The 114,727-nt window shown below is 65.8% G+C and carries 108 protein-coding genes and 1 pseudogene (2 of these 109 only partly in view); 44 read left to right on the plus strand and 65 right to left on the minus strand.

Annotated elements, in window-relative coordinates; genetic code table 11:
* The 3 genes from S58_RS28185 to upp all read left to right on the plus strand — a co-directional run.
* Positions 1-1,000, plus strand: the 3' portion of a protein-coding gene (locus S58_RS28185) for a GTP cyclohydrolase II (protein ID WP_015668818.1). Its footprint begins 257 nt before the window's first position; only the last 1,000 of its 1,257 coding nucleotides appear in the window; its start codon lies beyond the left edge, outside the window; its stop codon occupies positions 998-1,000.
* Positions 1,001-1,011: 11 nt separating this feature from the next.
* Positions 1,012-2,235 (plus strand): URC4/urg3 family protein, encoded by a 1,224-nt coding sequence (locus S58_RS28190; RefSeq protein WP_015668819.1) that lies wholly within the window; start codon positions 1,012-1,014, stop codon positions 2,233-2,235.
* 230 nt (positions 2,236-2,465) lie between these two features.
* Positions 2,466-3,095: a uracil phosphoribosyltransferase gene (gene upp, locus S58_RS28195; protein ID WP_015668820.1), complete on the plus strand. Its 630-nt coding sequence runs from the start codon at positions 2,466-2,468 to the stop codon at positions 3,093-3,095.
* Positions 3,096-3,101: 6 nt separating this feature from the next.
* On the opposite strand, the gene S58_RS28200 is transcribed toward upp, so the two are convergent.
* From S58_RS28200 to S58_RS28235, 8 genes are read right to left on the minus strand one after another with little or no spacing between them, the layout of a single operon-like run.
* Positions 3,102-4,475 carry an amidohydrolase family protein gene (locus S58_RS28200; RefSeq protein WP_015668821.1) on the minus strand — a complete coding sequence of 458 codons (1,374 nt, stop codon included), beginning with the start codon at positions 4,473-4,475 and terminating at the stop codon, positions 3,102-3,104.
* Positions 4,472-6,055 (minus strand): ABC transporter substrate-binding protein, encoded by a 1,584-nt coding sequence (locus S58_RS28205; RefSeq protein WP_015668822.1) that lies wholly within the window; start codon positions 6,053-6,055, stop codon positions 4,472-4,474. The genes S58_RS28200 and S58_RS28205 overlap by 4 nt, the downstream gene beginning before the upstream one ends.
* Positions 6,056-6,078: 23 nt before the next feature.
* On the minus strand, positions 6,079-6,963 hold the full coding sequence (locus S58_RS28210; RefSeq protein WP_015668823.1) for a polysaccharide deacetylase family protein: 885 nt from the start codon (positions 6,961-6,963) through the stop codon (positions 6,079-6,081).
* Positions 6,950-7,723: an ABC transporter substrate-binding protein gene (locus S58_RS28215; RefSeq protein ID WP_377812138.1), complete on the minus strand. Its 774-nt coding sequence runs from the start codon at positions 7,721-7,723 to the stop codon at positions 6,950-6,952. Before S58_RS28215 ends, S58_RS28210 begins: the two co-directional genes overlap by 14 nt.
* A gap of 49 nt (positions 7,724-7,772) precedes the next feature.
* A complete protein-coding gene (locus tag S58_RS28220) occupies positions 7,773-8,540 on the minus strand; it encodes an amino acid ABC transporter ATP-binding protein (protein WP_144058561.1) in 768 nt (255 codons plus the stop codon).
* Positions 8,537-9,394, minus strand: a complete 858-nt coding sequence (locus tag S58_RS28225; protein ID WP_015668826.1) for an amino acid ABC transporter permease — start codon at positions 9,392-9,394, stop codon at positions 8,537-8,539. Before S58_RS28225 ends, S58_RS28220 begins: the two co-directional genes overlap by 4 nt.
* Positions 9,391-10,212 (minus strand): ABC transporter substrate-binding protein, encoded by an 822-nt coding sequence (locus S58_RS28230; protein WP_015668827.1) that lies wholly within the window; start codon positions 10,210-10,212, stop codon positions 9,391-9,393. Before S58_RS28230 ends, S58_RS28225 begins: the two co-directional genes overlap by 4 nt.
* A gap of 26 nt (positions 10,213-10,238) precedes the next feature.
* Positions 10,239-11,189 (minus strand): N-carbamoyl-D-amino-acid hydrolase, encoded by a 951-nt coding sequence (locus S58_RS28235; protein WP_015668828.1) that lies wholly within the window; start codon positions 11,187-11,189, stop codon positions 10,239-10,241.
* A 178-nt stretch (positions 11,190-11,367) separates the two neighbouring features.
* On the opposite strand from S58_RS28235, the gene S58_RS28240 reads away from it, so the two are divergent.
* Complete coding sequence (locus S58_RS28240; protein WP_015668829.1) at positions 11,368-12,351, plus strand: LysR family transcriptional regulator; 984 nt, start codon at positions 11,368-11,370, stop codon at positions 12,349-12,351.
* A 253-nt stretch (positions 12,352-12,604) separates the two neighbouring features.
* Here the strand turns inward: S58_RS28240 and S58_RS28245 are convergent, their stop codons facing one another.
* The gene (locus S58_RS28245) at positions 12,605-12,847 is read right to left on the minus strand and encodes a hypothetical protein (RefSeq protein WP_015668830.1); all 243 of its coding nucleotides are present in this window, start codon (positions 12,845-12,847) and stop codon (positions 12,605-12,607) included.
* 1,228 nt (positions 12,848-14,075) lie between these two features.
* Between S58_RS28245 and S58_RS28250 the strand changes: the two genes are divergently transcribed.
* Complete coding sequence (locus S58_RS28250; RefSeq protein ID WP_015668831.1) at positions 14,076-14,510, plus strand: DUF2267 domain-containing protein; 435 nt, start codon at positions 14,076-14,078, stop codon at positions 14,508-14,510.
* 51 nt (positions 14,511-14,561) lie between these two features.
* Here the strand turns inward: S58_RS28250 and S58_RS28255 are convergent, their stop codons facing one another.
* From S58_RS28255 to S58_RS28280, 6 genes are all read right to left on the minus strand, one after another.
* A complete protein-coding gene (locus S58_RS28255) occupies positions 14,562-16,475 on the minus strand; it encodes a nitric oxide reductase activation protein NorD (protein WP_015668832.1) in 1,914 nt (637 codons plus the stop codon).
* Between the two features lie 4 nt (positions 16,476-16,479).
* Positions 16,480-17,289: a CbbQ/NirQ/NorQ/GpvN family protein gene (locus S58_RS28260; protein ID WP_015668833.1), complete on the minus strand. Its 810-nt coding sequence runs from the start codon at positions 17,287-17,289 to the stop codon at positions 16,480-16,482.
* 60 nt (positions 17,290-17,349) lie between these two features.
* The gene (locus S58_RS28265) at positions 17,350-18,696 is read right to left on the minus strand and encodes a cbb3-type cytochrome c oxidase subunit I (RefSeq protein ID WP_015668834.1); all 1,347 of its coding nucleotides are present in this window, start codon (positions 18,694-18,696) and stop codon (positions 17,350-17,352) included.
* Positions 18,697-18,733: 37 nt separating this feature from the next.
* Positions 18,734-19,186 carry a c-type cytochrome gene (locus S58_RS28270; protein WP_015668835.1) on the minus strand — a complete coding sequence of 151 codons (453 nt, stop codon included), beginning with the start codon at positions 19,184-19,186 and terminating at the stop codon, positions 18,734-18,736.
* A gap of 103 nt (positions 19,187-19,289) precedes the next feature.
* Positions 19,290-19,553 carry a cytochrome C oxidase subunit IV family protein gene (locus S58_RS28275; protein WP_015668836.1) on the minus strand — a complete coding sequence of 88 codons (264 nt, stop codon included), beginning with the start codon at positions 19,551-19,553 and terminating at the stop codon, positions 19,290-19,292.
* A 3-nt stretch (positions 19,554-19,556) separates the two neighbouring features.
* Positions 19,557-20,132, minus strand: coding sequence for a cytochrome c oxidase subunit 3 family protein (locus S58_RS28280; protein WP_015668837.1), 576 nt, complete (start codon positions 20,130-20,132; stop codon positions 19,557-19,559).
* A 118-nt stretch (positions 20,133-20,250) separates the two neighbouring features.
* On the opposite strand from S58_RS28280, the gene S58_RS38710 reads away from it, so the two are divergent.
* Positions 20,251-20,406: a hypothetical protein gene (locus S58_RS38710; protein WP_015668838.1), complete on the plus strand. Its 156-nt coding sequence runs from the start codon at positions 20,251-20,253 to the stop codon at positions 20,404-20,406.
* A 52-nt stretch (positions 20,407-20,458) separates the two neighbouring features.
* Positions 20,459-20,647 (plus strand): hypothetical protein, encoded by a 189-nt coding sequence (locus tag S58_RS28285; RefSeq protein ID WP_015668839.1) that lies wholly within the window; start codon positions 20,459-20,461, stop codon positions 20,645-20,647.
* Between the two features lie 6 nt (positions 20,648-20,653).
* Here S58_RS28285 and S58_RS28290 read toward each other — a convergent pair whose 3' ends face one another.
* Positions 20,654-20,899, minus strand: a complete 246-nt coding sequence (locus tag S58_RS28290; RefSeq protein WP_015668840.1) for a hypothetical protein — start codon at positions 20,897-20,899, stop codon at positions 20,654-20,656.
* Between the two features lie 302 nt (positions 20,900-21,201).
* On the opposite strand from S58_RS28290, the gene S58_RS28295 reads away from it, so the two are divergent.
* The 8 genes from S58_RS28295 (at position 21,202) to S58_RS28330 (ending at position 29,395) form a co-directional block, all read left to right on the plus strand.
* Positions 21,202-22,620, plus strand: coding sequence for a M20 family metallopeptidase (locus tag S58_RS28295; RefSeq protein ID WP_015668841.1), 1,419 nt, complete (start codon positions 21,202-21,204; stop codon positions 22,618-22,620).
* A 24-nt stretch (positions 22,621-22,644) separates the two neighbouring features.
* The gene (locus S58_RS28300) at positions 22,645-24,219 is read left to right on the plus strand and encodes an amidase family protein (RefSeq protein WP_015668842.1); all 1,575 of its coding nucleotides are present in this window, start codon (positions 22,645-22,647) and stop codon (positions 24,217-24,219) included.
* A 254-nt stretch (positions 24,220-24,473) separates the two neighbouring features.
* Positions 24,474-25,241, plus strand: coding sequence for a molybdate ABC transporter substrate-binding protein (gene modA / locus S58_RS28305; RefSeq protein ID WP_042340276.1), 768 nt, complete (start codon positions 24,474-24,476; stop codon positions 25,239-25,241).
* A 283-nt stretch (positions 25,242-25,524) separates the two neighbouring features.
* Positions 25,525-26,214 carry a molybdate ABC transporter permease subunit gene (gene modB, locus S58_RS28310; RefSeq protein ID WP_015668844.1) on the plus strand — a complete coding sequence of 230 codons (690 nt, stop codon included), beginning with the start codon at positions 25,525-25,527 and terminating at the stop codon, positions 26,212-26,214.
* Positions 26,211-27,308 (plus strand): molybdenum ABC transporter ATP-binding protein, encoded by a 1,098-nt coding sequence (modC, locus tag S58_RS28315; protein ID WP_015668845.1) that lies wholly within the window; start codon positions 26,211-26,213, stop codon positions 27,306-27,308. Before modB ends, modC begins: the two co-directional genes overlap by 4 nt.
* Positions 27,309-27,516: 208 nt before the next feature.
* Positions 27,517-28,377, plus strand: a complete 861-nt coding sequence (locus tag S58_RS28320) for a hypothetical protein (RefSeq protein ID WP_015668846.1) — start codon at positions 27,517-27,519, stop codon at positions 28,375-28,377.
* An 11-nt stretch (positions 28,378-28,388) separates the two neighbouring features.
* Complete coding sequence (locus tag S58_RS28325) at positions 28,389-28,976, plus strand: DUF2478 domain-containing protein (RefSeq protein ID WP_015668847.1); 588 nt, start codon at positions 28,389-28,391, stop codon at positions 28,974-28,976.
* Positions 28,973-29,395 (plus strand): winged helix-turn-helix domain-containing protein, encoded by a 423-nt coding sequence (locus S58_RS28330; RefSeq protein WP_015668848.1) that lies wholly within the window; start codon positions 28,973-28,975, stop codon positions 29,393-29,395. Before S58_RS28325 ends, S58_RS28330 begins: the two co-directional genes overlap by 4 nt.
* On the opposite strand, the gene S58_RS28335 is transcribed toward S58_RS28330, so the two are convergent.
* Positions 29,304-29,783, minus strand: a complete 480-nt coding sequence (locus tag S58_RS28335) for a TOBE domain-containing protein (RefSeq protein WP_042340277.1) — start codon at positions 29,781-29,783, stop codon at positions 29,304-29,306. The genes S58_RS28330 and S58_RS28335 overlap by 92 nt on opposite strands.
* Positions 29,784-29,804: 21 nt before the next feature.
* Positions 29,805-31,052 carry a phosphoglycerate dehydrogenase gene (gene serA / locus S58_RS28340; RefSeq protein WP_015668850.1) on the minus strand — a complete coding sequence of 416 codons (1,248 nt, stop codon included), beginning with the start codon at positions 31,050-31,052 and terminating at the stop codon, positions 29,805-29,807.
* Positions 31,053-31,342: 290 nt separating this feature from the next.
* Between serA and S58_RS28345 the strand changes: the two genes are divergently transcribed.
* Positions 31,343-33,997, plus strand: coding sequence for a flavin-containing monooxygenase (locus tag S58_RS28345; RefSeq protein ID WP_015668851.1), 2,655 nt, complete (start codon positions 31,343-31,345; stop codon positions 33,995-33,997).
* A gap of 90 nt (positions 33,998-34,087) precedes the next feature.
* On the opposite strand, the gene S58_RS28350 is transcribed toward S58_RS28345, so the two are convergent.
* Both S58_RS28350 and S58_RS28355 read right to left on the minus strand, forming a co-directional pair.
* Positions 34,088-34,726: a 2-dehydro-3-deoxy-6-phosphogalactonate aldolase gene (locus S58_RS28350; protein WP_015668852.1), complete on the minus strand. Its 639-nt coding sequence runs from the start codon at positions 34,724-34,726 to the stop codon at positions 34,088-34,090.
* Between the two features lies 1 nt (position 34,727).
* The gene (locus tag S58_RS28355) at positions 34,728-35,660 is read right to left on the minus strand and encodes a 2-dehydro-3-deoxygalactonokinase (protein ID WP_015668853.1); all 933 of its coding nucleotides are present in this window, start codon (positions 35,658-35,660) and stop codon (positions 34,728-34,730) included.
* A 124-nt stretch (positions 35,661-35,784) separates the two neighbouring features.
* Between S58_RS28355 and S58_RS28360 the strand changes: the two genes are divergently transcribed.
* The 3 genes from S58_RS28360 to S58_RS28370 all read left to right on the plus strand — a co-directional run bounded on the left by S58_RS28360 (position 35,785) and on the right by S58_RS28370 (position 38,028).
* Positions 35,785-36,558, plus strand: coding sequence for a DeoR/GlpR family DNA-binding transcription regulator (locus S58_RS28360; RefSeq protein ID WP_015668854.1), 774 nt, complete (start codon positions 35,785-35,787; stop codon positions 36,556-36,558).
* Between the two features lie 32 nt (positions 36,559-36,590).
* The gene (locus S58_RS28365; protein WP_015668855.1) at positions 36,591-37,727 is read left to right on the plus strand and encodes an MFS transporter; all 1,137 of its coding nucleotides are present in this window, start codon (positions 36,591-36,593) and stop codon (positions 37,725-37,727) included.
* Between the two features lie 61 nt (positions 37,728-37,788).
* Entirely contained in the window at positions 37,789-38,028 is a 240-nt protein-coding gene (locus S58_RS28370; RefSeq protein WP_015668856.1) for a DUF378 domain-containing protein, read from the plus strand.
* A gap of 5 nt (positions 38,029-38,033) precedes the next feature.
* On the opposite strand, the gene S58_RS28375 is transcribed toward S58_RS28370, so the two are convergent.
* Positions 38,034-38,996 (minus strand): cation diffusion facilitator family transporter, encoded by a 963-nt coding sequence (locus S58_RS28375; protein WP_015668857.1) that lies wholly within the window; start codon positions 38,994-38,996, stop codon positions 38,034-38,036.
* A 189-nt stretch (positions 38,997-39,185) separates the two neighbouring features.
* Between S58_RS28375 and S58_RS28380 the strand changes: the two genes are divergently transcribed.
* Entirely contained in the window at positions 39,186-39,647 is a 462-nt protein-coding gene (locus tag S58_RS28380; protein WP_015668858.1) for a nucleoside deaminase, read from the plus strand.
* Between the two features lie 53 nt (positions 39,648-39,700).
* Here S58_RS28380 and S58_RS28385 read toward each other — a convergent pair whose 3' ends face one another.
* Positions 39,701-40,795: a hypothetical protein gene (locus S58_RS28385; protein WP_042340985.1), complete on the minus strand. Its 1,095-nt coding sequence runs from the start codon at positions 40,793-40,795 to the stop codon at positions 39,701-39,703.
* 570 nt (positions 40,796-41,365) lie between these two features.
* On the opposite strand from S58_RS28385, the gene S58_RS28390 reads away from it, so the two are divergent.
* The 9 genes from S58_RS28390 to S58_RS28430 all read left to right on the plus strand — a co-directional run bounded on the left by S58_RS28390 (position 41,366) and on the right by S58_RS28430 (position 52,109).
* Complete coding sequence (locus tag S58_RS28390; RefSeq protein WP_015668860.1) at positions 41,366-42,934, plus strand: ABC transporter ATP-binding protein; 1,569 nt, start codon at positions 41,366-41,368, stop codon at positions 42,932-42,934.
* Positions 42,918-44,009 carry an ABC transporter permease gene (locus S58_RS28395; protein ID WP_015668861.1) on the plus strand — a complete coding sequence of 364 codons (1,092 nt, stop codon included), beginning with the start codon at positions 42,918-42,920 and terminating at the stop codon, positions 44,007-44,009. The genes S58_RS28390 and S58_RS28395 overlap by 17 nt, the downstream gene beginning before the upstream one ends.
* A complete protein-coding gene (locus S58_RS28400; RefSeq protein ID WP_015668862.1) occupies positions 43,996-44,913 on the plus strand; it encodes an ABC transporter permease in 918 nt (305 codons plus the stop codon). The genes S58_RS28395 and S58_RS28400 overlap by 14 nt, the downstream gene beginning before the upstream one ends.
* Positions 44,914-44,996: 83 nt before the next feature.
* Positions 44,997-46,076, plus strand: coding sequence for a BMP family ABC transporter substrate-binding protein (locus S58_RS28405; RefSeq protein WP_042340986.1), 1,080 nt, complete (start codon positions 44,997-44,999; stop codon positions 46,074-46,076).
* 170 nt (positions 46,077-46,246) lie between these two features.
* Positions 46,247-47,845, plus strand: coding sequence for an ABC transporter substrate-binding protein (locus S58_RS28410; RefSeq protein WP_015668864.1), 1,599 nt, complete (start codon positions 46,247-46,249; stop codon positions 47,843-47,845).
* Between the two features lie 309 nt (positions 47,846-48,154).
* Complete coding sequence (locus tag S58_RS28415; RefSeq protein ID WP_015668865.1) at positions 48,155-49,165, plus strand: ABC transporter permease subunit; 1,011 nt, start codon at positions 48,155-48,157, stop codon at positions 49,163-49,165.
* A complete protein-coding gene (locus tag S58_RS28420) occupies positions 49,162-50,073 on the plus strand; it encodes an ABC transporter permease subunit (protein ID WP_015668866.1) in 912 nt (303 codons plus the stop codon). Before S58_RS28415 ends, S58_RS28420 begins: the two co-directional genes overlap by 4 nt.
* 27 nt (positions 50,074-50,100) lie before the next feature.
* Positions 50,101-51,135, plus strand: a complete 1,035-nt coding sequence (locus tag S58_RS28425; RefSeq protein WP_015668867.1) for an ABC transporter ATP-binding protein — start codon at positions 50,101-50,103, stop codon at positions 51,133-51,135.
* A complete protein-coding gene (locus tag S58_RS28430; protein ID WP_015668868.1) occupies positions 51,132-52,109 on the plus strand; it encodes a peptide ABC transporter ATP-binding protein in 978 nt (325 codons plus the stop codon). The genes S58_RS28425 and S58_RS28430 overlap by 4 nt, the downstream gene beginning before the upstream one ends.
* A 9-nt stretch (positions 52,110-52,118) precedes the next feature.
* Here S58_RS28430 and S58_RS28435 read toward each other — a convergent pair whose 3' ends face one another.
* Complete coding sequence (locus S58_RS28435) at positions 52,119-53,465, minus strand: 8-oxoguanine deaminase (protein ID WP_015668869.1); 1,347 nt, start codon at positions 53,463-53,465, stop codon at positions 52,119-52,121.
* A 150-nt stretch (positions 53,466-53,615) separates the two neighbouring features.
* Here S58_RS28435 and S58_RS28440 point away from each other — a divergent pair, with 150 nt between their 5' ends.
* The 3 genes from S58_RS28440 to S58_RS28450 are packed head-to-tail and all read left to right on the plus strand — an operon-like array spanning position 53,616 to position 58,582.
* A complete protein-coding gene (locus tag S58_RS28440; protein WP_015668870.1) occupies positions 53,616-54,443 on the plus strand; it encodes an FAD binding domain-containing protein in 828 nt (275 codons plus the stop codon).
* Entirely contained in the window at positions 54,440-57,154 is a 2,715-nt protein-coding gene (locus tag S58_RS28445) for a molybdopterin-dependent oxidoreductase (RefSeq protein ID WP_015668871.1), read from the plus strand. Before S58_RS28440 ends, S58_RS28445 begins: the two co-directional genes overlap by 4 nt.
* A gap of 30 nt (positions 57,155-57,184) precedes the next feature.
* A complete protein-coding gene (locus tag S58_RS28450; protein WP_015668872.1) occupies positions 57,185-58,582 on the plus strand; it encodes a nucleobase:cation symporter-2 family protein in 1,398 nt (465 codons plus the stop codon).
* Positions 58,583-58,599: 17 nt separating this feature from the next.
* Here the strand turns inward: S58_RS28450 and S58_RS28455 are convergent, their stop codons facing one another.
* The gene (locus S58_RS28455; RefSeq protein ID WP_015668873.1) at positions 58,600-58,902 is read right to left on the minus strand and encodes a hypothetical protein; all 303 of its coding nucleotides are present in this window, start codon (positions 58,900-58,902) and stop codon (positions 58,600-58,602) included.
* A gap of 331 nt (positions 58,903-59,233) precedes the next feature.
* On the opposite strand from S58_RS28455, the gene S58_RS28460 reads away from it, so the two are divergent.
* The 3 genes from S58_RS28460 (at position 59,234) to S58_RS28470 (ending at position 62,682) form a co-directional block, all read left to right on the plus strand.
* Positions 59,234-60,418 carry a urate hydroxylase PuuD gene (locus S58_RS28460; protein ID WP_015668874.1) on the plus strand — a complete coding sequence of 395 codons (1,185 nt, stop codon included), beginning with the start codon at positions 59,234-59,236 and terminating at the stop codon, positions 60,416-60,418.
* 1,263 nt (positions 60,419-61,681) lie between these two features.
* On the plus strand, positions 61,682-61,981 hold the full coding sequence (locus S58_RS28465; RefSeq protein WP_015668875.1) for a hypothetical protein: 300 nt from the start codon (positions 61,682-61,684) through the stop codon (positions 61,979-61,981).
* 5 nt (positions 61,982-61,986) lie between these two features.
* The gene (locus S58_RS28470; protein ID WP_015668876.1) at positions 61,987-62,682 is read left to right on the plus strand and encodes a hypothetical protein; all 696 of its coding nucleotides are present in this window, start codon (positions 61,987-61,989) and stop codon (positions 62,680-62,682) included.
* Positions 62,683-62,702: 20 nt separating this feature from the next.
* Here S58_RS28470 and S58_RS28475 read toward each other — a convergent pair whose 3' ends face one another.
* A complete protein-coding gene (locus S58_RS28475) occupies positions 62,703-63,341 on the minus strand; it encodes a TetR/AcrR family transcriptional regulator (RefSeq protein WP_042340278.1) in 639 nt (212 codons plus the stop codon).
* A 349-nt stretch (positions 63,342-63,690) separates the two neighbouring features.
* On the opposite strand from S58_RS28475, the gene S58_RS28480 reads away from it, so the two are divergent.
* The 5 genes from S58_RS28480 to S58_RS28500 all read left to right on the plus strand — a co-directional run bounded on the left by S58_RS28480 (position 63,691) and on the right by S58_RS28500 (position 70,697).
* On the plus strand, positions 63,691-64,812 hold the full coding sequence (locus S58_RS28480; protein WP_042340279.1) for an efflux RND transporter periplasmic adaptor subunit: 1,122 nt from the start codon (positions 63,691-63,693) through the stop codon (positions 64,810-64,812).
* Positions 64,812-65,885: an efflux RND transporter periplasmic adaptor subunit gene (locus S58_RS28485; protein ID WP_015668879.1), complete on the plus strand. Its 1,074-nt coding sequence runs from the start codon at positions 64,812-64,814 to the stop codon at positions 65,883-65,885. The genes S58_RS28480 and S58_RS28485 overlap by 1 nt, the downstream gene beginning before the upstream one ends.
* The gene (locus S58_RS28490; RefSeq protein ID WP_015668880.1) at positions 65,882-68,959 is read left to right on the plus strand and encodes an efflux RND transporter permease subunit; all 3,078 of its coding nucleotides are present in this window, start codon (positions 65,882-65,884) and stop codon (positions 68,957-68,959) included. The genes S58_RS28485 and S58_RS28490 overlap by 4 nt, the downstream gene beginning before the upstream one ends.
* 102 nt (positions 68,960-69,061) lie before the next feature.
* Entirely contained in the window at positions 69,062-70,336 is a 1,275-nt protein-coding gene (locus S58_RS28495; protein WP_015668881.1) for a DUF2130 domain-containing protein, read from the plus strand.
* Positions 70,337-70,499: 163 nt separating this feature from the next.
* Positions 70,500-70,697: a hypothetical protein gene (locus S58_RS28500; RefSeq protein ID WP_144058407.1), complete on the plus strand. Its 198-nt coding sequence runs from the start codon at positions 70,500-70,502 to the stop codon at positions 70,695-70,697.
* A 240-nt stretch (positions 70,698-70,937) separates the two neighbouring features.
* On the opposite strand, the gene S58_RS28505 is transcribed toward S58_RS28500, so the two are convergent.
* From S58_RS28505 to cyoA, 7 genes are read right to left on the minus strand one after another with little or no spacing between them, the layout of a single operon-like run.
* Positions 70,938-71,471, minus strand: coding sequence for a response regulator transcription factor (locus tag S58_RS28505; RefSeq protein WP_015668882.1), 534 nt, complete (start codon positions 71,469-71,471; stop codon positions 70,938-70,940).
* A complete protein-coding gene (locus tag S58_RS28510; protein WP_015668883.1) occupies positions 71,461-72,810 on the minus strand; it encodes an ATP-binding protein in 1,350 nt (449 codons plus the stop codon). The genes S58_RS28505 and S58_RS28510 overlap by 11 nt, the downstream gene beginning before the upstream one ends.
* Positions 72,811-72,853: 43 nt before the next feature.
* Entirely contained in the window at positions 72,854-73,696 is an 843-nt protein-coding gene (locus S58_RS28515; RefSeq protein WP_042340987.1) for an SURF1 family protein, read from the minus strand.
* The gene (gene cyoD, locus S58_RS28520; protein ID WP_015668885.1) at positions 73,696-74,055 is read right to left on the minus strand and encodes a cytochrome o ubiquinol oxidase subunit IV; all 360 of its coding nucleotides are present in this window, start codon (positions 74,053-74,055) and stop codon (positions 73,696-73,698) included. The genes S58_RS28515 and cyoD overlap by 1 nt, the downstream gene beginning before the upstream one ends.
* Complete coding sequence (gene cyoC, locus S58_RS28525; protein WP_015668886.1) at positions 74,052-74,681, minus strand: cytochrome o ubiquinol oxidase subunit III; 630 nt, start codon at positions 74,679-74,681, stop codon at positions 74,052-74,054. The genes cyoD and cyoC overlap by 4 nt, the downstream gene beginning before the upstream one ends.
* Complete coding sequence (gene cyoB, locus S58_RS28530; protein ID WP_015668887.1) at positions 74,678-76,687, minus strand: cytochrome o ubiquinol oxidase subunit I; 2,010 nt, start codon at positions 76,685-76,687, stop codon at positions 74,678-74,680. The genes cyoC and cyoB overlap by 4 nt, the downstream gene beginning before the upstream one ends.
* 10 nt (positions 76,688-76,697) lie before the next feature.
* Entirely contained in the window at positions 76,698-77,873 is a 1,176-nt protein-coding gene (cyoA, locus tag S58_RS28535) for a ubiquinol oxidase subunit II (RefSeq protein WP_015668888.1), read from the minus strand.
* A 155-nt stretch (positions 77,874-78,028) separates the two neighbouring features.
* Between cyoA and S58_RS28540 the strand changes: the two genes are divergently transcribed.
* Positions 78,029-79,339, plus strand: coding sequence for an MFS transporter (locus S58_RS28540; protein WP_015668889.1), 1,311 nt, complete (start codon positions 78,029-78,031; stop codon positions 79,337-79,339).
* A 175-nt stretch (positions 79,340-79,514) separates the two neighbouring features.
* Here S58_RS28540 and S58_RS28545 read toward each other — a convergent pair whose 3' ends face one another.
* The 7 genes and pseudogenes from S58_RS28545 to S58_RS28575 form a co-directional block, all read right to left on the minus strand.
* On the minus strand, positions 79,515-81,227 hold the full coding sequence (locus tag S58_RS28545; RefSeq protein WP_015668890.1) for a thiamine pyrophosphate-binding protein: 1,713 nt from the start codon (positions 81,225-81,227) through the stop codon (positions 79,515-79,517).
* Between the two features lie 28 nt (positions 81,228-81,255).
* A pseudogene (locus tag S58_RS39485) lies at positions 81,256-82,177 on the minus strand (AEC family transporter).
* Positions 82,178-82,219: 42 nt separating this feature from the next.
* The gene (locus S58_RS28555; protein ID WP_015668893.1) at positions 82,220-83,770 is read right to left on the minus strand and encodes an AMP-binding protein; all 1,551 of its coding nucleotides are present in this window, start codon (positions 83,768-83,770) and stop codon (positions 82,220-82,222) included.
* A gap of 81 nt (positions 83,771-83,851) precedes the next feature.
* Positions 83,852-84,484 carry a hypothetical protein gene (locus S58_RS28560; RefSeq protein ID WP_015668894.1) on the minus strand — a complete coding sequence of 211 codons (633 nt, stop codon included), beginning with the start codon at positions 84,482-84,484 and terminating at the stop codon, positions 83,852-83,854.
* Positions 84,481-84,987 (minus strand): c-type cytochrome, encoded by a 507-nt coding sequence (locus S58_RS28565; RefSeq protein ID WP_042340988.1) that lies wholly within the window; start codon positions 84,985-84,987, stop codon positions 84,481-84,483. Before S58_RS28565 ends, S58_RS28560 begins: the two co-directional genes overlap by 4 nt.
* 100 nt (positions 84,988-85,087) lie before the next feature.
* The gene (locus S58_RS28570) at positions 85,088-86,866 is read right to left on the minus strand and encodes a PQQ-dependent dehydrogenase, methanol/ethanol family (RefSeq protein ID WP_015668896.1); all 1,779 of its coding nucleotides are present in this window, start codon (positions 86,864-86,866) and stop codon (positions 85,088-85,090) included.
* A 105-nt stretch (positions 86,867-86,971) separates the two neighbouring features.
* Entirely contained in the window at positions 86,972-87,433 is a 462-nt protein-coding gene (locus tag S58_RS28575) for a copper chaperone PCu(A)C (protein ID WP_015668897.1), read from the minus strand.
* A 194-nt stretch (positions 87,434-87,627) separates the two neighbouring features.
* On the opposite strand from S58_RS28575, the gene S58_RS28580 reads away from it, so the two are divergent.
* The 3 genes from S58_RS28580 (at position 87,628) to S58_RS28590 (ending at position 90,135) form a co-directional block, all read left to right on the plus strand.
* Complete coding sequence (locus tag S58_RS28580) at positions 87,628-88,341, plus strand: GntR family transcriptional regulator (RefSeq protein WP_083938691.1); 714 nt, start codon at positions 87,628-87,630, stop codon at positions 88,339-88,341.
* Between the two features lie 100 nt (positions 88,342-88,441).
* Complete coding sequence (locus tag S58_RS28585) at positions 88,442-89,128, plus strand: GntR family transcriptional regulator (RefSeq protein WP_015668899.1); 687 nt, start codon at positions 88,442-88,444, stop codon at positions 89,126-89,128.
* A gap of 146 nt (positions 89,129-89,274) precedes the next feature.
* On the plus strand, positions 89,275-90,135 hold the full coding sequence (locus S58_RS28590; RefSeq protein ID WP_015668900.1) for a formate/nitrite transporter family protein: 861 nt from the start codon (positions 89,275-89,277) through the stop codon (positions 90,133-90,135).
* A gap of 15 nt (positions 90,136-90,150) precedes the next feature.
* Here S58_RS28590 and S58_RS28595 read toward each other — a convergent pair whose 3' ends face one another.
* From S58_RS28595 to pstA, 26 genes are all read right to left on the minus strand, one after another.
* Positions 90,151-91,518, minus strand: a complete 1,368-nt coding sequence (locus S58_RS28595; RefSeq protein WP_015668901.1) for a sensor histidine kinase — start codon at positions 91,516-91,518, stop codon at positions 90,151-90,153.
* Positions 91,493-92,950 (minus strand): sigma-54-dependent transcriptional regulator, encoded by a 1,458-nt coding sequence (locus S58_RS28600; protein WP_015668902.1) that lies wholly within the window; start codon positions 92,948-92,950, stop codon positions 91,493-91,495. The genes S58_RS28595 and S58_RS28600 overlap by 26 nt, the downstream gene beginning before the upstream one ends.
* Positions 92,951-92,958: 8 nt before the next feature.
* Positions 92,959-93,999: a hydrogenase expression/formation protein HypE gene (gene hypE / locus S58_RS28605; protein ID WP_015668903.1), complete on the minus strand. Its 1,041-nt coding sequence runs from the start codon at positions 93,997-93,999 to the stop codon at positions 92,959-92,961.
* Positions 93,996-95,123, minus strand: a complete 1,128-nt coding sequence (gene hypD, locus S58_RS28610; RefSeq protein ID WP_015668904.1) for a hydrogenase formation protein HypD — start codon at positions 95,121-95,123, stop codon at positions 93,996-93,998. Before hypD ends, hypE begins: the two co-directional genes overlap by 4 nt.
* Positions 95,124-95,126: 3 nt before the next feature.
* Positions 95,127-95,357 (minus strand): HypC/HybG/HupF family hydrogenase formation chaperone, encoded by a 231-nt coding sequence (locus S58_RS28615; RefSeq protein WP_015668905.1) that lies wholly within the window; start codon positions 95,355-95,357, stop codon positions 95,127-95,129.
* Positions 95,357-97,621 (minus strand): carbamoyltransferase HypF, encoded by a 2,265-nt coding sequence (gene hypF, locus S58_RS28620; protein WP_015668906.1) that lies wholly within the window; start codon positions 97,619-97,621, stop codon positions 95,357-95,359. The genes S58_RS28615 and hypF overlap by 1 nt, the downstream gene beginning before the upstream one ends.
* Positions 97,618-98,559: a hydrogenase nickel incorporation protein HypB gene (hypB, locus tag S58_RS28625; RefSeq protein ID WP_015668907.1), complete on the minus strand. Its 942-nt coding sequence runs from the start codon at positions 98,557-98,559 to the stop codon at positions 97,618-97,620. The genes hypF and hypB overlap by 4 nt, the downstream gene beginning before the upstream one ends.
* A complete protein-coding gene (hypA, locus tag S58_RS28630) occupies positions 98,559-98,900 on the minus strand; it encodes a hydrogenase maturation nickel metallochaperone HypA (RefSeq protein ID WP_015668908.1) in 342 nt (113 codons plus the stop codon). Before hypA ends, hypB begins: the two co-directional genes overlap by 1 nt.
* The gene (locus S58_RS28635) at positions 98,893-99,999 is read right to left on the minus strand and encodes a nickel-dependent hydrogenase large subunit (RefSeq protein WP_015668909.1); all 1,107 of its coding nucleotides are present in this window, start codon (positions 99,997-99,999) and stop codon (positions 98,893-98,895) included. Before S58_RS28635 ends, hypA begins: the two co-directional genes overlap by 8 nt.
* Positions 99,996-100,505, minus strand: a complete 510-nt coding sequence (gene hybE / locus S58_RS28640) for a [NiFe]-hydrogenase assembly chaperone HybE (RefSeq protein ID WP_015668910.1) — start codon at positions 100,503-100,505, stop codon at positions 99,996-99,998. The genes S58_RS28635 and hybE overlap by 4 nt, the downstream gene beginning before the upstream one ends.
* Positions 100,502-100,714, minus strand: coding sequence for a rubredoxin (locus tag S58_RS28645; protein ID WP_015668911.1), 213 nt, complete (start codon positions 100,712-100,714; stop codon positions 100,502-100,504). Before S58_RS28645 ends, hybE begins: the two co-directional genes overlap by 4 nt.
* Positions 100,711-101,574, minus strand: a complete 864-nt coding sequence (locus tag S58_RS28650) for a hydrogenase expression/formation protein (RefSeq protein WP_015668912.1) — start codon at positions 101,572-101,574, stop codon at positions 100,711-100,713. Before S58_RS28650 ends, S58_RS28645 begins: the two co-directional genes overlap by 4 nt.
* On the minus strand, positions 101,571-102,017 hold the full coding sequence (locus S58_RS28655; RefSeq protein WP_015668913.1) for a thioredoxin domain-containing protein: 447 nt from the start codon (positions 102,015-102,017) through the stop codon (positions 101,571-101,573). The genes S58_RS28650 and S58_RS28655 overlap by 4 nt, the downstream gene beginning before the upstream one ends.
* A gap of 237 nt (positions 102,018-102,254) precedes the next feature.
* Positions 102,255-102,545: a HypC/HybG/HupF family hydrogenase formation chaperone gene (locus S58_RS28660; protein WP_015668914.1), complete on the minus strand. Its 291-nt coding sequence runs from the start codon at positions 102,543-102,545 to the stop codon at positions 102,255-102,257.
* Positions 102,546-102,567: 22 nt separating this feature from the next.
* Positions 102,568-103,155 (minus strand): HyaD/HybD family hydrogenase maturation endopeptidase, encoded by a 588-nt coding sequence (locus S58_RS28665; protein WP_015668915.1) that lies wholly within the window; start codon positions 103,153-103,155, stop codon positions 102,568-102,570.
* 14 nt (positions 103,156-103,169) lie between these two features.
* Positions 103,170-103,913: a Ni/Fe-hydrogenase, b-type cytochrome subunit gene (gene cybH / locus S58_RS28670; protein ID WP_015668916.1), complete on the minus strand. Its 744-nt coding sequence runs from the start codon at positions 103,911-103,913 to the stop codon at positions 103,170-103,172.
* 14 nt (positions 103,914-103,927) lie between these two features.
* Positions 103,928-105,718, minus strand: coding sequence for a nickel-dependent hydrogenase large subunit (locus tag S58_RS28675; protein ID WP_015668917.1), 1,791 nt, complete (start codon positions 105,716-105,718; stop codon positions 103,928-103,930).
* Positions 105,719-105,739: 21 nt separating this feature from the next.
* Positions 105,740-106,831 (minus strand): hydrogenase small subunit, encoded by a 1,092-nt coding sequence (locus S58_RS28680; RefSeq protein WP_015668918.1) that lies wholly within the window; start codon positions 106,829-106,831, stop codon positions 105,740-105,742.
* A gap of 236 nt (positions 106,832-107,067) precedes the next feature.
* Positions 107,068-108,510 (minus strand): nickel-dependent hydrogenase large subunit, encoded by a 1,443-nt coding sequence (locus tag S58_RS28685; RefSeq protein WP_015668919.1) that lies wholly within the window; start codon positions 108,508-108,510, stop codon positions 107,068-107,070.
* Positions 108,507-109,526, minus strand: a complete 1,020-nt coding sequence (locus tag S58_RS28690) for an NADH-quinone oxidoreductase subunit B family protein (RefSeq protein ID WP_015668920.1) — start codon at positions 109,524-109,526, stop codon at positions 108,507-108,509. The genes S58_RS28685 and S58_RS28690 overlap by 4 nt, the downstream gene beginning before the upstream one ends.
* 24 nt (positions 109,527-109,550) lie before the next feature.
* Complete coding sequence (locus S58_RS28695) at positions 109,551-110,657, minus strand: HoxN/HupN/NixA family nickel/cobalt transporter (RefSeq protein ID WP_052351225.1); 1,107 nt, start codon at positions 110,655-110,657, stop codon at positions 109,551-109,553.
* Between the two features lie 184 nt (positions 110,658-110,841).
* Positions 110,842-112,158 carry a trypsin-like serine protease gene (locus S58_RS28700; protein ID WP_015668922.1) on the minus strand — a complete coding sequence of 439 codons (1,317 nt, stop codon included), beginning with the start codon at positions 112,156-112,158 and terminating at the stop codon, positions 110,842-110,844.
* Between the two features lie 114 nt (positions 112,159-112,272).
* A complete protein-coding gene (gene phoB / locus S58_RS28705) occupies positions 112,273-112,980 on the minus strand; it encodes a phosphate regulon transcriptional regulator PhoB (protein ID WP_015668923.1) in 708 nt (235 codons plus the stop codon).
* Between the two features lie 16 nt (positions 112,981-112,996).
* Positions 112,997-113,713, minus strand: a complete 717-nt coding sequence (gene phoU, locus S58_RS28710; RefSeq protein WP_015668924.1) for a phosphate signaling complex protein PhoU — start codon at positions 113,711-113,713, stop codon at positions 112,997-112,999.
* Positions 113,714-113,743: 30 nt separating this feature from the next.
* Positions 113,744-114,565 carry a phosphate ABC transporter ATP-binding protein PstB gene (gene pstB, locus S58_RS28715; RefSeq protein ID WP_015668925.1) on the minus strand — a complete coding sequence of 274 codons (822 nt, stop codon included), beginning with the start codon at positions 114,563-114,565 and terminating at the stop codon, positions 113,744-113,746.
* Positions 114,562-114,727, minus strand: partial view of a phosphate ABC transporter permease PstA gene (gene pstA, locus S58_RS28720; RefSeq protein ID WP_015668926.1) — the final stretch only. The gene runs 716 nt beyond the window's last position; only the last 166 of its 882 coding nucleotides appear in the window; its start codon lies beyond the right edge, outside the window; the stop codon is at positions 114,562-114,564. The genes pstB and pstA overlap by 4 nt, the downstream gene beginning before the upstream one ends.

The raw sequence follows: 114,727 nt of genomic DNA on the forward strand, positions 1-114,727 counted from the left end.
CGCCACCATAGGCCCGTTCGGGCAATGGCGCGACCCGGCCAAGATCGTCGCGCTCGATCCCTGGGGCCATCTGGTGGCGGAGAATTTCGGCGGCGAGATCGCGGAAGGCATCGACATCCGGCCGACCATCGCGGTGACCAAGGCGCGGATCGAGCTGCCGGAGCTGCATGCGGCGCTCGCCGCCAGGCGCCTGGTTCATGACGGCGACGTCGTGCATGCCAATGGCAGCGTATCGGTGGTCAAGATCGCGATCGACCCGGTTTGGTACCTGCCCGGCGTCGCCGCGCGCTTCGGCACCAGCGAGACCAATCTGCGCCGCGGCCTGTTCGAGCAGACCGGCGGCATGTATCCGGAGCTGGTGACGCGGCCGGACCTGCAGGTCTTCCTGCCGCCGATCGGCGGCACCACGGTCTATCTGTTCGGCGACGTCACCAAGCTGAATGACGCGAGAACGAAGATCACGTGTCGCGTGCATGACGAGTGCAACGGCTCCGACGTGTTCGGCTCCGACATCTGCACCTGCCGTCCCTATCTGATCCACGGCATCGAGGAATGCGTTGCCGCGGGGCAGAACGGCGGCCTCGGCATCATCGTCTACAACCGCAAGGAAGGCCGCGCACTCGGCGAAGTCACGAAGTTCCTGGTCTACAACGCACGCAAGCGCCAGGAGGATGGCGATGCCGCGGCCGCCTATTTCGAGCGCACCGAATGCGTCGCCGGCGTGCAGGATGCACGCTTCCAGCAACTGATGCCCGACGTCATTCATTGGCTCGGCATCACGCGCATCGATCGCTTCATCTCGATGAGCGACATGAAGCATGATGCGCTGGTCGGGCAAGGCGTCGACATCGTCGAGCGCGTGCCGATCCCGGACGAGTTGATCCCGGCCGACGCCCATGTCGAGATGGCCGCGAAGAAGGCCGCCGGCTATTTCTCGCTGGAGCCGCAGAAGCCGCAAGAGCTCGGCGACACCGTCGGCCGCCCGCTCGAGAAGTACTGAGCGCCGGGATCATGGACGACGTCGCCTATCTCCTCTCGGCCCGCGCGGTGCGCGAGCGCGCGCATCAGATGCTTGCGCTCGGCCTCGAAGACAGGCTGCCGCATTTTCGCATCGAGCTCGCGAAGCTCGATGCGGTCGCCGAGCTCGTGCTCGATGTGACAAACAAGGCCTATCCTGATGGCCGGGTGCCGTTCCATTCGCGTTGGCGGCACTTCGTGGTTGGTGGCGCCGATCGCTGGGATGCCATCGCCGCCAAGGTGGAGTGGCCGAATGCGGCGACGCGTGCGCGCGCCGATTTCGATCTCGCCATCACCAGCGTGCTGCTCGATGCCGGCGCCGGTGCGGCCTGGCGCTATCATGACGCAGTGACCGGGGCGCGCATCGGCCGCTCCGAGGGGCTGGCGCTGGCGAGCCTCGATATGTTCGCGAGGGGCGCGCTCTCGGTCGATCCGAACGACCCGCTGCGGGCCGATGCGGCCAGACTGCAGCGGCTCACCGTCGCCGATCTCGAACGCGGTTTCCAGGTCGGCGCCGACAATCCGCTGGTCGGACTGGAAGGCCGTGTCGCGCTGCTGCGCCGGCTTGGCGAGGTCGCGGCCGCAAAGCCGGACATCTTCGGCGTGCAGAATGGCCCGCGCCCCGGCGGTCTGTTCGATCAGCTCGCGGCCGGGGCGACGGACGGTCACATCGAAGCCGCCGAGATCTTGCAGCAGGTGCTGCTGCAGCTCGGCCCGATCTGGCCGTCACGCCTGACCTTGGACGGCACCGCTCTCGGCGATTGCTGGCGCCATCCGTCACTCGTGACCGGGGACGCGACCACTGGTCTCGTCCCGCTGCACAAGCTGTCGCAATGGCTGAGCTATTCGCTGATCGAACCACTGCAGCGCGCTGGTCTCGTTGTCGACGAGATCGACGGCCTTACGGGCCTCGCCGAATACCGCAATGGCGGTCTGTTCGTCGACGGCGGCGTGCTGAGCTTGCGCGACCCCGCCGATGCTGAACGTGCGCATGCGGTGGACTCGCCGCTGGTGGTGGAATGGCGCGCGCTGACGGTTGCCCTGCTCGACCGCCTCGCCGCGCTGATCCGCCAGCGCACCGGCCAGACCGCCGAGCAACTGCCGCTGGCACGGATCCTCGAAGGCGGCAGCTGGGCGGCCGGCCGCAAGCTCGCCTTCGCCCGCCGTCCGGACGGCTCGCCGCCGCTGAAGGTGATCAGCGACGGCACGGTGTTTTAAGGGGTTTGGAGCAAGCTCGCGGACCTTGCTCCGTCGTTGCGAGCGCAGCGAAGCAATCCAGGGCCAAACAGGAAGCCTGGATTGCTTCGTCGCTTCTCTCCTCGCAATGACGAAGCTGATCAGTTGCACGTAGGATGGGCAAAGCGCAGCGTGCCCACCCTTCCGAGCTGAGCTAAAATCGCGGTGGGCACGGCGCTTCGCGCCTTTGCCACCTCACGGAGATGAAAGCCATGGAAGGCGTCACGGTCGTTGATCATCCGCTGGTGCAGCACAAGCTGACCCTGATCCGCGACAAGTCGATCTCGACCAAATCGTTCCGCGAGCTGCTGAAGGAGATCGGCATGCTCCTGTGCTACGAGGTCACCCGCGACCTGCCGCTGACGGAGGTCGAGGTCGAGACGCCGCTGGCGCGAATGCAGTCGGCCAAGATCGCCGGCAAGAAGCTGGTGTTCGTGCCGGTGCTGCGCGCCGGCGTCACCTTCGTCGACGGCATGCTCGACCTCGTGCCGACCGCCCGCGTCGCCCATATCGGGCTCTACCGCGAGCCGCAGACGTTCACGGCGGTCGAGTACTTCTTCAAGGCGCCTTCCGATCTGCACGAGCGCCTCGCTGTGGTCGTCACGCCGGTGCTGGCGACCGGCAACAGCGCGGTGGCCGCGGTCGACCGGCTCAAGGAGCGCGGCGCCAAGGACATTCGCATGGTGTGCATGATTGCGGCCCCCGAAGGCGTCGAGCGCGTGCGCGGCCTGCATCCTGATGTCACCATGTGGACGGCTGCGATCGACGAGGGTCTCGACGACGACGCCTTCATCGTCCCCGGCCTCGGCGACGCCGGCGACCGCGCCTACGGCACGCGGTAGCTGCAGTCAGCCGGCAAAAGCCGCCTGCGCCTCCGGCAGCGCCCAGATCTTTTCGATCGCGGCGGCACCTGCCGCGGTGATCGCAGCCTCGTCACCGTGAAGATAGCGGCCGTCGTGAATCAGCAGCCGGCCGTCGACCATCACTTGGTCGATATTGGCGCGGTTGGCGAGCGCGATCAGGCCGCGGCGCGGATCGTGCAGCGGCTGGAGATGCGGATGGGTCATGTCGACGACCGTCAGGTCGGCAGTCGCGCCCTGCTCTATCACGCCGAGATCGGGCCGCTTGATCATCGCGGCGGCGGTCGCAGTGACCGCGTCGATCAGCTCCGGCGCGCTCGCCGTCTCGGCATTTCCCGAAGCAATCTTGGAGATCATCGACGCCGCGTTGAGCTCGCCGAGCAGGTCCATGTTGTAGCCGTCGGTGCCCACGGCGGTGCGCACGCCGTGCGCGGCGAAGCGGCCGAAGGCGGCGGTGACGCCGGCGCGGGCGAAGACGCGCGGGCAGTTCAGCACGCCGGCGCCGCGCGCCGCCATCAGCTTCAGGTCCGCATCGGTCGAGGCATGGCAGTGCGCCGCCAGCAGATCGGGGCCGAGCAGGCCGAGCCAGTCGAGATATTCGGCCGGCGTGCGGCCGCCATAGCGCTGCGCGATGGTCGCCACCTCGCCCGCGCTCTGCGCCATGTGGGTGGTGATGGGAACGTCCAGCTCGCGGGCACGCGCGGCGGTGGCGCGTAACAGATCAGGCCCGCAGGTGTCGGTCGCATGCGGGCTCATCGCGAGGCGAATGCGGCCATCGCCCTGCCCGTGCCAGCGCTGGTAGAGCGCGTTCCAGATCGCCAAGTCGGCCTCGCCGTCATCGCCGGCATAGTGCACGACGCCATCGGCGTCGGCCTTGGCGTCCGATGTCGAGAACAGATAGGGCGCGCCGTAGAAGCGCAGGCCCATCTCGCAGGCGGCATCGAACAGCTCCGGAATGGCGCTGCGGAACGGCTCCATCACCGTGGTCGCACCACCCTTCAGCAGTTGCAGCACGCCCATGCGGCCGATCGCCAGCCGCTCCTCCGACGTCAGGATCGCAGCGCCGCGCTTGGAGAGCGGCAGCAGCACAGTGTAGACGATGCTCTTGTTGTTGCGCCGGCCGTTGCCGTCCTCCGTCAAGGTGCGCGCGATCGCCTCGCTGAAAATGTGGTTGTGCAGATTCAGCAGGCCCGGCAGCACGAAGCGGCCGGGGTGGTCGAACACCTCGTCCGCCGCCGGCCTGTCGGGCGTGATCGCCGCGATGCGCGTGCCCTCCACCAGCACCCAATGGTCGCGCAGCACATGCTGCGCGCCGTCCTTGCGCGTCAGCACGTAGCTGCCGAAGATCGCCGTCGTGCTCATGCGGGCCTCACGTTCCAGAACACGGCGGTGCCGTCGAGGATGCCGGTGATGCTCTTGCGATACGCCGTCGGCTGCTTGTAGAGGCCTATCGGGTAGTATGGTATCTCCTCGAACGCCAGCGCCTGGACGTCGCGGCAGATGCGCTGCTGCGCGGCGAGATCCGGCGCCGCCAGCCACTGCGCGCGCAATGCGCCCATCTTCTCGCTCTTGTACCAGCCGGCGACCGCGCCCTCGCCGCGCAGATTGGTGTTGCCGGCCGGAGTGAGCCAGTCGATGCCCTGCCAATTGCCGACCGCCGCGCTCCAACCGCCCTTGTCGACCGGGTCCTTCTTGAGCTGCCGCTGCAGCACGGCGGCAAAATCTAGCGCGACATATTCGACATTCATGCCGGCCCGCCGCATCATGTCGGCGGCAACCTCGCCGAGCGGCCGCTGCGCCTGGGAATTGGCCGGCACCAACAGCACCACCTTCTCGCCATTGTACCCGGCGGCCCTCAGCTCGGCCTTGACCTTGTCGTAGTTGCGCGGCCCCCGAAACACGTCGAGCCCGACGTCGCTCGCCATCGGCGTATCGGGCGCAAAGAAGCCGAGCGGCGAATACTGATAGGCCGGATCGCTGCCCGCAACCGCCGTCATGAACGCAACCTGATCGATCGCGCCCAGCAGCGCGCGCCGGATCGCGGGATTGTCGAACGGCGGCTGCAGATGGTTGACGCGCATCATGCACGCATAGCCGCGCGGGTCGAGAATGCGCGTCGTGATATCGCCCTCGCCCTTGAGCACGGGCAGGAGATCGTGAGGCGTGGTCTCCTGCCAGTCCTGCTCGTCGGTGCGCAGCGCGGCCGCAGCGGTGCCGGCGTCGGGCATCGTCGACCACAAGACACGATCGTAGTGCACGATCTTTGGCCCCGCGGTCCAATCCGGCTTGCCGTCCGTGCGCGGCTGATAGCGCTCGAACTTCGCGTAGACGTTGCGGATGCCCTGCACGCGCTCGTCCTTGACGAAGCGGAACGGACCGCTGCCAACGACCTCGGTCAGCGCCTTCATCGGGTCCTGGCTCGCCAGCCGCTCCGGCATCATGAAGGCCGGCTGCACCGCAGCCTTGCCGAGCCCCTGTGGCAGCAGCGGGAACGGCCGCTTCAGCCGGAAGCGAATGGTCCTGTCGTCGGGCGCCGACAGCTCATCCGTCGCTGCGATCAGCTCGGCGCCAAAACCGTCGCGGCCGGCCCAGCGCCGAATGCTCGCTGTGCAGTCGCGCGCCAGCACCTTCTCGCCGTCGTGCCAGAACAGGCCGTCACGCAGCGTCAGGTCCCATTGCCTGCTGTCGTTGGACACGACGTGGCCCGACACCATCTGCGGCGAGACCTCGAGCGCGGCGTTCATGCCGTACAGCGTGTCGTAGACCATGAAGCCATGGTTGCGCGACACCTGCGCGGTCGAGAAGATCGGATCGAGGAAGGCAAGATCGATCACCGGAACGAAGCGCAGCGTCGTCTGCGCTTCCGCGCGAACGATACCGGGCATCGACAGTAGCGGCAGGCTTGCAGAGGCGCCAAGAAAGGACCGGCGGGAGATCGGCATCAGATGTCCTCACTACGTGTCTATCAGGCGGTCGCCGCCTCGTGGCGCTGATAGTTCGCGGCGATCTCCGCGCCGGTCGTGATCCAGACATCCTGGCACGACTTGGCGTAGGTCAGGAACTCGCGCAGTAGCCGAAAGCGCATCGGCCGCCCCGAGACCTGCGGATGCAGCACGGTGGTCACCATCGCGCCCCAATCTCTGACCTCGTCGAGCTCGTCCTTCCACATCGACAGCACGTGCTCCCTCGGAAAGATCGAGCGCGGCGAGAAGCGCGCCGACAGGCCGTGCATCCAGTCGTCATAGCTCGCGGTGACCGGAATCTCGATCGTGCCCTGCTTGCCGTCGGCGAGACGGTGGCGATAGGGCCTGACATCGTCGCGGAACGAGGAGGTGTAGACGATGCCCTGGCGCACCAGCGCCACGCGCAGTTCCTCGCAGAACTCGCCGAACGGCGCGCGATAGCCGATCGGGCGGACGCCTAGCCGGCGCTGAAGCGCCTCGAAGCCGCGCTCGATCTCCTCGATGATGAAGGGATCGCCGGGATCGGGCAGCAGATGGTGATAGCCGTGATGGCCAATCTCATGACCCGCCTTGAGCACGGCTTCCGCCATCGCCGGGTGCGCGTCGACCGCCCATCCTGTGATGAAGAACGTCGCCTTCAGATCGAGGTCGGCAAGCAGTTCGAGCAGCTTTGGCGTGCCGACGCGCGCCTCGTAGCCGCCAAAACTCATCGTGACCAGGCGCGCCGCATGCGCCGGGTCCTTCGAGGTCCAGGCGCTCTCGGCGTCGATGTCGAACGACAGGAACATCGCCGCCTTGTAGGGCGCGGGCCATGGATACTCGGGCGCCGGCGGCGCCGTGTTGGAGGGAATGAGCGGGATGGCTGCGAGCGCCTTACTGTCCGGCATTGATCATCACCTTCTCGATCGCGTTATCGCTGAGCTTCCACTTCGAAAGCAGCGCCTTGTAGCTGCCGTCGGCGATCAGCGCCTCCAGCGCAGCACGCAGCGCCTCGCGCAGCTCCTCCGCCTTCACCGGCGTCGCGAGCCCGGTATACTGAAAGGCGATGGGCGTCCCGACCGGCACATAGGTGTTCGGCTCGAGATCTATGATGTAGGGCAAGGTCTCGTTACCCTGCACGGCGGCGTCGATGCGACCCTGCTTCAGCTGCGTCCGCGCATCGGCCGAGCCTTCGGTGCCGACGAACTCGATTGGAGTCGCGCCGCAGTTCTTCTCGCTCCAGGCCGCGATGTCCTTCGGGAACATCGTGCGCCTGGAGGCGCCGACCTTCTTGCCGCACAGCGCCGCCGGCTCCTTGAACTCGGCGGCGCGCGAGGCCTGCACGAAGAAGCGCGGGCCGCTGCGCAAGTAGTCGATGAAGCTCGCGGTCTCCTGCCGGCTCTTGAGGTCGGTCATACCGGTCAGGATGATGTCGAAGCGCTGGGTGGCGAGGCCGGGCATCAGCTGGTCGAAGCTGGTCTCCTGCCACACCGCCTTGACGCCGAGCTTCTTCGCCAGCGCCTCGCCGAGCTCGACGTCGAATCCGGTCAAGGTCGCGGTCGCCGGATCCTTGAACTCCATCGGCGGATAGTTCGGCACCACGGCGATGCGCAGGCCGTTCTGCTTGATCTCGGCCGGCAGCTCGGCCGCAGCACTTGCCGCCCCCATCGCCGCGCTCGCGACGGCCGCCAACATGATCGACTTGAACTTCATGATCTCACCCCACTTCAGCCGCCAGAAATGCCTTGGTCCGAGGCTCGCGCGGCGCGCGCAGCACCTCGCGGGCCGGGCCGCTCTCCACGATCACGCCCTGGTCCATGTAGACCACGCGGTCGGCGACCTCGCGCGCAAAGCCGAGCTCATGGGTCACCACCAGCATCGTCATGCCCGATGTCGCGAGCTCTTTCATCACGGCGAGCACCTCGCCGACCAATTCAGGATCGAGCGCCGAGGTCGGCTCGTCGAACAGCACGAGCCGGGGCTTCATCGCGAGCGCCCGCGCAATCGCGACGCGCTGCTGCTGGCCGCCTGAGAGTTGCGACGGATAGGACTGCGCCTTGTCCGCGAGGCCGACCCTGCGCAGCAGCGCCATCGCCTCATCCTTGGCTTCGGCGACGCCACGCCTCTGTACCTGCACCGGTCCTTCGATGACGTTCTCCAGCGCCGTCATGTGCGGAAACAGATTGAAGCGCTGGAACACCATGCCGCAGGCGAGGCGCTGCCGCGCGATTTCGCGTTCCGACAGCCGATGCAGCCGGCCATCCCTCTCGTTGTACCCGAGCAGGTCGCCATCGAGCCAGATGCCGCCGCTATCAGCCGTGGTCAGCTGGTTGACGCAGCGGAGCAAGGTGGTCTTGCCGGAGCCGGACTGTCCGATCAGGCAAACGACCTCGCCTTCGAAGACATCGAGCGAGACCTGCTTCAGCGCCTGGAACTCACCGAAGCGCTTGCTCAATTGTCGGATGGCGACCAGCGGTCTCATCAGCGGCCGCCTCGCGCTATGCCGCGAGCAAAACGGCGTTCGAGCAGCATCTGCAAAGGCGTCAGGATGGAGACCACGAGCAGATACCACAGGCCCGCGACGATCAGGAGCTCGATGACGCGCGAATTGGCGTAATAAATGTTCTCGGCCGAATGCAGCACTTCCGGATACTGGATCACGCTGGCGAGCGAGGTGGCCTTGACCAGGCCGATGAACTCGTTGCCGAGCGGCGGGATCACCACCCGCATGGCCTGCGGCAGGATGATCCGGCGCAGCGCCTGCAGCCTGCCCATGCCGATGGCCTGGGCCGCCTCGTATTGGCCGATGTCGACCGAGAGCAGGCCTGCGCGCATCACCTCGGAGGTGTAGGCGCCCTGGTTGATGCCGAGCCCGAGTAGCGCGGCCAGAAACGGCGTCATCACGTCGACGGCGCGTGCGCTCCACAGGCCGGGAATGCCGATGGTCGGAAACACCAGTGCGAGATTGAACCACAGCAACAACTGGAGAATCAGCGGCGTGCCGCGGAACAACCAGGTGTAGCCGGCGGCGACCGATCGCAGCACTGGATTGGGCGACAGCCGCATGATCGCGACGACCACGCCGAGCACGATGCCGAGCGCCATCGCCGCGATCGCCATGACCATGGTGTTGACGATGCCGCGCAGGATGACCGGCGCTGTGATGAAACGCTCGACATACGACCATTCGATCTGGCCCTTCGCAAAGGCGCGGCCGATCGCGACGAAAATGACGACGATGACGGCCGCCGCGAGCCAGCGGCCCCAATGCGGCTGCCGCGCGACCTCGTGCCCGGACAGATCCGGAAAGCCGTCGGCCAGCGCCTCAGTGCGGCTCATTGCGGCGCCGCGTTGAGCATGGGCTCGCGCACCGCATTGGCGCCGAGGCCCCATGTGTCGAGGACGGCCTTGTAGCTGCCATCGGCGATCATCGCCTTGAGCTGATCAGTGACCAGCTCGCGCAAGCCTGCGTCGTCCTTGCGGAACATGATGCCTTGATACCCGAAAGCGATCGGCTCACCGACGATGCGGTACTTGTCCGCCTCCTGCGACTGCGCATAGGGCAAGGTCTCGCTGCCCTGCACGGCCGCGTCGATGCGGCCCTGCTTGAGCTGATTGCGGACGTCGATCGAGTTCTCGCCGGGCACATATTGCGCCGCCGGCTTGCCGGCAGCCTCGCAAACCGCCCTGCTCCACTTCTCGATCTCCTGCGGGAAGCTGGTCGAGCGCGTGGTGCCGATCTTCCGGCCGCAGAGATCGGTCGCGGCCTTGGCATCGCTCTCCGCCAGCACGAAGAATTGCGGGCCGGTGACGAGATAGTCGACGAAATCGGCGGCCTCCCGCCGCGAGGCGCGGTCGGAAATGCCGGAGATGATGAAGTCGGCGCGCCTGGTCTGCAGCGATGGGATCAGCTCGGCGAACGGCGTCTCGCTCCAGACGATCTTGAGGCCCAGCCGCTTCGCCAGCGCATTGGCGAGATCGATGTCGAGCCCTTTCAGCTCGTTGGTGGCAGGGTCGTGATATTCCATCGGCGCGTAGGTCGAGTTGACCGTGAGCTTCAGGACGCCTGCCTGTTTGATCTCAGCGGGCAGCTCGGCGGCACCGGCCGCTGCGAGCGACGCGAGGGTGACGAGACCGGCAAACAACGAACGGCGCATGCTGCGACACTTCCCCATGCGAGCAACTAATCGACCGCAACCGGCTCGACCACGCCGGCGCGCTCGGTGATGACCTTGTACTGGTCCGGCCGGCGATGCGCCGCGAAGTTGAACATCTTGTCCTTGCCCTGCCGGCACAGGTCGAGATCGATGTCGGCAACGATGATCTCGTCGGCCAGCGTCGTCGCCTGCGCGACGATGCGGCCATTGGGATCGACGATGCAGGAGCCGCCGATCAGACCGCTGCCGTCCTCGTCGCCGGCCTTGGCGACCGCGATCGCCCAGGTCGCGTTCATATAGGCATTGGCCTGCGCCACCAGCGTCGAGTGAAAGGTGCGCAGCGAGGCATTTTCGGTGCTGCCGCCGTTCGGGTCATAGGCCGCGGAATTGTAGCCGACGCAGACCAGCTCGACGCCCTGCAGTCCGAGCACGCGCCACGATTCCGGCCAGCGCCGGTCGTTGCAGATCATCATGCCCATGATGGCGCCGCCCCATGCGTCATCGGTCCGCACCGCGGGAAAGCCGAGATCGCCATAGCCGAAATAGCGCTTCTCGAGTTGCTGATACTTGGCGCCCGGGCGCGGCTCGACCGAGCCCGGCAGATGCACCTTGCGATATTTGCTGATGATCTGCCCGTCGCAGTCGACGAGGATGGAGCTGTTGAAGCGCCGGCCATCCGCCGTCAGCTCGGCATAGCCGACATAGAAGCCGACGCGAAGCGCGCGCGCCCTGTCGAACAGCGCCGCGACCGAGGCGTTCGGCATGCTGCGCTCGAAATGGCCGTCCAGTTCGTCACCGTCGAGAATCCAGCGCGGGAAGAAGGTCGTGAACGCGAGTTCCGGAAACACCACCAGCTTCGCGCCCTGGGCGGCTGCCTGCTCCAAGAGCCCGATCATGCGCGACAGCGTGTGCTCGCGGCTGTCGGCCCGCTGGGTCGGCCCCATCTGGGCGGCGGCGGCGCGGAAGATACGACTCAAACTCTGCCTCCAATCTATGCGTCATGCCTTTTCGGCGGGCGGCAGGACCGCCCGCTGCGACGCGCAAAAGAAGGATCAATGAAGCTAAACCGGCGCAGGAATTGCAACCAGTCGGGACGGGCTCGGTCTATGATATTTTGGCCGAGACCATCACCCGGGCTTATAGGGCGACCATGCCATGAACCTGCGCCAGCTGGAGATCCTGCGGGCGGTCATCCGCCACCACACCACGGTCGCCGCCGCCGAGGAGCTCGCGCTGTCGCAGCCCGCGATCAGCAACGCGCTGAAGACCATGGAGGCGCAGGCCGGCTTCACGCTGTTCGAGCGCGTCAACAACCGGCTGTTCCCGACGCCCGAGGCGATGGCGCTGTATGAGGAAAGCGAGGCGATCTTCACCTTGCATGCACGGCTCGAAAGCCGCGTGCGTGACCTGCGCGAGCAGCGCACCGGTCATCTCTCGATCGTGGCGACGCCGCCGCTCGCCTACAGCATCATTCCGCCGACCCTGTCGGGTTTTCTGCGGCGGCGACCGCAGACGCGGATGTTCTTCGACGTCAGGCGCTATGAGGGGGTCATCGAGGGCGTGCTCGGCAACGTCGCCGAACTCGGCTTCGCGCTCGGCCTGTCCGATCATCCCGGCATTGCGCATGAGGTCGTGCACACCGGCGAGATGGTGTGCGTGATGCCGCCGCGGCATCCGCTGGCGGAACGCGATGTGATCTCCGCGCGGGATCTGGCGGGCTTTCCGCTGATCGGGCTGGAGCGCGGCACGCGCCTCGGCGAAGCCGTGCGCGACAGCTTCCGGCAGGCCGACGCCGACTTCCAGCCGACCGTCGAGGTGCGCTACTGCAACACGGCTTGCGTGCTCGCCGCTGCCGGCGTCGGCATTGCCGTGGTCGATCCGTTCTCGCCGCGCCAGGGCGGCCATGACCTTGCGGTGCGGCCATTCACGCCGAGCACGAAAGTCTCGGCCTACATGCTCTGGTCTGAGGCGAAGCCGCTGTCGAATCTTGCCAAGACGTTTCGCAACGAGGTGAGGAATGCGAGCCGGACTCTCGCGGAGAGCACCGAGCCGATCGCTTCCGCATCGCTGCCCAATACAGCGCCCTCTCCCCTTGCGGGAGAGGGCATCACCGGACCATCCACATGTTCGATTGGGTGAGGGGTATCTCTCCAAAAGCAAAACTCGTCGAGACATACCCCTCACCCGAGTGAGTTTGCTGCTCCGTCCTGCATGCCCTCTCCCGCAAGGGGAGAGGGCGAATTAACGGCAACCGCGGCCGCGATTAGATCTGAAATACTCCCCCCATGCGTCTGAGCATCAGCAAAGGCGCATTGGTGAATTTTGGCGACCACTTATAATAAGTAGAGTCTGGCATCCTCACAGCACCAAGGCCCGCGCACAGCACGCAACCTTACGCGCGCGCCAGCTCGATGTCGTGGGTCTGCTTCGTCTCGGCGTCATACACCTTGATCTGCAGCATCGGGAACCTGCGCTTCAGATCGTGCGCGCCGTTATGCGCGCCATCCTTGGTCTTGAACTCGGTCTTGATCTGACCATCGACCACGACCGCATAGCCGCTCAGCGGCAGGTCGTTGCCGGACTTCTCTTGAGCAGTTTTGTTGTGAACAGACTTCTCTTGGGCAGACTTGAGCATTGCGAGCCGACGTCGATTCGTGAGTTGAGGGGCATCGAGTGCGCCAGTGTCTGCGCCTCGAACGACTCCGATCTAAGGTGAGTCTGTCGCGCGGAGCAAGCGAAGACGCGTTCTGCACAAGCAGGGCGATTACGGTTCAACCTGATGGCGCAGTGGCGCCTTGCGATGATCTCGGGATGTTCCCAGACGATCCTCTCCCTTTCGAACACGTTGCGAACCTCCCTTGCAGCCGTCCTTCGCGACACACGCCTGCGGCTGCTCCTTAGAATGACGACCCAAGGCGCAGCGAGATGTTCGCCCTCATGGTGAGGAGCACCGCTTGCGCGCGCAACTCGAATCATGCAGCCGAACAACCGAACCACACCGACGAAACAGCATGCCGGCCATGCGCGAATTGCCCGTCGTGCCATTCTGCCGCAAACAAATCGCTTGCGCCGTCGGGCAAATCACCTCCACATTTCCGCGCATCCCGCCTCATGAAGAGGGGCGTGTCGCGAACGTCACGAGACGTGGAGTGCGGGATGCGATGGACGCGACGAGCCGCAGCGGGTGTCATGCCTGCGGACGAACGGCACGGAGCGGACGGCGAAGTCGCATGGTCCTGACGCCGCGACGCTGGCGTCAAGCTCGCGATGAGGTTTCGGCCTCGCGCGGGCGACGGTGGCAAGAAAGCCCGTTCACCGGGGAGACTGCGTATAAGCCGTAACACCATCGCGCAGGGAGGGCCGGGATGTCTCGGCCGAACCTGTGGTTCCTGCCCCGTGCATTCTTTCCGCACGGGGGCCATGGGGGCGGCGAGCTCCCGGCCTTCCCTGCGCCCTCTCACTCAAGAGGGTCCCCGTCTTGCAAGACTCGGGCGCGATGGGCGCCGCGAGATCGCGACGCCCTGTTTGTAGATGTCCTGATTGTCGATGCGCTGTTTGTCAGAGTGAACTGCTGATCATCGGCGCGTGCCGTATACGGCGCCACAGCGATCCCCGTAAAATGACGGGCAGCTGCCGGCCGCTGGTAGCCGCTTCGGCGGCACTGGGATCGTAAATGCCCGCGCCGGGCATTGACCCGCCATTTACCTCACGGTCCGACCACGACATCGTGATTTGATGCAAGTCAACACGCCCGACCCGGACGCACCACCTATTGACAAGGCGTCCAAGCGAATCAGGCGTTGCCATTACTCGTTCGGCGTCCCCTCGAACGGTCCTATGCACTTGTCATCATGGAGAACCACATGAGCGAGCTCGGCGTGACCGCCCTGGATCACACCGTCCAGGAAACCAACATCTGGCTGAAGGCGGTCGAGCAGAGGCTCGGGCTCGCGAGCCGGCAGCAGGCCTACAACGCACTGCGTGCAGTCCTGCATGTCCTGCGCGACCGTATGCCGATGGCCGTCGCCGTGAATTTCGGCGTCCAGTTGCCGATGCTCATTCGCGGCATCTACTACGAAGGCTGGCACCACGCGGCGACGCCGACCAAGGACCGCCATCTCGAATATTTCGTCGACGACATCTTCCGTCAGCTGCCGCCGCATTTCCCGGTCGATCCGCTCAGGGCGGCGCGCGGCATCTTCGAAATTCTCTGGGAGAAGCTCGATCCCGGCGAGTTCGACAAGCTGATGGCCCACCTGCCGGTGCCGCTGCGCAATTTGCGCGAGCCGGCGACCTGAAGACGGTTCGAAGGGTATTCGACGCAACCGATTAGTTGCTAGTTGCGCCCATCAATGCGCCAGCTGCCGGTACAGCGCCGGCAGCGCGGCGGGCAGACGGCGGATGTTGCCGACAATGGCGTAGCCGCCGCGGCCGAACAGCGTTGGGAAATACGACTGCGCCGACGCGTCGATGGTCACGCCGAACACGGCCACGCCGCTGCGCCGCGCCTCCTGCACAGCCTTGTGCGTGTCCTCGATCGCGAAGCGGCCCTCATAGTGGTCGATGTCGTTGGGCTTGCCGTCGGTCAACACCAGCAGCAGGCGCTTGCGCTCCGGACGCTCGGCGAGTTCGCCGGCCGCGTGACGCACAGCGGTGCCGATGCGCGTGTAGTAGCCCGGCCTGAGCGCGCCGATGCGGCGCTCGACCTGCCCGCTCATCGGTTCGCCGAACGCCTTGACGGTCTCGAGGCGAACCCAGGAATTGCGCCGAGAGGTGAAGGTCAGAATGCTGTGGCTGTCGCCACAGGCCGAAAGGCCATGGGCCAGCACCAGCAGCGCCTCCTTCTCGACGTCGAGCACGCGAACGCCGTCGATCCACGCATCGGTGGACAGAGAGACGTCGACCAGCAAGGTCACCGCGAGATCGTGCGCGAGCGGCCGCATCGCCAGATAGACTCGATCGAGGCCGACGTGGCCGGCATTGAGATCGCTGCGCGCGCGCACCAGCGCATCGATGTCGAGATCGTGGCCGTCAGCCTGTGCGCGCATCACCTCGTGGCGCGGCCGCAAGGTCTCGAACCTGCGCCGTACGCTGCGGATGCGCCGGCGCATCGCATCGTCAGGCGTCCAGCTCTCGCCCGTCTCGGCGGCGTCGCCGGTGACGACGCGGCAATGGTCCGGCAGGTAGGCGCCGCTGCGGTAATTCCATTCGGGATACAGTCGGCCACTGTCGAGCCTCGCAGTGTCGACTGCCTCCGGCGGCAGGTCGAGATCGAATTTCAGCTTGCTCGCCGGCCGCCCCTTGCGCCTGGAGATCGCGAGCTCATCCAGATCGTCGGCCGCCTTGCGGGCGTCGTCCTCGTCGGTGTCGTCGGAGGGACGATCGACATTCACCATCTCCGCCATCGCGAGGATCTTCTCGAAGCGGTTGAGGATGAACGGATCGCGCTTGGCAGAGTCGTCGCGCTCGCGGCGCGCAAGGCGCTTGCGGGTGTCAGCCGCGCTGGCCTCCTCCGCCGGCGTCTGCGTCTCCTCATCACCGCGCGCAGCCGCGACGGCTTCGCGGCTCCAGCAATCGCCCCACAATGGGCACGGCAGCATCGGCCGATAGCCGGGCGGTGCGACATCCGGCAAGGCGCCGTCGGCAATCACGGCATTCCACAGCGCTCCGCTGGGCGGCGCGCCGGCGCCGAGCAGCGCCATGACGATGCGTTCGACCTGCTGCTCGAGCCGCGGCAGCGGCCGCTGCGGCCGGGTGGCTGCGAGCGCTTCGGCGAGTTGCGCATGGGTGCTGGTCAGCCCCGGGAAGCGCGCCAGGACGAGCGCGGTGGTCTCGCCGGCACGACGCAGGGCGAGGAGATCACGCTGCAGCGGATCGGTCTGCGTGATCGGCTCGACCGGCATGGTCGCAAACCAGGCCGCGAGCCATTGGTACAGCTTCACATTGAGCGCGCGGTCCGGCAGCAGCGCGATGGTCTCGGGCAGAAACACGGTGGCGCCGTCGCGCCCGGCATGGTCGAGGCATTCGTCACCGAGCCCGATGCGCTGGCGCCAGCCGAGCCGGTGGCCCGACTTGCGCGCCTTGGCCCCTGCGATCTGCACGCCGGTCTCGCCGCCGAGCGCGCGGAACATCACGGCGACGCGGCCGCTGATGTCGGCGAGCGCCACAGCATGCTCGGGATGGACCGGATAGCTCGACGTGCTGCCGACAAGGCGATGCCAGGCGCGGCCGACGGTCTCCTCCAGTTCGAGGAAGTCGAGCATTGGCTCACCCGATCACGGCGTGCGCGACCTCGCGCAAGCCAGCCTTGACGTCAGCGTCATCGGTCAACGGCTCGATCATCGCCGCAAGCACGGCGTCGGCGACCGGCGTGCCGGCCGCGATCAGGGTCGCGCAATAGACCAGGAGCCGGGTCGAGACGCCCTCCTCCAGATCATGGCCCTGCAGCGCACGGAAGCGATGCGCGAGCGCCACCAGCGGCCGCACGCGCTCCGGCGACAGCCCGCTCTCGGCCGCGACCACCGCGATCTCCTGCTCGGCCGGCAGGAAGCCGAACTCGATCGCGATGAAGCGCTGCCGCGTCGACGGCTTCAGCGCCTTGTGCAGCGACTGATAGCCCGGATTATACGACACCACGAGCATGAAGCCGTCGGGCGCAATCAGCTCCTCGCCGGTGCGCTCCAGGGGGAGGATGCGGCGATCATCGGTGAGAGGATGCAGCACGACGGTGACGTCCTTGCGCGCCTCGACCACCTCGTCGAGATAGCAGATGCCGCCCTCGCGCACCGCGCGGGTCAGCGGGCCGTCGGTCCACACGGTGTCGCCGCCCTTGAGCAGATAACGCCCGGTCAGATCGGCGGCGGTGAGATCATCGTGACAGGCTACGGTGTGCAGCGGGAGGCCGAGCCGCGCCGCCATGTGGGCAACGAAGCGGGTCTTGCCGCAACCGGTCGGGCCCTTCAGCAGCACCGGCAGGCGATGCCGGAACGCATGTTCGAACAGCGCGCATTCATTTGAGGTCGGCGTGTACGAGGGAAGCGAAAGGGCGGTATCGATCGCGTGCAGCGCGGGCTTCATGATCACTCTCCGTATCAGGGGGATGCAGGCGGCGGCATCGAGGCCGCCGCCTGCGGGATTTCACTCCGCCGGCTGCAGCGCGCCGGGGAGCGCAGCCTCCTTGGTGCGGCCGGGCACCAGCACGGCCCAGACGAACATCAGCGCCGCGATCGCCACGAACACGCCCGAGCCGAGCCGCACCCAGTAGAACATCGCGAGCTGGTCCTGCACGTCCATGTAGCTCTGGCCGAGCACGCGCTGCAGATGCACCTGGATGATGCCGGCGAAGGTGAGCGCGAAGGTCATCACCATCATCGCCGTGCACATGATCCAGAAGCTCGCCATCGAGAGCCACTGGTTGTAGGGCGCACGCTGGCGCAGCTGCGGCACCGCATAGGCCATCACGGCGAGGTTGAGCATCACATAGGCGCCGAAGAAGGCGAGATGGCCGTGCGCCGCGGTGACCTGGGTGCCGTGGGTGTAGTAGTTCACTGATGACAGCGTATGCAGGAAGCCCCACACGCCGGCGCCGAGGAACGCCATCACCGAGCAGCCGACCGACCACAACAGCGCGGCACGGTTGGGATGCCTGCGGCCGGCCTTGAGCGTCATCTGCACCGTGAAGACGACCATGGTGAAGAACGGCGCGACTTCGAGCGTGGAGAACAGCGAGCCGATCCACTGCCAATAGCCGGGGGCGCCGATCCAGTAGAAGTGATGGCCGGTGCCGAGGATACCCGAAAACAGGGCCAGCCCGACGATGACATAGAGCCACTTCTCGACCACCTCGCGATCGATGCCGTTGAGCTTGATCATCAGGAAGGCCAGCACCGAGGCCATGATCAGCTCCCAGACGCCCTCGACCCATAGATGCACGACGTACCACCAGTACATCTTGTCGACCGAGAGATTGGCCGGGTTGTAGAACGCGAACAGAAAGAACAGCGCAACGCCCCACAGGCCGAACAGCAGGATGTTGGTCACCGTGGTCTTGCGGCCCTTGAGGGCCGTCATCGTCACGTTGAACAGGAACATCAGGCAGACGACGACGATGCCGACCTTGATGATGAAGGGCTGCTCGAGGAATTCGCGGCCTTCATGGTAGTGGAAGAGGTAGCCGACCACGGCGACGCCGGCCGCGCCGAAGAACAACCAGAACTGGATCTTGGCGAGCAGCGGGCTGTAGAGCTCGGTCTCGGTCTCCTCGGGCAGCAGAAAATAGGTCGCGCCCATGAAGCCGATCAGCGACCACACGATCAGTGCGTTGGTGTGGATCATGCGGACGATGTTGAACGGCAGCAGGACCGACAGCGTGTTCGGCAGCACGTAGATCGTGCCGGCAAGCAGGCCGAAGATGACCTGGGCGAGGAAGAGCGTCAGCGCGCCGTAGAAATACAGCATCGCGACCTTCTGGGTCTCATATCTCATCGCGAATCTCTCTCATGATGGAGGGCGGGATGCCGGCTCAGCCGGCCTTGTTCGGCGGCCAGTCCTGGCGCTTGATCGAATTGGCCCATTGCAGGAAGTCGGCGAGATCGTTGAGCTCCTGGTCGGACAGGTTGAACTGCGGCATCTGCCGCCGGCCGGGCGCGCCCGAGGGCTGCGACTGCATCCAGGATTTCAGCATCTCGCGTGCCGCGGCCGGATCCTCCTTGCCGCCCCAGCGGTCCCAGACATTGCCGACCTCGGGTGCGAAATACGCGCCTTCGCCGAGCAGGGTATGGCAGTTGATGCAGGAGTTGCGCTCCCAGACATGCTTGCCGCGGGCGACGCCGTCCGAGAGCGTGGTGGCGTTGGTCGAGGTCGTGACCATGTAGTAGTGGCTGTGCGCGGTCAGCCCGAGGAAGATCGCAAAGAAGAAGGCCGAACCGCCGTAGAAGACGTTCCGCGCGGCCGACTTGGTCAGGCGTTCCGCCATGACACATCCTTTCCGGTTGGTGAAAGCCGATGAAGTGGAACCAATCTACCGGCAACGCCGAAAGCCTCTTTGTCGCGGCGCAACGAGCGCGGCGATCGGCCGATCAGACCAGCGCGCGGATCGCGACTGCGAGCCCGGCAAGGGCGATGAGGCCGGTCAGCCATGCCGTCAGCAGGCCGCGCCACAACGCCGGGGCGTGGCGCAGGCCGAGATAGTCCAGCATGATCGCCCTGCCCTTCGCGGCGGCGAGCGCGAGGACGAGCGCGTCGACCAGCCACCTGCCGGGCAGCAGCAGCGAGGCTGCGAGGGTGGCGATGGCGAGACCGAGCAGCTGGAGCCAGGCCAGGGTGAGACGATCGCGGACCATGGCTCAGCGCACCAGATAGAGGATCGGAAACATCACGATCCAGACCAGATCGACCATGTGCCAGAACGCGGCCCCGGTCTCGACGCCGTTGGCGGTGGCGCCACGGGCAACGATCGCCAGGATCACGATGCCGAGCAGAACGTGCAGCAGGTGAAATCCCGTCAACAGAAAGTAGAGCGTGAAGAAGGAAGAGGTCTCCAGACCCGCGCCGGCGGCAATCTCGCCGCCATATTCGGTCAGCTTGATCGCGATGAACGCGGCGCCGAGCAGCATCGCCAACGCGATCCAGCGGCGCGCAATGATCGGCGATGCGTTCCGCGCTGCCGCGGCGCTGCGCGCGGCCGCCCAGCCACTGGTGACGAGCACGATGGTGTTCGCGGCGGCGAGCCGACTGTCGAGCATCGCCTGGCCGGCCGTGAAAACAGCGGGGTGGACGGCCCGTGCCACCACGAACGCTCCCAGCAACAGGCCGAAAGCGACGAGCTCGCTGAAGATCAGCACCCACATCATGGGATCTCCGGGCAGGCCGTCGAGCACGCCCCAGCGTTCCTGCTCCTCCTCCCCCACGATTGCCGACATTTCCACCTCCGGTTGGACGCCGGCAAGCTAGTCAGGGAAGCAGACGTCCTCTTTGTCGCTGCACAAACTGCGCGGCGCCCGGACACGCTAAAGACGAGCCACCTTCAGGAGCAGCCCCATGACCGAAGCGCAGCTCGGGCTCGTCACCGCCACGCCCATCATCATCGTGTTCGCGGCCGCGCTGTGGCGCATGGGCGTGCTGTCGACAACCGGTACGGTGTCGGCCATCGTAGCCTCAGTTGCGATTGCGGTGGTCCTGTTCACCACGCAATAGCGGGCTTGGAACCTTCGCGGCGCCTGGACGTAACCTCGTCCGGAGGTGCCGCATGGATGACAACCGCTTCGCAGAGCTGCTCGGAAACGCTGCCATCAGTGTCTGGGGCGACATGCCGCGCGATATCCAGGAGGCTCTGTTCGAGACCGCGATGCGCGGCCACGACGATCTGCGCCATCAGTTCGCAAGGCTGCTGCACGACCGTCATCCGCGCACGGAGCATCCGCCGCGGCCGGCCTGAACGGTCTCAATCCGGATGATCGTCAGCCCGGAATTGCGACGGCTCGTCGTAACCCTTGCGGCTGCTGTAGAACAACAGCACCATCAGCCCGATCCCCACGATCAGCGAGAACACGACGCCGAGCGTGAGCGCGATCCATCCTTCTCGCGGCATCGGATCGCCGGGCAGGGTCATGCCTTGATAGGCAAAGACGACGGCACCTGCGAGAATCAGCAGCAAGGCCACGATGATCGCGATCGGTCCTGCACGCATGGCGTTGGGCGCTCCTGGTCAGCGAGAACCGGGCCGGCCTCCGATCGTTCCTGGATTGACGCGGTAACGACGCACAGTGGCAGTTCCGAAATGTGAGAACGCGGGGCAGCTCGCCCTACGCTGCGCCGCCAAAAACATCGCGCTGCACCCAATCGTAGCATCATTTGCTCAAAGGATAATACGCCGTCCTGCGGCTGGGCAGATGCCGCATGGCTGCTCCCGGCGGCGGTCGCTAGGCGTTCGGGAACTTAGCTGATAACCCTGACCGCTTCCCAATCGGCAGCACAGGACAAGGACCGGAGATGGACAACCGTAGCGAGATCTGGCGCGGCGTCGACGCGATCAAGACCCGTTTCATCGAGCTCAGTGACCGGGTCTGGGGCATGCCCGAGGTCTGCTACACTGAGGCCCGCTCCGCGGCCGAACATCTTGCCGAACTGAAGCACCAGGGTTTTCGCACGACGGAAAAGGTGGCGGGCATCCCAACCGCAGTGATGGGAGAGTGGGGCACGGGCGGCCCGGTGATCGCCTTCATGGGCGAATACGACGCCCTGCCCGGCCTCAGCCAGGAGGCTGGTGTCGCCGAGCATCGCCCGATCGAGAGCGGCGGCCACGGTCACGGCTGCGGCCACAATCTGCTCGGCTCGGCGGCGCTGCTCGCCGCCACCGCCGTGAAGGACTGGCTCGCGGCCAACAAGGTTCCAGGGCGCGTGCGCTATTATGGCTGCCCCGCGGAAGAAGGCGGCGCGGCAAAGGCCTTCATGGTGCGGTCGGGCGCGTTCGAGGATGCCGACATCGCGATCACCTGGCATCCGTCGAGTTTCTGGGAAGTGGTGATGACGCCATCGCTCGCCAACACGCGCGCCGACTTCATCTTTACCGGCCGCACCTCGCATGCCGCTGCATCACCGCACCTCGGCCGTAGCGCGCTCGACGCCGTCGAGCTGATGAATGTCGGCGTCAACTACATGCGCGAGCACATGCCGAGCGACGCCCGTGTGCACTACGCACTGCTCGACACCGGCGGCATCGCCCCCAACGTCGTGCAGGCCCACGCCCGCGTGCGCTACTCCATCCGCGCCCGCGATCTGCCCGGGATGAACGAACTGGTCGGGCGCGTCCACAAGATCGCGCAGGGCGCGGCGCTGATGACCGAGACCAAGGTCGAGATGAAGATCATCTCCGCGGTCTCGAACATCCTGCCCAACACGCCGCTCGAAGAGGCGCTGTATGGAATCATGGAAGAGCTCGGGCCGCCGCATTTCGACGCGACCGACAAGGATTTCGCCGGGCAGATCCAGGCCACCTTGACCGACAAGGATATCGCCTCGGTCTATTACAGCATCGGCATGGATCCGACCGAGAAGCCGCTCGCCGACTTCCTCGTGCCGCTGGATGCCAAGCGCAATCCGCAGATAGGATCGACTGACGTCGGCGACGTCAGCTGGGTGGTGCCGACGGTGCAGGTACACGCGCCGACGGTCGCGATCGGCACGCCGTTCCACACCTGGCAGGTCGTCGCCCAGGGCAAGTCGCCGGGCGCGCACAAGGCCATGGTGCAGGCCGCCAAGGCGATGGCGGGCCTCGGCATCAAGGCGCTCAACGAGCCCGGCCTGATCGCAGCTGCCAAGGCCGACTTGAAGAAGCGGACCACGCGCACGCCCTATGTCAGCCCACTGCCTGACGACGTCGAGCCGCCGCTGACGATGTCCGTGGCTTGAGGCGGAAACCGGGGGGAAAAGACAGTGGTGAAGACAGCGAAAGTCAAAAAGCCGGCCGCGAAAACCGTGAAGCCGGGCCCGAAACGCGCGGCCGCACGTGCCGCGAAGAAGAAGCCTGCGCCCAAGACCAGGACGCAAGCGACGTCTCAGCCGAAGGCGGCCACTCCGAAACAGCGGCTGCCGAAGGGGCCGATCTGGCAGTGGTCGGCGATGGATACTGCTGCGGCGATCCGCGCCGGTGGCGTGTCCGCGGTCGAGGTGACCGAGGCGCACATCGCGCGCATGCACGAGGTCAATCCGAAGCTCAACGCGGTCGTCGTCGATCTCTCCGAGGAGGCATTGAAGGCGGCACGTGCGGCCGACAAGGCGCGCGGCAGAAAGGGCGAGCTTGGTCCGCTGCACGGTGTTCCCGTGACGATCAAGGAAAACGTCGACTACGAAGGCCGGCCCAATCCGAACGGCGTGCCGGCCCAGATGAGCGTGATCGCGCCGTCGGACGCGCCGGTGGTGCGCAATCTGAAGAAGGCGGGCGCCATTGTGCTCGGCCTCACCAATACGCCGGAATTCTCGTTCCGCGGCTTCACCGACAATCCGCTGCACGGACTGACGCTGAACCCGTGGGATCCCGAGATCACCTGCGGCGGCTCGTCTGGAGGAGCCGGCAGCGCGGTTGCCGCAGGCATCGGCACCATCGCCCATGGCAACGACATCGGCGGCTCGCTGCGCTGGCCGGCGCATTGCAACGGCGTCGTGACCATCAAGCCGACGCAAGGCCGCATCCCGGCCTACAACGAAAGCGCGGCGGCCGAGCGGCCGATGCTGTCGCATCTGATGTCGTCGCAGGGCCCGCTCGCGCGCAGTGTCGCAGACGTGAGACTGGCGCTCGAAGTGATGAGCCGGCGCGATCCGCGTGATCCCTGGTGGGTACCAGCGCCATTAGAAAGCGAGAAGCCAAAGCGGCCGATCAAGGTCGCGCTCGCCAAAATCCCTGATGACATGGACGTCGATCCCTCGGTGCATGCCGCGCTCCGGCAGGCCGCGGATCATCTGGAGCGTTCGGGCTACCGGGTCAGCGAGGTCGAGGTGCCCGACATTTCCGGTGTCTGGCAGACCTGGTGCGACATCATCACCAACGAGGTCGTGGTGATGCAGGAAGCCAAGATGCTGGCGGTCACCTCCGAGGACTTCCACAAGGCCTGGGGCGGGATGCGGGCCAAGGCCGAGATGCTCGACCTCGCCGGCTGGATGCAGGCGACGGCACAACGCTCGACGCATATCCGGGCCTGGCAGCTGTTCTTCGAGGAGTACCCGGTGGTGCTGGCGCCGACGACGGTCAAGCCGACGCCGGGTCCGCGCGAGGACACTGTCAGCGCCGAGCGCGTGCGCGAGATCTTCTTCAACGAAATCCGCTTCATCTCGGCCATCAATGTCCTCGGCCTGCCCGGCGCGGTGGTCCCGGTCGCGGTGCACCAGGGCCAGCCGATCGGCGTGCAGCTGATCGCCGGCCGTTATCGCGAGGACCTCGCGCTCGATGCCGCCGCGGCGATCGAGAAGCGCGCCGGCATGCTGGTGCGACAGCTCTGGGACAAGATGGCCTGACGCTCGGACGGCCCTGAGGATCGGCCGATCTTCAGGGCTGTCGTTTTCTCGACACTGCCTTGCAGCGATTGTCGCGTGTCGAACACTGACGCGCGTGACGGCCGCACGAAATCGCCTCGGGTTGACGGCAACTGGCGGACCCGTCTATTTTGATGTATACGAATGGATATAGCACGGCGTATGGCACCGGCCCGTGCGCCGGAATGAGACTTGCAATTCACCGAAACGGCCCCCTCGGTGGAAAGGACAATTTGATGAGATTGATGCGCTTCGTCGCCGCCGCCCTGTGCGCGGCAGCCACTTTGCTGACTAGTGCGAGTGCCTTCGCCGCCAGCGCCAACATTGCCGTGGCGGCCAACTTCACCGAGCCGGCCAAGGAGATTGCGGCACTGTTCAAGGCCAAGACCGGACACGAGCTGGTGCTGAGCTTCGGCGCATCCGGACAATTCTACACCCAGATCAAGGAAAACGCGCCGTTCGCGATCCTGCTGTCGGCCGATGACGAGAGGCCGAAGAAGCTGGTCGATGAGGGCCTCGGCGTCGCCGACAGCCGCTTCACCTACGCGATCGGCAAGCTCGTGCTGTGGAGCAAGGATCCGAACACGATCAAAGGCGAGGAGACCCTGAAGGCGAACGCGTTCAACAAGCTGTCGATCGCCAATCCCGCCGCCGCGCCCTATGGCGCCGCGGCGGTCGAGACGCTGAAGGCGCTCAAGCTCTATGACACGATCCAGCCCAAGATCGTGCAGGGCAACACCATCTCGCAGGCCTTCCAGTTCGTCGATACCGGCAATGCCGAGCTTGGCTTCGTCGCGCTGTCGCAGCTGATGCCGAACGCTGGCGGCTCGCGCTGGCTGGTGCCGCAGAGCCTGTATAGCGAGATCCGGCAGGATGCCGTGCTGCTGAAGGCCTCCGCCGGCAACGAGGCCGCGACCGCATTCCTGACCTTCCTCAGGAGCCCGGAAGCCCGTGCGGTGATTGAGAAGTTCGGCTATGCTCTGGACCCGAAGTCGGGCACCTGAGGTTGAATGAGCGAGACGCGATGCAGCATGATCGGATCGATGCGGCATCCACGATTTCCCCACCCTCCCCTGGAGGGGGAGGGTCGGTTGCGAATGCAATGAGCAATCGGGGTGGGGTGACGGCGCTGATGATTCGCCCGCGATATCGGTCCGAGGAGATTCACCCCACCCCGCCTCGCATTCCGCTCCGCTTCATGCGAGGCGACCCTCCCCCTCCAGGGGAGGGTGAAGGTCATTCCGAGATGAGGACCGCAGACCTCATCTCGATCAAGACGTCGCACGCATGAACCTCCACGTCTCGGCCGACATCTGGCAACCGGTCCGGCTGACCCTCGAGCTCGCGGCGCTCACGACCGTCATCTTGATGATCGTGGGCACGCCGATCGCGTGGTGGCTGGCGCGGTCGCGGGCGTGGTGGAAGGAGGCGGTCGCAGCGCTGGTGGCCATTCCGCTGGTGCTACCGCCGACCGTGCTCGGCTTCTATCTGCTGGTCGCACTCGGCCCGAGCGGCCCCGGCGGTGCGCTGGCCTCGCTATGGGGCGCGCGCACCCTCGCCTTCACATTTCCGGGCCTCGTCATCGGCTCCGTGCTGTTCTCGATGCCGTTCGTGGTGCAGCCGATCCGCAATGCCTTCGAGGCGATGGGCGAGAAGCCGCTTGAAGCGGCCGCCACCTTGCGCGCCTCGCCCTGGCGCGCGTTCTGGACCATCGCGGTGCCGCTCGCGAGCCCCGGCTTTCTCACCGGAGCGATCCTCGGCTTTGCCCACACCGTCGGTGAGTTCGGCGTCGTGCTGATGATCGGCGGCAACATTCCCGGCAGGACCAAGGTGCTGTCGGTCGCAATCTTCGACTATGTCGAGACCTCGCAATGGGCCGAGGCCTCGGTGCTGGCGCTCGGCATGGTCGTGTTCTCGTTCTGCGTCATTCTCACGATGATGCTGATCGAGAAGAAGATGACGCGAAGCGCGTCATGAGCACCGTCAAGGTCGATTTTAGCGGCACGCTCGGACGGTTCGAACTGAACGCGCGCTTCGAGGTCCCGGCGCGCGGCGTCACCGCGATTTTCGGCCCCTCCGGCTGCGGCAAGACCGCCGTGATGCGCTGCATTGCCGGCCTCAATCGCCTCGCCGGCGGGCTGTGCTCGGTCGCCGGCGACGTCTGGCAGGACGAGAAGACCTTCCGCCCGGTGCACCAGCGGCCGATCGGCTACGTGTTCCAGGAAGCCAATTTGTTTCCGCACCTCTCGGTCCGTCGCAACCTGATGTACGGCCATCCCGGTACGACAGGCCCCGCCGCGATCGGCTTCGACGAGGTCGTCGCGCTGCTCGGGATCGAGACCCTGCTGGAGCGCTCGCCGCGGCATCTCTCGGGAGGGGAGCGGCAGCGCGTCGCGATCGGCCGCGCGCTGCTCAGCCAGCCGAAGCTGCTGCTGATGGACGAGCCGCTCTCGGCGCTCGACCAGATCACCAAGGACGAGATCCTGCCCTATCTGGAGCGGCTGCACGCCGCGCTGGACCTGCCGATCCTCTACATCAGCCACGACATCACCGAAGTCGAGCGGCTCGCCGATCAGCTGGTGCTGATGCGCCAAGGCGCCGTGCTCGCGTCCGGCCCCCTGTCAGAGCTTCAGGCCGACCTGTCGCTGCCACTCGCGTCGTCGCGCCATGCCGCCGTGAGCCTCGATGCCACCGTGCGCGATCAGGACCCGACCGACGGCATGGCGACGCTTGACGTGCCCGGCGGCCAGTTCCTGCTGCCGGCCGAGCCGCTCGCGCCGGGCTCGCGCCGCCGCCTGCGCGTGCTCGCCGACGACGTCAGCCTCGCACGGGACGTGCCGAGCCGCAGCACCATCGTCAACGTGCTGCGCGCGAAAATCCTCGAGATCCGCAGCCAGTCGGACCACCGCGTTACCGCCCTGCTCGGCCTCGGCGAGAATGGTGAGGGCGCGCGGCTGCTGTCGCGCGTCACCCAGCGCTCGTGGAACGAGCTCGGCCTGCACGCCGGGCTTCCCGTCTACGCCCAGGTGAAGGGCGTCGCCCTGGTTCGCCGCGAAGATCCTGCCAGCTGATCGAACGCGCCTGGCCCAATCCACGACATCGCTGCCATGTTATATACACGACAATATAGCATCCGATGTTATATCTTAAACAATACAGCTAAAGGCAGATCAAGGTCGTGCCTACCTGATTTTCATCAACGTAATGAGAGAGTTGACCGGCGAACGGCCGTCTGGCCCGGCGCTTGCTAATTTGATCTCGCAACACGAGGTCATCAGCATGAAAGCCGCCGTCACCTGGCATCCGAACGCGCCCAAGCCGCTCGCGCTGGTGCTCGGCACCAACGAGATCGCCTCCGCCGTCGCGGCCAGGCTGAGCCACGCCCGCTTCGCGCTCGTGCTCTGCCACGACGCGTTCCCTCCGGTGATCCGGCGTGGCATGGCTTTCCACGACGTCCTCTATGGCGAGACGCGCGACATCGACGGCGTGATCGGCTGCCGCGCCGAGGGGATCGCGGATGTCGTGCGGATCCATCGCGAGCCCGGCCAGGTCGCGGTGACCGGCCTGCATCTCACCGACATCATCGCCTATCGCTACCCGGCGGTCATCGTCGACGCCCGCATGCAGAAGCATCTGGTGACGCCGGATCTGCGCGGCGTCGCGGGTGTTGCGGTGGGCCTCGGGCCACGCTTCGCGGTCGGACGCAATTGCGACGTCGCGATCGAGACCCATCCCTGCGAGACCGGTGCGATCGTGGCGCAGGGGACGACGCGGAACGCGGACGGCAAGGCGCGCGATCTCGGCGGCGCGGGGCGCGAGCGCTTCGTGTACTCGGACCAGGACGCCGTCTGGCACACGCCGCTCGACATCGGCACCCGCGTCTACAAGGGGCTGCAGCTCGGCTCGCTCGGCGGCTCCCCGGTGCTCGCGCCGCTGGATGGCGCGTTGCGCGGCATCGCGCGTGACGGCGTCCGCGTGCCGGCCAACGTCAAGCTGCTCGAGATCGATCCGCGTGGCCGTCACGCCGCCTGGACCGGGATCGATGAGCGCGGTCAGGCGATCGCCGCGAGCGTGGTGTCGGCCGTCCACGAGATCATGCAAACCGGTCGGAAGGCGGGCCGCGTCTCCGCCAACGTATGAGGAGGACTGCGATGGGTATATCCGACGTCGGGACTTGTCAGATCGTGGCGCTGCAGGGGGCCGCGTCCAGCGTGATCCAGGAGATGCTCGCCGAGTTTGCTACGCGGCTCGTCGATACGGGCCTGCGCGTCTCCGGCGTAATCGAGAGCAGCGCGGACAAAGCGAAGCCGTGCAAATCCATGATGCTGCGCAGTCTCGATGATAACAGCCTGTTCTCGATCTCGCAGGATCTCGGCTCGGGATCGCAGGCCTGCAATCTCGATCCGGAAGGCCTGGCGCTCGCCTGCGCCGCCGTGCAGCGGTCGATCATCAGCGGCACCGACGTCGTCATCCTCAGCAAGTTCGGCAAGCAGGAAGCGACCGGCGGCGGCCTTGCCGACGCCTTCGGCTCGGCCATCGCTGCGGGGCTTCCGATCATCACGGCGGTCTCGCCGGCTATGATGGAGGCGTGGGTGGGCTTTGCCGGGGCGTTCGCCGAATGCGTCCACGTCGATGTCGCGCGCGGCCCTGGCTGGGTCGAGGCGTGGTCCGGCCGCGTGACAGCGCCAACCGCTCGTGACATGATCGGCTTTCAACGCGAGCGGATCGGAATGGGATGAAGCGCGAAGCTCAGATCGCATTGACTATCAACTTCGGCAATGGCGGCAGCCTGTCGCCCGAGGATCTGCTGCTGATCGACTTCATCCGCAAGGAGCGCTCGATCCTGGGTGCCGCGCGCGCGAGCGGCATTTCCTACCGCAAGTGCTGGCTGATGGTCGATGCGCTCAACCGCACCTTCGAGACGCCGGTGTTCGAGACCCATCCCGGCCGCCGCGGCGGCGGCGCCGAGATCACGCCGTTCGGCGAGCGGCTGATCGCGCTGTATCGATCGATGGAGCGGCGCACGCGCACCGCCACGGCCGCAGCACTCGGCGAGCTGCAGAAGGCTACGGACCGTCACTATCAGAAGCGGGCCAGCGGCGCGGCCGAGGCAGCTCCGAAGGCCGAACCGCGCCGGGCCCGATCGCGACGCTCTTGATCATCGCCCAGGCGGACAAGTCCGGCTCCAGCGCCAACCGCTCGACCGACTCCAGCGTCACCAGCGCGTGCAGCTTCGTCGCGCCGAGATCGAAGGTGACGCGCACATAGGGGGACTCGAGCGGCAGGATCTGCTCGATCCGGCCCGGCAGCCGGTTCGTAATCGAGACGTCCATCGGACGCGACAGCGCGATCGACACGTCCCGCGCCTCGATGGTCACGGAGACGCCGGCATCGATCGGGGCATCGACCATCGGAACCCGCAACTCGCCGTCGGCAAAGAACAGCGTCGACATGCCATATTGCGGATCATGGCGCAGCACGCGCGCCGGCACGGTCGTGCTGAGAACGACAGATGGGGCTGAAGCCGATGGAGACTTGGCAGTCATCGCGCAACAGCCCCCGTCATCTCAGGGCCGGTCGTGGTCGTACAGCACGCGCACGCGGATGGTACCTTCGACCGCGCGCAGCTCCGCGAGCAGCTCCTCGCCCTCACCGCCGACCACATCGGTTTCCAGCACGACATAACCGACCTCGGGATCGGTCTGCAGATATTGCGCGAGGATGTTGATGTTGTGCCGCGCCACCGCCTCGTTGACCTGCCGCAGCACGCCCGGGACGTTACGGTGGACGTGGATGAAGCGCGTGCCGGTGGGGCGAGCCGGCAGCTGCACCTGGGGGAAATTGACGGCGCCGAAGGTCGAGCCGACGTCGGAGTAGTCGATCAGCTTGCGCGCGACCTCGCCGCCGATGCGGTCCTGCGCCTCCTCGGTGGAGCCGCCGACATGCGGCGTCAGGATCACGTTGGGCAGTCCCTGCAGCGGCGACACGAAGGGATCGGCATTCGAGGCCGGCTCGACCGGAAACACGTCGACCGCGGCGCCTGCGAGCTTGCCGTCGCGCAGCGCGCTGGCCAGCGCCTCGATGTCGACGACCGTGCCGCGCGAATTGTTGATCAGATAGGCGCCGTCCTTCATCTGCCGGAGCTGGCGCTCGCCGATCATGTTCGCGGTCGCCGGCGTCTCCGGCACGTGCAGCGAGACGACGTCGCTGCTGGCGAGCAGCTCGTCGAGGCTTTCGACCGGCTCGGTGTTGCCGTGGCGCAGCTTGTCGGTGAGGTCGAAGAAGATCACCCGCATGCCCATGGTTTCGGCGAGGTTCGACAGCTGCGAGCCGATGTTGCCGTAGCCCACGATGCCCAGCGTCTTGCCGCGCACCTCGCGGCTGCCATTCGCCGACTTGTCCCAGCCACCGGCATGCGCCGAGACCGAGCGCGGGAAGATGCGCCGCATCAGCATCACGACCTCGGCAATGGTCAGCTCGGCGACGCTGCGCGTGTTCGAATAGGGCGCGTTGAAGACGGGAATGCCGAGCCGCCGCGCCGCGTCGAGCTCGACCTGGTTGGTGCCGACCGAGAAGCAGCCGACCGCCATCAGCCGGTCCGCCGCCTGCAGCACCTCCGCGGTCAGATGCGTGCGCGAGCGAATGCCAAGCATGTGCACGCCCGACAGCATCCGCTTCAGCTCCGCCGAGCCGAGCGCCTTCGGCAGCCGCTCGATCTCCGTATAGCCATTGGCCTCGAACATGCGGACGGCCGAGTCGTTCACGCCCTCCAGGAGCAGAACGCGGATCTTTTGCTTGGGCAGCGATAGCGGCATGGGCCTGGCCTAAATCGATCGTGGATGTGGCGTAGTGTAGCGGTTGTTACAGTCGCGATGCGTTGAAACTTGGTGAATGCGACGCGGTAAGATCGCTTTCTGTCGCTTTCTCAGAGGTTTGTCCACTCCGCACCGGGGTTTTGACCGGCGATGCAAAATCGGCGCCTGGCATACCGACCGCGCTGCACGATCCGCACTGCAACAACCGCAGATCGTTGTTTTGGCTGCTGACAAACCATGCGAGCATGAGCTAGCCTTTCGACCAATCACAAAATCATCGGGAGGTCAGCATGTCAGACGGAATGGTCGAGGCAGGCGCGTCGGAATCGACTCAAGGCGAAGTTCAGACGGTCGATGTCGGCGTCGTCGGCGCCGGATTTGCGGGATTGTACCTGCTGCATCGCCTGCGCAAGGCCGGTCTCTCGGCGGTGGCGCTGGACACCGCCAACGATGTCGGCGGCACCTGGTACTGGAACCGCTATCCCGGCGCGCGCTGCGACATCCAGACCGTCGACTACAGCTACACCTTCGATCCCGAGCTCGAAACCGCCTGGCAGTGGTCGGAGAAATACGCCACCCAGCCGGAGATCCTGCGCTATCTCGGTTTCGTTGCCGATCGGTATGATCTGCGGCGGGACATCCGTTTCGGCACCCGCGTCCTCGGCGCCGCCTGGGACCAGTCCAAGGAGCGCTGGCTGCTCACGACCGACAAGGGCCCTGCCGTCTCCTGCCGCCACTACGTCATGGCGACCGGTTGCCTGTCGCAGCCGAAGCCGCCGGAAATCGACGGCGTCCAAGACTTCAAGGGCGAGATCTACTTCACCAGCCGCTGGCCGCATGACGGAGTCGATCTCAGTGGCAAGCGGGTCGCCGTGATCGGCACCGGCTCGTCCGCGATCCAGTCGATTCCGATCATCGCCGAGCAGGCGTCGCAGCTGACGGTGTTCCAGCGCACGCCGAACTTCGCGCTCCCTGCGCACAATGGCCCGCTGCCGGCGGATCGCGCCGCACAGCTCGCGCAGGATCGCAATGCGCTTCGCGAGCAGGCGCGCTGGTCGCTGACCGGGGTGCCGATTCCGCCGGCCACGGAGTTCAGCTGGCAGATGACCGAGGCCGAGCGCCGCGAGCGCTTCGAGAAGCTGTGGGCCTCCGGTGATCTCGTCGGCATGCTGACGCAGCTCTGGGCCGACCAGGGCGTCGACGCGGACGGCAATGCTCTGCTCGCAGACCTGATCCGTGAGAAGATTCATGAGATCGTCAAGGATCCCGAGACCGCCGAAGCGCTGACGCCCCACGACCATCCGTTCGGCGCCAAGCGTCCGTGCCTAGACACCAACTACTATCAGACGTTCAACCGTCCCAACGTCACGCTGGTCAATCTGCGCCAGGAGCCGATTGCGTCCATCACCGCGAACGGCATCAAGACGGAGAAACGCAGCTTCGACATCGATGTCATCGTGTTCGCGACCGGCTTCGATGCCATGACCGGTGCAATCCGCGCCGTGCATCCGATCAAGGGACGCGGCGGCAAGTCGCTCGACGACAGCTGGGCGAACGGTCCGGAGACCTATCTCGGGCTGACCGTCGCCGGCTTCCCCAATCTGTTCCTCATCACCGGTCCCGGCAGCCCATCGGTGCTGTCGAACATGGCCGTGTCGATCGAGCAGCATGTCGACTTCGTCGTGGATCGCCTGTCAGCGATGCGCGAGGGCGGCTTCACGACCATCGAGCCGACGGACACCGCACAGGCCGGCTGGATGCGCCACATGGCGGACTGTTCGACGGTGACGCTGCATCGGCTCGCCAACACCTGGTACACGGGCGCCAACGTGCCGGGCAAACCGCAGACATTGATGCCCTATACCGGCGGCGTGGGCCCGTATCGCGGCATCTGCAACGAGATCGTCAGCCGCGGCATGCTCGGCTTCAAGCTGACCGGTCCGAACGGCGCAACCCAATGCAACGACGGCGAGATCGTGAAGCTGCAGCCGGATGTCCGGCTGGTGCTGAACATGCTGACCGAGATGAACCTGCCGCCGATCGAATCGATGGGCGCGCAAGGCGCACGCGACTTCATCGCCGAGTTCAATAAGACCCGGCCGCCGGGACGCCCCGTGGGTGAAGTGAAGGACGGCACGCTGCAAGGCGCCGACGGTCCGCTGCCCTACCGGCTTTATCGTCCGGCCACGCCGGGACCGCATCCGATCGTCGTCTACTTCCATGGCGGCGGCTGGGTGCTCGGCGACGAGCAATCGGACGATCCGTTCTGCCGCGACATGTGCCGCCGCTCCGACATGATCTTCGTCAGCGTCGGCTATCGCCATGCGCCGGAGCATCGCTTCCCGGCAGCCGCCGAGGACGGCTACGCGGCGACGCGCTGGGTGTCCGAGCACGCCGCCGAACTCGGCGGCCGGGAGGGCCCGGTGCTGGTCGCGGGCTGGAGCGCGGGCGGCAACATCGCTGCAGTCACCTGTCAGCTCGCGCGCGACCGCGGCGGTCCCGTGATCGGCGGCCAGCTGCTGGTGTGCCCGGCCACCGACTGCAGCTTCGATCGCCCGTCCTACACGGACAACGCCACGGGCTACTTCCTGACGCGCTCGTTGATGTTCTGGTTCTGGGACATCTACTGCTCGCCGGCCGATCGCACCGACCCGCGCGTGTCGCCCTTGCGCGGCAAGCTTCAGGGCCTGCCGCCGGCCTATGTCGTCACCTGCGAGTTCGATCCGCTGCGCGACGAAGGCATCGCCTATGCGGACGCCCTCGCCGCGGCCGGTGTGCCCGCCGGGCAGCTCAAGGCGCGCGGCCATTTCCATTCGTCGTTCATGATGGTCGACATCATCATCACCGGCGTCGGCGGCCGCATGCAGATGGCGGAGGCGCTGCAGGCGTTCACACAACCGGCGGAAGAAGGCGGATCGCCGGAGATCAACGCCGCCGCCAGTTGAGCAGCGGAGGCCGCGGCTGATCGGACGGCCCGCTGGTCTGCGGGTCGTCGTGGCGATCCGCAGCTCGCGCTGGAATGACGACTTCGGCCCTCACGCCGACGCCGTGGCTTCGTCATAGGCGCGCACGGATGCGCGCGCGGTCGCACGCACATCGCTCGCAGTCATGCCCGGCTTGTACAGGCTCGAGCCGAGACCGAAGGCGCGCACGCCGGCCGCGACGTAGGAGGCGAGATTGGTGTCCGACACGCCGCCGACAGCGCCGACCACGACGCCCTTCGGCAACACGGCGAGTTGCGCCGCAATTCCCGACGGGCCGAGCACCGAGGCCGGGAAAAACTTCAGAGCCGAGGCGCCGCAGCGCAACGCGAGAAATGCTTCGCTCGGCGTGAGCACGCCGGGCATCGTCACCATGTCGTAGGCCTGCGCCGTCGCCAGCACTTCCGCATCGACGTTCGGACTGACCATCAGGCGGCCGCCGGCCTCCGCGACCCTTACGCAGTCCGGCGCATTGACGACCGTCCCTGCGCCGATCAGGCACTGCTTGCCGAACCGTGTCGCCAGGCGCTCGATCGAGACGAACGGATCCGGCGAGTTGAGCGGAACCTCGATCATCTCGAAGCCTGCCTCGATCAGGACATCGACGATCCCTTCCGCCTCGTCGGGCTTGATGCCGCGCAAGATCGCAACCAGGGACCGCTTCACAACCGGCCAGGCAACGGACTGTGTCATATCAAAAACGCGCTCCCCAGATCTGCCGCGCGGCCTTGATCAGGCCGCGGCGCGACGCCTGCTCGGCATCGCATTCGTTCACGTCGAAACCAGTCACAGCCAGCGCCTCACGATAGAGCTGGCCGAGCCGGCCTGCTCCGATCAATCGCAGCGGAAGCTCGGCACCGAAGCGCGCGCGAGCATCGGCGATCTCGGCACCGATCAGAAGTCCCGAGAGCCGTGCAGCTCCATCCGACCGCTGCTCGAAGCCGAGCAGTTGCGCCGCGCGCAGCCGAAACAGCGCGCTGGTCAAGCTGGTCGGCGCAGCCAATATCGACGCAAGGCCCGCGCGGAACGGCCCGCCGTCCTCCGCGCCTGATCCACCGGGCTCGACGGCGTGCACCAGGATGCTGTGCTGGGAGATGACCGCGAACAACTCTCCCGTCATATAGGTGGCGAAATCGATCACCGCGCCGGCGTCGATGCGGATCCACTTGCTATGGGTCCCGGGGATGCAGACGATCCCGCTGAAATCCGGCTCGGTGACGCCAAGGAGTTGGGTTTCTTCGCCGCGCATCACGTCCGGCTGATCCGGCCGCGCCTGCGCGAGCCCCGGCAGGATCCTGACATCGCCGTCCGTGGCGACGCGGATCGCGCCGGCGTGCAGCGCATCGAGACGGGTGGGCGTGTGCAGGTACGGTGCCTCGGCCCAGCCTTGCCGTGCGCCGGCCATGCCGCAGATCAGCACCGGCACATCGGCCGATGCGCCGAGCTTCGCCAGATGATCGGCCAGCACTGGCGCGAAGCCGGATGTCGCGCAATGCAACATGCCCTCGCCACCACGGCTCTCGGCCAACTCCGTCCCGTCGCCAGCCATCAGCCAGGCGCGAAAGCTGGAGGTTCCCCAGTCGACGGCGACAAAGGCCGGCGCTGCTGACGAATAGACCGCGGTCACACCCTGCTCCCGAACAGTTCGACGTGCTGGCAATGGCACGCCCGGCGGGCCGCGCAAACAACAAATTGCGCGATGCACGATTATGCACGTTGTCATTCTCGTTTGTGCATGATATCGAGGCGACATGTCGGACCTTCCATTGGCTCGCCGCGACCAGATCGCCGGTCGCCTCTCTGCGGGGCAAGCGGTCATCGCCGCCGCCCTCGCCAACGAATTCGGCGTCTCCGAGGATGCGATCCGGCGCGATCTGCGCGCGCTGGCTGCCGAGGGACGCTGCCGCCGGGTGTATGGCGGCGCATTGCCCATCGCCGGCGGCATGACACCGATGGCGGCGCGGATCGGGCAGGACCGCGAACGCAAGCTGGCGCTCGCCCGGACGGCCGTCCGCAGCATCGCGCGCGGCGAATTTCTCTTCCTCGACAGCGGCAGCACCAATCTCGCACTCGCTGAGGTCCTACCCGACGATTTCGACCTCACCATCGCGACCAACGCCGTCGACATTGCCGCGGCCGTGCTGCACCGGCAGGACCTGCATCTGATCGTGATCGGCGGCTCCGTTCACGCCGCAGTCGGCGGCTGCGTCGACGCTGACGCCCTGATGCAGGTGCAGCGCTTGAACATCGACCGCTGCTTTGTCGGCGCCTGCGCGGTGTCGGCGCAAGGCGGCATCAGCGCGCTTGATCCGACGGACGCAGCCTTCAAGCGGACGCTGCTGTCGCTGAGCCGCGTGAGCGTCGCCATGGTCACAAATGAGAAGCTCGAAACCCGGGCGCCTCACCGGATCGCCGCCGCCAAGACGATCAGCCAGACAATCGTCGAGCATGACGCGCCGGCGGCCCGGCTTGCCCTGCTCAGACGGGCGGGAGCCACGATCGTGACGGCCAGCCCGCCCGCATGACGGCGCCTTCCAGAGTTTCAGGAACCCTCCAAATGACTTCTGATCACCGCGCGGCGCGGCTCGCGACCCGCCTGGCCTTTTTCGTCGCCGGCTTCGGCATCGCCTGCTGGGCACCGCTGGTGCCGTTCGCCAAGCAGCGGCTCGGCGTCGATGATGCGACGCTCGGGCTGCTGCTGCTCTCACTCGGCGTCGGCTCGGTCGCATCGATGCTGGCCGCCGGACTCCTGAGCGCCCGTTACGGCAGTAGGCCCGTCATCATCGTCAGCGGCATCGGGCTGCCACTGTTCCTGCCGCTGCTGGCGATTGCAGCAACGCCGGCGACACTCGCGCTCGCATTGTTCGCATTCGGCGCGGCGCTGGGCTCGCTCGACGTCGCCGTGAACATCCAGGCAATCGAGGTCGAGCGGCTCAGCGAGCGGCCGCTGATGTCCGGCTTCCACGCGCAGTTCAGCATCGGCGGCTTTGCAGGCTCCGGCGTGATGACCGCGCTGCTCGCGGTCGATGTCGCGCCCCTGCCCGGCACGCTGGCCTGCTGCGCGCTCGCCCTGGTCGCGATGATTGTCGCGGCCCCACGCCTGGTGGCCAACAAACCCGCTCAGTCGGGTCCTCTGCTCGTGCTTCCACACGGCGCGGTGCTGCTGCTGGCCGCGCTGGCTGCGATCATGTTCCTGGTCGAAGGTGCGATGCTCGATTGGAGCGCATTGCTGCTGACCGGCTCGGGCCGCCTGCCCGCTGCTCAGGCCGGGCTCGGCTACATCATGTTCTCGATCGCGATGACCGCCGGGCGTCTCGTCGGCGATGGCGTCGTCGCAAGGGTCGGCGATCGCGCGACGTTGCTGTGGGGTAGCGCCATCGCGATCGTGGGCTTCGTCCTGCTGCTGACGGTTCCCTCAGTTCTGACTGCCATGGCAGGCTTTGCACTGATCGGCCTCGGCGCGTCGAACTTGGTCCCGGTGCTGTTTCGCCGGGCCGGCGCACAGACCGCGATGCCGGTCGGCCTTGCAGTCGCTGCCGTCACCACCGCCGGCTACTCCGGCGTGCTACTCGGGCCGGCCGGCATCGGCTTCGTCGCGGCGGCGACCAGCCTGCCGGCTGCATTCTGGATCCTGGCCGCACTGCTCGTCATCGTGCTGCTGAGCGCGCCTTTGGTCGCACGAACGCAGCCTTAGGAACGAGCCGCCCCTGCTCGGTTTGACCCGGCACCTCATGCCTCGGCCAAGGAGCAGAACCGTGCGCGCACTCAACATCGTGACTCTCATTCTCGTCATCGTCGGAGGATTGAACTGGGGCCTCGTCGGCCTGTTCGACTTCGATCTCGTCACCGCGATCGTCGGCAACGGCGCCGCAGAAACCGCGACGTCTTCCCCTATCGCCAGGGTCGTCTACGTCCTCGTCGCTCTCTCCGCGATCTACCAGATCGGCATGTTGGTGCGGCTTACGTCGGCACGCAGCGACGTGGTCTACCGCTAACGACCTCAGGCGGGAGCCGAACCATCATGCAGCCGGCGTTCGCGTAGTTCCTGGAAGCGAACGCTGGTCTGCGGCTTGACGAACAGCGCCGCAATGACCGGATGGCGGGCCCTGAGCTCGGTCTCGATCGCGACGACGGCACGTTCGATGTCGTCCGCGCGCATATCATCGGCGAACTCGATGCTGAGCGCGACCACGACCTGCTGCGGCGACAGTTGCACAGTAAGTAGACCATTCGCGGCACGCACCCCCTTCACGTGCCGCGCAATCTCGATGACCGAGCGCGCCAGCTCCGGGTCCGCCGGCTCGCCGATGAGAAGGCTCTTGCTTTCTCGCGCCAGTACGATCGAGGTGACCGCAAGCACCAGTCCGATGAGGATCGAGCCGATACCGTCCCATGCCGGCTCCTCGAAGGCCACGGCCGCCGCAGTCGCCGCAGCGGCAATGAGGATGCCGATCAATGCGGCACTGTCCTCGAATACGACCATGAAGGCTGGCGGATCCTTGCTGCGCCGGAAGGCCTCGACATAAGACAGGCCCGGGGCAGCCGCGCGAAAGCGCCGCACCGCCACCCACCACGAGCCTGCCTCGAACACAAATGAGAGGCCAAGCACGACGTAGCTCACCGTCGGGCTCTCGATCGGAACGGGCTGCATCAAATGCGCGACGCCCTCGTACAGCGAGACGCCCGCCCCCAGCGCGAACAGCAGCAGCGCGACGATGAAGCTCCAGAAGTAGAGTTCACGCCCGTAACCGAGTGGATGCAGCCGATCCGGCGGGCGGCTTGCGCGATGAAATCCATACAGCAGCAGCAGCTCGTTCGAGGTATCGACGACCGAGTGGATCGCCTCGCTCATCATCGCCGAACTGCCGGTCCAGACGGCCGCTGCAATCTTCGTGCAGGCCACCAGGACGTTGCCGACAAGCGCGGCATAGACGGCGATCTTGGAATCTGCGTTTGCCGCCATTTCGCCTGCCTGCCATCCGCGCTCTTGGTGCGCCGGGAAACGCGAGTTGCGGGCATCGGTTCCGCCACGCTTGCGCAGCTCGTCTCGTGAGCGCAGGATCGCTCAATCCGCGAATGGGTCCAGGCGATGACGGCACAGACAGACGAGGCAGGAGATGAACGGGGGCTGTCCGGCACAAGCGAGCGCGATATGCGTTTCCTGCGCCACAGCTTCGCGGTCGCCCGCCGCGCGATGTCGCACGGCAATCATCCGTTCGCTGCCGTCCTCGTCGATGCCGACGGTCACGTGCTGATCGAAGCTGAAAACGGCTACATGCCAGGACGCGATGCCACGGCGCATGCCGAGCGGCTGCTCGCGACCCAGGCCTGCACGACGATCGCGCCCGAGATCAGGGCCGCGTCGACGCTGTATTCTTCAGCCGAGCCCTGCGCGATGTGCGCCGGCGCGATCTATTGGGCAGGCGTCGGGCGTGTGGTCTATGGGCTGAGCGAACGGCGGCTGCGCGACTTCACCGGCGACCATCCGGAAAACCCGACGCTCGACCTGCCCTGCCGCGACGTCTTTGCGAGCGGACAGCGCAGGACGGAGGTCGAGGGTCCGCTGCTGGAGGACGAAGCCGCCGCGCTGCATGAAGGCGTCTGGGACAGATAGAGAAGGCGCCGCGACCCGGGTCACGGCGCCTTCTTCAGTTCCTTCGATCGGTATCAGAACTTGACGGTCACGCCGCCATACACCGTTTCTTCGGTACAGCTCGCATTTCCGACGCAGACCGCGCTGGCCTTGTGGTCGAGACCAAACTTGTTCTGCCAGTAACGATAGGCCACCCAGACGTCCACGAAGTGGGAGTACTTGTCCCCCATGAAGGCCTTGGAAGCATCAAAGGTCAGACGAATCGGCTCCGAGTTGAACTCGATCGCAGTCTTCGTGCCAGGCAGCGGGCTGTTCTCGTTGCCCTTCTCGCCATACCAGGCGGCGCGGCCGCTGATCGACCAGAACTGCATGTTCGGGGGCAGGAAGCCGAGATCCATGTAGTAGTTCAGCTCGAGGGCCCAGGTTGGATTGAAGCTGCGGTTGCCGTCGTTCAGGCAGTTCACACCCGGAACGGCCGCAGCCGGAAGCTGCCAACCGGCGCCACACTGCGTGAAGGCATTGCGATTGTAGAACTCATAGTAAAGCAGCGGAGCGGCGTTGAAGTAGCCCTTGTAAGGCAGGTCGAATGCGAACTGCAGACCGGCAACCATCGAGCGCTTGGCCGGCGAGAGATAGTTGTTCTCGGTGTTGGCGTCCATGCCCACCTCGAACGAGATGTTGTGCAGCGGCCCCATCGTGAAGGCGTTGGTGTTGAAGATCTGATTCCAGCCGAATGTCGAGCGGAACAGGCCGTAGATCTCGGTAGCACCTTCGCACGAGGCGGGCGTAGCTACGCCTGTGCCGGGATTGAAGATCACGCCGGCATTGGTGCAGGGGTTGGCGGGATCGTTGTGATCCGACTTGAACATCGAGATGGTGAAGAAGTTGGTCCCGTACTGCCAGACGTCGAAGTGGCTGAACGAATAGACCTGTTTGGCCGTGGTGCTGTTGATGCCGCCGCCCGGCCGCGTCGAAAATACGCCAGGATCCGTCCCCTTTGGCATCCAGGAGAAGCTGACGCGGTTGTCGACGACGAGAAAGAACGGCAGGTCCGCCGCCTTCTTCGCGACCGCCTTGGCCGGCAGATCGGCCGCTCCGGCGGGAGCCGCGGACGCCAGGACTGCCGCGCCGAGCGCAATGGCAGCGGCAATGGATTTATAGAACGACATGTAGAACACCCCCAATTAGCAAGCACCGATTCCGGACTTGCATGCACACTTGCCCGGTTGCTTCAGCGCGAGAAGCCTCAACTTTTTCCAGGCATTGCCCGCACTTTGATCAAGCTTCCGCCGCATTGCGGCGGCGCGGGCATCCATCGGGTTCCAGGAGATGGGACGATTGGCCGCGGCTCCGGCTCACGCCCAATCAATCTTGCCGCTTCACAATGTTGAGGTTTTTCTGGCCGACAGGGCGCGGCCTTCGAACCGCATCCGCGAACGATCGGGTCACTGGGCGCGGCGCGCGCCACGCATTGAATGACGCTGCTCATCCAACGGGCAGACTGCTGCGGTGGACGGATTTCCGCAAACTGTCGTAAAAGTGCCACACGTCAGCTCGCCGACCTCCCTAAGCGATCGATTGCAGCGCGAGAGCTCTGCAACCACCAGCGCACCGCAGTGTTGCAGGGAGGGCGAGCCGTCTTGTGCAAGAGTTGGGCAGAGGATGGCGCTTTTCGCCTCTTACGCACAGCCGCAAATTAGCTCACAATTGAGGCAGTTCCATTCCCTGCCACGAAGCAAATGACTGACCCCGCGCCGTCCGATCCTCATACGACGCATCCGCTCCTGCAAACGATCGGATTGACCAAGCGCTATGGCGATTTCCTCGCCAACGACAGGATCGACATCGAGATCTTCCCGCGTGAGATTCACGCGCTGCTGGGCGAGAACGGCGCCGGCAAGTCGACCTTGGTCAAGACCATCTACGGGCTGGTGCAGCCAAGCGCCGGCGAGCTGCGCTGGCAGGGGGCGCCCATCAAGCTGTCGGGACCCGCCGAAGCGCGGGCGCTCGGCATCGGCATGGTGTTCCAGCATTTCTCGCTGTTCGACAATCTGACGGTCGCCGAAAACGTGGCGCTCGGGCTCGACGGCAAGGAGCCGTTCAAGGCGATCTCGGCGCGGCTTGCCGACGTCGCGCGCGACTACGGCCTGCCGCTCGATCCGAAGCGCGAGGTCTGGCAATTGTCGGTCGGCGAGCGGCAGCGCATCGAGATCGTGCGCGCGCTGATGCAGAACCCGAAATTCCTGATCCTGGACGAGCCCACCGCCGTGCTGACGCCGCAGGAGGCCGACCAGCTGTTCGTGGTGCTGGAGCGCCTGAAGGCGGAAGGCCGCGCCATCCTCTACATCAGCCACAAGCTCGATGAGGTGAAACGGCTGTGCGACACCGCCACCATTTTACGCGGCGGCAAGAAGGTCGCGACCTGCAATCCGAGGCTCGAGACCGCGGCTTCGCTCGCCCGCATGATGGTTGGCGCCGACATCAAGGAAGTGAAGCCTCCCGCCGAACGGCGCACGACGGTCCCGCGCCTGGTGGTGAACGATCTCACCCTCGAGCCCGGCGAACTGCACGGCATCCGCCTGCAGAGCATTTCATTCGAGTTGAAGGGCGGCGAAATTCTCGGCATCGCAGGCGTCGCGGGCAACGGGCAGGACGAGTTGTTTGCCGCGCTCTCCGGCGAGCGTCTGGTCAAGGAGCCCGGCACCATCATCATCGACGGCCTCGCCTGCGGCAACCTCTCGATCACGCAGCGGCGCAAAATGGGCGCAGCGTTCGTGCCGGAGGAGCGGCTCGGGCATGGCACCGCGCCTCGCATGAAGCTGTCGGAGAATGCGCTGCTGACGGGGCACGCCGCCAGCGACATGGTGAGTCACGGCTTCATCAATTCCGCGGCGACGCTGCGCACCGTCGACCGCACCACCGAGGCGTTCGATGTCCGCAAGGCCAAGCGCGACCCTGAGGCCGCCAGCCTGTCGGGCGGCAATCTGCAGAAATTCGTCGTCGGCCGCGAGATCCTGCGGACGCCGGCGGTGCTGATCGTCAACCAGCCGACCTGGGGCGTCGACGCCGGCGCGGCCGCCATCATCCGCCAGGCGCTGATTGATCTCGCGAGTGCCGGCGCCGCCGTGCTGGTCACCAGCCAGGACCTCGACGAGTTGATCGAGATCGCCGACCGGATCGCCGTGATGTTTCACGGGCATTTGTCAGAAGCGCTGCCGCGCGCCGAGGCGACGCGCGAAAGATTGGGGCTGCTGATGGGCGGCGCCAGTCTCGACCAGAAGGAGTCGGCGCATGCAGCTCGTGCTTGAGAAACGCGCCGAGCGCTCGCGCGCCATTGCGCTCGTCTCACCTCTGATCGCGATCGGCCTCACGCTGGTGACCATGAGCGTGCTGTTCGCCCTGCTCGGCAAGAATCCGATCACCGCGCTCGGCGTCTACTTCATCGCGCCGCTCACCGACAGCTATTCGCTGCAGGAGATCGCGTTGAAGGCGACGCCGCTGGTGATGATCGCGATCGGGTTGTCGCTGTGCTATCTCGCCAACGCCTGGAACATCGGCGCCGAAGGCCAATTCCTGATCGGCGCCGTCGCCGGCAGCTGGATCGCCGTGGCGACGCAGGGCACCGAGGCCGGACATTGGGTGCTCCCGGCGATGCTGATCGCAGGCGCCGTCGCCGGTGCGCTCTACGCGCTGATCCCGGCGCTGTGCCGTGTGAAGTTCGGCGCCAGCGAAATTCTCACTAGCCTGATGCTGGTCTATGTTGCCGACCTCCTGCTCGACTATCTCGTGCGCGGACCCTGGCGTGACCCGGCCGGCTTCAACTTCCCGACGACGGCGGAGTTCGATCCGGTCGCGACGGTGCCGGTCCTGATCGAGGGCGGGCGACTGCATCTCGGCAGCATCATCGCGCTGATCGTCGTCGCCGGGGCCTTCGTGCTGCTCGAACGGACGATCAAGGGTTTCGAGATCCGCGTCGTCGGCGTGGCGCCTCGCGCCGCGCGCTTCGGCGGCTTCAACGCCAACCAGCTGATCCTCCTGACCTTCGCCGCATCCGGCGCGCTCGCCGGCCTCGCCGGCATCATCGAGGTGGCGGGACCGATCGGGCATCTGCAACCGGGCATCTCGCCAGGCTACGGCTTCACCGCAATCATCGTCGCCTTCCTCGGGCGGCTCAATCCGGTTGGAATATTAATTGCAGGACTTTTCCTCGCGCTGACGTTCATTGGGGGGGAGCAGGCCCAGATCACGATGAAGATTCCGCTCGATGTGACCAAGGTGTTCCAGGGCATCCTGCTGTTCTACGTGCTCGCCTGCGATTCCCTCATCCTCTACCGGTTCAAGCTCGTGTTCGCATCGCGGCAGGTTCAAAGTGGTGCTGGTTGAAGCAATCATCCTGTCGGTGCTGGCTGCATCGACGCCGCTGCTGCTGGCAGCGACCGGTGAACTCGTCACCGAGCGCGCGGGCGTTCTCAACCTCGGCGTCGAGGGCATGATGATCGTGGGTGCGGCCTGCGGCTTCGGCGGCGCATGGCTCTCAGGATCAATCATCGTCGGCGCGCTCTGCGGCATCGTGGCCGGCATGGCCATGTCGCTGATCTTCGCATTCATGACCCTCGGCCTTGCCGTGAACCAGGTGGCGACGGGCCTGGCGCTGACCATTCTCGGAATCGGCCTGTCCGGCCTGATCGGCGCGCGTTTCGTCGGCGAACGCATCACCAGCGCGCCGCACCTCTCCATTCCCGGCCTCAGCGACATCCCGCTGATCGGCCGCATCCTGTTCGGGGAAGACGCCTTCGTCTATTTGTCTCTGGCCTTGATCGTCGCGGTCTGGTGGTTCCTCTATCGCAGCCGCGCGGGTCTCGTGCTGCGAGCCTGCGGCGACAATCACGTCTCGGCCCACGCGCTGGGCTATCCCGTGCTGCGCATCCGCATGCTGGCCGTGCTGTTCGGCGGCGGCTGCGCGGGCCTCGCCGGCGCCTATCTGCCGCTCGCCTACACGCCGTTCTTCATTCCGGGCATGACCGCAGGCCGCGGCTGGATCGCGCTGGCGCTGGTCGTGTTCGCGTCGTGGCGGCCGGGCCGCCTCGTCATCGGCGCCTATCTGTTCGGCGCGGTGACCATCCTGCAGCTGCATGCGCAAGGGGCCGGCGTCGGCATTCCGTCGCAGTTCATGTCGGCGCTGCCCTATCTCGCCACCGTGATTGTGCTGGTGCTGCTGTCGCGCGCCCGGACCGGCGGTTCGACCGCGCCTGCCGCGCTGGGAACGGTGTTCGTGCCGGATCGCTGACGACTTCATCCGGGCGCCAGCGGTGGGGCGCGACGCTCGGGATCACCCAGTTTTCCCCTCACTGTTTGGAGATATTGACGATGATGATGAAAAGGCTTCTGGGGGCTGCCGCCGCGCTGGTGCTGGTGGGAAGCATCGCCGCAACAGCTCACGCCGAAGACAAGCTGAAGGTCGGATTCATCTATCTCGGACCGATCGGCGATCTCGGCTGGACCTATCAGCACGAACTGGCGCGCCAGGCGCTGGTGAAGGAGTTCGGCGACAAGATCGAGACGACCTATCTGGAGAACGTGCCGGAAGGCCCCGACTCCGAGCGCGCCATCGAGCAGCTGGTCCGCGCCGGCAACAAGCTGATCTTCACGACCTCGTTCGGCTACATGGATCCGACCCTGAAGGTCGCCAAGAAGTACCCCAACGTGCATTTCGAGCACTCGACGGGCTACAAGCGCGACAAGAACATGTCGACCTATTCGGCGCGCTGGTATCAGGGCCGCTACATCCAGGGCCAGATTGCGGCGAAGATGTCGAAGGCCGGCGTGCTCGGCTATATCGGCTCGTTCCCGATTCCCGAAGTCGTCTCGGGCATCAACGCCACGATGCTGGGCGCGCAGTCGATCAATCCCAACATCAAGGTCAAGATCATCTGGGTGAACACCTGGTTCGATCCGGGCAAGGAGGCGGACGCCGCCAAGGCGCTGCTCGACCAGGGCGCCGACATCATCATGCAGCACACCGACAGCCCGGCGGCAATGCAGGTCGCGGCCGAGCGCGGCAAGCTCGCCTTCGGCCAGGATTCCGAGATGATCAAGTTCGGCCCCAAGGCGCAGCTGACCTCGATCCTCGACACCTGGGGCCCCTACTACATCGCCCGCGTCAAGGCCGAGCTCGACGGCACCTGGAAGTCCGAGGACACCTGGGGCGGCCTGGACTCCAAGATGTTCGAGATGGCGCCCTATACCAACATGCCCGACGACGTGAAGAAGATGGCGGAGGAGACCCAGGCGGCGATCACCGCGGGCAAGCTGCATCCGTTCAAGTGCCCCGTGCTCGGCCAGGACGGCAAGGAAGTCGAGTGCAAGGGCGGCGCGAATCTCGCCGACGGCCAGATCCTCGGCATGAACTTCTACGTCAAGGGCGTCGACGACAAACTCCCCGGCAAGTAGTCGAAGTAGACGACCGATCACCCTGCCGGGCTCGCGGCAGGGTGATCGCTACTCGCGCATGAGTTGGACCTTTTGCTAGTTGGACCTTTTGTTGCGGCGGATGATGCGGTACATCATTACCCGATCGCATCGTGTGGCACGGCCGTCAGCCGTAACCCGGAGTTCCAACCGTGAACAGATCCATCCTGCTCGTTGCTATCTGCACGTCGGCGCTACTGACTGCTCCGGCCGCCTTCGCCAAGACCCTGGTTTTCTGCTCCGAGGGCAGCCCGGAGAACTTCTATCCCGGCATCAACACGACCGGGACGTCGTTCGATGGCAATGAGCCGATCTACAATCGCATCGTCGAGTTCGAGCGCGGCGGCACGCAGGTCGGGCCCGGCCTCGCCGAATCATGGACGATCTCGCCCGACGGCACCACCTACACGTTCAACCTGCGCAAGGGCGTGAAATGGCATGCGACCTCGAAGTCGTTCAAGCCGACACGCGACTTCAATGCCGACGACATTCTGTTCTCGATCGAGCGGCAATGGAAGGAAGAAAATCCCTATTTCAAGGTGACGAGCCCGAACCATTCCTATTTCGGCGACATGGCGATGCCGAAACTTTTGAAGTCGGTCGAGAAGATCGACGACTATACGATCAAGGTGACCCTCAATCAGCCGGAAGCTCCTTTCCTCGCAGATCTCGCGATGCCGTTCGCCGCGATCCAGTCGAAGGAATATGCCGATGCGATGCTCAAGGCCGGCACGCCCGAGAAGATCGACCAGGATCCGATCGGCACCGGTCCATTCTATCTGGTGCAGTACCAGAAGGATGCCGTGATCCGGTACAAGGCATTCCCGCAATATTGGGGCGGCAAGGCCAAGATCGATGACCTCGTCTATGCGATCACGCCGGATGCATCCGTTCGCTGGGCCAAGCTGCAGAAGGGCGAATGCGACGTGATGCCCTATCCGAACCCGGCCGATATCGACACGATCCGGAAGGACCCGAACGTCACCGTGCTGGAGCAGCCAGGCCTCAACGTCGGCTATCTCGCCTTCAATACGCAGAAGAAGCCGTTCGACGACGTGCGCGTGCGTAAGGCGCTGAGCATGGCGATCAATAAGAAGGCGATCATTGACGCCGTCTATTTGTCGACCGGCATCGCGGCCAAGAATCCGATCCCGCCATCGATGTGGTCGTACAACGATGCCGTCAAGGACGATCCCTATGACCCCGAGGCGGCGAAGAAGCTGCTGGCCGATGCCGGATTCCCGAATGGCCTTGAGACCGATCTGTGGGCCATGCCGGTGCAGCGGCCCTACAATCCGAACGCCAAGCGCATCGCTGAGCTGATGCAGGCCGACCTCGCCAAGATCGGCGTCAAGGCCGAGATCAAGTCGTTCGAATGGGGCGAATACCGCAAGCGCCTGCAGGCCGGAGAGCACCAGATGGGCATGTACGGCTGGACCGGCGACAATGGCGATCCCGACAATTTCCTGCACACCTTGCTTGGCTGCGCCTCGGCGTCGGGATCGGGATCGAACATCGCCAAATTCTGCTACAAGCCGTTCGACGATCTGGTCATGAAAGCCAAGACCGTCAGCGACCAGGCCGAGCGCGCCAAGCTCTACGAGCAGGCCCAAGTTGTCTTCAAGGAGCAGGCACCGTGGTTCACCATCGCCCATGCGGTGCAGTTGAAGCCCGTCAGCAAGCGCGTGATCGACTTCAAGCTGTCGCCGTTCGGCCGCCACAGCTTCTATGGTGTGGACGTCAAGGACTAGCGGACCGCGGGAGAAGCGGACGAAGTTGCTCCGCCGCTTGCCCGCTGAGAGCTAAGCTGTAGTGCAGGAGACGGTAGGCTCCCTCTCCCCGTTCTTCACGGAGAGAGGGCTGGGGTGAGGGGCAGACGCGCGAGCGGTGCAAGTTGGTTAGACCTGTATCCCCTCACCCGGATTGCATCTGACGATGCAATCCGACCTCTCAGCGCGAGCGAAGCTCGTCGCGGCCCCGCAAGCGTGGAGAGGTGAACACCGAGTCCGCCGCGACATGTCTGCACGACCTAGCCCTTCCGGGAAATCACAGAGAACGGCATGCTTCGCTTTGCTTTCACCCGACTCAGCCTCGTGGTTCCGACCTTCATCGGCATCACGCTGCTCGTGTTCGTGCTGATCCGCCTCATCCCCGGCGATCCGATCGAGACGATGGCCGGCGAGCGCGGCATCGATCCGGCACGCCTCGCGCAACTGCGCAAGGACTACGGCTTCGATCGGCCCGTGCTGGTCCAATATGGTTTCTATCTGTCGCGGCTGGCGCATGGCGACCTCGGCCGTTCGATCGTCACCCATGAGCCGGTGATTGCCGAATTCCAGACCTTGTTCCCCGCGACGGTGGAATTGTCGGTTTGCGCGATCCTGTTTGCGCTCTGCGTGGGGCTGCCGGCCGGCATCATCGCTGCGGTCCGGCGCAATTCGATCTTTGACCACGGCGTGATGGGGGTCTCGCTCACCGGCTATTCGATGCCGATCTTCTGGTGGGGGCTGCTGCTGATCCTGCTGTTTTCAGTGCAGCTTGGCTGGACGCCGGTGTCGGGCCGGATCGCCGTGCAGTACTACATCGAACCGGTCACGGGCTTCCTGCTGATCGATACGCTGCTGGACGGCGATGTCGGCGCGTTTCGTTCGGCCCTGGCGCATCTCGTCTTACCGACGATCGTGCTCGGAACGGTGCCACTCGCGGTGATCGCCCGCATGACGCGGTCCGCCATGCTGGAGGTCCTCGGCGAGGACTACATCCGAACCGCCCGTGCCAAGGGGCTGCCACCCATCCGCGTGATCGCGATCCACGCCTTGCGCAATGCGCTGATCCCGGTGGTGACGGTGATCGGGCTGCAGGTCGGCGTGCTGTTCACGGGCGCCATTCTCACCGAAACCATCTTTTCCTGGCCGGGCGTGGGCAAATGGCTGATCGAGGGCATCAACCGCCGCGACTATCCGGTGCTGCAGGGCGGCACGCTGTTGATCGGCGCGATCGTCATGACCGTCAATCTGCTGGTTGACATCGCCTATGGCCTGATCAATCCCCGCATCCGGTACACGCGATGAGCGCCGAGAACCTCCCATCACACATCGTCGTGGCGCCGGCAGGCGCGCCGCCATCCCCGTTGCTGGAGTTCTGGCACGACTTCACGAAAAATGCGGGAGCCGTGGCCGGGCTCGTCGTGATCGCAGTGCTGATCCTGCTTGCGCTGTCGGCCGATGGCGTCGCGCCGCATTCGCCTGTTCTCACCAACAATGCGGTGTTCCTGAAGCCTCCGTTTTGGCAGCAGGGCGGTTCGCTCAGCTACCCGCTCGGCACCGACGCAATCGGGCGCGATATCCTGTCCCGTCTCATCCATGGCGCGCGGCTTTCGCTGCTGATCGGCATCGCCGTGGTGACGTTGTCGGTGATAGCGGGCACCATCCTCGGCCTGGTCGCAGGCTTTTTCCGCGGCGTGACCGAGATCGCGATCATGCGACTGATGGACATCACGCTGACCTTGCCGAGCCTTCTGCTCGCGATCGTGATCGTCGCCATCCTGGGGCCGGGCCTGATGAATGCCATGCTGGCGGTCGCGATCGTGCTGCTGCCGCACTACGTACGGATCGCGCGCGCCGCCGTGATCACCGAGGTCTCGAAGGACTACGTCATCGCGGCCAAGGTCATGGGCGCCGGCCGGCTGCGCCTGATGTTCAAGGAGGTTCTGCCGAATTGCGCGGCTCCGCTGATCGTGCAGGCGACACTCGGTATTTCCACCGCGATCCTGGATGCGGCCGCGCTCGGTTTCCTTGGTCTCGGCGCGCAGCCGCCGTCGCCCGAATGGGGAACCATGCTGGCGGACGCCCGCGAATTCGTGCTGCGAGCCTGGTGGGTCGTCACCTTGCCCGGCCTTGCGATTCTGGTGACCGTGCTGGCCTTCAACCTGTTCGGCGATGGCTTGCGCGACGCGCTCGATCCCAAGCTCAAACGATGATGCACCCAGGAGAGTGAAGGCGATCCGATGCCGCTTCTCGAGATCGAAAATCTGTCGGTCGCATTTCCGTCGCGGAACGGCATGGTCCGCGCCGTGGATGGCGTCAGCATCACGCTCGACAAGGGCGAGGTGCTGGGGATCGTCGGCGAGTCCGGGTCCGGCAAGAGCGTCGGCATGCTGGCGCTGATGGGACTGGTGCCCTACCCCGGCCAGGTCCAGGCCGACAAATTGCTGTTCGAGGGACGTGATCTGCAGACCTTGTCCGACCGCGAGCGGCGCGCCCTCACCGGCAAGGACGTCGCGATGATCTTCCAGGAGCCGACGACGTCGCTCAATCCGTCCTTCACGATCGGCTATCAGCTGGCCGAGACGCTGCGCATCCACGAGGGAATGGATCGCAAGGCGGCGCGGCGGCGGGTGATCGAATTGCTGGAGCAGGTCGGCATTCCCGCCGCAGAGAGCAGGCTCTCCGCCTATCCGCACCAACTCTCCGGCGGCATGAACCAGCGCGTCATGATCGCGATGGCGATCGCCTGCAATCCGAAGCTCCTCATTGCCGACGAGCCGACGACGGCGCTCGACGTCACCATCCAGGCCCAGATCCTCGATCTCCTGCTGTCGCTGCAGCGCGACCGCGGCATGGCGCTGATCCTCATCACCCACAACATGGGCGTGGTCTCGGACACGACCGAACGGGTCGCGGTGATGTATGCGGGGCAGATCATGGAGCAGCGCCCGACTTCGAGCCTGTTCGCCTCGCCGCAGCATCCCTACACGGCCGCCTTGCTGGCGGCGCGCCCGGAAGCGAGCGACGGCGGGCGACTCGCCACCATCCCCGGCGTGGTGCCCGGCGCCTACGACCGGCCGCCCGGCTGCCTGTTCAGCCCGCGTTGTATCTATGCGACCCCGCTGACCGATGAGGTGCGTCCCGAGCTGCGTCCCTGGAGCGATGGCCTGGTGCGTTGTCATTATCCCCTCGGTGATCCGACGCGAGAGGAGCGGATCGCGACCGATCGGCGCCGTGCCGGCGCGACGATCCAGCCACGCGAGACCGCGTCATGACGGCGCTCGTCACCGCCGACGGGCTCAAGCGCAGCTACGAGGTCAAGCAGGGCCTGTTCCGCGCCCCGGCGCAACTGCAGGCCGTCGGCGGCGTGTCCTTCGCCATCGACGCCGGCAAGACGCTGGCGGTCGTCGGCGAATCCGGTTGCGGCAAGTCGACTCTCGCGAGGCTCGTCACGCTCATCGAGAAGCCGAATGCCGGCACGCTCACGCTCGACGGGCTCGACGCCGTCCATCCTCCGGCAAGCGCTGCAAAGACCTTGCGGCGCACCGTGCAGATCGTGTTCCAGAATCCGTATGGCTCGCTCAATCCGCGCAAGCGGGTCGGCGCCATTCTCGAGGAGCCGCTGGTCATCAACACCAGTCTGTCGAAGCAGGAGCGGCGCGCGCAGGCGCTCGACATGATGGCCAAGGTCGGACTGCGGCCTGAGCATCATGGCCGTTATCCGCACATGTTCTCCGGCGGCCAGCGGCAGCGCATCGCGATCGCGCGTGCCTTGATGTTGCGGCCGAAGCTTTTGGTCGCCGACGAGCCGGTCTCCGCGCTCGACATGTCGGTGCAGGCGCAGGTGCTCAACCTGCTGGCTGATCTGCAGCGCGAGCTGGGGCTCGCTTATCTCTTCATCTCGCACGACCTCGGCGTGGTCAGGCACATCGCCGACGACGTGCTGATCATGTATCTCGGGCTTGTGATGGAGCACGGGCCGAAGGAGCGCATCTTTGCCCGCCCGCTGCATCCCTATGCGCAGGCCCTGGTCGACGCGACGCCGGGCCTCGGCCGCAAGCGTCAGCGCATCGTGCCCAAGGGCGAGTTGCCCTCGCCGCTCGACCCGCCGGCCGGCTGCGTGTTTTCGACCCGCTGCCCCTATGTGACCGATCTCTGCCGCACGCAGCGCCCGCCGCTGCGTCCGCTCGACGGCCGCCTCGTCGCCTGTCATTACGCCGAGCGCTTCCTGGACACGGAGGTGGCCTGACAATCGTCTTCACCCCGCCTGCATCCGACTCGCCGCCGCGCTGTGGCGCCGGATCAGCCCGGTGACGTCGAGCCCCGGAATGGCGCCGTCGATCACCGTCCAGCGGCCACCGACCATGACGCGATCGGCGCGATGCGCGCCGCACAGCACGAGTGCTGCGATCGGGTTGCCGGCCCCGGAGAAGCGCAGCTCGTCGAGCTTGAACAGCGCTAGATCCGCCGCTTTCCCCACCGAGATCTCGCCAAGCTCAGGCCGGCCGACGCAGGCCGCCGAGCCCTTCGTCGCCCAGCGCAACGCATCCTTGTGGCTGATCTTCCCGACGCCATAGCGCGCCCGCTGCAGCAGGAACGCCGCGCGTACCTCCTGCATCAGGTTGGAGCCGTCGTTGGAGGCCGAGCCGTCGACGCCCAAGCCTATTCCAACGCCAGCCTCTTCCATCTCGCACACCGGACAGCAGCCGGAGGCGAGCAGCTGGTTCGAGCAGGCGCAGTGGCTGATGGTGGTGCTCGCTTTGCCGAGCCGCTTCATCTCGTCGGCATTGAAGAAGATGCCATGCGCGAGCCAGGTACGCGGACCGAGCCAGCCGTTCTGCTCGAGATAATCCAGCGGACGGCAACCGAACATCGCCTCGCAGAAGCGGTTCTCGTCCTCCGTCTCTGCCAGATGCGTGTGCAGGCGCAGGTCGAGTTTGTCGGCGAGTGCAGCCGTCTTCTGCATCAGGGATCCCGTCACCGAGAATGGCGAGCACGGCGCCAGTGCGATCTGCACCATCGCGTCCGGCCCGCGCTCGTGATATTTCGCGACCACGCGCTCACTGTCGGCGAGGATCGTGTCCTCGTCCTGCACCACGCTGTCCGGCGGCAGGCCGCCGTCGCGCTCGGACAGATTCATCGAGCCACGGGTCAGCAGCACCCGGATGCCGAGCCGTTTCGCGGCGGCGACCTCGATGCCGACGGCATCCTCGAGGCCGGCGGGAAACACGTAATGATGGTCGGTCGTCGTGGTGCAGCCCGACAGCATCAGCTCCGCCATGGCGACGGTGACCGCCGCATCCAGCGCCTCGGGCGTCAGCTTCGCCCAGATCGGATAGAGCGCCTTCAACCAGGGGAACAGCTCGCGATCCATCGCGGCCGGCAGCGCCCGCGTCAGCGTCTGGTAGAAGTGATGATGCGTGTTGATCAGCCCGGGGATGACGACATGCGCGCTGGCATCATAGGTCACCGCGCCCGGCGTGGCAGGCTCGGCGCCGGCCGGGACAAGCTCGACGATGCGGCCGTCCTGCACGACGACGCCACGTTCCGCGCCCTCGGCCAGGATGGCGAGCGGGTCCTTGATCCAGATCGGCGCGTTGCTCATGGCTGTATCTCGCTGCGGAGGCGTTCGCGTTTGCTGGTCACTTGTGCTGGTCACTTGCAAGCGAAGGGCCAAGGTCATCCTATTGCCAGTTGGCGCTGGTCTTGCAAGGATTTCACCGGCGAAACTGTTCGCCGGCGAGCCTGCGTCACCATGGATCTGAACACCATTGCCGAGGTCGTGCGACCGAGAACGCGGGCTGAGCTGCCCGCCTGGCAGGCAGGCGATGCCTGGCTGGCCGGCGGGACCTGGCTGTTCTCGGAACCCCAGGTGCATCTGTCGCGGCTGATCGACCTGACCGATCTCGCCTGGCCGACGCTCGCGGTCAGCGACAGCGGCCTCACGGTCGGGGCCACTTGCACCGTCGCAGAACTCGACGCCCTGCAATGCCCTGCCGACTGGACGGCTGCTCCGCTGATCGACCAATGCTGCCGCGCGTTCCTGGCCTCGTTCAAGATCTGGAAGACCGCGACCGTTGGCGGCAACCTCTGCATGTCGCTCCCGGCCGGCCCGATGATATCGCTGCTCGCAGCACTCGAAGGGGTCTGCACGATCTGGAAGAGCGACGGCAGCGAGCAGCGCATCGGGGTCGCCGACTTCGTCACGGGCAATAACGGCAACGTTCTCGGTCGTGGCGACCTGCTGCGCCAGATCGACATCCCGCTTGCGGCGCTGAAGCGGCGCACCGCGTTCCGCCAGATCGCGCTGACGCCGGTCGGCCGCTCCGGCGCGCTGCTGATCGGCACGCTGGGCCGCGACGGCGACCTGCTGCTCACCGTCACCGCGTCGACCGTGAAGCCGTTGCAGCTGCGCTTTGCTGCCATGCCCGGCACAGACGAGCTGCGCTCGGCCATCACGCACGACATTCCCGATGCGCTTTATCATGATGATGTCCACGGCAAGCCTGCCTGGCGCAAGGCCATGACCTTGCGCCTCGCCGAGGAAATCCGCGCTGAACTTGCGGGCGGTGCGCGCCCATGAGCGTGATCGTCAACGGCAAGGCGGTCGATGCCGCGCCGCGCCCAGGGCAATGCCTGCGCACGCTTCTGCGCGACACCGGCCATTTCGGCGTCAAGAAGGGCTGCGACGCCGGCGACTGCGGCGCCTGCACCGTGCTGCTCGACGGCGAGCCGGTGCACAGTTGCCTGATCCCGGCATTCCGCGCCGATGGCAAAGTGGTGACGACGGTCGAAGGCCTCGCCACCGACGACGGACTGCATCCGATGCAGCAAGCCTTTCTCGACGCGCAAGCCTTTCAATGCGGCTTCTGCACCGCCGGCATGATCGTCACCTGTGCCTCGCTGAACCAGGCGCAGAAGAAGGATCTCGGCGCGGCGCTGAAGGGCAATCTGTGCCGCTGCACCGGCTATCGCGCGATCGAGGATGCGCTGCTGGGCCGCACCAATATCGAAGAGGTCGCGGCCGGCGAAGCTTTTGGCCGCAGCCTGCCCGCGCCGGCAGGGCCGGATGTCGTCCGGGGACGGGCGCACTACACGTTCGATACGGCGATCGAGGGCCTGCTGCGTATCAAGCTGCTGCGCTCGCCGCATGCTCACGCGCGCATCGTCGGCATCGACAAGACGGCCGCGCTGGCCGTGCCCGGCGTGCACGCGGTGCTGACGCATGAGGATGCGCCGGCGATGCTGTTCTCGACGGCGCGCCACGAGCAGGCCTGGATGGATCCGGCCGACACGCGCGTGCTCGACGACGTCGTCCGCTTCATCGGCCAGAAAGTCGCGGCCGTCGTCGCCGAAAGCGAGGCCGCCGCCGAAGAAGGCTGCCGGCGGCTCGTCGTCGACTACGAGATCCTGCCTGCCGTCGTCGATCCCGCCGCAGCGATCGCGCCCGGTGCACCGGTGATCCACGCCGGCCGCGGCAGCGAGCATCGCATTGCCGACGTCCATCGCAATATCGTCGCCGAGACCCACGGCGAGTTTGGCGACGTCGCCACCGCGCTCGCGGCTTCTGCCGCGACCTACGAAGGCACCTTCACGACGCAACGTGTCCAGCATGCCGCGCTGGAGACCCACGGCGGTCTCGCCTGGCTCGACGACGCCGGCGTCCTCAACGTCCGTTCCAGCACACAGGTGCCCTTCCTGACGCGGCGGGCGCTGTGTGAGATCTTCGCGCTCGCGCCCGACAAGGTCCGCGTGTTCTGCGAGCGCGTCGGCGGCGGCTTCGGCGGCAAGCAGGAGATGTTCGTCGAGGACATCCTGGCGCTCGCAGCGTTGAAGACCGGGCGCCCCGTCAAGCTCGAATTCACCCGCGAGGAGCAGTTCATCGCCACCTCGACGCGTCACCCGATGCGCGTCACCGTCAAGGCCGGCGCCGACAAGGATGGCAAGCTGACCGCGCTGCAGCTCGATGTACTCTCCAACACCGGCGCTTACGGCAATCACGCCGGGCCCGTGCTGTTTCACGCCTGTGCCGAGTCGATCTCGGTCTACAATTGTCCGAACAAGAAGGTCGACGCGGTCGCGGCCTACACCAACACGGTGCCGGCCGGTGCCTATCGCGGCTACGGCCTGCCACAGACGACCTTTGCGGTCGAAGCGGCCATCGACGAGCTCGCGATCCAGCTCGGCATCGACCCCTTCGAGATACGACGCCGCAACATGGTCAAGTGCGGTGATCCCATGCTGTCGCCGCCGGGCTCCGAGCATAGCGACGTGCTGTACGGCTCCTACGGGCTCGACCAGTGCATCGATCTGGTCGAGCGCGCCATGGCCGAGCCGACACCCGCGCCGGACTTGTCTGCGGACTGGCTCAAGGGAGACGGTATCGCGCTGACGATGATCGACACTGTACCGCCCGATGGCCACATCGCCGATACGACCATCAGCCTGCGCGGCGACGGCGGCTTCGTGCTCACGGTGGGCACCGCCGAGTTCGGCAACGGCACCAGCACGGTGCATCGCCAGATCGCCGCGACCGTGCTCGGCACGACGGTCGACCGTATCGCGCTCGCGCAGTCCGACACCGCTCATGGCGGCCACGACACCGGCGCCTATGGCTCGACCGGAACATTCGTCGCCGGCCGCGCCACGCAAGCTGCAGCCGAGGCGCTTGCCGGTAAGCTCAAGAGATTCGCTGCCGATCGCTGGAACGTCGGTGCTGCAGAGTGCCAGGTCGCCGATGACGCGGTCATCTGCGGCACGCGGCGCCTCTCGTTCGTTGGTATCGCCGGGACGACCGGAACGCGGCTTTCCGCCAGCGGCAATTCGCAAGGCACGCCGCGCTCGGTCGCGTTCAATGTCCAAGGCTTTCGCGTTGCCGTGAACAAGCACACCGGCGTGATCAGGATCCTCAAGAGCGTGCAGGCGGCGGATGCCGGCCGCGTCGCCAACCCGATGCAGTGCCGCGGCCAGGTCGAGGGCGGCGTCGCGCAAGCGCTGGGAGCTGCGCTGTACGAGGAGATCGTGATCGACGACACCGGACGCGTGGTCAATCCGCGCTTTCGTGACTATCATCTGCCGTCCTACGCCGACGTGCCACGCACCGAGGTGCTGTTCGCACAGACCACCGATGCCATCGGGCCGCTCGGGGCGAAGTCGATGAGCGAGAGTCCGTACAATCCAGTGGCGGCCGCGCTCGGCAACGCCCTGCGCGCGGCGACCGGCGTCCGCTTCACGGCGACGCCATTCAAGCCGGACCGGCTGTTTCCGCAGCTTCGGCAGACGTTTGGCGACTGAGACGATCATGGGGACGATCTGGGGGGAGACATGAGCGACAAGATTCATCCGGTCGACGAGATGCTGCCGGTGCCGAAGCTGCTCGCGCTCGGGCTGCAGCACGTGCTGGTGATGTATGCCGGCGCCGTCGCCGTGCCGCTGATCATCGGCCGCGCCTTGAAGCTGCCGCCGGAGGACGTCGCCTTCCTGATCAGCGCCGATTTGTTCGCCTGCGGCCTTGCCACGCTGGTGCAGTGCATCGGCTTCCCCGGCGTCGGCATCCGGCTCCCGGTGATGATGGGCGTCACCTTCGCCTCCGTCGGCCCGATGCTGTCGATGGCCACCTCCCCCGAAGTTGGACTGCTCGGCATCTACGGCTCGGTGATCGCGGCCGGCATCTTCGGCATCATCGTTGCGCCGTTCGTCAGCCGGCTGCTGCCGCTGTTCCCGCCGGTGGTGACCGGCACCATCATCCTGATCATCGGCATCTCCCTGATGCGGGTCGGCATCAACTGGGCGGGCGGCGGCCTGCCGACCATCAACAAGATCGTCGACGGCGTGCAGGGCGCCTTCCCCAATCCCAACTACGGCCAGCTCCAGGGCCTGGGCATCGCGCTGTTCGTGCTGCTGTTCATTCTCGGCCTGATCAAATGGGGCGCCGGCTTCGTCGCCAACGTCTCGGTGCTGCTCGGCATCGTCGCCGGCACAATGCTGGCGACCGTGCTGGGCGTGATGCATTTCGAGAAGGTCGCCGCTGCGCCTTGGGGCGCACTGGTGTTCCCCTTCAAGTTCGGCATTCCGCAATTCCACACCGTGCCGATCATCACGATGTGCATCGTCATGATCGTGGTCATGATCGAATCCCTCGGCATGTTCCTGGCGCTGGGCGAAATGACCGGCAAGCCCGTCGATCGCGAGGCGCTGTCGCGCGGCCTGCGCGCCGACGGCGTCGGCACACTCCTGGGCGGCATCTTCAACACCTTCCCCTACACCTCGTTCTCGCAGAATGTCGGCCTCGTCTCCGTCACCGGCGTGCGCTCGCGCTGGGTTACGATCACCGGCGGCGTCATCATGCTGCTGCTCGGGCTGCTGCCGAAGATGGCCGCGCTCGTCGAGGCCGTGCCGCAGGTCGTGCTCGGCGGCGCCGGGCTCGTGATGTTCGGCATGGTCGCGGCGACCGGCGCGCGCATCCTCGCCAATGTCGACTTCAAGACCAACCGCTTCAACCTGTTCATCGTCGCGATCTCGGTCGGCTTCGGCCTGATCCCGCTCGCCGCGCCCGGCTTCTTCCACAACCTGCCGCGCGAGCTGCAGCCGCTGCTGGACTCCGGCATCCTGCTGTGCGCCATCGTCGCCGTGCTGCTGAACGCGTTCTTCAACGGGCTGGGCAGCGGCAAGACGGCAGAGGCCGACGCGGCCTCCGCCGCATCGTCGGCGCAGCACGTGTGAGGCGACGGATGGCTGCGCTACTGCTTGGGCCGGCGATCGTAGGACCAGCCGAACAGGCCGCCCCGCTCGGTCTCGGGCTCTGGCTCGGCGGCCGGCGCGGACTGCGCCGGCTGGGCTGCGGCTTGCGGCGGCGCGACCGGCTTCGGGATGCTCTCGCACTTCATCGAGTAGACGAGCTTGCCGTCCTCGGTGCGCCCGATCGGCGCGCAGGCATCGGCGCGCTTGGTGTTTCCCTTCGGCGCGGGCGCCGTCTGTGCCATTGCCGCTTGCGTCAGTGCAGTCTGCACCGCTACCAAAATGATCAGACCCAGTCTCTTCATCACAACCGCCTCGCGTCACTACCAGCCGCATTGAACGCAATCGAGACCTCGAAGTCTACCTCATCATGCGCGCATGATGATCCGTGTCCTTTGCTACGCGAACAGTGCACTCCCTCTCCCCGGTCTTACGGGGGCGCGACGAGCTTCGCTCGCGCTGAGAGGGTTGGGGTGAGGGGCAGACGCACGGGAGGTATTCGTGGAAACACCTGTACCCCTTCACCCGGATTGCATCTTCGATGCAATCCGACCTCTCCCCGCAAGCGGGGCGAGGTGCATCGCGCAAGCGGCGAGATATTTGCTCCAATGACCTGCACAAGGAGATGAGCGCGCGATGTGGGCTTCGATCATATCGGAATGGCTGAGCCTGATCTTCCGCTGGCTGCACGTAATCACTGCGGTGGCCTGGATCGGCAGCTCGTTCTATTTCATCGCGCTGGATCTGAGCCTGAAGCCGCGCGAGGGGCCGCCGCAGGGCGTGATGGGCGAGGCCTGGCAGGTCCATGGCGGCGGCTTCTACCACATGGTCAAATATCTGGTGGCGCCAGCGCAGATGCCGAGCGAGCTGACCTGGTTCAAATGGGAGGCCTACACCACCTGGCTGTCCGGCTTCGTGCTGATGATCGTGGTGTATTATCTCAACGCCGACCTGTTCCTGGTCGACAAGTCGATCCTCGATCTCACGCCGGTTCAGGCCGGCCTGTTCAGCTTCGGCTCGCTGGCGCTGGCCTGGCTGCTCTACGAGGCGGCCTGCCGCAGCGGGCTTGCGAAGCATGAGCTGCCGTTCGCGATCGGCGGCTATGTCTTCCTGGTCGCGCTCACCTTCGCCTTCACCCATGTGCTGAGCGGCCGCGGCGCCTTCAACCAGATCGGAGCCATCATCGGCACCATCATGGTCGCCAACGTGTTCACGCTGATCATCCCCAACCAGAAGAAGATCGTCGCCGCGCTGCTCAGAGGCGAAACGCCGGACCCCAGGCTCGGCAAGGCGGGCAAGGAGCGCTCGGTCCACAACAACTATCTGACGCTGCCGGTGGTCGTGCTGATGATCAGCAACCATTATCCGCTGCTGTTCGGCACCCGCTATAACTGGGCGATCGTCGCCATCGTGCTGGCGCTCGGTCCTGTGATCCGGCACTTCTTCAACGAGCGCCACAAGGGCAATCCATCGCCGTGGTGGGTGTGGGGCGTGGCGGCGGCGGGCATGATCGCGATCCTGCTGTTGTCGGCCGCCGGCCCGCGCGACGCCAAGGCGGCCGCGAGCGCGCAGCCGGCCTTCGCCCAGGTCGAGGAGATCGTGACCTCCCGCTGCAGCATGTGTCATGCGGCAGAGCCGGTGTGGGACGGCATCGTCACGGCGCCCAAGGGCGTGCTGCTCGACAGCACCGACAACATCCAGCGCAATGCGCGGCTGATCGCGCGCAACGCGGCGTGGTCGAGCGCGATGCCGCCCGGCAACATCACCGAGATCACCGGCGAGGAGCGCGCTGTGCTGGCGGCGTGGGCCGGCGCGCAATAGCAGCTCACCTTCGCTGTCCTGCTTCACGTGTCAAACAGCAGGTCTCGTCGAGACCATTCGCCAGAGCGAACTCGTACGTTCTGAAATCTTGGCGGGAAGAAGACGCACCATCGCGTCTCCGCGACGCGATGCGCCCGGATCGTGCGGCATACCTGCCCTCCATCAAGCGAGAGGGCGCAGGGAAGGCCGGACCTCGGCTGAGGCCCGTGGCCCCCGTGCGAAAAAAAATGCACGGGGCAGGAACCACAGGTACAGCCGGACAGACCCGGCCCTCCCTGCGCGGCAGTTTTCACGCTTATGTTACGCTCTCCCCGGTGTCCGGCTGTTTAGCCACCGTCGCCTTCGGGGATTATCATCCCCAAGACTTGACGCCAGCATCGGGGCGCCAGGACCACGCAATTTCACGTCTGCGCCGAACAGCGCTCGTCGCGCACTGCCGTTCGCAGCCACCGCTCCCCACCTCACATATCGTGACGACGCGTACGTCCCTCTTCACGAGGCGGGATGGCGAGAGACAACCACATATTCTGATAAAACGAAAGAAGAATATTTTTTGCTGAGGGACTGGACAGGCCAAATCAGGTTGAAGGGACTTGCGAAATCAGTTTTTCGGGGCACGGGCTCGAGCATGGGTTTGGTACGCAACAACCGCTCCACCGCGAGCGTCCCAGCGAAAGCGTTGGGACCCATTGCGCGGATGCTATCAAGGGATGCTGCTGGTCGTTGCCCGCCTCATCGCGGCCGGTGGCTATGGATCCCGGATCTGCGCTCGCCGACGCTTTGCGTCGGCGGGCTTGTCCGGGACGACAGCGGAGTGTGTGACGGGATCGTACCTCATCGCACCGCCGTCTTCACGGCGAATGCCGAGACACATACCGCGTCATGTCGCGATCGATTCCGAACTGGCCCTTGTCCCTCAAATTCCGTTCGGTGGTCATGAGCGCCGGCTCGGCGCTCGCACGACGCGGCGCATGCACGCTGCAACAGTTCGCGTGGCGGAGACGACATCTATGAGCGACGCTCTTCGTCGAAACATTCTTTGCAGCGTCCGCGACGAATGCGTGAAGCAGACGCCACGACAACCGGGCCCGCGCAACGCGAAGTTGCGTTCCGATGTGCCCAGCTACGATCGAGTTGGAGCCCGTTCGATTGTCGCCATGACCTTGCAGTAAAATTTACCACCGATCGGGACGCGGCTTGGCCGCGCGGAAGATGCCGCTAGAGTGACGTGAACAACCAGCTCTCAGCGAAACGCCCCTCACGATGTCGATCTCCGTCAAAGGCCGGCTGGCCATTGTCGCGCTCATTGCGCTTGCCTGCTTCGCAAGCTCGGTGCTGAAGCTCTATCTCGGGCTGTTGTGCATTTCCCTGCTCGTGAGCTTCGTCGCGGTTGGCGTCGTCGCCTGGCTCGTCGAAAGGCTGGCCAACAAGCGCCATCGCGGTCCCGAGAGACGGCAGGGGCGGCGTCGCCGTTGCTCCACGCTCATCGACGACTCTCGACCGCTGTCGATCCCGACGGTGGATCATGTCGATACACCTTCGACGGCGGGACACCTGCAATGAGAAAAATGCGTGCGGCCGCACCGGCCGCGTTCTTCTGTCTGATCAGCAGCGTGGTGGCCGGCGCCGAACGACCTCCGTTCTCCGTCGTGGATCATCCCTCACAAGACGGGCGCTGCGTTGACGATAACGGCAAGGGCGATCTCGATCGATCGGAGCCGGCCTGTCTCGCCCAGATTCCGGATCTCGCGCAGCGCCAGGGCTCCGGACTGCAATTGACCTTTCGCAATGGCCGCAAGCGCGTCTATCGCAATCAGGATGCCAAGTGTGCCAGCGACGAGGCCAAAGGTTGCGTCAAGTATCAGCTGACCGGCTATTTCCCCGGCGATGACCTGATCTTGATCGAGCGCGGCCACTGGGAAGGCGTCGACTGGCTTCTGGTGCGCGCCGACAGTGGAGATGAAATCGGCATCGTCGCGCCGCCGCATTATTCGCCGGAAAAGCGCTGGCTCGTGTCGGCCGCGTCCAGCCTCGGTCCGTCCGGCCCGCCTGACGGCATCGACATCGTCGCGGCGAAACACGATCGAGCCTTGAAGGATTGGCATTATCGCACGCCGGACGACGGCAAATGGGGCTACGAATTCGAACGCTGGGACAGCGAGGATCAGATCGTCCTGTCGGCCAAGCCCGTCGGAGACGCCGCACCGCGCCCGGTGACTATCCTCCGGAAAAAGAACGAATGGCTGTTCAAGGAGCCGCGCTGATCGCGTGACCGAACTCCCCCTCAGCCCTTCGCCCGCTTCCGCTTCGCCTCCAGCGCGATCAGATAGGAGGCCATCATGTCCGGCAACGCGGCGACGACGACGTCGCGGCTGCGCGGGTCCTGCTCACGCGTGAACAGCAGCGTGCCGAGCACGACGGCATCGAGAGTGGTCGCCGCCTGCGCACCCAACTCCTCGCCGAGCTTGGCGCGCATGACGCGGTCGATGACGGCCTTGAACTCGGCATGCATGGTCTGGTCGTGCAGATCGAGGGTCGCCAGCGCATCGGGATGGCGGACGAAGTAGCGGATCGCCCACCCGATCAGTTGCTCGATGATGTCGGCAGGCGACAATGCCGCCCATTCGGCATCGCTCCGCTGCAGCACGCGGTCGAAGGCCGGCTGCAGCTCTGCGTCGTGGCGCTCGGCGAGCGCATCGAGCATCTGATCCTTGTCGCGGAAGAAGTGATAGACCGAGCCGATCGAGGCGCCGGCGCGCTCGGCGGCCGCGTGCATGCTCACGGCCGCGAGCCCGGATTCGGCGATGAGGGTCGCGGCCGCATCCAGCAACTGCTCGCGACGCTCGCGCCCGCGCGCCTGCCGTGGCGCACGGGGCGTGGTCCGCGCCGGGGCTTTCGGATTCGTCACATCTTTCCGTCGCACGTCTCGTTCAAGCTCTCGTTCCGATCTTCCGCAAAGCCGATCCCTGGGACCTGAATCCCTTCCTCTCGGGTCGGCTGGCCCCTGGACCTCCCAAACCTAGACCCGCCACGGGAATGTTACTAGACATTTTTTTCTAGAAACGATTGTCTAATTCACGCGCTGTCAAGGGGATGATGCTCAGCTTGTTCCCGGAAGCCGTGATCCCAACGGGCGACAGCCGGTCCGGGTTCATCGGCCTGATCTGCAGCGACCGTCCCGCAACGTCGGACGCGTATAAGACGGCCGACGGTCCACGACCGCAGCCGGTTCGACGAACGTCAAACACCGCTCTGGGCCCGAACGTGCAACCATGATCTCATCGACGCGATCTCCACCTTATCCCAGCAGCTCAGGCCGAGGCCTGCTGGTCATCGGCTGTGCTGCGATCGGGCTGCTGCTTGCGGGCTGCGAGCAGAAGACGGCCGTGGCCCCGCAACCATCCCGGATGGTTCGAACCGAGGTCGTGAAGCTGTCGGAGCGGCGGCAGTCGATCACGCTGACCGGCGATGTCCAGGCGCGCGTGCTCGCGGACCTGTCGTTCCGGGTCAGCGGCCGCGTTACCGAGCGGCTCGTCGAGGTCGGTGCGCACGTCAAGGCCGGGCAATTGCTCGCCAAGATCGATCCGGCCGAGCAGCAGGCCGATTTGGATTCTGCCGAGGCCGCCGTGACCGCCGCGGAGTCGCAGGTCAAGGTCGCGACCTCGAATTTCAACCGGCAGCAGACCTTGCTGACCAGCGGCTTCACGACGCGCGCGACCTTCGACCAGGCCCAGGAGAACCTGCGCACGGCGGAAGGTTCGCTGGAATCCGCCAGGGCTCAGCTTGGCACGGCCAAGGACGCTCTGACCTATACCGAGCTGCGCGCCGACGCCGACGGCACCATTACCGCGCGCAACATCGAGGTCGGTCAGGTCGCACAGGCCGCGCAATCGGTGTTCACGCTCGCGCATGACGGCGACCGCGATGCCGTGATCGATGTCTACGAGGCGGCGCTGTCGCTCAAGTTCGACGGCAACAAAGCGGCGCTGGCGCTGCTCTCGGATCCCTCGGTGACGGCCAAGGGACAGGTGCGCGAGGTCTCGCCGACCATCGATCCCAAATCCGGGACGGTGCGGGTCAAGATGGCGATCGAGAATCCTCCCCCCGAGATGAGTCTCGGCAGCGCCGTGAGCGTCACCGGCTTCATCAAGCCGGAGCAGCGCATCGTGCTGCCCTGGAGCGCGCTGACCGCAGCCGGCAAGACGCCCGCGGTGTGGCTGGTCGATGCCGCCGACAAGTCGGTCTCGCTCAAGCCGATCACGATCGAGGACTATGAGACCGGAGCGTTCGTCGTCTCCACCGGGCTCAAGCCTGGTGATCGCGTCGTCACCGAAGGCGGCAAGCTGCTGAGCGTCGGACAAAAGATCACATTCAACGAGGAGACGCGGTCGTGATGACGCCGATGCGTTGTGCCATTCCGTTCGGCGCGCTCGCTTTGCTCGCCGGCTGCAACGAGAAGGCTGCAGTTCCCGAGCCGGTCCGGCCGGTGCTGTCGATGAAGGTCGAGCGGCAGACGGCCAACGCCTCGACCGTCACCGGCACGATCGAGCCGCGCTACAAGGCCGATCTGAGCTTTAGGGTGCTGGGACGGCTGATCGCGCGGCCGGTGTTCGTCGGCGACATGGTCAAGCAGGACCAGGTGGTGGCCGCCATCGACCCGGCGGCGCTCGAGCTTGCGGTGCGCGCGTCGGCCGCCGAGGTCTCGCGCAGCCAGGCGCAGCTGATCAATGCAACGGGGACCGAAGGCCGGCAACGCACGCTGCTGGAGACCGACGCCACCACCAAGGCAACGCTGGAGAGCGCCGAGCAGTCGCGCGCGGCCGCCCAGGCTTCCGTCGTCAAGGCGCAGTCCAATCTCGCCAAGGCGCGCGAGCAGCTCGGCTACGCGCAGCTGAAGGCGGATTTCGCCGGCATCGTCACGGCCGTCGGCGCCGAAGTCGGCCAGGTCGTCTCGCCGGGCGTGAGCGTCGTCACCGTCGCACGGCCCGACGTCCGCGAAGCGGTCATCGATGTCGGCGACGACATCGCGGGCGGCCTGCAGGTTGGCACGCCGTTCACGATGCGGCTGCAGGTCGATCAGACCATCAGCACCACCGGCAAGGTGCGCGAGATCGCGCCGCGCGCCGATGCCACCACGCGCACCCGTCGCATCCGTATTACGCTCGACAACCCGCCCGAGACCATGCGGCTCGGCACCACGGTCACCGCGACCGTCAACGCCGAGCAGAGGACCGTCATCCAGCTGCCGCGCACGGCGATCCTGGAGCAGAACGACAAGAGCTTCGTCTGGCTGGTCGATGCCGCCAGCAAGACCGTCAAGCGGCAGGAAATCACGATCGCCCGCAACGAGGACGGCAGCGTCCGCGTCACCGGCGGTCTCGAAGCCGGGCAGCGCGTGGTCACCGCCGGCGTGCACAGTCTCAAGGACGGCCAGTCCATCCGCATCGATCAGGAATCTCAGCCGTGAAATCCTTCAACCTCTCCGACTGGGCGCTCGAGCATCGCTCGCTGGTCTGGTATTTCATGATCGCCTTCATGGCCGCGGGCCTGTTCTCCTACCTGCATCTCGGCCGCGAGGAGGATCCATCCTTCACCATCAAGACGATGCTGATCCAGGCCAAATGGCCGGGCGCCTCGGCCGAGGAGATGACGCGGCAGGTCACCGACCGCATCGAGAAGAAGCTCGAGGAGCTGCCGGCGCTCGACTACACCAAGAGTCTGACCGTGCCCGGCCAGACCACCGTGTTCGTCAACCTGCGCGACACGACCAAGGCGCGCGACGTCGTCCCGACCTGGCTGCAGGTGCGCAACCTGATCAACGACATCAAGGGCGACTTTCCGTCCGGCGTGGTCGGGCCGGGATTCAACGACCGCTTCGGCGACGTGTTCGGCAACATCTATGCCTTCACCAGCGACGGATTGAGCCAGCGCCAGCTGCGCGACCGCGTCGAGGAGGTCCGCGCCAAGGTGCTGACGGTGCCCAATGTCGGCCGCGTCGACATCGTCGGTGCCCAGAACGAGGTGATCTATCTCGAATTCTCCACCCGCAAGGTCGCAGCGCTCGGCATCGACCAGCGCACCATCCTGACCGCGCTGCAGGCGCAGAACGCGATCTCGCCGTCCGGCGTGCTGCAGGCCGGCCCCGAGCGGATCGCGGTGCGCGTCTCCGGCCAGTTCACCTCGGAAGAGAGCCTCAAGGCGATCAACCTGCGCATCAACGACCGCTTCTTCCCGCTGACCGACGTCGCCACCATCACCCGCGGCTACGAGGATCCGCCGACGTCGCTGTTCCGCTTCAACGGCCAGCCCGCGATCGGACTTGCCATCGGCATGAAGGCCGGCGCCAATCTGCTGGATTTCGGCGATGCGCTGAAGGCGGAGATGACCAAGGTCATCGCCGACCTGCCGGTCGGCGTCGGCGTGCACCTGGTTTCCGACCAGCCGAAGATCGTCGATGAGGCGGTCGGCGGCTTCACCAGGGCGCTGTACGAGGCCGTCATCATCGTGCTCGCGATCAGCTTCGTCAGCCTCGGCGTCCGCGCCGGCCTCGTGGTCGCGATCTCGATCCCGCTGGTGCTCGCCATCACCTTCCTGGTGATGGCCTATACCGGCATCTCCCTGCAGCGCATCTCGCTCGGCGCGCTGATCATCGCGCTCGGCCTGCTGGTCGACGACGCCATGATCGCCGTCGAGATGATGGTGGCGCGGCTCGAGGTCGGCGATTCCTTGCGCAAGGCGGCGACCTATGTCTACACCTCGACCGCGTTCCCGATGCTGACGGGCACGCTGGTCACGGTCGCCGGCTTCATTCCGATCGGCCTCAACAACAGCGCGGCCGGCGAGTTCACCTTCACGCTGTTCGTCGTGATCGCGGTGTCGCTGGTGGTGTCGTGGATCGTCGCGGTGCTGTTCACGCCGCTGCTCGGCGTCACCATCCTGCCCGCGACGCTGCCGAGCCATCACGCCGAGGGCGGCCGGCTGACGCGGATGTTCCGCGCCACGCTCAATGCCTGCATGCGCAACCGCTGGGCCACCATCATCGTCACCATCCTGATCTTCGCGCTCTCGGTGTTCGGGATGGGCTTCGTGCAGCAGCAGTTCTTCCCTTCTTCGGACCGCAACGAGCTGGTCATCGACTTCAACCTGCCGCAGAACTCCTCGATCGCGGAGACCAATGCGCAGATGGCGCAGTTCGAGCAGGAGGCGCTGAAGGGGAATCCCGATATCGACCATTGGTCCACCTATGTCGGATCCGGCGCCCAGCGCTTCGTGCTGTCGTTCGACGTGCAGCCGGCCGACCTGTCGTTCGGCCAGGTCATCATCGTGACCAAGAGCCTCGAGGCGCGCGACCGCGCCCGCGCCAAGCTGCAGGCCTATCTGACCAAGACCTTCCCCGGCACCGACGCCTATGTGCATCTGCTCGACATCGGCCCGCCGGTGGGTCGTCCCGTGCAGTACCGCGTCAGCGGCCCCGACGTGGCCAGGGTGCGCGAGACCGCCCAGCAGGTCGCGGGCGTCATGCGCGGCAATTCGCATCTCGGCGCCGTCGTGTTCGACTGGATGGAGCCGGCGCGCGTGGTGAAGGTCGACGTGCTGCAGGACAAGGCGCGGCAGCTCGGCGTCACCTCCGAGGACATCGCCAACGCGCTGAACGGCGTGCTCGACGGCACCTCGATCACGCAGGTGCGCGACGACATCTATCTGATCGACGTGCGCGGCCGCGCCAAGGCCACCGAGCGGCAATCGCTGGAGACGCTGCGCGACCTGCAGCTGTCCGGATCGAATGGCCAGTCGATCCCGCTCGCGGCGCTGGCGACGTTGCGCTACCAGATCGAGCAGCCGGAGATCTGGCGCCGCTCGCGGCAGCCGACGCTGACCCTGAAGGCCAGCGTGATCGATCAGGTGCAGCCGAACACGGTGGTCGATCAGCTCAAGCCGGAGATCGCAGCCTTCAACGCCAAGCTCCCGGCCGGCTATCAGGTCGTTACCGGCGGCAGCGTCGAGGAAAGCGCCAAGAGCCAGGCGCCGATCATTGCGGTGGTGCCGATCATGCTGTTCGCGATGGCCACGATCCTGATGCTGCAGCTGCAGAGCTTCCACCGCCTGTTCCTGGTGTTCGCGGTGGCGCCCCTGGCGTTGATCGGCGTCGTCGCGGCGCTGCTGCCGAGCGGTGCACCGCTCGGTTTCGTCGCCATCCTCGGCGTGCTGGCGCTGATCGGCATCCTGATCCGCAACTCGGTGATCCTGATCGTGCAGATCGAGCATCTGCGCGAGGAAGGCCGGCCGCCGTGGGAGGCCGTGGTCGAGGCGACCGAGCACCGCATGCGGCCGATCATGCTGACGGCGGCGGCCGCCTCGCTCGCGCTGATCCCGATCGCCCGCGAGGTGTTCTGGGGCCCGATGGCGTACGCGATGATGGGCGGCATCATCGTCGGCACCGTGCTGACCTTGCTGTTCCTGCCGGCGCTCTACGTCGCCTGGTTCCGCATCAAGGCGCCGGAGACGACGACGGCTGCCGAGGTCACGCCGCACGGGGCCTGAGGCCCTGCGAATCGCAGATAATTGCGTGGGATAAGCCGTTCGCGTGGGTTAAACGCCACGCGGCGGCCGGTTAGATTCGGCCCTCATGGAAGGATGCGAATCATGACCGATCCTCAGATCGTCTGCCCCTCCTGCCGCACCGAGATCAAGCTGACCGAGCAGCTCGCAGCGCCTCTGATCGCGGAGACGCGCCGGCAGTTCGAGAAGCAGCTCCAGGCCAAGGAGGCCGATTTCGGCCGCCGCGAGGCGCAGCTCAGGGCGGCGCAGGAGCAGATCGCCCAGGCCAAGGCCGCGATCGACCAGCAGGTCGCTGCCAAGCTGAAGGCCGAGCGCGCCGCGATCGCCCAGGCCGAGGCTGCGAAAGCGCGCGAGGCGGTGGCCGATGAGATGAGCAATCGCGATCGCCAGCTGGCCGAGCTGCACGAGGCCATCGTCAGCAAGGACGCCAAGCTCGCCGATGCGCAGAAGGCGCAGGCCGAGATGATGCGCAAGCAGCGCGAGCTCGACGAGGCCCGCCGTGAAATCGATCTCACGATCGAGAAGAAGGTGCAGGAGAGCCTCGTCGCCGTGCGCGACAAGGCGCGGCTCGAAGCCGAGGATTCGCTGAAGGCCAAGGTCGCCGAGAAGGAGACCCAGATCGCCGGCATGCAGCGCCAGATCGAGGAGCTGCGCCGCAAGGCCGAGCAAGGCTCGCAGCAGCTGCAGGGCGAGGCGCTGGAGATCGAGCTGGAATCGCAGCTGCGCGCGCGGTTTCCGCGCGACCTGGTCGAGCCGGTGCCGAAGGGCGAGTTCGGTGGCGACGTGATCCATCGCGTGATCGGTCCGGGTGGCCAGGCCTGCGGCGCGATCCTGTGGGAGTCCAAGCGCACCAAGAACTGGAGCGATGGCTGGCTGGTGAAGCTGCGCGACGATTTGCGCGCGGCGAAGGCCGACATCGCGCTGATCGTCTCGACCGCGCTGCCGAAGGGCGTCGACGGATTCGACCTGATCGACGGCGTCTGGGTCGCCGAGCCGCGCTTCGCGCTGCCGCTGTCATTGGCGCTGCGGCAGTCGCTGATCGACGTCGCCTGCAGCAAGCTCGCGCAGGAGGGCCAGCAGACCAAGATGGAGATGGTCTACGCGTACCTGACCGGGCCGCGCTTCCGCCACCGCATCGACGCCATCGTCGAGCGCTTCACCGAGATGCAGTCGGATCTCGACCGCGAGCGCAAGACCATGATGCGGCTGTGGGCCAAGCGCGAGGAGCAGCTGCGCGGCGTGCTGGATTCGACGGCCGGGCTGTATGGCGACCTCCAGGGCATCGCCGGCCGTGCCATGCAGGAGATCGAGAGCCTGGACATCCTGCTGATCGAGGGCAAGAGCGAGGCCGCGGAGTAGTCGCGCGTCACCTGCGCCGATCCGAGGTGCGCCAGCACCGCAGCTCGCTTATGCCTTTCCTATGCGGCCGCATCTCGCCGCGTCTCGCATTCCTATGGCATGCGGATGCATATCCATCGCATCGAAGGCCGGCTCGCCGACCTTGTCATGCCGGATGGATCAGATGTCCCTTCTCACCGCTCCTCACGCCCACCTTCACCGCGCGTCGTGGTCTCGTCGTGATCAGCGGGCCGATACCGGGACGCGGGCCCTGCTCGGCCAGCTCACGCGCTTCGCACTGGCGCTGACCGGCGCCTGCGGCCTGCTGACGTTGATGGTCGTGCTGAAGACTGCAGCTTATTTATCGCATCATCCGATGTGATGATCAGATCGCTCTCAGCTTGATGTGAGCCCACATCTCGCGGCTCGCGCAGGTGCACCTCGCCCCGCTTGCGGGGAGAGGTCGGATTGCATCGCAAGATGTAATCCGGGTGAGGGGGTACAGGTCTAACCATTCACACTTCCCGTGCGGCTGCCCCTCACCCCGACCCTCTCCCCGTAAGAACGGGGAGAGGGAGCGCACCGATCGTGCGGCGGCTGCGGTGCGACTAACTAACTGTCACTACTTCACCGGCCGCTTCTCCAGCTTGCGCGCCAATGTCCGGCGGTGCATGCCGAGTCTTCTTGCAGCCTCCGAGATGTTGAAATCGGTCTCGATCAGGGTCTGGTGGATGCGTTCCCATTCCAGCGTCTTGATCGAGGTGGAACGCTCGGCCAGCGCGACCTGCGCGTTGCCTTGCGCCTTGCGGAAGGCTTCCTCGATGTCGTCGGTGTTCGAGGGCTTGGCGAGATAGTGGCAGGCGCCGAGCTTGATGGCCTCGACGGCGGTCGCGATGCTGGCAAAGCCGGTGAGCACCACGATCAGCATCTCCGGATCGTGCGCATGCAGCTTCTCGACGCAGACGAGGCCGGATCCGCTGCCGAGCTTGAGGTCGACCACGGCGTAGCCGAACGTCTTCGCTTTCAACGCTTCGTCGACCTCCTCGAGCGCGCTCGCGATCACCGCATCATAGCCACGCCGTTCGAACGAGCGCTTCAGGGTGCGCGCAAAGCCGTCGTCGTCCTCGACGATGAGGAGAGAGCGTTCAATCTCCACTGGGCTCTCCAATCACAAGCGTCGACAATGGCAGCGACAGCCGCACCGTCGCCCCCCGTCCCCGGTGATTCCAGGCCGAAACGCTGCCGCCGAGCTTGCGGATCACGTTGACCACCAGGAACAGGCCAAGACCGCCGCCCGGACGTCCCTTGCTGGACTGATAGGGCCGCCCGAGCTGCGACAGAATGGCCGGATCGAAGCCGGGACCGCGATCGCTGATCGTCAGCAGCAGCATGTCGCCGTCGCGCTCGGTGACGAACTCCACCCAGTCGCGCGACACCTCGAAGGCATTGTCGAGCACGTTGACGATGGCCTGCTTCAGCGCGACGTCGGAGACGATCGCAGGATCCGAGCCGAACTCGTTGCGAAACATCAGATTGCGGGCCGAGCGCGCCGTGCTCCATTCGGCCACCAGCGTGGTCAGGAACACTTTCAACGTCGTCGGCGCCGAGCCTTCGCCGCGGGCCTGCCCGGCCGAGACCAGGATGTCGGTGACGATCGACTTGCAGCGCTGCACCGCGGCTTCCATTTCGGCGAAATCATCCGCGAGCGCCGGGTCGGCCGCGATCGCCGTCATGCGCCGCCAATCATTGAGGATCACCGACAGCGACGCCAGCGGCGTACCGAGCTCGTGCGCCGCCCCCGACGCGAGCAGGCCCATGCGGATGATGTGATCCTGCTCGACCGCATGCTGGCGCAGATCGGCGAGCTTGGCGTCGCGCTCGCGCAAATTCCGGTTGATGCGGGTGACGAATACGACGAGCAGCACGGCGTCGAGCACGAAGCCGACGAACATGCCGGTGACGTGCAGGCTGAAGGGATCGCTGACGTGATGGTGCGGCAGCGCCAGTGGACGGTACTCGATGGTGAGCCAGATGAAGCTGAGCGCGGTGAGCGCGACCAGCGACCACGACGAGCGCGCATCGAGCAGCACGGCCCCCAACGTGACCTGCAGCAGATAGAGGCAGGTGAACGGATTCGAGGCGCCGCCGGTGAGATAGAGCTCCGAGGTGAGCGCCACCACGTCGAGCATCAAGGCGATCAGCAGATGACGGTTGCCGACGTCGTCGCGATGGCGCAGCCAGATATGGCTGCCGACGTTGAGCGCCACCAGCGCGCAAATGATGCCCACCATCGGCATAATCGGCAGCGCAATGCCGAACCAGAACGTGACGAAGGCGATGGTGACGATCTGGCCGACGACCGCGATCCAGCGCAGCTGGATCAGCAGCACCATGTTCTTCCGGTTCGTCGCATCCCTGGTCGGCGGCGCGTTGATCTCCGGCGTTGCGATCGCGGCCACGGCTCCGATCGGCAGGTTCGGGGCCTCGTTCCTCATTGGCCTGCGCCCGAGATCCGCGGCGACGTCGGGGCTCGATCCCTCAAGAGGCCGACGCTCCGTATCCGCGCATGTCCTGCTGCCGCTGATCGCATTCCACATCCTGCGCTGCCGGCGAACCGGGATCGCCATGCGCGCGGCGCAGCCGCTGCAGCCCGGCGCCGGCCAGCATCAAGGCCAATGTAAACCACGTCAGCGCGTAAACCAGATGGTTGTTCGGGAACGCGATCACGGTCAGCCCGCCGATCGGGAGCCCACCGGGATGGGGCGTCGCATCGGCATCGACGAAGAACGGGGCGACATTGGACAGGCTGCGCGCCGCCGCGATCGCCGCGACATCACGTGAATACCAGCGGTCTGCTGCCGGATCATTGTGGCGCAGGAAACCGCCGCCGGGCTCCGAGAGGCGCAGCAATCCGGTCACGCTGACGGGGCCCTCCGGGTTCCCGGCGCGACGGCTCGCCGGGTCGCGGCGATCCGTCGGCACGAAGCCGCGATTGACCAGCACGACGCCGCCGGCGGTCTGCAGCGGCGTCAACACCCAGTAGCCCGGCCCTTCGATCGTGAGCGCCTGGACCAGCGTCTCGCGATCGTTGAGCAAACGACCGCTCAGCGTGACGCGCCTGTATTCGTCATCGCTGCGGTTGGTGGTCGGCCACGCCGCCGGTCCGGGAGCCGGCACCGCCTCGGCATGAACACGGCGCTCGACGCGGTCGATCAGATCGAGCTTCCAGGCCCGGCGCTCGACCTGCCAGATGCCGAGCGCCAGCAGGACCGCGACGCAGGCGGCCCAGGCTGTCGCAAGCGCGATCGTCGCAGGCCGCAGCGCGCCAGCTTGCCCGCGGCGCGGCGCGCCATCTCCTGCCCTGCTGGCAGGATCTGATATCACGGTGTCTGGCCCATCTCGTGCATCGGCATCATGTTGGTGGTCAGATGATGCATGACCCAGAGCGAGCCCGAGAGCGCGATCACCACCATGATGATGGTGAAGATCAGCGCCATCATGCTCCAGCCGCCCTCGGCCCGGGTGTTCATGTGCAAGAAGAAGATCATGTGGACGAAGACCTGCGCGGCGGCGAAGGCCATGATGATCAGCGCCGTCGCCTGCTTGTCGAACGCGCCGCTCATCACCAGCAGAAACGGAATCGCCGTCAGGACGACGGAGGCGCCGAAGCCGATCAGCTGGCCCTGGCGGGTGCCGGCATGGGCATCGGCCGCGCCGTGCGCGTGTGCATCAGAGCTCATCGAAGCATTCCCATCAGATAGACGAAGGTGAAGACACCGATCCAGATGACGTCGAGAAAGTGCCAGAACATGCTCAGGCAGACCAGCCGGCGCCGGTTGGCCTCGATCAGGCCGAAGCGCTTCACCTGCACCATCAGGGTGACCAGCCAGACCAGACCGAACGTCACGTGCAGGCCGTGGGTTCCAACCAGGGTGAAGAACGACGACAGGAAGGCACTGCGCTGCGGCGTCGCGCCCTCATGGATCATGTGCGCGAATTCGGTGAGCTCGATGCCCAGGAAGGCGAGACCGAACAGCCCGGTGACGACGAGCCAGGCCTGCATCGCCTTGAGGCGGTTCTGCTGCATCGACAGCATCGCAAAACCATAAGTCAGCGACGACAGCAGCAGGAACGAGGTGTTGACCGCGACCAGCGACAGGTCGAACAGGTCCTTCGGCGCAGGGCCCGCGGCATAGCGGCCGCCGAGCACACCATAGACCGCGAACAGGATCGCAAAGATGAGACAGTCGCTCATCAGATAGATCCAGAAGCCGAGCATCGTGCTGTCGCCCTCGGCGTGCTCGTGCTCGTCGACGACGTAGAACACCGGCTCGCCGGCCTTCATGGTGCCCATCGCAACGGTCATGCCTTGGCTCCTGCTGCGAGCAGCTCGGTCCGCGCGCGCTCGGCGCTGACGACCTCATCGGCGGGAATGTGGAAGCTGCGGTGATAGTTGAAGGTGTGGGTGATCGCCACCGCGAGCAGCGCGACGAAGCTGCCGGCGGCCATCCACCACATGTACCAGATCAGGCCGAACGCCATGGTGGTGCTGAGCCCGGCAAGGATCACGCCGGTGCCGGTGTTGCTTGGCATGTGGATCGCCTTGAAGCCGGCCAGCGGACGGATATAGCCGCGGCGCTTCATGTCCCACCAGGCGTCGTTGTCGTGGACGACAGGCGTGAAGGCGAAATTGTAGGCCGGTGGCGGCGACGACGTCGCCCACTCCAGGGTGCGCGCATTCCAGGGATCGCCGCTGATGTCGGCGAGCTGCTCGCGGCGCAGGATGCTCACGGCGATCTGGATCAGGAAGCTGGCGATGCCCAGCAGGATCAGGAACGCGCCAATGCCGGCGATGACGAACCAGATCTGCAGGCTCGGATCATCGAAGGTGCGCAGGCGCCGCGTCACGCCCATCAGACCGAGCACGTACAGCGGCATGAAGGCGAAGTAGAAACCCACGGTCCAGAACCAGAACGACAGCTTGCCCCAGAACGGATCGAGCCTGAAGCCGAACGCCTTCGGGAACCAGTAGGCAATGCCGGCGAACAGGCCGAACAGCACGCCGCCGATAATCACGTTGTGGAAATGCGCGACCAGGAACAGGCTGTTGTGGAGCACGAAGTCGGCCGGCGGCACCGCCAGCAGCACGCCGGTCATGCCGCCGATCACGAAGGTCAGCATGAAGGCGATGGTCCACATCATCGGCAGCTCGAAGCGGATGCGGCCGCGATACATCGTGAACAGCCAGTTGAACATCTTCGCGCCCGTCGGGATCGAGATGATCATGGTGGTGATGCCGAAGAACGAGTTGACGCTGGCGCCCGACCCCATCGTGAAGAAGTGGTGCAGCCAGACCAGATACGAGAGGATGGTGATGACGACGGTGGCGTAGACCATCGAGGTGTAGCCGAACAGGCGCTTGCCCGAGAAGGTCGAGGTCACCTCGGAGAAGATGCCGAACGCCGGCAGGATCAGGATGTAGACCTCCGGATGGCCCCAGATCCAGATGAGGTTGACATACATCATCGGATCGCCGCCAAAATCATTGGTGAAGAAGTTGGTGCCGACGTAACGGTCGAGCGACAGCAGCGCCAGCACGGCGGTCAGCACCGGAAAGGAGGCGACGATCAGCACGTTGGTGCACAGCGAGGTCCAGGTAAACACCGGCATCTTCATCATGGTCATGCCGGGCGCGCGCATCTTGACGATGGTGCAGATCAGGTTCACGCCCGACAGCAGCGTGCCGACGCCGGCCACCTGCAGCGCCCAGATGTAATAATCGACGCCGACATCCGGACTGTAGGAGATGTTCGACAGCGGCGGATAGGCCAGCCATCCGGTGCGCGCGAACTCGCCGACGAACAGCGAGCACATCACCAGCACCGCGCCTGACGTCGTCATCCAGAAGCTGAAATTGTTGAGGAAAGGAAACGACACGTCGCGGGCACCGATCTGGAGCGGCACGACATAGTTCATCAAGCCGGTGACCAGCGGCATCGCCACGAAGAAGATCATGATCACGCCGTGGGCGGTGAAGACCTGGTCGTAATGATGCGAGTTGAGGTAGCCCTCGGAGCCGTTGAAGGCGATCGCCTGCTGCAGCCGCATCATCAGCGCGTCGGCAAAGCCGCGCAGCAGCATGACGATGCCGAGCACCATGTACATGATGCCGATGCGCTTGTGGTCGACGGTGGTGAACCACTCCTTCCACAGATAGCCCCACAGCCGGAAATAGGTGATGGCGCCGAACAGCGCCGCGCCGCCGACCGCTACCATCGCGAAGGTGCCGATGATGATCGGCTCGTGCAGCGGCAGCGAGTCCAGCGTCAGGCGGCCGAAGATGAACCTGGTGATATCTGACGTGTCGAACATGATCGTACCCTCACGAATCCGACTTCGAGGCTGGCCCCGTGATGAATGATGCCTTCGACGGCCGCATCGGGCCGGGCCGCTCCAGCCCGCGGCCCTGCAGCGGCGTCCAGTCGCGCGGCGCCAGGATGGTGGGCGACGAATCATCCGACATCCGCACGTTCTGATCGCCCGGCAGGCAGACGCCGCCGGTCACGAAGCTCGGCTCGACGCCGAACACCGCGCCGCGGGCGGCGAACTTGTCGTAGGCGAGCGGCAGCGTGTTGCGGACGCCCGCCATCCCCATGCCGCCCCTGGCGTCGATCGCCATCATCTCGCTCATGCACATCTTGCCGGTTTCGACGCACATGTTGAGGATGGCGCGGAACAGGTCGCTGTCGATCGACGCGTAGTAGCGAACCGGCTCGTTGGCGCTGGGACGTTCCAGCGTCAGGTAGTCCGGCTTGCCGAGCCGGCTGCCGCTCGCCTTGGCCTTCTCGATCCAGCCGGCGAACTCGGCATCGGACAGGCCATGGAACGCGAAGCGCATGCCGGAGAAGCCGGCGCCGCTGTAGTTCGCCGAGAAGCCGCGATAGAGTCCGGGCTTGTTGATGACGGCGTGAAGCCGGCTCTGCATGCCCGGCATCGCGTAGATCTGGCCGGCGAGTGCCGGAATGTAGAACGAGTTCATCACCGACGAGGCCGTGATCTTGAAATCGAGCGGCCGGTTCACCGGCGCAGCAAGCTCGTTCACGGTCGCGATGCCATATTCGGGATAGATGAACAGCCACTTCCAATCGAGCGCGACGACGTTGACCTCGAGCGGCTTGTCCTGCGCGGTCACCGGACGATCGGCCGCGATGCGGCCAAGCGTGCGATAGGGATCGAGCAGATGCGTGCCCATCCAGGTCACGGCGCCCAGGCAGATGATGATCAGCAGCGGCGCGGCCCAGATCAAGAGCTCGAGCTGGGTCGAGTGATCCCAGTCCGGCGTGTACGTCGCCGCGTCGTTCGACTGGCGGTAGCGCCAGGCGACGACGGCGGTCGCCGCCATGACCGGCACCACGATCAGCAGCATCAGCACCGTGGCGATGATCACCAGATCGCGCTGCTGGGCCGCGACGTCCCCGGAAGGCGCCAGCACGACCAGATTGCAGCCGCCGAGCGTGAGCCCCAGCGGCAGCAGAGCCAACAATTTCCAGTAGCGCACGCTCAACCTCGTCGAAAGGCGGATTTCTGAACGAGGCCTGAGGTAGCGGCGAGACGACGTGCCCGACATTGGACAATTTGTCCAATGTCGGTGCGGCGCCTGGGCAGACAATGACGGGTGCAGATCGAAGGCGTAAAAGGACTGCAGGCAGCGCGATGACACAGGCAGCGGCGACCGCCGACGGCGAAACCAACCTCTCCCGCTCGCATGAGGCGCATCCGGGCGAGATCGCGATCGGCGTGGTCATCGGCCGCACGTCGGAGTTCTTCGACTTCTTCGTGTTCGCGATCGCCTCGGTGATCGTGTTTCCGCGGCTGGTGTTTCCGTTCGCCGACGAGCTGACGCAGACGCTCTATTCCTTTGCGCTGTTCGCGCTCGCCTTCATCGCCCGCCCGTTCGGCAGCGTGATCTTCATGGCGGTCGACCGCCGCTACGGCAAGAGCGCCAAGCTGATCACGGCGCTGTTCCTGCTGGGCACCTCGACCGTCGCGATCGCCTTTCTGCCGAGCTATCACACCGTCGGCGCCGCCGCGATCTGGCTGTTGGCGCTGGCGCGGATCGGCCAGGGCCTTGCCTGGGGCGGCGCCTGGGACGGGTTGGCGTCGCTGCTCGCCATGAACGCGCCGGAGCATCAGCGCGGCTGGTACGCGATGATCCCGCAACTCGGCGCGCCGCTTGGGCTGATCGTCGCCAGCGTGCTGTTCGCATTCTTCGTCGGCAATCTCTCGGCCGCAGACTTCTTCGACTGGGGCTGGCGCTATCCGTTCTTCGTGGCGTTTGCCATCAACGTCGTGGCGCTGTTCGCGCGGCTGCGCATGGTGGTCACGCCGGAATATGACGAGCTGTTCCACTCCCGAGAACTGCAGCCGGCCCGGGTCGTCAACACCATCCGGCATGAAGGCCGCAACATCGTGATCGGCGCATTCGCGCCACTGGCGAGCTTTGCGCTGTTCCACATGGTGACGGTGTTTCCGCTGTCCTGGGTGTTCCTGTTCACCAAGGAGACGCCGGCGCGCTTCCTGATCATCGAGGCGGTCGGCGCGGTGTTCGGCGTGGCCGCGATCGTCGCCTCCGGCATGCTCGCCGACCGCATCGGGCGCAAGTCGCTCTTGATCGGCTCGGCGATCGCGATCGCGGTGTTCTCGGGCTTCGCGCCGCAGCTGCTCGACGCCGGCGCGGTCGGCGAGACCGTCTACATGGTGCTCGGCTTCATCCTGCTCGGCCTGTCGTTCGGCCAGTCGTCGGGCGCCATCGCGTCGAATTTCGCACCGACCTTCCGCTACACGGCGTCGGCGCTGACGGCCGACCTCGCCTGGCTGTTCGGCGCCGGCTTCGCCCCGCTCGCCGCACTGGTGCTGGCGGCCAATCTCGGCCTGCTCTCGGCCGGCGGCTATCTGCTGTCCGGCGCGGTGTGCACGTTGCTGGCGCTATGGCTCAGCGCGCCGCGGCAGTTGCAGCAGGTGTGAGCACACGACGCGTTGGGGCCTCATGGTTCGAGACGCGCCGCCAGCGGCGCTCCTCACCATGAGGGTTAGCATCTCACCGCAAGTCGGCCCTCGTCCTGAGGAGCCCGCCGGAGGCGGGCGTCTCGAACGACGGTGACAGCCCCGCTGCTCGCTACAAACGCCTTCAGGCCACCAACTAAGTCCCCCGCCACTTCCGCTCCGCCTCGTCCCAGGCGGCGAGCGGCTGCAGGTCGGGGACCCAGGCGAGGCCGGTCTTGGCGTCGGAGGAGACGGCCTCCGGCGTCACCACCATGTCGAGCAGCGCCGGACGGTTGGCCAGCGCGCGCTTGATTGCAGGCGCGAGCTGCTCTTCGGTCTCCACCCGCTCGGCATGCATGCCGAAGGCGCGCGCCATGGCGGCGTGATCGGCGAATTGCAGCTTGGTGCCGACGACCTTGCCGTGCGTCACGGTCTGGTCGTGCACCTCGATCTGCCAGGCGCCGTTGTTGGCGACGACGATCAGGACCGGCGCCTTGTGGCGCACGGCGGTGTCGACCTCGATCGCGTTGAAGCCGAACGCGCCGTCGCCGGTCGCGACCACCACGGGCTTGTCGGGGAAAGCAAGGCTTGCGGCGATGCCATAGGGCACGCCGATGCCGATGCAGCCGAACGGGCCGGGATCGAGCATCAGCGGCGCGCTCAGGCCGACGCGGGCAAACGAGAGGAAATCTCCGCCATCGGTGATCACGACAGCGTCGTTGCCGATGGCGTCCTGCAGCGCCGACAGCACACGATTCGGATGCAGCCGTCCGTCGCTGCCGACCGGCGCCGTTGCCATGCTCTGGCGCAGCTTGGCCGCGCGCTCCTGATGCGCAGTGCGGAGCTTGGCCGCCCATTGCCGGTCGACGGCGGATTCGCGATTGGCCGCCAGTGCCACGATGGCGCGCAAGGTCTCCGACGGGGATGCCAGGATCTCCGCGGCGCCGCGGCGGTTGTCGCGCAGCTCCGACGCGGTGTCGCTGATGCGCACGAATTTGGCGTCCTTGAACACGGCCGGCGAGCCATAGGCGAGCTGGAAGTCGAGCCGGCGGCCGACTGTCAACACCACATCGGCATCCCCCATCACGGCGCCGCGCATCGCGCCGACCACCGAGGGGTGATCGTCGGGCACAAGCCCCCTGCTCTCACCGGTGTCGAGATAGACCGCGCCGAGCCGGTCGAGCAGTACGATCAGTTCGGGGCCCGCACCGCGCGCGCCGCGGCCGGAGATGACGAGCACGCGGCGCGCCGACCACAACAGCTCGACGGCTTTCTCGACCTCGGAAGCGTCGGGCCGCGTCGCCCTGCGCGGCTTCGGCGCGAGATGCTCCTCCAATTGAAGCGCCTTCGGCACCGTTCCGCGCAAGGTGTCCACGGGGAAATCGATGAAGACAGGCCCGGGCTCGCCGCCATCGCCGACGGCACGGGAGATCGCCTCGTCGAGCTCCTGCAGCACCAGCGATGGCTCGCGGACGGTGCGCGCATAGCGCGTGATCGAGCGCACCAGCTGGGTGTGATCCATATCCTGCAGGCCGCCGCGGTTCTCCTGCGGCCGCGGATTGCCGCCCGAAAGCACCAGCACCGGCGCGCGCGAGACATGGGCGTTGGCGATGCCGGTGATGGCATTGGTCATGCCGGGCCCTGCGGTGACCAGCGCGACGCCAAGCTCGCCGGTCAGCTCGGCATGCGCCTGCGCCATGTGCACGGCGGCGCGCTCGTCGCGCACGTCGATGATGCTGATACCCTCGGCGTCGAGCCGCATCCAGATCGGCATGATGTGGCCGCCGCACAGCGCGAACACGCGGCTCACACCCCGGCGCTTGAGCAGGCGGGCGATCAGATCAGCGGCACTGTCGGGAGAGATTTTCATCGGACCACTCCAGCGGATGATGTTGCGATCAGCCCGGCGCGAGCCAGGCCACGAGCAGCGACACGGTGAGAACGGCGAAGATGTGCGAGACCAGAATCGAGCCTGAGGTGACGCCGGCCTCGAGGCCATGGAGCTTGGCGATCGTGAACGGCCCGGAGCCGATTGGCAGCGCGCTCAGAATCACGGCCGAATGCGACCACAGCGGCGGCATCGAGAACACGTGAAAGGCGAGCAGCGCGGTCACTGCCGGCTGCATCACGAGCTTGAGCGAGACGAGGATGGCGATCGAGGTCGCATCGCGCGTCACGACACGTTCCTGCGCCAGGAACAGCCCGATGCAGACCAGCGCCGCCGAGCAAGGTCGTGAAGCTCAGAAACGGCGCCGGCAATGCGAAGCCGCTGAGGCCGACCCCGAGTCCGGCGACGGGCGCGATGAACAGCGGACTGGTCAACAACGAGCGCGCGACCTTGGCGATCGTTGCGCCCAGCGTGGCGCCCTTCTGCAGGTCCATCTCGACCACCACGATCGCGAACAGGAACAGCACGCAGGCCGTGAACAGCGTGGCGATGATCGAGGCTGGCGCGCTGTCCGGGCCGAACACCAGGAGGCACATCGGAATGCCCATGAAGCCGACATTGCTGTAGCCGGCATCGAGTCCCTCGATGCTGGCATTGGCAACACGGCGGCCGCGCAGCCGGCTGATCACGAAGCCGGTCGCGAAGGTCGCGGCAATGCCGCCGCAGAACGCGGCGATGAAGCCGAACTGGCTGACCTGCTCGACGTTGATCTTGGACATCGCCGTGAAGATCAGCGCGGGCAGCGCCAGATAGACCGCGAAGCGGTTGAGGTTGTCGGTCGCGGTGCGATCGAACACACCGTACCAGCCGCACAGGAATCCGGTGAGGATCAGAGCGAAGATGGGAAGAGCGGAATTGAGGACGGCCTGCATCGCGGCTACATATCAGACTGGTACGAACTGCAGCCATCTTAGTTAGGAAAATCTCTTCTTCAGCTCGCGATGCAGGATCTTGCCGGTGGCATTGCGCGGCATCTCGGCGTCGGTGATGAAGGCGTAGGAACGCGGCCGCTTGAAACCGGCGAGTCGTTCTTTTGCCCACTCGACCAGCTCGCTCTCCTGCACGGCCATGCCGTCGCGAGGCACGATCACGGCGTGCACGCGCTCGCCCCATTTGTCGTCGGGCAGGCCGATCACGGCGATGTCCTTGACGCCCGGATGGGCGCCGACCAGCGCCTCGACCTCGGAGGGATAGATGTTCTCGCCGCCTGATATGATCATGTTGCTCTTGCGGTCGGCGAGCTGGATGTAGCCGTCGGCATCGCGCCGCGCCATGTCGCCGACCGAGCAGTAGTCGCCGCGAAACGCCTCCCTGGTCTTCTCCGGCAGCCGCCAGTAGCAGTCGAAGGTGTGCGCGTTCGAGGAATAGAGCTCGCCCGCCTCGCCGTCCGGCACCTCGTTGCCGGCCTCATCCAGCAGACGGATGGGCGCGGCGCCGACGCATTCGCGGCCCACGGAGCCGAGCTTGGTGAACTGCTCATGCGGATGCAGCATGGTGACCCAGCCGGTCTCGGTGGCGCCATAGAGCTCGTAGAGGCCGGACTTCGGAAACATCTCCATCACCTCGCGCTTGGTCTCGGGGCGCGCCGGCGCCGAGGAGATCATCAGCTTGGTGACCGCGCTGAAATCATGCTGCGCGCGCAACCCGCGCGGCAGATCGAGCATCATGATGTAGTGCGTCGGCACCAGCGAGGTGAAGGTCGAGCCACCGTCCGCGAGCGTCGTCACGGCGTGCTCGGGATCGAAGCTCTTGCGCGAGTAGATCGAATTGACGCCGCCGATATAGCCGAAGGCGCCGAAGAAATTCAGCGAGTTGGCATGGCACATCGGCATCACCAGCAGTGCACCATCGTTGCGGCTGAGCTTCAGCTCGATCTCGGTGACCATCGACAGCAGCACGGCGCTGCGATGGCTGCGCAGCACGCCCTTCGGCTTGCCGGTGGTGCCCGAGGTGTACATCAAGGTCCAGGGATCCGACAGTGCGACCTGCTGGCCAGGCTCGCGATCCGCAGCCGCGGCGATGATATCCTCATAGCCGCGATAGCCCGCGGGACGCGGCTTGGTGCCGAAATGGATGAAGCGGTCGTCGGGGATGCCGAGATCCTGGCGCGCCTCCTCGACGAGGCCCGTCAGCTCGTCTTGCACGATCATCGCGGCCGCATCGGCATTCTCTACGATGAACTGCACCTCGGGCGCGGTGAGGCGGAAATTGATCGGCAGCGCCACCAGGCCGGCCTTGGCGGTGGCCGCGTAGATCTCGCACCATTCCACGCAATTGTAGGCGAGGATCGCGACGCGATCGCCCTTGGCCAGGCCGAGCCCGAGCAGCGCGTTGGCGAGCCGGCAGGCACGCTCGTTCCACAGCCTGAAGCTCATCGCACGGTCGAGATCGCGCGCACCCACGCGCTCCGGTGCCGTCCTCGCATGGGCCGACAGCATCTGCCCGAAGTTGAAGAGATCCCTCATCGTCGTTTCTCCCGGCAGCCGGGTGTGACGACGCCGACTGGCGCGCGCCTCCCGTGGAGCGCGATGACGGTCGGCGACAGACTAGTTGATATCCTTCGTGATCCGGACCAGCGTCTGGTCGACGAAGCTCTTGGCGTCCTGATCCGGCTTGCGGAACAGCTCGCGCTCGACCGTCAACGTCCGGCCCGGAATCGCCTTCTTGCAGACCTCACGCAGGAACACGCCGCCGACCGGCTGCTCGCCCGCCGTCGGCTGCTGCTCCTTGCAATCCCAGCCTTCGGCGCCATAGCGCGACTTCACCTGGTTGCCGAGCAGGAACGCCTTCTTGCGGATGTAGAGCCGCGCCTTCGGATCGGTCTCGATGGTGAGGCCGGTGACGGCGCCCTTGTCGTCGACCAGGGCCGTCAGAAGCACGGGATGACCGGCGACCTTGGTGCCGTCCTGGCTGGTCTCCGGATCGAACTCGAAACGCACCGCATGCATCCCCTGCGCATCGGCAGGGCAGTCGCGCCAGCCCGACCACGCGTCGAGCTTGCGATCGGGATCCTTGGCGCAGGTCAGATTGACGTAGCCAGCGTCGGGCAGATCGCCGACCGGCATGCCGACGGTGATGTCGCGCAGATCGTAGTTCGGCACGGCCTGGGCAGAAGCCGCATGCATCACGAAGGACAGCAGAAACGTAGCGAGGATCGCAGCGCAATTTGACCGTTTCATTTCGATGGCTCGCTTGTCGAGGACTCGCTTGCAGGCTTGGCAGCATTGGCCTTGTAGATGTCGCAGACGCGCGAGGTGTTGCCGAAGAAGGCTGTGCACTCGTCGTAGTTCGGCTCGCCGCGTCCCTTGATGTGCGCGAGCACGTAGTCCGCGACCGCTTCGATATCGTTGGGCCGCAGGAACGTGCCGCCTTCCGGCGGCACGCGCTCGCCCACGTCCTGGCGGTTCATGTCGTAGCATTTCGTCGTGTCGTAGGAGCCGCGCGCAAAGTAGGGCATCCCCGTCCCTGGCCGGCCACAAGTGACGGTCTCGACGATGTGCTCGCGCGTGAGCTGGGTCTTGCGCAAGGACAGCGCGTCGCCGCCATAGCCGCCACCGCCATTGCCGTGCCATTTGTGGCAGCCGACGCAGTTGGCGCGCTTGAACACCGCCTTGCCCGCCTCGGTCGGATCGGCTGCTGATTGCGCCGAGGCGAGCGATCCAGAAGCGAGAACGCAAGCCAACGCCAAGCCGGACGTGATCCCACTGAGTTTCATCTGATCTTCTTGTCGAACGGGGGATAGGGAGGAGCGGAGGCGATCATCGCCTCCGCTCCTCGCGATGTCACAGCGAGAAGACGTAGAGCATCGAGCCGGGCTGGATCTTCTTCAGCTCGGGCGTGGCTTCGATGAACCACTTGTCCCAGGCGCCGCCGAGACCGACCAGGATCGCGACATACTGCTTGCCGTCGACAGAGAACGTCACCGGGGGCGCATTGACGCCGCCGCCGGTGTTGAACTCCCACAGCTTCTGCAGCGTCTTGCCGTCGAGCGCCATCACCTCGCCCGAAGGCTGGCCGGAGAAGACGAGGTCAGGCGTCGCCAGCATGCCGCCGAGATTCGGGAACGGCGTCTCCATCTTGCCGGCGACCTTGCCGGTGGTGACGTCGATCGCGGTCACGCTGCCCGTGATCTTGAACGGCTGGCTCGGTCCGCCGCCGGTCCAGAACTCGCGCGCCTTCAGCTTGTCCTTGGTCGACTCCTCGACGGTGATCCGGTTACAGCTCTCGATGACCGGAATGTACCAGAGCTTCAGGTCCGGATTGTAGGCCGTCGGCGGCCAGTTCTTGCCGCCCATGTTGCCCGGGCAGATGTCCGCGACCTTGTTGTCGCGGCTCGGCGTGACCGCGGCATTGTAGCGTTGCACCGGATTCTTCGGATCATACTCGATCGGCTTGCCGGTCTCGGCATCGAGGCCCTTGGTCCAGGTCACCTTCTTGACGAAGGGCAGGCCCCAGATGAACTTGCCGCTGGTCCGATCGATCGCATAGGCGAAGCCGTTGCGGTCGGCCTCCAGCGCGAGCTTCAGGGTCGATCCGTTCGGTGCTGGCACGTCGACCAGGACGTTCTCGGCGACGCTGTCATAGTCATAGGGATCGTTCGGCGTGTGCTGATAGTGCCACTTGATCTTGCCGGTGTTGGCGTCGAGCGCCAGCGAACTGTCAGTGTAGAGATTGTCGCCCGGCCGATAAGCGTTGTCCCAATCCGGGCCGGGATTGCCGACGCCCCAGATGATGGTGTCGGTCGAGGGATCGTAGGTGCCCGTCACCCAGGTCGAGCCGCCGCCGGCCGCGGCCGCGTCGTTGCTGTCCTTCCAGGTCTCACTGCCGGGCTCGCCCTTCGCCGGAATGGTGTGGGTGCGCCAGACTTCTTTCTGTGTCGACAGGTCGGTCGCGGCGATCCAGCCGCGGATGCCGTATTCGGCACCTGCGACGCCGGAAACGGCCATGTTCTTCACGATCAGCGGTGCGCCGGTGATGACCTCGCCCTTGTCGGGATCAGCGACCTGGCGCTGCCAAGCGACCTGGCCGGTCTCCTTGTTGGTTGCGATCAGGCGGCCGTCGAGCGTGTGGGAGATGACCAGATTGCCCCACAGCGCGACGCCACGATTGTCGACGCCGCAGCAGGCGATGGCGCCGGCCCAATCGTGATCCGTCTTCGGATCCATCTTCCAGACCATCTGGCCTTTGCCGCCGCGCGCATCGATCTTGTAGACCGAGCCCCAGCCGTCGGTGACATAGATCATGCCGTTCTCGACGATCGGAGTGCCTTCGAGGCCGCCATGGCTCCAGATGCCGCCGCCCTCGACGCCGCCGAGATGCATGGTCCAGGCGACCTTGAGGTTCTTGACGTTGTCCTTGTTGATCTCTTTCAGCGCAGAGAACCGCGTCCCCGAATAGTTCTTGTGGTGATGCAGCCAATTGCCGGATTCCTTGTCGGCGTTGAGCAAGCGCTCCGGCGTCATCTCGTCGGCGGCCTGCGCCGGCGATGCGAGGTGGAAACAGGCGAAGGCTGCGCTGGCCAGCAGCACCGCCCGCAAGGTCGACCTGACGTTAATCCTCATCGTTTCCTTCTCCCACTACTGATTTATGAGTTCGATCGAACGCCGCTCCGCCAGGCTCGGCAGCGGAGAGGAAGCAAGCGACAAACAAGCTTCAAGGGGACGCCTTCAAGGGGACTTGCGAACCTCGACCTCCGTTTCGATGGATCCTGCCTTCTGGAATACGATCGTGCAGGTGAAGCGCTTGCCCGGCTCGAGCGGCTCGCGCGTCTGCAGCAGCATCACGTGATAGGCGGTCGGCAGCAGCACCAGCGTGCTGCCCGCGGGAATCGGGATGTTGGGGATGGAGCGCATCGCGGGCGCGCCTTCGCCGCGGTCGACGGTGTGGCGTTCGGAGAAATTGGCGATCGGACAGCGCACGCGCAGCAGCGCTTCCGGCGCGCTGGTTTCGTTCTTGACGGTAATCAGCAGGGGGATGTCTCGGCCGACCTCGGGCGCGGCGGGCACCCAGGCTTCGGACAGCGTCAGACCTTCGCCAGCCGCCGCGGGCGCGGGCGTCATCGACACCAACAGCGCCGCAACAGCCGCCAGAGACTGGCGTCGCCCGGCCGGCACCACGCCAGCGCGCACGCTGCCCTCCGAGGGCGTCGGGAAGCTCTGATCACGCCTCGAACGAGCCGGTTGATCCGACACGGACGCCCTCCCCACCTATTGAAGCCGTTTTAGCTTGGCTCCTTATTTTTGAATTCGTACTCTGAATTCGAATTCCTCGCAAATGGATTTTCGCCCTTGACATGCTAATCTCCGGCAAAACGTGATGGCTCATGAGAATCGTGCCCCCTGCCCCCTCTTTGGTCGACCAGGTCGTCGAAGCGATCACTGACGAGATCGTCAGCGGCGTGCTGATGTCCGGTTCCCGGCTGATCCAGGACGATCTCGCCGAGGCCTATGGAGTCTCGCGTCAGCCCGTGCAGCAGGCCTTGATGCTGTTGCGCGGCTGTGGGCTGGTGCAGAGCGCACCCGGCCGCGGCCTGATCGTGGCGCCGCTCGACCCCGGCTTCGTGCGGGATCTCTATGAGATGCGCGCGGTGCTCGAAGGTCTTGCAGCACGGCTCGCAGCCGAGCGCGCCAGCGATCGCGCCGCGCGCGAAGGTCCGGCCTACATCGCCGCCGGTCACGAGGCGGTCAAAAGCGGCCTCGTCGGCCGCAAGATCGAAACCGACATCGCCTTCCACCGCTTCCTGGGTGATCTCTCCGGCAATACGCTGATCGGCGAGACGATGGCGCCGCATTGGCCATGTCTGAAGCGGGTGATGTCCGACGTGCTGCAGAAGGAGCAGAGCATGTCCCGGAGGGTCTGGGACGAGCACGAGGACATTCTCGCCGCCATCGTCGACGGGCGTAGCGCCGACGCCGAACGGCTGAGCCGCGAGCACATTTCGCGCGCGGCGCGTGTGTTCATCCACCACATCGAGCTCCAGCAGGAGAGCCGCCCGAAGCAGCGGCGCATGCTCTCGGCCAAGAAGATGTCGCTATGATCGCCACGGATCGCACACTCTCGGCGGTGAGAGTGCCGGGCGGCCGGCCGGCCGCCGCGCGCCGACCGGGGATCACGCCTGATCTGCTGCAGGAGGCCGCGTGCCGCCGCTGAAGACACAGCCGAACCTGACCGAACGCGTCTACCAGCGCATCCTCTCGGACATCGTTGGCGGCGAGCTGCCGGAGTCTGCGCGCCTGATCCAGGATGATCTGGCGCGCGACCTCGGCGTGTCGCGGCAACCGGTGCAGCAGGCGCTGCTCCTGCTGCGCAATCAGGGTTTTGTGCGCGAGGCGCCGGGGCGAGGCCTGGAAGTCGCGCCGATCGACACCGACTTCATCCGCAATCTCTATGAAATCCGCGCCGTTGCCGAAGGCCTCGCCTCGCGGCTCGCGGCGACCCGCGGCGCCGAACGCGCCGCCGACGAAGGCCCCAAACTGATCGAGGACGGCCGCCGCGCCGAGCGCGAGCATTCGGTCGAGAAGCTGATCGAGGCCGACGTCAAGTTTCACGAATTCCTCTACGAGATCTCCGGCAACTCGGTGATCCAGGACACCACCCAGCCGCATTGGCTGCATCTGCGTCGCCTGATGGGCGAGGTGCTGATGCGCGACGAGACCCCGCGGCGGATCTGGGACCAGCACGAGGGCATCCTGCAGGCGGTGATCGCGGGCGACGCGCAGCAGGCCGAGGATCTTGCGCGGCAACACATTACGCGGACCGCCACCGTGCTGCTGGCGCGGTTGACCAGTCAGCGCGAGCCCGTGCCGGTCGCGACGGCGTCCTGATTAGGTCGGACCTGGCTTCGACCTGCGACAGCCGACAGCGCTGCGATCAGGAACCCCGGCATCGTTTCGGACGTTCACGAAGGGGACGCTCAGTATCCCATTTTCAGCGTCGGCAACAGCCCGCGCCAGCCGACGGATCGCGTGACGTGCACAGCAAGGCAACCTCCCCGACCTTCAGCCCCGCCGCCGACATCGAGGGCGTCTCGGACCAGCAGCGGCGGGAGATCCGGGCGCAGAGCCGGCCCAACGCGGCACTGATTCATGAGACCATCCGCGCCGAGGGCGAAAGCGAGCTCGAACGGCGCTGGTGGGCCATTCTGTTGTCGGGCTTCGCGGCAGGACTGTCGATGAGTCTGTCGCTCATCGTACAGGGCGAGTTCTACGCCTTTGTCGCCGACGAAGCGGCGCGGCGGCTGTTTGCTCCGCTCGGCTATACCGCCGGCTTCCTCGTGGTGGTGCTCGGCCGGCAGCAATTGTTCACCGAGAACACGCTGACGCCGATCCTGCCGCTGCTGCATCATCGGGATGCAAAGACGCTGGGACAGGTGGCCCGGCTCTGGAGCCTCGTGCTTCTCGCCAATATCGTGGGGACATGGGCCGCCGCAGCAGCGCTGGCGCACACCGATGTGTTCGAGCCGCGGATCATCGATGCCTTCACCGAGCTAAGCCGCCACACCGTCGAAGGTCCGTTCTCGACCACCTTCATGCGCGCGATCTTCGCGGGCTGGCTGATCGCATTGATGGCGTGGCTGCTGCCGGCCGTGCGCGGCGCGCGCGCCCATATCGTCATGGTGATGACCTATCTGGTCGCGCTCGGGCAGTTCGCGCACATCGTCGCCGGATCGGTCGAATGCGCCTTCCTGGTTCTCAAGGGACAGACCTCGCTGTGGGACTATGTCGCGATGTTCTTCGTCCCGACGCTGCTCGGCAATGTCGTGGGCGGGACGACGCTGGTAGCCCTGCTCAATTATGGTCAGGTCGCAGCCGAGCTCGACCAGAATTCCTAGTCCCGGCGCGGATCGTCACGCCGCCGGCAAGGTGAAGGAGAACGTGGCGCCGCCCTGCGGCTCGTTGGCCGCGGACAGCTCGCCGCCGTGCTCGCGGACGATGCCGTAGCTGATCCAGAGCCCGAGACCCGTGCCCTCGCCGACGCGCTTGGTCGTGAAGAACGGCTCGAAGATGTGGCTCAGATGATCCTTGTCGATGCCGGACCCATTGTCGGTGATCCTGAACGCGATCTCGCTGCCCTGGCGTGCCGCCGAAACGACGAGGCGCGGCAACTCGGTCGCACGCATCGCGTCGATCGCGTTCTCCACGAGGTTGACGATCACCTGATGCAGCTGGCCTTCATTGCCGGAGATCCACAGATCCGGCTCGACATCGATCTGGATGTCGACGCGATGCTGCTTGGTACGGCCCGCCCACAGCACGGCCGTATTGATCAGCCGTTCGATATTGACGCGCTCGACCTCGCCGAGCTTCGAGAACGACAGGCGGCGCAGGTTCTTGACGATCTCGCTGATACGCACCGCGCCTTCCAGCGTGCCCTCGATCAGCGGGCCGAAATCATCGAGGATGGCATCGATCCGGAGATCCTTGCGGAGCGCGGCGACGTCATCCGCGACCGGCTGCTCGTGGATGGCATCGAGATAGCCGACCAGCGAGGTGCGGTAACGCATCAGCGTGTGGATGTTGCCATAGACGAAGCTGATCGGATTGTTCAGCTCGTGCGCGACACCGGCGACGAGGCGGCCGAGGCTCGCCATCTTCTCCTGCTCGACCAGCTGCCGCTGCGCCCGCTGCAGCTCGTGATGCGCCTTGTGCAGGGCCTCATAGGCGCGGCGAAGCTCGCCGATCGGCCGTCCTGTCAGCACCACGCCGATGAAGCGGCCGCGATGATCATGCCGGGGCGAGCTGTTGATCGCGAACAGATCGGAGCTGGCGCCGGCCGCCGCGGCAAAGCGCAATTCGCCGTCGACCACCTCGGCGCTGCTGCGCGGCTTCAGCAGCGCGGCGAGCTTGGGCCGATGATCGGGGTCGATCATCTCGGCGATGTTACGACCGGCGATGTCAGGCAGAGCCCGTCCTGACGTCTGCAAGAAGGCCGAGTTGGCCTGCTGCACCGTGCCTTTGGCGTCGCACACGACCAGAATATCGGAGACCGACTCGATGACATTGGTGACGAAGGCCTGGGCTTCCTCGAGCTCCGCATTCTTGTGCTCGAGATCGACCTCGTAACGCAGCAGGTCGGAATAGACCTCGTCCATCTTGCGGATCACTTCGATCCACACGCCTTCGCGCTCGCTGTCGAGCTCGAGCGTGCTGCTGCTCGCGATCAGCCTCAGAAGCGTGTCAGCCCCGGACTCAGGAGAGTGAGTGGCCTTTGCCATTTTTCTTCAGATCGTATCTCGACAATTTGTTCCGCAAGCCGACCCGTGACAGGCCGAGCTCGCTCGCGACGCGACTGATGTTACCATCATATTTTTCCAGACAGTGAACGATGATGGTCTTTTCGAGATCCTCCACCCTGTCCTTCAGGCTCCCGGAACCATTGAGCTTGCCGTTGGCCACGGCCGGCGCGGCGCGACGACCGTTGCGCCGGCCGGAAAAGGGCGGACAGCGCAGCTCGTCGGCATCGGCCAGCACCGCCATGCGCTGGATCTCGTTCTGCAGCTCGCGGACATTGCCGGGCCAATGATAGCGGCAGAACTCCTCCAGCGCCGGCGGCGCGAAGCGCAGATGCGGCCGGTTGAACGATGTCTTCACGGCCGCGAGCACACCTTCGGCGATCAGCGGGATGTCCATCGGGCGCTCGCGCAGCGAGGGCATGTGCACCGGGAATGCGGCGAGCCGGTAATACAGGTCGCGCCGAAAGCGGCCGGCCTCGACCTCGGCTTCGAGGTCCCGGTTGGTCGCGGCGACCACGCGGACGTCGACCTTCCGCACGCGCTGCGCACCAAGCGGCCTGATCTCGCCCTCCTGCAGCACGCGCAACAGCTTCACCTGAAAGGCCGGCGAGGTCTCGCCGATCTCGTCGAGAAAGATGGTGCCGCCATCGGCGACCTCGAACAGGCCGATGCGGTCCTGATAGGCGCCGGTGAAAGCGCCCTTCTTGCAGCCGAACAGCTCGCTCTCCAGCAGCTCATCAGGAAGCGCGCCGCAGTTCTCGACCACGAACGCCTTGGTGGCGCGGGCCGAGCCGTAGTGAATCGCGCGGGCCAGCAGCTCCTTGCCGGTGCCGGACTCGCCGGTGATCAGCACCGAGATGTCGTAGTCCGCGGCGCGGCGGCCAAGCTCGATCACGCCACGCATCGGACTCGCCGCCGAGTGCACGATGCGGTCGAAATCATAGAGCTGCCTGGCAACGCCACGTTTGACCGACACCACCTGCTTGATGTGCGCCGGCGTCGCCTTGACATCGACGCCCGCGGTTTCCGTCTCCTTCTGCAGCCGGTAGAGCTGGATGGCCTCACGCACGATCTCGATCAGGCGGTCCGGCTGCCAAGGTTTCGTGATGTACTGATAGATTCCGGCCTCGTTGAGGCCCGCAATGATGTCTTCGGAATCCGAATAGCCCGAGATGATCATCCTGACAGGATCGGGCCACATCTCGCGCACCCGCTTCAGGAAGCTGACGCCCGACTCCTGCGGCATGCGCTGGTCGCAGATCACGGCATGGACGATCTCGCCTTCGAGCAGCTTCTCGGCATCGACCGTATTGCCGGCACACAACACCTCGAAATCCTGATTGAGGACGCGGCGCAGCGCTTCCTGCGACCGGACCTCGTCGTCCACGACCAATATCGTTCCCTGGATGCCCATCGCGCGTCTCAGCAGATTCGCGGCAGCTGCTCGCCCGACAGCCAGTCGACGATACGGCCGCCGCCGAAGCTCGTGACCATCTGGACGAAGCGGTGGTCGTCGCTGACGGCCGTGCCGATGTCGGCGGCGTCGCGTCCGAGCGGATGCGCCTTCATCGCGGCGAGCACGGCAGCCGCCGCCTCCGACGCAACCACTGCAATCAGCTTGCCTTCGTTGGCGACGTGCAGCGGATCGAGCCCAAGCAGCTCGCAGGCGGCTGCGACCGCCGGCTTGACCCGAATGGCGTCCTCCTGGAGACGGAAACCGAGATTGGACTGCTGGGCAATCTCATTCATCGTGGCCGCCAGCCCGCCGCGCGTGGGATCGCGCATCAGCCGGATGCCATCGCCGCCGGCTGCAACCATGTCAGCGACCAGACCGTGCAGCGAGGCCGAGTCGGAGATGATCTCGGTATCGAAGGTGAGGTTCTGCCGCCGCGACATGATGGCGACGCCGTGATCACCGAGGCTGCCGGACAGCAGCACGCGGTCGCCAGGCTTGGCCTTGTCGGCCGAGAGATCGAGACCTTCCGGCAGCACGCCGACGCCGGCCGTCGAAATGAACACGCCATCCGCCTTGCCACGCTCGACCACCTTGGTGTCGCCGGTGATGATCGCGATTCCGGCCTCGCGCGCCGCTTCGCCCATCGCATCGGCGATCCGCTTCAGATCGGAAAACGGAAACCCCTCCTCGATGATGAAGCTCGCCGACAGATACAGCGGCCTGGCGCCGGCCATGGCGATGTCGTTGACCGTGCCGTGCACCGCGAGCGAGCCGATATTGCCGCCGGGGAAGAACAGCGGCGAGACGACGTAGCCATCGGTCGTCATCACCATGCGGCCGGCCGCGACGTCGAACGCCGACTGGTCGTTGCCGCGCGCCAGCCATTCGTTGCCGAATGCCTCGTGGAACAGGCCGGCAATCAGTTGCGCCATCGCGCGGCCGCCGGCGCCATGCGAGAGATCGACGCAGCCGTTCTTCAGGTCGAGCCGGCGCTGATGCATGCTCATGACGCAAGCCTCCGCTGATGGTCGCGGAAGCGGCCATAGGTCCAATGCGCCGCGCAGGCGCCTTCCGACGACACCATGCAGGAACCGATCGGCGTCTCCGGCGTGCACGCCGTGCCGAACAGCTTGCAGTCCACCGGCTTCTTCAGGCCGCGCAGAATGGCCGGACATTCGCACGCCGGATTGTCGGCGACGACCCGTTCGGACATGGCGAAGCGCAGCTCGGCATCGAGATGTGCGAAGGCGGGCCGCAGCTTCAATGCGCTCGCCGGAATGCTGCCGAGGCCACGCCATTCGAACTGATCGCGTAGCTCGAAGATCTCGGCGACTTCTTGAATGGCGCGCCGGTTGCCGCTGCCGGTGACCGCGCGGCGATACTGGTTCTCGACCTCGTGGCGACCGTCATTGACCTGCTCGATCAGCATCAGGATCGCCTGCATCATGTCGAGCGGCTCGAAGCCGGCGATCACGACCGGCTTGCCGTCATTGCGCGCGAACGGCGCGTAGGGCTCGGTGCCGATCACGGTCGAGACATGCGCCGGCCCGACGAAGCCATCGATCTCGATTGGCGTGTCACTATCGAGGATCGCGCGCATCGCCGGCGGCGTCAGCACATGATTGCAGAACACCGTGAAGTTCGACAGCTGCTTCTTCTCGGCGGCCCGGATCATCACGGCCGTCGGCGGCGTCGTGGTCTCGAAGCCGATGGCGAAGAACACCACCTCGCGGCCGGAATTCTGCTCGGCCAGCGCGATCGCATCCAGCGTCGAATACACCATGCGGATGTCGGCGCCGCGTGCTTTCGCCTTCATCAGCGACGACCCGCGCGAGCCCGGCACGCGCATCAGGTCGCCATAAACGCAGAGGATGACCTCGGGTCGCTCCGCGAGCGCGATCGCCATGTCGATACGCCCGGCCGGCAGCACGCAGACCGGGCAGCCGGGACCGTGGATCATGCGCACATTGTCCGGCAGCATGTCCTCGAGGCCATAGCGCGCGATCGCATGGGTGTGGCCGCCGCAGAACTCCATGAAGCGATAGGCGCGCCCCGGATCGGCCTTGGCGCGGATGGCGCGCGCGAGCCCGGTCGCCAGCTCCTTGTCGCGAAACTCGTCGGCATATTTCATGGCCTAAACCTCCGCCGTTGCGGCGCCCATCTGCCGGAGCAGGTCGAGCGTCTCGCGCGCCTCTTCCGGATCGATCCTGGCCAGCGCATGGCCGACATGAAGGATGACGTAGTCGCCGACGGCGATCTCCTCGATCAGTGCGACCGAGACCTCCTTGCTGACACCGTCGATCGAGACGATCGCCATGTCGTCAGGCAGAAGCTTGATCACCTCGGCAGGAATGGCCAGGCACATCAGACGGTCCCTCCAGACACCATATGTTCTTCGTTGAGTTGCAGGCCGGCGACCCAGGCCTGCCCGAGGCTGAGGCCGCCATCATTGGGCGGCAGCCGGCGCGGCAGCAGCGGGTCGAGACCTGCGGAACGGCAGCCGCGCATGATCTGTTCGGCCAGATGCGCATTGAGGAAACAGCCACCACTCAGCACGACCGTGCCGATGCCGGTCGCGCGCGACGCTGCCGCGATCCAATCGACGCAAGCCGCGGACAACGTGCCGTGAAACAGCCCAGCCGCTTGGACGGCGTCGAGATTACGCGCGATCAGATGCGCGAGCAGCGGGCGCAGCGACAGCACGCCATCGACGATCGTCCAGCCGCGTTCCAAGGTCGCCGGTTCGCGCACCAGCGCCTCCAGCTTCATGGCGGCCTCGCCTTCATAGCTCTGCATCGTGGTGACACCAAGCAGTCCGGCCACGGCATCGAACAGCCGGCCGGCGCTGGTGGTGACCGGAGCATCGGCACGGTCCAGCAGCATGAGTATGTTGCGCGACTGCGGCTGGGCCGCGAAACGCCGCCCAATCTCGTCACCGCGACCGAAATCGTGCAGCACGGAAGCCGCCATCCGCCATGGCTCCCGTGCGGCACGGTCGCCACCCGGCATCTTCAAGGGCGCGAGATGGCCGAGGCGCTGGAAGACTGCTCCGTCGCACGACAGCAACTCACCGCCCCAGGCGCCGGCATCGCTGCCATAGCCGTGGCCATCCAGCACCAGCGCGAGGGCGGGACTGGTGACGCCATGCTCGGCCATGACGGAGGCGGCATGCGCATGGTGATGCTGCACAGGCAGCGTCGGCAGACCGTATGCCTGCGCGAACCGGGTCGATGCCATGTCCGGATGCAGGTCATGCGCGATCGCGACCGGCTCGACGTCGAGGATCGAGGTGAGATGCGCTATTGTTTCCTCGAAGAAGCGGATCGCGGCTGCCGTGTCGAGATCACCAAGATGCTGCGACACGAACGCCTCGTCGCCGCGCGTCACCGTCACCGTTGCCTTCAGCTGAGCGCCGACCGCGAGAATTGGCGGCATGGCGCACGTGAGCCGGATCGGCTCCGGAACATAGCCGCGGGCGCGCCTGATGAAGCGGGGAACGCCGGCCACGACAGCAAGCACGGAATCGTCGGCGCGGATGACGATGTCGCGGTCGTGGGTGACGATCAGGTCCGCAATGTCGGCCAGGTCCGCGAGCGCCTCGGCGTTGTCGGTCAGCAGCGGCTCCCCGCTCGGATTGGCGCTGGTGCAGACCAGCGCCCACGCTGGATCGGCAGCCGCCCGGCGCGCCTCGAGCGCGTGGAAGATCAGATGATGCAATGGAGCGGCCGGCAGCATCACGCCGATCTTCGCAAGGCCCGGTGCGATCGAGGGCGCAACGCGTTGGCGCGAGCGCAGCAGCACGATCGGCCGCGCCACCTGCTCCAGCAGCGCGCGCTCGGCCGTATCGATCTCGGCCATCTCGATTGCAGCGTCAGCCGTAGCCAGCATCACGGCGAACGGCTTGCCGTCGCGCTGCTTGCGCGCGCGCAAACGTTGGACGGCCCGCTCATCCCGGGCGTCGCAGAGCAACTGATAGCCGCCGAGCCCCTTGATCGCGACGATCCTGCCATCGGCGAGCGCGGCCGCGATATCATCGAGGCCATGGCTGAGCCGCGGCCCGCAGCGTGGGCACGAGATCGCCTCGGCATGAAAGCGGCGCCCCGCGGGATCTTCGTAGTCGGACCGGCACGCCTCGCACATCGGAAAGCGCTTCATCGAAGTGCACGCGCGGTCGTAAGGCAGACGTTCGGCAATCGTGAAGCGCGGACCGCAATGGGTGCAGTTGACGAAGGGATAGAGATGGAAGCGGCTGTTGGGATCGAACAGCTCGGCCAGGCATGCCGCGCAGGTGGCCGCATCCGGCACGATCCGCGTCGTGACGCGCCCGCTTACGCTCTCGGCGATCCGGAAGCCCGTGCCGGCATCAGCTGCGATCGGCTCGACGGCGATGTCGTCGATGCGGGCGAGCGGCGGCGTCTGCTGCGGCAGCGCCGCGACGAACGCGGCGACCTCGTCGCCCTCGACCTCGATCAGCACACCGTCAGCGTCATTGGCGACGAAGCCGCCGAGTTGATGGCGCGTGGCCAGGCCATGGACATAGGGACGAAAGCCGACGCCCTGCACGGCGCCGCGGACGCGGAGCCTGAGGCGCGTGGGTTTCGCCGCCAATGTCCGGCCGGGCGCGCTCATCCCTGCACCACGTTCATCGCGCTCGCCCGCATCCGGTCGGACTGCTTCCTGATCCAGGCATAGAACGCCGACAGCCCCTCGCCGGTCTTCGCCGAGATCGTCAGCACCTCGATCTTCGGATTGACACGGCGGGCATATTCGATGGTCTGCGCCAGATCGAAATCGAGCACCGGCGCCAGATCGATCTTGTTGATCAGCATCAGCGCCGAAGCTGCAAACATGTCGGGATATTTGAGCGGCTTGTCCTCGCCTTCGGTGGTCGAGAACACCACGATCTTGCAGGCCTCGCCGAGATCGAACGCGGCCGGACAGACGAGGTTGCCGACATTCTCGATGAACAGCAGCCCGCCGCGCAGTGCCGGCAGCCGGCCATAGGCTTCGCCGACCATGGCCGCGTCGAGATGGCAGCCCTTGCCGGTGTTGATCTGGATCGCAGGCACGCCGGTGGCGCGGATGCGCTCGGCGTCGTTCGAGGTCTGCTGGTCGCCCTCGATCACTGCGACGGGCCGGCTCTGCTTGAGATCGGAGACCGCGCGGACCAGCAGCGAGGTCTTGCCGGCCCCGGGGCTGGAAACGAAGTTGAATGCCAGCACGTCATGCGCGGCGAAGCGTGCGCGATTCTCGGCGGCGAGCCGGTTGTTCTTGCCGAGAATGTCGCGCTCGATCTGGATGATGCGGCCGCTGGAGAGACCGGCAATCTCCTGCCCCGCGGGATTGGCCGAGCAGTCGATGTCGGCGGCGCGGTCGTGATGGTGATCATGGCCGTCATGGCTATGATCATGACCATGGTCGTGGTCGTGGTCGTGATCATGATCATGGTCATGGTCATGGTGATGATGGCCGTGATCATGTCCATGATCATGCTCGCCATGATCATGATGATGATCATCAGCCGCGATGGAGGACTTGCCGTCACTGCAACCACACACCGTGCACATTACTCGACCTCCAGCTCCTTGACCCGCATGTCCTCACCGCCCGTGACCTGCAACTGATGGCTGCCGCAGGCCGGACAAGGCTGATAGCGTTGGCTGATCTCGACGCTGCGCGAGCAGCCCAGGCACCACGCCGCACCCGGCTGTTCGATGATCTCGAGCGTCGCCCCCTGCAACAGGGTCTTTGCGGTTACCGCCTCGAAACAGAACCGCAGCGCGACCGGCGCGACATGGCTGAGCGCACCGATCTCCAGCCACACCGTTTTCACCTTGGCGAAGGCGCCCTTGCGCGCCTCCTGCTCGACGATCTCGACGATCCCTTCGCACAGCGCCATTTCATGCATCGGCCAGCTCCCGGAATGCCAGGTGATAGCCGACGCAGGGATCGAACGACCCGACCAGCGTATGGACGGCGTCGCGATCCCCGGCGCCGCGCAGCGCAGCGCCCATGAGGCTCTTCACGACGGGACCGCGCGGATGGAAATTCCATTCCGTCGGCGCCAGATATTCGAAACGCGCGACCGCGCCGTGCGCATCCAGCTCGATGGCGTGATGCAGCCGGCCGCGCGCGCATTCGACCGCGGCGGCGCCCCGCCGCGGCCCGAGCGCGTAGCTCGCGACGGCGTGCTGGTCGGCCGCTTCGTCTTCCGCCTCGCCGGCCTCGATCCAGCGGAGCAGCTCGGCAATCTCGGTGATCTTGGCTGTGAGGCGTTCGACCGGACCGGCTGATGTTGTCTGATAGCGCTCCGCCTGCCGAGCCCAGACGCCGGTCTCCGGAACCCGGCCGTCGAGCTCGGGCGCCTCGGCGAAGGCAGGTCCCACATCCATCAACTGCTTGACGATGGCGCCGTCGTCGTCGGCCGACAGGACGTCGTGCTCGGCCGGCATGTGCCTCCATCCTCCATCATCGGCGGCCTTCCGGGCCGCGTCCATCATCGATGCAAGCGGAGTTCCTGGCAGAACCGGCTCCGCTGCCGAGCCTATGCCCAGAGCCGCCATGCCCATCTTGATTTGAGACAAGGTTGCAGCGCGAGATTGCTGCTGGGCATCAGCGCCGGAATGCGTCTGCAGCGACGCGACCGTCAGCAACAACCGCTGCGCCAGCTGCGCGGCATTGTGGTTTTCCGCGCAAGGCGCCATCAGCAGACCGCGCATCAGTTCGGCGAAGCGTTCCGCGACGACGGCTTTGATCCGACGATGCCTGGTCAACGGCGTCGCCTTCTCGCCACGCGCCGCTTCCAACGCCGAGAGCAGTGCGACCTGGTGTGCACTGGCGCACAGCGAGAACACCCGCGGCACGGCCGCGAGCAGCATCTCGGCCGGCTTGCCGGCGAACAGCCGTCCCAGCGGCGGCCGTGTGCGCGGCTGAATGTCGACGCCTGTGATCAGCCGATCGGCGACCGACAGCGTCACGTCGATGCGGTTGCGGAAGGTGAGGGTCATGCGCGGCCCTCGGAAAGGGTGCCGCGCAGGAACGCACGGCGATCGATCGCGCTCGCTGGTTTCGCGGCACGTTCGGACGACGGCTCGTCCTCGGGCGCCGTCATCAGCGCAGTCAGCGCGGCTTCCGCCGTTGCACGCGCCGCTGCCATATCCTCGAACTCGAACATCGGCGAGAACAGCGAGCAGCTCGCGATCCGCCCGATCCCGGCGACATCGCCGATCGTGAACTCGAACGAACCGGCCGGGAGCCCGATCTTGACGACGGAGCCCGCAGCGCCTTGCACGGCCGGGGTGACCACGTTCATGAACCAGGGCGTGATGACGATGCCGAGGGTGCGGCCGTCGACATCGGAAAATCCGATCGCCTCGACGTCGAGCGCGTCGTGATAGATCGGCAGCTCGCGCATCGCACGAGCGCCGATCTCGCGATAGACATCGGCGAGACGCTCGCCCCACGCGGTCGGCGTGACGTCAGACGTGCCCTGCTCGACCGCCTCGGTGCTCATGGCTCGACCACCATGAACTTGGCTTTCGGCGCATCGCAGTTCGGGCAATGCCAGTCGTCAGGCAGGGCCGCGAACGGCGTGCCCGGCGGGATCTGCGCAACACCATCGCCTTCCGCCGGGTCGTAGCGCGTCCAGCAGATGCCGCACTCCAGCAGCATGTCATCAGCGAGATCGCTGCGGACACCGAAATTCTCGAAGCCGCCGCTCATGTGAAATAGGCCTCGATGATCTGGGTCAGGCGCTCGGCGGAATCCTCGAAATCCTCAGCCGCGGCGAGCGCGACCACCGGCACGCCGCCGACTTCGAGGGTGTCGAGAATGATCGTGTCCATGGCGTTGAAGAACTGCACCGACCAGACATGGCGGATGCCGGTCGCGAGCACACGGCAGGTGCCGTAGCCGCGCGACATCAGCTGGATCGGGCCGTTGCCGAGCGTCTGCTGCAGGAAGCCCATGTCGGCCGGGCTCATCGGCAGCAGCGTGAAGTTGATGGTCTGCGAGCGCTGACCCGGCCGCCAGGACAGCGCGCGCTCGCGGATCTCGGCGAGCACCGGCAGCGCGTTCATCGTGCCCTCGGGCACGGGGCCGATCGCGATGTCACTTGCGGTCAGATCGGCGGCGGCGCGCGACACGATCTCCGGCACCGCGCCGATCTCGACGTAGTCGTGGCGCTCATCCGCTTCCAGCCGCACCCGCCAGATGCCGGCGAGCACCGATTCCTGGATCTGAGCGAGCGTCCCGTCGGGAAGAGCCACGACACCGGCGACCTCGCCCTCGCCCAGCACATCGTCGATCAGCCTCCGCTCGAGATCGTTGAGACCTTCGAGCCGGAATAATTGCGTCGGCGCACCTGCGGTCTGCGCTCCGATGGCCGCTGCAATCGTCGACAGCAGCTCGACCGCGCGCGGGCAGCTCCGTGCCAGCGCTTCCGAGTCGAGCGAGGCCAGCTTGGCCAGCGCCCCGGAGGCGGTCAGCCCCTTGTGCGACGCATCGAGCGCCTCTTCGCCGATCGGAAAGATGTTGACCGGCTCCTCGGCTCCCTCAGGCGCGATCCAGAATCCCGGCTTCATTGCTCGGCTCCCGCAGGCTGGTGAACAGGGACGATGCTGGCGACGACCGTCGCAGTCGCGCCCAGCGGCCGGTCGATCAGCCGCGAGATGCGATCGACATAGACAGACCAGTCCTGGATCTTGGCAATCAGGCCGAGCGTCTCAGCCCCGCGGCACAGGATCAGGCTCGGCTGCACGCGCACGCCAAATCGCGTCCCGAGCTCGGCCTCCGCGTCGCGGGCGATGATCGCGCCGCGCAGCCGGCCCTGAAACGCCGTGATCAGCTCCGGCAATACGATGGCCACGTCGACCGCCTCGGGAAACCGCGCAGGATCGCCGGCCGACAGCAGCACGGCAACCAGCCCGGCGCGATCGGTCTCGGCGAGAAAGGCATCGACGGTGCCGGTATCCACCTCCGGCAACCCGCTTCGCATGCGCGCGGGGTCACGCTGCTGCATTTCCATCGACGTTTCTCCCTGACCAGTTATCGTTGCCGTCCTCTCCCAAGGTTAGCAATCAATGTGCCAGACGCCCGCTCAACGGCAGACAACCAATGCATTGAAATATATAATATTTTTAATGCAATTAAGGATTGCGAAATCAATCGGAAAGCTACTTGCCAGATGATACCCGGCAACTTTCTTTATTTATGGAAAGCTTGTTATCAGCAATCTGGTGGCCGCCCAAGGCATTTGCGGCCGCTACCGCAGATGCTCCGGAAGCTCCGGCTCGCGCCCGATCAGGTCGGCGAAGAAGTCGTCGCAATTTTCGCCGTTCACGGCGGCCTGCAGGCCGCGCAGCGCCTCGCCGATGAGCCGCGCTTCTTCGTCATCGAGCAAGCGGACGGCGTTGTCGATATAGACGAGCACCTTGGCTCCGACCGGCGGGTTCGACAGCAACAGCACCGAGACGCGGCGCTCCTCGCCGGCGAAGCTGCACAGCGCCGAGACGCCATCGGTCTCCAGGATCGTCATCGGCAGGCCAAGACACATGGTGGATCCCCTCGCGACACGGTCACTCGGCCGGCCGCGCCCTCAGCTCATAGCTGTGATGGTCGATGTCGTTGGCGAGCAGGCGCGCGTCGCCGACGAGCGGCTCGCGCCGCGGCACGGCGGCCGCGCCCCATTCCGCCAGCAGGGCACAGGCCAGCTCGATCGCCGGCTCGATCTGCGCGTGCACCGGCGCGGTGAGCGGCCCGCCCCAGTCCTCGAGGTCGAGCGGCTGGCAGCCGATCAGCGCGAGCCTTTGCGGATAGCGGCCGAGCAGATCGGCCGCGCTCAGCACTTCCTGGAAGCCGGTCTGGTGCAGGCTCATCTTCTTGGCGCCGGTGAAGCGCGGCACCTCATCGTCCCGGACGAGCTTGAGCTCGCCCGGCACGAGACCATAGTCGATCGCGTCGAACACGATCAGGCCATCGGCTTCCTCGACATAGTTGACGAGGTAGAGCCCCTGTGTGCCACCGTCGAGGATCGTGACGTTGTCGGGCACGGTGAAGCGGCGGTGGAATTCCTCCACCACCCGCACCCCGAAGCCTTCGTCCGCCCAGAGAATGTTACCGATCCCGAGCACCAGGATGCGGTCGCGCCCGCTCTCATCGACCATGCCGCCCCCCCCTGTCAGTCGCGGAACTGCCGCTCGCCTGAGATCATCGAGGAGATGATGCTCTGGCGTGACATGATGTCTTCGCGAATGGCGGCATAGACGTGCACCATCACGAAGGTGACCAGCGCCCACATCCCGAGATGATGCCAGGTGTGGACATCCTGGCTGTTCGGCCAGATCGAAAACACCCAGCCGAACAGCTTGTGCTGCCAGCTGTCGATGCCAGTACCTTCCGAATAGAGCGCGAAGCCGGTGACGATCATGAAGGTCACGAACAGCGTGAAGCCGGTGAACATCGCCGTCTGCGCCAGCGGATTGTGGCCGACATACATCTTCGGCTCACGTTCCAGGAAGGCGTACCAGCGGATCTCGTGCAGCACTTCCTTCCAGAACTGCTTGCGATGCACCGGAATGTAGAAGATCTGCCGGGAGTGATGGTTGCCGACGAAGGCCCAGAAGATGCGGGCGAGGAAGAACACCGCCAGCACCTGCCCCGCCGCGAAATGGGCAAAGCGGATGTAGCCCATCACGAAATTCGCCGACGCCTCCCCCGCCACCGTCGGCAGCGGCGAGCCGATCAGATAGCCGGTGATCATCAGAACGATGATCGCGAACGCGTTGACCCAGTGGCAGATGCGCACGGGCGCTTCGTAGACATAGACCGTGGGCCGGCCGACCGCATGCTCGCCGGCCGCATCGGCCGCGATCGCGGCCAGATTGGGCTCGGACTCCGCGGGACGTGCAACTGCATCCATCATGGCGCTTCTCCCGCCTACCTGACCTTGACCTGGGCCAGTTCCTGGCCATCCGGGCTCATCACGTGCGTCGAGCACGCCAGGCACGGATCGAAGGAATGGATCGTGCGCAGGATCTCCAGCGGCTGCTCGGGATTGGCCATCGGGGTGTTCATCAGCGACGCCTCGAATGCGCCGATGTTGCCCTTGGGATCCCTCGGCGAGCCGTTCCAGGTCGTCGGCACGACGCACTGGTAGTTGTCGATCTTGGTGTCCTTGATCTTGATCCAGTGCGCGAGCGCGCCGCGCGGCGCCTCGGTGAAGCCGACGCCCTTGGCCTCCTTCGGCCAGCTCTCGGGCTTCCATTTGTCGACATTCGCCGTCGAGCTGTCACCCGCCTTGATGTTGGCGATCAGCTTGTCCTGGAAATAACGCATCTGGCGTCCGGCCCAGACCGATTCCAACGCGCGCGCCGCAGTGCGGCCGAGCGTCGAGAACAGTGCCGTCAGAGGCAGGTCGAGATCCCTGAGGAACTTATCGACGGGGTCCTTGAACTCCGCCTTGTTCTGCGCATAGCCGACCACCCAGCGCGCGAGCGGGCCGACCTCCATGGCGTGTCCGCGCCAGCGCGGCGCCTTGATCCAGGAATATTTGCCGCCCTCGTCGAGCTCCTTGATGTCGGTCTTGGTGCCCTTGGCATTGGGACCGAGTACGTAGTTCGGCTCGGTGATGCCGTCCCAGGGATGCAGCCCCTTGGTCTCGTCGGGGTATTTGTACCAGGAGTGAACGACGAACTCCTGGATCTCGTCCGGATTGGTATGATCGACCGGAAACACCTCGGACAGATTGCCGTTGATGATCGCACCGCGCGGCAGCTTCAGGCTCTTGGCGGAATAGTCGTTGGCGTGCTCGGGCACGTCGCCATAGGCAAGCACGCTCTTGCCGGACAGGCCGCCGCCATAGAGCCAGTCCTTGTAGAACGAGCCGATCGCCGCGACGTCGGGCAGATAGACCAACTCGTTGAACTCGATCAGGCGATCGATGATCGAGGAGACGAGGTTCAGCCGCTCGATGTTGATGGCACCGACGGCGCCGGTGCCGTCGACGTTGATCGGACATGGCACGCCGCCGACCAGCCAGTTCGGATGCGGGTTCTTGCCGCCGAAGATGGTGTGGATCTTGACGATGTCCTTCTGGAAATCGAGCGCCTCGAGATAATGCGCCACAGCCATCAGGTTGGCTTCAGGCGGCAGCTTGTAGGCCTTGCTGCCCCAATAGCCGTTCTTGAACGGACCCAACTGTCCGGACTCGACGAACTTCTTGAGGCGCGTCTGCAGGTCCCTGAAATAGCCGGGCGACGACAGCGGCCAGCTCGAGATCGACTGCGCCAAGGTCGAAGTCGCCTTCGGATCCGCCGAGAGCGCCGATACCACGTCGACCCAGTCGAGCGCATGCAGGTGATAGAAGTGCACGATGTGGTCGTGCACCTGCAGGGCAAGCTGCATCAGGTTGCGGATCGAGTTGGCGTTCTCCGGAATGGTGATGCCGAGCGCGTTCTCGACCGCGCGCACCGATGTCAGCGCATGCGTTCCGGTGCAGACGCCGCAGATCCGCTCGGTGAACGCCCAGGCATCGCGCGGATCACGATTCCTGAGGATCACCTCGATGCCGCGCCACATCGTGCCGGTGGAAACCGCATTGCGGATGACGTTGTCGGAGTCGACGTTGACCTCGACCCGCATGTGTCCCTCGATGCGGGTGACCGGATCGACGACAATGCGCTTGCCGGAATTGTCGAGATTGAAGCCGTTGGGAGTCTGGATGCCCATCGTTGCCTGCCCTGAATTCGATTAATGATCTTGTTTGGCGTCGTCGCGCTTGGTGGCGAGCCGTTTGACGGCCGTCACCGCCGCATGCGCCGCGACCGCCGCGCCCACCGTGCCCGCAGCCACCATGCCGACCTGGTCGGCGTTGTGCTCGATGCCGAACTGCTTGATGTTGGTGAGGCGGTCGTAGAACGAGCCCTTGTCCCAGAAGCCGTCCTCCGAGCAGCCGATGCAGCCGTGACCGGACTGGATCGGGAACGACACGCCGCCGTTCCAGCGCACCGTCGAGCAGGCGTTGTAGGTGGTCGGTCCCTTGCAGCCCATCTTGTAGAGGCAGTAGCCCTTGCGCGCGGCCTCGTCGTCCCACTCCTCCACGAACTGGCCGGCGTCGAAATGCGGCCGGCGATAGCACTTGTCGTGGATGCGCTGTGAGTAGAACATCTTCGGCCGGCCCTGGCGGTCGAGCTCAGGCAGCTTGCCGAACGTGGTGATGAAGGTGACGACGCCGGTCATCACTTCGGCGATCGGCGGGCAGCCCGGCACCTTGATGATCGGCTTGTTGGTGATGACCTTGTCGATCGGCGTGGCCTGCGTCGGATTAGGCTTGGCCGCCTGCACGCAGCCCCAGGACGCGCAGGCGCCCCAGGCGATGATCGCCATGGCGTCCTCGGCCATCATCTTCAGTTTTTCGACGAACGGCTTGCCGCCGTCGATGCAGAACATGCCGCCTTCGTTCAGCGGCGGATTGCCCTCGACCGCGAGGATGTACTGTCCCTTGTACTTCGCGCGCGTCTCTTCGAGGATGGCCTCCGCCTGGTGGCCTGCCGCCGCCATGATGGTATCGTCATAGTCGAGCGAGATCATCGACAGCACGGCATCCTTCACCAGCGGATGCGCCGAGCGGATGAAGCTCTCCGAGCAGCAGGTGCATTCCAGCCCGTGCATCCAGATGACAGGCGTGCGCGGCTTGGTCTCCAGCGCATTGGCGATGCGGCTCGCCGCAACCGGGCCGAGCCCGAGACTCGTCGCAGTCAGGCTGCAGAATTTGTGAAAGCTGCGTCGCGTGATGCCCTGACGCCGGATGACGCTGTAAAAAGTTTCCGTTGCCGCGCCCATGAGTCCTCCCCCTGATATCGCGTTGACGATCATCTGATCGCGATCTGATGAGAGGGAACAGCAAGATGCGGGCCAGCATCATTGCTGGATTTGAATCATAATGATTCCAGATGCTTGAAGGAGAGCTATCGGCGCACCAAACAAATCAGGACCGGTTCTTGGCTGCCAATCGGAAACCACGCGCTTTGCACCTGATAAGCTTGTTATCGGCTGCCGCGCACCTGTGTGCAGTGCGCTCAATGCGCCGTGCAGACCATGCACGGATCGAACGACCGCACGACATGCTGGATGCTGACCGCACGCGCGCCGGCGGTGCCGACCTCGGTGCCGACGAGCGCCTGCTCCAGCGGGCCCGCAACGCCGTCCGCATCGCGCGGCGAGAAATTCCAACTGGTCGGCGCGATGATCTGAAAGCGCTCGATCCGGCCTGAGCGCACCGCGAGCCAATGGCCAAGGCTACCGCGCGCGGCCTCGACCAGCCCGACGAAGTGGCCGTCGGCCGTCTCGCCGCTGTTCACACAGAATGGCTCGTTGAGACGCAACGCCTTGATCCACTGCTCGATCGACAGCGCGAGCTGCGCGGTTTCGATCAGCCGGGCAATCACGCGGTTGCGGACATTGCTGCCGCCGTCTGCAGTGATCAAGGCGGTGATCAGCTGCTGGCCATTGATCGCCTGTCTGGCGAGAGCGCCGACTTCGACCGGTTCTCCCGCGAGCCGCGGCGCCTTGCACCAGCTGTAGGCGTCGGCCTTGTCGGCATCGGGCACCGTGCGGCTCTCCGCCGGGTCGAGCGACGTCTCGCGCATCCAGGCGTGCGAGACGTCCTCCGTGATCCGATGGGCCGGCAAAGCCTCGATCTCTCCGGCATCAGTACGAATGCCGGCGCGAAAGTGCGCGCCATCGACATCGTGATACGCGCCGAAGCTCATCAGCAGGCCTGGACCCGTGCCGAGATCGTTCAGGGACAATGCATCCGCCACCCGAAGAAAATGCGCGAAATCGCCGCCGCGTCCCTCGCGCCAGCTGTCGAGTTCGTCCGGGGTCGACAATGCAATCACGTTTTCCAGCTTGTCCGCAAACACGACGCGTTCGAGGAAGCCGCGAAATGAGGCCGCGATCGCGTTGAGCCGGATGCGCTCGCCGAGCTCGATGGCGCGCGTGGTGCCGCCCGGCTGGAATGCGAGGCTGTGCGGCCATTTGCCGGCGATGATGCCCATGATCTCCAGCAGGCGCGCGCGTGCAGGCAAGGCTTCGCGGGCAGCGCTGCCCTTGGTCGCAGTGAAGCGCTCCGCCGTGGCAGAATGCCAGGCGTGCGAGGCATACGCGTCGCGGGCGAAGTCGGGCATGAAGAAGATGTAGAAATGCGTCAGATGATCAGCGGCGTTCTCGGCCGCATGCGCGATGTTGGTCGCGAGGATGCCGTTTGGTGCTGCCGCAAGGCCCATGGCCTGGCGCAACGCGGCTGCCGCCGCGATCGATTGCGACACCGAGCAGATGCCGCAGATGCGCGGCGCGATCACCAGGGCGTCGAGCGGTGGCCGTCCCTCCAGGATCTGCTCGAAGCCGCGATAGAGCGGCGCCGTCACTTCCGCTCTGGTGACGCGGCCGCTCTCGATATCGAGCCGGACCTCGAGGTCGCCCTCGACGCGGTTGAACGGGCCGACCGTGATCCGCGTCATGAGCTGCGCTTGTCACTGGGCCGGCCCGGCGGCATCACGACATGATCGGCCGTCGCATTGATCCGCACGCGGCGCGGCGTGGCCGATTTCGACAGCGCTGCGAGCGCCACGAACCAGGCTTTCGGCATGTCGGTCGGCAGGCCGACGGGAATGCCGGCGAGCTTTGCGGTCTGCAGATAATTCTGCGCGCTCTCGAAGCCCGGCGAGGTGCAGGCGATGCAGGCATAGCCCCCCTTGGTGCAGGAGCCGCCGCCGTTCCAGGACCGCTGATTGCAATCGCCGACCGCCTGCGTCGCGCGGCAGCCGAGATGCTCCATCAGGCAGCCGCGCTCCGACATCGTCTCCGCGCTCGCCTTGAACTCGTAGAACTCGTTGCGCGAGCAGCCGTGATGGGCGAGGTGATTGGCGATGAAGGTCGGACGGCCGACCGTGTCGAGGCCGTCTGCACCCAGATCACCACTGGTGAGTGCCAGCAAGCTTTCCATCATCCAGCCAGGATGCGGCGCACAGCCTGCAACGTTGATCACCGGCAGCCCGCGCTTCGAACGAAAGCCGGCGCCGAGCGCGCCGCCGACGTCGCTGCCCTCGAACTGCAATCCGACCGCATCGGTCGGATTGATGCCCGCAGCAGGAATGCCGCCATAGGCCGCGCAGCTGCCGACGGCGACGACGTAGTCGGCGAGCGGCGCCAGGTCGAGCAGCCAGTGATAGATCGAGCGGTTGGTGCCCGCGAGCATGTTGAAACGCCCGCTCAAGCTGGGTCCGCGCGCCACCGAGCCTTCGAGCACCAAAAGATCGAGCCGCTCACGGCCGTCGCGGATTGCCTCCAACAGCTCAACGACTTCGTCTCCGGTCTGCTCGCTGACCGAGGGATGCCAGATGAGGTCAATGCCGGATTGGCGCAATTCGTCGAACCAGCCCGAGGCGCCGCTTTCCAGGATCGACATGGTGCAGCCGCCGCAGCTCGCGCCCTGCAGCCACAGCATCCTGGTCATTCCCTCCGAGCCGACCGTCATGAGGCCTCACTGCTAGCCCGTTTTCTACGTTCCGCTTCGTGTCACCGGCCGGTTTAGCGCCACCGCAGGAACGCTGGCAAGCGCTTCACTCGGCACCGGGTCCGAACCTCGCGCCCGGCGGCCGAACACCGCGACGGCCCAGATCAGTCCAAACAGGCCGATCGCAACGATACCGAGATTGGCGATGTCATCACCGAGCGCGGCTGCGACATCGGCCCATCCCCCAGTCAGGCCCAACCTCGGCGCCAGCAAAGTGAATGCCTCGACGCTGCCGATCACCAGCGCGATGGCGACCGACAGACCAGTGATCACCAGATTGTAGCGCCGCTTGCGCGCGGGGTCGGTCAGCGCCCAGCGATAGGCGCCGACCATCAGCATGCTGTCGGCGGTGTCGACGGTTGCCATTGCAGCCGCGAACAGCGCCGGGAACACCAGCACATGGGCGAGGCTCGCGCCGCGCGCGGCCTCGGTCGCCGACAGGCTGAGCAGACCGATCTCGCTCGCGGTATCGAAGCCGAGGCCGAACAGGAAACCGAGCGGATACATATGCCAGGCGCGTCCCACCAGGCGCAGCACGGGGCGCAGCAGGCGAATGAGGATGCCACGTCCCGTGTTTCCAGCTGTCTCGGACTGCGGTTGGGCCGGCCAACGCCAGAGGTTCACGAACAGAATGAGGTTCGCGAACGCGATCAGCAGCAGGAAGCCAGCCGACACCGAGGTACCGATCGCACCGCCGATCGCGCGGATCGCACTCTCCTCACTCAACAGGTCAGCGCCAGCGACGAGGCTCACCACGATGGTCGCGATGACGACGACACTGGAATGGCCAAGCGCAAAATAGAGGCCTGCGGCGCGCGGTGTGTCGCCATCCTGCACCAGCTTCCGCACGACGTTGTCGATCGCCGCGATGTGATCCGCATCGACCGCATGGCGCAGTCCGAGCAGCCAGGCCAGCATCGCGGTGCCGACGATGGCCGGACGGTCAGCATACAGCGAGAACGCCCACGTCCAGGCGAGCGCATTGGCCGCGACCAGCCCGGCGACGAGCGCCACGTTCCGGCCCGGCGGCGACCGCCACCACAGCAGCGAAGGCCGCGGGACCCGAGGATGATCAATTGGAACAATCGTCATACTCAGACAATAGCAAGAGCCGCGCCAGTCAGGTCAAGGCCCGGCTGCAGGCGAAAGCTGCGGAGAAACCAGAGTTTGCGATGCCGGCGCCTTCCGTATCGGCCTGTTTGCTTGGCAAACCACTATCCAGCTGCGCACAGACAATGACCAGTCACCTGGAACTCCCTCCCCTGTCTCGCCGCGGTCACCGCGCCGAGGCACTCTGCGCCGCGATCTCGCGCTTCACGATCGCCTCGAACTGGCTCGCGGGGGCGGCGAACATCAGCCGGGTCTCCTCGTGGAACGCGGAGAAGATGCCGACCACGGCAGGCGTGCCGCCGACCTCGGCCATGATCGGCGAGCCCGAATAGCCGAAATTGGCCAGGCAATGCACCGTCAGCAGCTTCGCGTCCTTGGTCATGCCGGCGCTGCAATTGCGCTGGCCGGTGGGCGAATAACGCCGCTCCTGGCCGTAGCCGATCTCGGAGATGGTACCGGCTGCCGTCGCCGCCGCGAGCTCCTCGCGGGTAAGTGCCTTGACCGCGACCGGCCGCGACGGCAGCGCATCCTTCAGCACGATCAGCGCCCAATCGGCGGGCGAACGGTCGAGCGACCATTTGTCGTGCTGGGTCGGGACGAAGTCCGGCGCCACGATCACCCGGTCGGCGACCGATGACGCCGCTGGGGTCCCCTTGTTCATGCCGGCCAGAAAGCGGACGTTGCCGGGGCTGACCTGCGCCACACCGTTGAACACGCAATGCGCCGCGGTGAGCACGACTCTGGGTGCCACCAGCGTGCCGGTGCACCAGCCGCCGGTCGAGTATTGCGCGACGGTGACGACGCCGATCGACGACGCCGGCCATGAGGTGGGATCGACGACCTCGCCGATGTGCCGGTCGAGCCCCAGCAGCTGCTCGGGACGCGGAGTGGCGACGCCCGCCTCCCCCGATTCCGGCTTCGGCTGCCAGGCCGCGATCATGGTCTCCGCCTGGCGCCGCTGCGGCTCGGTCAGCTTGACCCGCTGCACGTCGCGACCGGCCGATCGCACGCCGTTGCGGCCGGCCATCACCAGCCAGGCATAACCCTGCACGCAGTCCTGCTGCACGCCGCGGCCGTCGAGCAGCATCAGGCCCAGCATGTATTGCGACTGGGCAAAACCCTGCGCGGCGGCGCGAATGAACCAGCGGCTGGCTTCGCCATAATTGGAGGCAACACCCTCGCCATTCACGTAGGCGATGCCGAGATAGTGCTGCGCGACGGCAAGCCCCTGATCGGCCGCCTTGCGGTACCAGGTCAGCGCCTCGGCGGGATTGCGTGGCACGCCCCAACCGAACGCAGCCATGAAGCCGACATCGAACTGCGCCCGTGCATCGCCCTTGGCCGCCAGCGGCAGCAGCCGTCGCAGCGCCGCCGCGTGCTGCCCATTGCCTGCCGCCGCGACCGCGTCTTCGAGTTCGGCGGCCGAGGCGCCCGCCACGCTGGCGAGCAGCACGGCAAGACATATGATGATCGTCTTGATCAAGGGCGTCCGCTGCGACCTGAATCGTCCTGAAGGGTCCTCCACCCAAGATCATCAACACGGCGGCGGCGTGGCGGAAAGCGGACCGCGGCCTCCTTAATCAGGTCCGCTCGCGCGTCACGCCTGCTCGGATTTGGCGAACCGGTCGTCGAGCGCATAGCCGGCGCCGCGCACGGTGCGGATCGGGTCCTGCTCGCGGCCCGGATTGAGCAGCTTGCGCAAACGGCCGATGTGAACGTCGACGGTGCGCTCGTCGATGTAGATGTCGCGGCCCCAGACGCTGTCGAGCAGCTGCTCGCGGCTGAACACCCGCCCGGGATGCTCCAGGAAGAATTCGAGCAGGCGGTATTCGGTCGGGCCGAGATCGATCGGCCGGCCCGAGCGCGCGACGCGGCGCTTCTCGCGGTCGAGCTCGATATCACCATAGGACAGCACGGTCGCCAGCCGCTCCGGGCTCGCCCGGCGCAGCAGGCCCTTCACGCGCGCCAACAGCTCCGGCACCGAGAACGGCTTGACGATGTAGTCGTCGGCGCCGGTGGCCAGCCCGCGCACGCGCTCGCTCTCCTCGCCGCGCGCGGTCAGCATGATGATCGGCAGCTGCCTGGTCTCGGACCGCGCGCGCAGGCGGCGGCACAGTTCGATGCCGGACAGGCCCGGCAGCATCCAGTCGAGCACGACGAGATCGGGAACGCGCTCCTTCAGCCGCGTGTCGGCCTCGTCGCCGCGCGCCACGGTCTCGACCTCATAGCCCTCGGCTTCGAGGTTGTAGCGCAGCAGCGTGGTCAGCGCCTCCTCGTCCTCCACCACCAGAATTCGCGCGCCCATGTCTGAACCGTCTCTCTCAGTTACCGGGGATCGTCGACGCGAAGCTCGTCATGTCGCCCTTCGGGCGCTTGTCCATGATCTGCTGGCCTTCGATCATATAGAACACCGTCTCGGCGATGTTCGTGGCGTGATCGCCGATGCGCTCGATGTTCTTGGCGCAGAACATCAGGTGGATGCAGAACGAGATGTTGCGCGGATCTTCCATCATGTAAGTCAGGAGCTCGCGGAACAGCGAGGTACAGATGGCGTCGACTTCCTCGTCGCCCTTCCACACCGTCATCGCCGCCGGCAGGTCGTGCGCGGCATAGGCGTCCAGCACCGTCTTGACCTGCGACTGCACCAGGTCGGTCATGTGCTCGAGCCCGCGGATCAGCTTCAGCGGATGGAAATCGCTCTCCAGTGCCGCGACGCGCTTGCCGATGTTCTTGGCGAGATCGCCGATGCGCTCCAGATCGGTGGCGACACGCATGGCGCCGACGATCTCGCGCAGATCGATCGCCATCGGTTGGCGCCGGGCGATCGTGAGCACCGCGCGCTCCTCGATGATGCGCTGCAGCTTGTCGACGTCGGCATCGGTGGCGACCACCTTCTGGCCGAGCGCCACATCGCGCCGCACCAGCGCATCGACGGAATCGACGATCAGCCGCTCCGCGAGGCCGCCCATCTCCGACACCAGCCGGGTCAGGTCCTGCAGATCGCTGTCGAACGCCTTGGCGGTATGTTCACTGGCCATGATGATCTCCTGAAGGCATTGCTGTCGGCCTCAGCCGAACCGGCCGGTGATGTAATCCTGGGTCCGCCGATCGCTCGGCGAGGTGAAGATCTTGCTGGTGTCGTCGAACTCGATCAGCTCGCCGAGATACATGAAGGCGGTCTTGTCGGAGACGCGCGCCGCCTGCTGCATGTTATGCGTCACGATGGCGATCGTATAGTTCTCGGCGAGCTCCTGGATCAGCTCCTCGACCTTAGCGGTTGAGATCGGATCGAGCGCCGAGCACGGCTCGTCGAACAGGATCACCTCCGGCCGCACGGCCACGGTGCGCGCGATGCACAGGCGCTGCTGCTGGCCGCCGGACAGCGACAGGCCCGAGGCGTTGAGCTTGTCCTTGACCTCGTTCCACAGCGCACCGCCGCGCAGCGCCTTCTCGACCCGGTCGTCCATCTCGGACTTCGAGATCTTCTCATAGAGGCGGATGCCGAAGGCGATGTTCTCGTAGATCGTCATCGGAAACGGCGTCGGCTTCTGGAACACCATGCCGACCCGGGCACGCAGCAGGTTCAGATCGAGCTTGGGATCGAGGATGTTGGTGTTGTCCAGCATCAACTGGCCGGTGGCGCGCTGCCCCGGATAGAGATCGTACATCCGGTTGAAGATGCGCAACAGGGTCGACTTGCCGCAGCCGGACGGACCGATGAACGCCGTGACGCGGTTGGTGCCCAGCGACAGGTTGATGTTCTTCAGCGCGTGGTGATCGCCGTAATAGAAGTTCAGGTTGCGCGCGGTCACCTTGGCCGGCGCTTCGGGAAGCGGCTGGCCGTGCAGAGCGTGATTGGGCTGACTGACGGAAACGGACAGTTCGGTCATTTGCTATTCCTCTCGGCACCGAGAATGCGTGCACCGACGTTCAGGGCGAGCACGGCCAGAGTGATCAGAAGGGCTCCGCTCCAGGCCAGCTGCTTCCAATAAGCGTACGGGCTCTGGACGAAGTTGTTGATGGTGACGGGCAGGTTGGCCATCGTCTTGGAG

Source organism: Bradyrhizobium oligotrophicum S58, assembly GCF_000344805.1.
GTDB classification, from domain to species: Bacteria; Pseudomonadota; Alphaproteobacteria; order Rhizobiales; family Xanthobacteraceae; genus Bradyrhizobium; species Bradyrhizobium oligotrophicum.

Bases quoted from the DNA above. Each gene is read 5' to 3' on its own strand.
- S58_RS28190 (WP_015668819.1), top strand. From the start codon at position 1,012: ATGGACGACGTCGCCTATCTCCTCTCGGCCCGCGCGGTGCGCGAGCGC.
- upp (WP_015668820.1), top strand. From the start codon at position 2,466: ATGGAAGGCGTCACGGTCGTTGATCATCCGCTGGTGCAGCACAAGCTG.
- S58_RS28200 (WP_015668821.1), bottom strand. From the start codon at position 4,475: ATGAGCACGACGGCGATCTTCGGCAGCTACGTGCTGACGCGCAAGGAC.
- S58_RS28205 (WP_015668822.1), bottom strand. From the start codon at position 6,055: ATGCCGATCTCCCGCCGGTCCTTTCTTGGCGCCTCTGCAAGCCTGCCG.
- S58_RS28210 (WP_015668823.1), bottom strand. From the start codon at position 6,963: ATGCCGGACAGTAAGGCGCTCGCAGCCATCCCGCTCATTCCCTCCAAC.
- S58_RS28215 (WP_377812138.1), bottom strand. From the start codon at position 7,723: ATGGGGGCGGCAAGTGCTGCGGCCGAGCTGCCGGCCGAGATCAAGCAG.
- S58_RS28225 (WP_015668826.1), bottom strand. From the start codon at position 9,394: ATGAGCCGCACTGAGGCGCTGGCCGACGGCTTTCCGGATCTGTCCGGG.
- S58_RS28230 (WP_015668827.1), bottom strand. From the start codon at position 10,212: ATGCGCCGTTCGTTGTTTGCCGGTCTCGTCACCCTCGCGTCGCTCGCA.
- S58_RS28240 (WP_015668829.1), top strand. From the start codon at position 11,368: ATGAACCTGCGCCAGCTGGAGATCCTGCGGGCGGTCATCCGCCACCAC.
- S58_RS28245 (WP_015668830.1), bottom strand. From the start codon at position 12,847: ATGCTCAAGTCTGCCCAAGAGAAGTCTGTTCACAACAAAACTGCTCAA.
- S58_RS28250 (WP_015668831.1), top strand. From the start codon at position 14,076: ATGAGCGAGCTCGGCGTGACCGCCCTGGATCACACCGTCCAGGAAACC.
- S58_RS28255 (WP_015668832.1), bottom strand. From the start codon at position 16,475: ATGCTCGACTTCCTCGAACTGGAGGAGACCGTCGGCCGCGCCTGGCAT.
- S58_RS28260 (WP_015668833.1), bottom strand. From the start codon at position 17,289: ATGAAGCCCGCGCTGCACGCGATCGATACCGCCCTTTCGCTTCCCTCG.
- S58_RS28265 (WP_015668834.1), bottom strand. From the start codon at position 18,696: ATGAGATATGAGACCCAGAAGGTCGCGATGCTGTATTTCTACGGCGCG.
- S58_RS28270 (WP_015668835.1), bottom strand. From the start codon at position 19,186: ATGGCGGAACGCCTGACCAAGTCGGCCGCGCGGAACGTCTTCTACGGC.
- S58_RS28275 (WP_015668836.1), bottom strand. From the start codon at position 19,553: ATGGTCCGCGATCGTCTCACCCTGGCCTGGCTCCAGCTGCTCGGTCTC.
- S58_RS28280 (WP_015668837.1), bottom strand. From the start codon at position 20,132: ATGTCGGCAATCGTGGGGGAGGAGGAGCAGGAACGCTGGGGCGTGCTC.
- S58_RS38710 (WP_015668838.1), top strand. From the start codon at position 20,251: ATGACCGAAGCGCAGCTCGGGCTCGTCACCGCCACGCCCATCATCATC.
- S58_RS28285 (WP_015668839.1), top strand. From the start codon at position 20,459: ATGGATGACAACCGCTTCGCAGAGCTGCTCGGAAACGCTGCCATCAGT.
- S58_RS28290 (WP_015668840.1), bottom strand. From the start codon at position 20,899: ATGCGTGCAGGACCGATCGCGATCATCGTGGCCTTGCTGCTGATTCTC.
- S58_RS28295 (WP_015668841.1), top strand. From the start codon at position 21,202: ATGGACAACCGTAGCGAGATCTGGCGCGGCGTCGACGCGATCAAGACC.
- modA (WP_042340276.1), top strand. From the start codon at position 24,474: ATGAGATTGATGCGCTTCGTCGCCGCCGCCCTGTGCGCGGCAGCCACT.
- modB (WP_015668844.1), top strand. From the start codon at position 25,525: ATGAACCTCCACGTCTCGGCCGACATCTGGCAACCGGTCCGGCTGACC.
- modC (WP_015668845.1), top strand. From the start codon at position 26,211: ATGAGCACCGTCAAGGTCGATTTTAGCGGCACGCTCGGACGGTTCGAA.
- S58_RS28320 (WP_015668846.1), top strand. From the start codon at position 27,517: ATGAAAGCCGCCGTCACCTGGCATCCGAACGCGCCCAAGCCGCTCGCG.
- S58_RS28325 (WP_015668847.1), top strand. From the start codon at position 28,389: ATGGGTATATCCGACGTCGGGACTTGTCAGATCGTGGCGCTGCAGGGG.
- S58_RS28330 (WP_015668848.1), top strand. From the start codon at position 28,973: ATGAAGCGCGAAGCTCAGATCGCATTGACTATCAACTTCGGCAATGGC.
- S58_RS28335 (WP_042340277.1), bottom strand. From the start codon at position 29,783: ATGACTGCCAAGTCTCCATCGGCTTCAGCCCCATCTGTCGTTCTCAGC.
- serA (WP_015668850.1), bottom strand. From the start codon at position 31,052: ATGCCGCTATCGCTGCCCAAGCAAAAGATCCGCGTTCTGCTCCTGGAG.
- S58_RS28345 (WP_015668851.1), top strand. From the start codon at position 31,343: ATGTCAGACGGAATGGTCGAGGCAGGCGCGTCGGAATCGACTCAAGGC.
- S58_RS28350 (WP_015668852.1), bottom strand. From the start codon at position 34,726: ATGACACAGTCCGTTGCCTGGCCGGTTGTGAAGCGGTCCCTGGTTGCG.
- S58_RS28360 (WP_015668854.1), top strand. From the start codon at position 35,785: ATGTCGGACCTTCCATTGGCTCGCCGCGACCAGATCGCCGGTCGCCTC.
- S58_RS28365 (WP_015668855.1), top strand. From the start codon at position 36,591: ATGACTTCTGATCACCGCGCGGCGCGGCTCGCGACCCGCCTGGCCTTT.
- S58_RS28375 (WP_015668857.1), bottom strand. From the start codon at position 38,996: ATGGCGGCAAACGCAGATTCCAAGATCGCCGTCTATGCCGCGCTTGTC.
- S58_RS28380 (WP_015668858.1), top strand. From the start codon at position 39,186: ATGCGTTTCCTGCGCCACAGCTTCGCGGTCGCCCGCCGCGCGATGTCG.
- S58_RS28385 (WP_042340985.1), bottom strand. From the start codon at position 40,795: ATGTCGTTCTATAAATCCATTGCCGCTGCCATTGCGCTCGGCGCGGCA.
- S58_RS28390 (WP_015668860.1), top strand. From the start codon at position 41,366: ATGACTGACCCCGCGCCGTCCGATCCTCATACGACGCATCCGCTCCTG.
- S58_RS28395 (WP_015668861.1), top strand. From the start codon at position 42,918: ATGCAGCTCGTGCTTGAGAAACGCGCCGAGCGCTCGCGCGCCATTGCG.
- S58_RS28405 (WP_042340986.1), top strand. From the start codon at position 44,997: ATGATGAAAAGGCTTCTGGGGGCTGCCGCCGCGCTGGTGCTGGTGGGA.
- S58_RS28415 (WP_015668865.1), top strand. From the start codon at position 48,155: ATGCTTCGCTTTGCTTTCACCCGACTCAGCCTCGTGGTTCCGACCTTC.
- S58_RS28420 (WP_015668866.1), top strand. From the start codon at position 49,162: ATGAGCGCCGAGAACCTCCCATCACACATCGTCGTGGCGCCGGCAGGC.
- S58_RS28425 (WP_015668867.1), top strand. From the start codon at position 50,101: ATGCCGCTTCTCGAGATCGAAAATCTGTCGGTCGCATTTCCGTCGCGG.
- S58_RS28430 (WP_015668868.1), top strand. From the start codon at position 51,132: ATGACGGCGCTCGTCACCGCCGACGGGCTCAAGCGCAGCTACGAGGTC.
- S58_RS28435 (WP_015668869.1), bottom strand. From the start codon at position 53,465: ATGAGCAACGCGCCGATCTGGATCAAGGACCCGCTCGCCATCCTGGCC.
- S58_RS28440 (WP_015668870.1), top strand. From the start codon at position 53,616: ATGGATCTGAACACCATTGCCGAGGTCGTGCGACCGAGAACGCGGGCT.
- S58_RS28445 (WP_015668871.1), top strand. From the start codon at position 54,440: ATGAGCGTGATCGTCAACGGCAAGGCGGTCGATGCCGCGCCGCGCCCA.
- S58_RS28450 (WP_015668872.1), top strand. From the start codon at position 57,185: ATGAGCGACAAGATTCATCCGGTCGACGAGATGCTGCCGGTGCCGAAG.
- S58_RS28455 (WP_015668873.1), bottom strand. From the start codon at position 58,902: ATGAAGAGACTGGGTCTGATCATTTTGGTAGCGGTGCAGACTGCACTG.
- S58_RS28460 (WP_015668874.1), top strand. From the start codon at position 59,234: ATGTGGGCTTCGATCATATCGGAATGGCTGAGCCTGATCTTCCGCTGG.
- S58_RS28465 (WP_015668875.1), top strand. From the start codon at position 61,682: ATGTCGATCTCCGTCAAAGGCCGGCTGGCCATTGTCGCGCTCATTGCG.
- S58_RS28470 (WP_015668876.1), top strand. From the start codon at position 61,987: ATGCGTGCGGCCGCACCGGCCGCGTTCTTCTGTCTGATCAGCAGCGTG.
- S58_RS28480 (WP_042340279.1), top strand. From the start codon at position 63,691: ATGATCTCATCGACGCGATCTCCACCTTATCCCAGCAGCTCAGGCCGA.
- S58_RS28485 (WP_015668879.1), top strand. From the start codon at position 64,812: ATGACGCCGATGCGTTGTGCCATTCCGTTCGGCGCGCTCGCTTTGCTC.
- S58_RS28495 (WP_015668881.1), top strand. From the start codon at position 69,062: ATGACCGATCCTCAGATCGTCTGCCCCTCCTGCCGCACCGAGATCAAG.
- S58_RS28500 (WP_144058407.1), top strand. From the start codon at position 70,500: ATGTCCCTTCTCACCGCTCCTCACGCCCACCTTCACCGCGCGTCGTGG.
- S58_RS28510 (WP_015668883.1), bottom strand. From the start codon at position 72,810: ATGAGGAACGAGGCCCCGAACCTGCCGATCGGAGCCGTGGCCGCGATC.
- cyoD (WP_015668885.1), bottom strand. From the start codon at position 74,055: ATGAGCTCTGATGCACACGCGCACGGCGCGGCCGATGCCCATGCCGGC.
- cyoC (WP_015668886.1), bottom strand. From the start codon at position 74,681: ATGACCGTTGCGATGGGCACCATGAAGGCCGGCGAGCCGGTGTTCTAC.
- cyoB (WP_015668887.1), bottom strand. From the start codon at position 76,687: ATGTTCGACACGTCAGATATCACCAGGTTCATCTTCGGCCGCCTGACG.
- S58_RS28540 (WP_015668889.1), top strand. From the start codon at position 78,029: ATGACACAGGCAGCGGCGACCGCCGACGGCGAAACCAACCTCTCCCGC.
- S58_RS28545 (WP_015668890.1), bottom strand. From the start codon at position 81,227: ATGAAAATCTCTCCCGACAGTGCCGCTGATCTGATCGCCCGCCTGCTC.
- S58_RS28555 (WP_015668893.1), bottom strand. From the start codon at position 83,770: ATGAGGGATCTCTTCAACTTCGGGCAGATGCTGTCGGCCCATGCGAGG.
- S58_RS28560 (WP_015668894.1), bottom strand. From the start codon at position 84,484: ATGAAACGGTCAAATTGCGCTGCGATCCTCGCTACGTTTCTGCTGTCC.
- S58_RS28570 (WP_015668896.1), bottom strand. From the start codon at position 86,866: ATGAGGATTAACGTCAGGTCGACCTTGCGGGCGGTGCTGCTGGCCAGC.
- S58_RS28580 (WP_083938691.1), top strand. From the start codon at position 87,628: ATGAGAATCGTGCCCCCTGCCCCCTCTTTGGTCGACCAGGTCGTCGAA.
- S58_RS28595 (WP_015668901.1), bottom strand. From the start codon at position 91,518: ATGGCAAAGGCCACTCACTCTCCTGAGTCCGGGGCTGACACGCTTCTG.
- S58_RS28600 (WP_015668902.1), bottom strand. From the start codon at position 92,950: ATGGGCATCCAGGGAACGATATTGGTCGTGGACGACGAGGTCCGGTCG.
- hypE (WP_015668903.1), bottom strand. From the start codon at position 93,999: ATGAGCATGCATCAGCGCCGGCTCGACCTGAAGAACGGCTGCGTCGAT.
- hypD (WP_015668904.1), bottom strand. From the start codon at position 95,123: ATGAAATATGCCGACGAGTTTCGCGACAAGGAGCTGGCGACCGGGCTC.
- S58_RS28615 (WP_015668905.1), bottom strand. From the start codon at position 95,357: ATGTGCCTGGCCATTCCTGCCGAGGTGATCAAGCTTCTGCCTGACGAC.
- hypF (WP_015668906.1), bottom strand. From the start codon at position 97,621: ATGAGCGCGCCCGGCCGGACATTGGCGGCGAAACCCACGCGCCTCAGG.
- hypB (WP_015668907.1), bottom strand. From the start codon at position 98,559: ATGTGCACGGTGTGTGGTTGCAGTGACGGCAAGTCCTCCATCGCGGCT.
- hypA (WP_015668908.1), bottom strand. From the start codon at position 98,900: ATGCATGAAATGGCGCTGTGCGAAGGGATCGTCGAGATCGTCGAGCAG.
- S58_RS28635 (WP_015668909.1), bottom strand. From the start codon at position 99,999: ATGACCCTCACCTTCCGCAACCGCATCGACGTGACGCTGTCGGTCGCC.
- hybE (WP_015668910.1), bottom strand. From the start codon at position 100,505: ATGAGCACCGAGGCGGTCGAGCAGGGCACGTCTGACGTCACGCCGACC.
- S58_RS28645 (WP_015668911.1), bottom strand. From the start codon at position 100,714: ATGAGCGGCGGCTTCGAGAATTTCGGTGTCCGCAGCGATCTCGCTGAT.
- S58_RS28650 (WP_015668912.1), bottom strand. From the start codon at position 101,574: ATGAAGCCGGGATTCTGGATCGCGCCTGAGGGAGCCGAGGAGCCGGTC.
- S58_RS28655 (WP_015668913.1), bottom strand. From the start codon at position 102,017: ATGGAAATGCAGCAGCGTGACCCCGCGCGCATGCGAAGCGGGTTGCCG.
- S58_RS28660 (WP_015668914.1), bottom strand. From the start codon at position 102,545: ATGTGTCTTGGCCTGCCGATGACGATCCTGGAGACCGATGGCGTCTCG.
- S58_RS28665 (WP_015668915.1), bottom strand. From the start codon at position 103,155: ATGGTCGATGAGAGCGGGCGCGACCGCATCCTGGTGCTCGGGATCGGT.
- cybH (WP_015668916.1), bottom strand. From the start codon at position 103,913: ATGATGGATGCAGTTGCACGTCCCGCGGAGTCCGAGCCCAATCTGGCC.
- S58_RS28675 (WP_015668917.1), bottom strand. From the start codon at position 105,718: ATGGGCATCCAGACTCCCAACGGCTTCAATCTCGACAATTCCGGCAAG.
- S58_RS28680 (WP_015668918.1), bottom strand. From the start codon at position 106,831: ATGGGCGCGGCAACGGAAACTTTTTACAGCGTCATCCGGCGTCAGGGC.
- S58_RS28685 (WP_015668919.1), bottom strand. From the start codon at position 108,510: ATGACGCGGATCACGGTCGGCCCGTTCAACCGCGTCGAGGGCGACCTC.
- S58_RS28690 (WP_015668920.1), bottom strand. From the start codon at position 109,526: ATGACGGTCGGCTCGGAGGGAATGACCAGGATGCTGTGGCTGCAGGGC.
- S58_RS28695 (WP_052351225.1), bottom strand. From the start codon at position 110,657: ATGACGATTGTTCCAATTGATCATCCTCGGGTCCCGCGGCCTTCGCTG.
- phoB (WP_015668923.1), bottom strand. From the start codon at position 112,980: ATGGGCGCGCGAATTCTGGTGGTGGAGGACGAGGAGGCGCTGACCACG.
- phoU (WP_015668924.1), bottom strand. From the start codon at position 113,713: ATGGCCAGTGAACATACCGCCAAGGCGTTCGACAGCGATCTGCAGGAC.
- pstB (WP_015668925.1), bottom strand. From the start codon at position 114,565: ATGACCGAACTGTCCGTTTCCGTCAGTCAGCCCAATCACGCTCTGCAC.